Below are 115,343 nucleotides of genomic sequence, written 5' to 3'. Positions count from 1 at the left end.
CGATCCCTGCTAAATATTTCACGTGCATGTTATTCCCCATAATCAATGAGCTGGACGTTTTGTCCGTATCTGAATCTTATACTAAAAAGATGACTAAAAGAAAAACCCCCGGTCATTTCTGCCCGGGGGTTTCTCAATTCTGGGAGATAAGCACCCAAATCATTCTGGTTGCAGGAAGGCGGTAATCCCCAGTCACTTACTCAAGGAAGTGACTGGGGTTAGCCAACGCATCTGCAGCCTGAAGGATGCAGGGTATGGGCAATTACATCATGCCGCCCATACCACCCATACCACCCATGCCGCCAGCAGCGCCTAAATCAGGAGCATCGCTTTTCGGCAGGTCGGTCACCATGCACTCGGTAGTGATCATCAGACCAGCCACAGAAGCCGCATACTGCAGCGCAGAACGGGTAACTTTGGTTGGGTCCAGGATACCCATATCGATCATGTTGCCGTATTCTTCAGTTGCTGCGTTGTAACCGTAGTTACCGTCGCCGCCTTTAACGGTGTTAGCGACAACAGACGGCTCTTCGCCGCAGTTCAGCACGATCTGACGCAGCGGAGCTTCCATTGCGCGCAGCGCAACTTTGATACCCACGTTCTGGTCTTCGTTCTGGCCTTTCAGGTCAGCAATTTTAGAAGCAACGCGGATCAGCGCAACGCCACCACCAGCAACCACGCCTTCTTCTACCGCAGCACGGGTCGCGTGCAGGGCATCTTCAACGCGGGCTTTCTTCTCTTTCATTTCAACTTCGGTCGCAGCGCCAACTTTGATTACCGCAACGCCGCCTGCCAGTTTCGCTACGCGCTCCTGCAGTTTTTCACGATCGTAGTCGGAGGTCGCTTCTTCAATCTGCTGACGGATCTGAGCAACACGGCCCTGGATGGCAGCTTCTTCACCCACGCCATCGATGATGGTGGTGGTGTCTTTGTTGATCACAACGCGTTTCGCCTGACCCAGGTCTTCCAGGGTTGCTTTTTCCAGCTCCATACCGATCTCTTCAGAGATTACGGTACCGCCGGTCAGGGTAGCGATATCCTGCAGCATCGCCTTACGACGATCGCCGAAGCCCGGTGCCTTAACAGCAGCCACTTTCACGATGCCACGCATGGTGTTAACAACCAGGGTAGCCAGCGCTTCGCCTTCAACATCTTCAGCGATGATCAGCAGCGGTTTGCCTGCTTTTGCAACGGCTTCCAGAACCGGCAGCATTTCGCGGATGTTGGAGATTTTCTTATCAGCCAGCAGGATGAACGGGCTTTCCAGCTCTACTGCGCCAGTTTCCGGCTTGTTGATGAAGTAAGGAGACAGGTAGCCGCGGTCAAACTGCATACCTTCAACCACGTCCAGTTCATCCTGCAGACCGGTACCGTCTTCAACGGTGATGACGCCTTCTTTACCGACTTTATCCATCGCTTCCGCGATCAGTTTACCTACGGTTTCGTCGGAGTTAGCGGAGATAGTACCTACTTGAGCAATCGCTTTAGAGTCGGAGCACGGTACAGACAGCGCCTTCAGCTCTTCAACCGCAGCAGCAACCGCTTTGTCGATACCACGTTTCAGGTCCATCGGGTTCATGCCCGCAGCAACGGCTTTCAGGCCTTCGGTAATGATGGACTGCGCCAGTACGGTCGCGGTGGTGGTACCGTCGCCTGCAGCGTCGTTCGCTTTAGAGGCAACTTCTTTCACCATCTGCGCGCCCATGTTTTCAAACTTGTCTTCCAGTTCGATTTCACGCGCTACGGAAACACCATCTTTAGTGATAGTCGGCGCACCGAAAGATTTATCCAGAACCACGTTACGGCCTTTCGGACCGAGGGTGACTTTCACTGCATCTGCCAGTACGTTTACGCCGCGCAGCATTTTCACACGAGCGTCGTTACCGAATTTTACGTCTTTAGCTGCCATTTTCTCTTTCCCTTAAATTCGTATGTTCAGTGTCGTTCGCGGATTACGCTTCAACAATTGCCAGAATGTCGCTTTCAGACATGATCAACACTTCTTCATTGTCGATCTTTTCAGATTTCACACCGTAGCCATCGTTAAAAATAACGATGTCGCCAACTTTCACGTCCAGCGGCTGTACAGTACCGTTGTCCAGGATGCGACCCTTACCGACAGCGATGATTTCGCCACGAGTTGATTTACCCGCTGCGGAACCGGTCAGTACGATGCCGCCAGCAGATTTGGACTCAACTTCTTTACGTTTGACGATCACACGATCATGTAACGGACGAATACTCATTGATAGCTCTCCTTTGAGAAAGTCATTATCAGTTATGGGTGACGCCGGCCCGTAAACGGTTTCCCGGCTGGTGACCAGAGAGATGGGGATGGGGTTTTGCCCCTTCAAGGGGGGAGATGAAAAAAAATTCTTCTGAGCGAAAAAAGCGGTAAAAACGCTACTTATCTCACGTTTACCCAAGGTTTAGAACATCCTGCTATAAGAAAAGGCGTGTGTGATACGCTTAAAAATGTCTGTCGTCACCTGACGTTACAATGCCGCCGGATAATGAGCTGATGAATGAACTAAAAAAAGAGCTTGGGTTGGTTCAGGGCGTTATCTTGTTAACCACATCATTATTAGGGACTGGCGTTTTTGCGCTTCCGGAGCTGGCTGCGCTGGCGGCAGGCAACATCAGCCTTTGGGCATGGCCGCTGCTCATTATTTTGATTTTCCCTATTGCGATTGTCTTTGCTGTGCTGGGGCGTCATTTTCCACACGCTGGCGGCGTAGCGCATTTTGTCGGGATGGCATTTGGCCCGCGTCTGCAACGAGTGATCAGTTGGCTGTTTTTATCAGTTATTCCTGTTAGTTTTCCCGCAGCCTTGCATATTGCGGTGGGTTTCGGCCAGGCGCTGTTTGGCTGGCAAAGCGAACAGCTCTTATTTGGGGAGCTGGGTACTCTAGGTTTGCTATGGTTTATGGGATCGCGCGGCGCCAGCTCCAGCGCCAACCTGCAAGCCATTATCGCTGGATTAATTATCGCGCTTATTGCCGCCATTCTGTGGAAAGGCGCGATTAAACCTGCAGATATCACCTTCCCAGCCGCAAACGAAATCACCTTTTCCCGGCTGTGTACCGCCCTGGCGATCATGTTCTGGGGATTTGTGGGAATTGAGGCTTTTACGCATTTGTCGTCTGAATTTAAAAATCCTGAACGTGATTTTCCGCGCGCATTGATCATTGGCCTGATGCTGGCCGGCGCCATTTATTGGGCCTGTACCGCCGTGGTGCTGCATTTTGGCGTCTATAGCGACAAGATAGCGGCAACAGCCTCGCTACCGCTTATTATTGTTCATCTCTTCGGTATCCAGGCGTTGTGGGTAGCCTGCATTATTGGTTACCTCACCTGCTTTGCCAGCCTGAATGTGTATGCTCAGAGTTTTGCGCGTCTGATATGGACGCAAATGCAATATCAGCCCGATCACTATCTGGCTCAACTCTCTCCCGGGCGCCTTCCCCTGCACGCGTTGAACGTTATTCTGGTCTGTTGTTGCGTGAGTTCCCTGGTCGTCTACGCCCTGAAGATTAACCTCAATGCGCTGATCGTCTATGCTAACGGTATTTTTATTATGCTCTATCTGCTTTGTATGCTGGCGGGCTGTCGACTGTTGAAAGGGCGCTGCTATGCACTGGCGGTGACGGGTTGTCTACTGTGCCTGTTATTGCTGGCAATGCTGGGGTGGAAAAGCTTATATGCCATTATCATGCTGGCTGCATTATGGCTGTTTTTACCGAAGCGAAAACGCATGGCGTAAGACGCATCCGCTGGCCGGATAGCGCCTCACGCGACTTATCCGACCAACATCTCTACCTTTAATCCCGACGATCGTCTTTATGTTCAATACGATCGCGATCGTCATCTTTACGCTGATACTCGCCGTCAAATGTTTCGCCACCGCCAGTACCCGCGCTAAACCCGCCGCCCGGCATCCGGGAAAAACGTAAATGCGGCAGCAACTTCAGCGTCAAATGTTTTTGCACCGGCGGTAACAAAAGGAGAAGGCCGAGAAAATCGGTGAAAAATCCCGGCAACAGGAGCAGTAAGCCAGCGATGATCAGCGATACACTCTTAATCATTTCTGCCGCCGGGCTCTCACCGGCCGCCATTTTTTGTTGCATCAGCAAAAAGTTTTTAAAACCCTGGTTACGTACCAGCGACATACCGATAACAGACGTAAAAATCACCAGGATTAGCGTCATCAGGACACCAAGCACATGGGCGACCTGGATAAAGATAGAAATCTCAATGTAAACATAGAGAAAGACAGCTAAAAAGGGTATCCAGCGCAAAGGACTCTCCTGTAAGTCATGGCCGTCTGCGACGACCATTTGAATGGGGTTGCGATTCGCATCGATTCGATATGGTGGTGCGTAGCAAAATTTCAAGTGGTTTGTACACCTATTTTAGGTAGTAATACTAAAGCGGTGACATATTTCACAAAATAATAAATAAGGGGTAAATTCCCACACTTTAAGTGATCCAGATTACGGTAGGAATTCTGAAGCAGCATATGATCTCGTTTATCAGGCCGATGGAGGGGATAATCGTCGGTCAGAAAACATTCGAAATCACATATATCCTCTGTGTTTTAAAGTAAAAATCATTGGCAGCTTGAAAAAGAAGGTTCACATGTCAAACAACATTCGTATCGAAGAAGATCTGTTGGGTACCAGGGAAGTTCCAGCTGAAGCCTACTATGGTGTTCACACTCTGAGAGCGATTGAAAACTTCTACATTAGCAATAACAAAATCAGCGACATCCCTGAATTTGTGCGTGGCATGGTTATGGTAAAAAAAGCGGCGGCGCTGGCCAACAAAGAGCTGCAAACCATTCCTAAGAGTGTGGCGAACGCCATCATTGCCGCATGTGATGAAGTCCTTAACAACGGTAAGTGCATGGACCAATTCCCGGTAGATGTCTATCAGGGCGGCGCGGGCACTTCCGTCAACATGAATACCAACGAAGTGCTGGCCAACATCGGGCTGGAACTGATGGGCCATCAGAAAGGTGAATATCAGTACCTGAACCCGAACGACCACGTGAATAAATGTCAATCCACTAACGACGCCTATCCGACAGGCTTCCGTGTAGCGGTTTACGCCTCTATCGTCAAACTGATCGATGCCATCAACCAGTTGCGTGAAGGTTTCGAACGTAAAGCGGTTGAATTCCAGGACATCCTGAAAATGGGTCGTACCCAGTTGCAGGACGCCGTACCGATGACGCTTGGTCAAGAATTCCGTGCGTTCAGCATCCTGCTGAAAGAAGAAGTGAAAAGCATCGAGCGTACTGCTGAGCTGCTGCTGGAAGTCAACCTTGGCGCAACGGCAATCGGCACCGGTCTGAACACGCCGAAAGAATACTCTCCGCTGGCGGTGAAAAAACTGGCTGAAGTCACTGGTTTCGCCTGTGTTCCGGCTGAAGATCTGATTGAGGCGACATCTGACTGTGGCGCGTATGTTATGGTTCACAGCGCGCTGAAACGTCTGGCAGTGAAGATGTCCAAAATCTGTAACGACCTGCGCTTGCTCTCTTCTGGTCCTCGTGCCGGCCTGAACGAGATCAACCTGCCGGAACTGCAGGCGGGCTCTTCCATCATGCCAGCCAAAGTGAACCCGGTAGTACCGGAAGTCGTAAACCAGGTATGCTTTAAAGTCATCGGTAACGACACCACCGTTACGATGGCGGCGGAAGCCGGTCAGTTGCAGTTGAACGTTATGGAACCGGTTATCGGTCAGGCGATGTTCGAATCCATCCACATTCTGAGCAACGCGTGCTACAACCTGCTGGAAAAATGCGTTAACGGCATTACCGCGAATAAAGAAGTGTGCGAAGGGTACGTTTATAACTCCATCGGTATCGTCACTTACCTCAACCCGTTCATCGGCCACCACAACGGCGACATCGTCGGTAAAATCTGTGCTGAAACCGGTAAGAGCGTACGTGAAGTTGTGCTGGAGCGCGGCCTGTTAACGGAAGCCGAGCTGGACGATATTTTCTCCGTACAGAACTTGATGCACCCGGCTTATAAAGCTAAACGTTATACTGATGAAAGCGAACAGTAATCGTACAGGGTAGTACCAAAGAGGCACGTCACGATGACGTGCCTTTTTTCTTACAAGAAGTTACCAAATAACAACAATTTAATATCAACTTGTTAAACAACAAGGAAGGCTAATATGATAGTTGTCGAACTTATCATTGTTTTGCTGGCAATCTTTTTGGGCGCCAGACTTGGGGGCATCGGTATTGGATTCGCAGGTGGGCTGGGTGTTCTGGTACTTGCCGCCATCGGCGTGAAGCCAGGGACAATTCCATTCGATGTCATTTCCATCATCATGGCGGTTATCGCCGCGATCTCTGCTATGCAGGTCGCGGGCGGTCTGGATTATTTGGTAAACCAGACAGAAAAACTGCTGCGTAAGAACCCGAAATACATCACTATCCTCGCACCGATTGTGACCTATTTCCTGACTATTTTTGCTGGTACCGGGAACATTTCCCTGGCAACGCTGCCGGTTATTGCTGAAGTCGCGAAGGAGCAGGGAATCAAACCTTGCCGTCCGCTCTCGACCGCCGTGGTATCCGCGCAGATTGCGATTACCGCCTCGCCGATTTCTGCGGCCGTGGTGTACATGTCTTCTGTTATGGAAGGTCATGGCATTAGCTACATTCACCTGCTGTCCGTGGTTATCCCCTCTACGCTGCTGGCGGTGCTGGTGATGTCCTTCCTGGTCACGATGCTGTTCAACTCCAAACTGTCGGACGACCCGATTTACCGCAAGCGTCTGGAAGAAGGGCTGATTGAACTGCGTGGTGAAAAACAGATTGAAATCAAACCGATGGCAAAAAATTCCGTCTGGCTGTTCCTGCTGGGCGTTATTTGCGTGGTTGTTTATGCGATTGTCAACAGTCCGAGCCTCGGCCTGGTTGAGAAACCGCTGATGAACACCACCAACGCTATTTTGATCATCATGTTGAGCGTCGCAACGCTGACCACCATCCTGTGTAAAGTGGAAACTGACGCCATCCTCAACTCCAGTACCTTTAAAGCAGGGATGAGCGCCTGTATCTGTATTCTGGGCGTGGCGTGGCTGGGCGATACCTTCGTATCCGCTAACATCGACTGGATCAAAGACACTGCGGGTAGCGTCATCCAGGGTCATCCGTGGCTGCTGGCCGTCATCTTCTTCTTTGCTTCCGCGCTGCTCTACTCTCAGGCGGCAACGGCGAAAGCGCTGATGCCGATGGCGCTGGCGCTGAACGTCTCTCCGCTGACGGCAGTCGCTTCCTTCGCCGCCGTTTCCGGCCTGTTCATTTTGCCGACCTACCCGACTCTGGTTGCGGCGGTACAGATGGATGACACCGGTACAACCCGTATCGGTAAATTCGTCTTTAACCACCCGTTCTTCATCCCAGGCACCCTGGGCGTCGTTCTGGCTGTCTGCTTCGGCTTCCTGCTGGGCAGCTTTATGCTGTAAGTGTTTCACCCGCGGGGCGTATCACGCCCCGCATTCTCCCGCCCTTTGACTAACATCCTGCCCTCGTCCGTTGTATAGTGACCGTTCACTTGCGGGTCTTTTTGTTCTTTCGAGGTGTTTATGCTTGATGTTAAGAGTCAGGATATTTCCATCCCCGAGGCCGTTGTGGTGCTTTGTACCGCCCCGGATGAAGCTACCGCCCAGGATCTGGCCGCCAAAGTGCTGGCGGAAAAACTGGCTGCCTGCGCCACCCTCCTCCCCGGCGCGACATCGCTGTACTACTGGGAAGGCAAACTGGAGCAGGAGTATGAAGTTCAAATGATCTTAAAAACCACCGTTTCACATCAGCAAGCGCTTATCGACTGCCTGAAGTCTCATCACCCGTATCAAACGCCTGAACTTCTGGTTTTACCTGTTACTCACGGAGATACTGATTACCTCTCATGGCTCAACGCATCTTTACGCTGATCCTGCTGCTGTGCAGCACATCCGCCTTCGCCGGATTATTCGACGCGCCGGGTCGCTCGCAGTTCGTCCCTGCCGACCGGGCGTTTGTTTTTGATTTTCAGCAAAATCAACACGATCTTACCCTCTCCTGGCAGGTAAAAGAGGGTTACTACCTTTACCGTAAACAAATCAGTATCACGCCGACGAAAGCGGATATCGCTGCAGTCCAACTCCCGGCAGGCGTCTGGCATGAAGATGAGTTCTACGGAAAAAGCGAAATCTACCGTAAGCGGCTAAACGTTCCGGTAACGGTTAACCAGGCGGCGGCTGGCGCGACATTAACGGTAACGTACCAGGGGTGCGCCGATGCGGGATTCTGTTATCCGCCGGAAACGAAAACGGTGCCGCTAAGTGAAGTTGCCGCGGCAATAGATGCCACGCCGACGCCTGCTGTCACCCAGACGGGTGAGACATCAAAACCCGCCGCCCAGCTACCTTTTTCCGCGCTCTGGGCGCTGCTGATCGGCATAGGCATCGCCTTTACGCCCTGCGTTTTACCCATGTATCCGCTGATTTCCGGTATTGTCCTGGGGGGAAGGCAACGTTTGTCGACGGGGCGCGCACTGCTGCTGGCCTTTATCTATGTACAAGGGATGGCGCTGACCTATACCGCACTGGGTCTGGTCGTCGCCGCAGCGGGATTACAGTTTCAGGCGGCGCTGCAGCACCCTTATGTGTTAATCGGCCTTGCCATCGTGTTCACCCTGCTTGCGTTGTCGATGTTTGGCCTGTTCACACTACAGCTCCCCTCATCACTGCAAACCCGGCTGACATTAATGAGTAATCGTCAGCAAGGCGGCTCGCCCGGCGGTGTTTTTGTTATGGGGGCGATTGCCGGATTAATTTGCTCTCCCTGTACCACAGCGCCGTTAAGCGCGATCCTGCTTTATATCGCTCAGAGCGGCAACATGTGGCTGGGCGGCGGTACGCTGTATTTGTATGCATTAGGTATGGGTCTACCGCTAATGCTGGTCACCGTGTTTGGCAACCGTCTGCTACCGAAAAGCGGCCCGTGGATGGCGCATGTCAAAACCGCTTTTGGTTTCGTGATCCTCGCGTTACCGGTCTTTTTACTGGAGCGGATTATTGGCGAGGCTTGGGGTTTACGTCTGTGGTCGCTGCTGGGCGTCGCTTTCTTTGGTTGGGCCTTTATCACCAGCCTTCAGGCCAGACGAGCGTGGATGCGTATCGTACAGATTATCCTGCTGGCGGCAGCGCTCATTAGCGTGCGGCCTCTACAGGATTGGGCGTTCGGATCGCCATCCGCGCAAGCTCCAGCGCACCTCAATTTCACGGCTATTTCTACCGTGGACGAACTCAATCAGGCGCTGGCGCAGGCCAAAGGCAAACCCGTTATGCTGGATTTCTACGCCGACTGGTGCGTGGCCTGTAAAGAGTTTGAAAAGTATACCTTCAGCGATCCGAGGGTCCAGCAGGCGCTCGGCGACACGGTGCTCTTGCAGGCTAACGTCACCGCTAATAATGCGCAGGATGTCGCGCTGTTAAAGCATCTGCAAGTCCTCGGGCTGCCCACCATTCTGTTCTTTAATGCCCAAGGCCAGGAACAGCCGCAATCGCGAGTCACCGGCTTTATGGACGCCGCCACCTTTAGCGCGCATTTGCACGATCGCCAACCGTGAGCGACACTTGCAAAAGCAAAGACGGAGGAGAATACCGTGCAACGTGAAGATATTCTGGGAGAAGCCCTGAAATTACTGGAGACGCAAGGGATAGCCGATACTACGCTGGAAATGGTGGCGGAGCGCGTAAATCGCCCACTCGACACATTACAGCGTTTCTGGCCAGATAAAGAAGCCATTTTATATGACGCGCTACGTTATCTGAGTCAGCAGGTAGATATCTGGCGACGCCAGCTTCTTCTTGATGAGACGCTTTCTGCTGAACAAAAGCTACTGGCACGCTACAGCGCGCTTTCGGAATGTGTTAGTAATAATCGTTATCCTGGCTGCTTGTTCATTGCCGCCTGTACGTTTTATCCCGACCCAACCCATCCTATTCACCAACTGGCCAATCAACAAAAACGCGCGGCACATGATTTTACCCATGAGCTACTGACCACGCTGGAAATTGACGATCCGGCGATGGTTGCAAGGCAGATGGAGCTGGTGCTGGAAGGTTGTCTCAGCCGAATGCTGGTCAACCGCAGTCAGGCTGATGTAGATACCGCTCAGCGGTTGGCGGAAGATATTCTGCGTTTTGCACAGTGCCGTCAGGGTGGAGCGCTCACCTGACGGGTAGTGATTTTATGCATTTTGCCTGAAAAGCAGGCAGTCAGCGCGCTTTTATCACTTTTTTCGTGTAAAGCCGTTGACGACCGCGCCCCTTTACGGTTTAATGCGCCCCGTTGCCCGGATAGCTCAGTCGGTAGAGCAGGGGATTGAAAATCCCCGTGTCCTTGGTTCGATTCCGAGTCCGGGCACCACTTATTCAGAAAACCCAGCCTATGGCTGGGTTTTTGCTTTTCTGGGAATGGAAATCCGTAGCCCCATCTCTGGCCTGACTAGCTATAACGAGAAGGCCAGATTTTCTCTGGCGCAACGCCCAGCGCTTCGGCGAACAGCCGCTCACCTTTGGGCCAGGGTCACCACCACTTTTGGGAATTTCCACCCGCCGAACTGGCGGTGGGAAGTAGCTCCCGGATGCCATTCGGTTCCAGAGTTTGTAGAGGTTGGCCGTCAGGTCATTGAATGAATCTTCATCTTTACGCTCGAATGCCCCTTTTCCAAACTCGGCATCAGCTAAGCTATTACGCCAGTATGAAGTGAATCCCTGAGTATTGCTGTCCATTGTCCATCCCATAACTTCAATAAAACTATCGATTTCATTGATATTGATATTGATATAACTCATGGCTCAACATTGTTCACGATGCGAGCGCGATCACAATGATTTATTTGTGTCTGAAAGGTACTCAGTGCTACTGACAGGATTTAAGAGATCAGTATTACTATTTTATTAACTCGTTTTTTTGCTATGTTCTATTGTTCATCAAGAAGTAATTGGTCCGGGAAGAAGCGAAACGTTTTAGTTGCGCCGGGTTATTGCAACCTTACCTACCAGCAACAAAAAAATAGCAGACTGATTGTCATAGTAAAAATTCCTCTTTAGGTGTATATCTATTGTAGAAATCCCATTGAAACGAAGTGCCGCTTTCAATGTGGTTGTGGTATGTAGCATCAACTTATTCGTTTCATTGTTATGAAATGATCGGTTGTTGATTATAACAATGTATATCATTCCCGTTTACACGATTGGCGTGCTCAATATAGAAATTGCGCTAAAACAACACAAAAGCGCGCGCCAAACATAATACCCTACAAAAAATGTGATCTCCGATGAACAGAAAAGAGAAAATATTTCAGGCAGTTTGTGAGCTTTGTATCACTTTTCCTAATGGATTGACAACTGAGCAGATTGCACTATATACAAATATTGCTAGGCCCAATGTTAGTAATTATTTAAATCAATTTATTAAAGAGAATAAAATAGTCAAATCCGGCACTCGCCCAGTACTTTACTCTATCAAAAAAGAAAACCTTAAAACCATTCATCAGAGTGCTAATCTGCCTGTGCATGATGTACAAAAAGAGCCTTTCCAGTATTTTCTGGGGTATAACGGAAGTATTAAAAAACAAATCAATCAGGCTAAAGCTGCTGTTATGTATCCTCCGCATGGATTGCATACGCTGTTAACGGGGGACACTGGTGTAGGGAAAAGTCTTTTTGCCAGTCTGATGTATAATTACGCTGTTTATCAGAATGCGCTTGATAAAAATTCACCGTTTATCGTTTTTAACTGTGCTGATTATGCCAGTAATCCGCAATTATTGGTTTCTCATATCTTTGGCCATGTAAAAGGCGCTTTTACCGGTGCTACCAGAGATAAATTTGGCCTACTCAGTGAAGCAGATGGTGGAATGTTATTTCTTGATGAAGTTCATCGCTTGCCGCCTGAAGGGCAAGAAATGATATTTTATTTTATGGATACAGGCACTTATGGGTTGCTAGGGGAGACACAGCGTAGTCGTAAGGCACAAATATTACTTATTTGCGCCACCACCGAAGAGCCTAATTCTACGCTGCTTTCCACTTTTCTGCGGCGTATCCCAATCAAAATCAATATTCCTAATCTTGCCGAACGTTCACCTGGCGATCAGGTCGATCTGTTAAAATATCTGCTGGAAATCGAAGCCAGAAAAATCAACTGCGCCATAACTATTGATACCGACAGTGCTAAAGCAATCATCGGCTCGTCTTTCTCTGGTAACGTGGGTAAATTAAAATCGACTATCCAGTCCGTATGCGCCCACTTTTTTATCGAAGATAATAATCCTAACCAGCTTAATATTACTTACAATAAACTCATCTCTGATATCAAAGTGGGAATTTTTAATCTGGCGCGTGACAACGATTATCTGGTTGGGTTGCAGCATGCACTGGCTGGTACTATCACGATCATGCCTGATAACTCACATTCGGGCCTGGACTTATACACAGATATTGATGTAAATAAACATAATACTCCTTTTCAGGTCTATGATGTTATTGATAAGAAAATCCAATTCATGCTGGAGCAAAATTTTTCAGATACTGATATAAATAATTACATCACTTCTGAAATCAACCAGTATATCGACTTGCGTTTACCCAAAAAGCTTGAACATGTTGATCACGGTTTACCGAATGCGACTCTAGTCTTCTGTCAGTCGTTAAAAAATGAATTAGAGCTTCAGTTGAATAAAGAGTTCAGCCATGGATTTCTGCTGTCTTTGGGGTACCATCTGAATAATATTATACAAAAAAGAACCCGCTCACGCACGAATACCTGGATAAGACATTATCGCGTTGATAACCTTGAAGAATATGAATCTGCGCTGACAATCAAAAAACGACTGTATAAAGAATTTGATATTGATATTAATGATGATGAAGTTGTCTATCTGACCATTCTTTTGGCCTCGCTGGTGGTTCGTGAACGTGATAAGCATATCCACGTTATCGTTGCGACCCATGGTGATATGATCGCCAGCAACATGGTCGACATAGCAAAAATATTAATTGCTGAAGATAATATATCAGCCGTCAATATGCCGTTGGATATCCGCCCGAACCAGGCCATTGCGCAAATCAAGCAAACCATCACAGCTTACTCAAATGCAAAAGGATTTTTATTATTAGTGGATATGGGATCGCTCATCCAGGCGGGATATCTCTTATCACAAGAGTGTAATGTCCCCGTCAGAACTCTGGACATGGTTTCTACTCCCTTAGTGATTGAAGCACTTAGACGCTCGGCACTGCTGGATGCCGATCTGGATGACATTTATTTGAGCCTGCAACATTTCAAAGGTTACGGCGTCAGTGAACACAATGCGGTAGTTACTGGCAATAAACCATTGGCAGTACTGGCTATTTGTTCGTCTGGCGAAGGGATTGCCCGGAAACTTAAAAATTTATTAAGCTCAGTACTGGAAGAGATGAATCGTAAAGATATCCATATCATTAACCTGTCGGTTGAAGAGGTGCTCAATACGAAGCATAAAATCACTACTGAATATCAGGTGTTGCTTTCAATTGGCGTGATTAACCCCGGACTGGATGTACCCTATATTTCACTGCCAGATTTCTTTTCACCAAAAGGTGAATTGACATTCCAGACCATTATCGGTGGGGCTTTTCCGGTGATGGTTGAAAATAAAAATCCGGTAACGCTTACTAAACTGGCTGAACAATATCTACAAGAGTTTTTAACTTACCTGAATCCGAAAAAAATCGTGCCCATCGTCATGCTTTTTCTGCAGCAGTTGAAAGAACAACGTCACTTTGATGAATTCGGTTCCAATTTACTCAATATGATTGTGCATACCTGCGTTGCGATAGAGCGTTCGGTTCGTAATGAAACCATAACGTATAACAAACTTAATCGGGAAGCATATTTGATGAGCGAATTATTTAAAATATATCAAAAGGCCAATGAGATATTGGAGGATAAACTTGATGTCAAACTCAATGATGACGAGCTACTTTTCATTATTGATATGCTGGAAAAAGAGTAAAAAGATTATCAGGCGTCGGGATGCCAACGCCTGTTAGAGTCTTATGCCAGCGCTTCTGCCAGATCTCGTTGCATAATCTGCCAGGCTTCACCAATATCTTCTGAGTGACCGAAAAGACCACTGGAACCGACAATCAGCACATCAGCCCCGGCTTCCACTAATGCACTATAGGTGTTTTTATTACAAGAGCCATCAACTTCAATTAAAAATTCCAGTTGATGCTGCTGCCGATATTCTGCAAAGGCAGCAATCTTTTTCAGCATTGCGGATATAAATGCTTGTCCGGCAAAACCCGGATCCACCGTCATAATAGTCACTTTATCCACACGATCCAGATATAACGTAACGATGTCGAGTTGGGTTTCCGGGTTTACAACTAGTCCACATTTCATTCCCGCTGAGCGAATATTGTCAATCAGACGGAATGCCTGCCCATTTGCCGTTTCAGCATGAAAGCTCACCATGGATGCGCCGGCGTCGGCCAGGGTACTGATATAATCTTGCGGGTTAGTCACCATGAGATGGCAATCAATGGGGGCGCTTGCCACCCGCTTCATCTGCGATACAAAAAACGGTGACAGTGTCAAATTTGGAACATAGTGACCATCCATAATATCGACATGGAAATAACCGATTTTATCGTTCAGAAAACTAACTTGCTCTTCAAGCCGTAATAAATCCATGCACATTAGCGAGGGGGCGATTAAAGGGGACTTCATCATATTACTCCTTTGTAACCATCATACCTTTACAGGTAAAACCACGACGATGGTGGAATGTGTCAAAAAGATCTATAACGCTGTCGATTTCTACCTGATGAGAAATTAAGTCATTGACCTGTAATTTCCCTGAACTAATCGCAGCGGCTGCATCAGCCCATTCGTCGTGCGGCATTTGTTTATAAACTGAGTTATAAACACTGGCGATAACCGCTTCTTTACGCATTACTTTGTCATATACTTCACGTGGAATTTGCATATCACCATGCGGATTGCCCATCAGCATCACTTTGCCGTAAACACGACAGGCTAACAGCGCCTGGGTTAATCCGGCGCATGAACCACTTCCTTCAATCGTGACATGCGCACCAAAACCATCAGTCTCTTTCAACACCCACTCAACCGCATCCTCTTCAGTGGCGAGGCACACATGTTCGAATCCCAGTTCGCGGCAGAACTCGACTTTTTTCGGATTCACATCAATCAGCATGACTTTTTGCGCACCGTAAATCGTCGCCCAACGCGCTGCCATTAGCCCTATCGGACCTGCGCCAATAATGACGATACTGTCATTCAGATCCAGGTTAGCACGCCGTATGACATGCAAAGCAATGGTAGCCGGTTCAAGCATAGCCGCTGCGCTGTAGCTGACATGATCAGGGAATTCGACGAGATTAAATTCCGGAACCGTTAAATATTCACTAAAACCACCGTCACGACGGGAACCGTAAGAGCTGTAGTTCAGGCAGCGAGGATAGTGGTGCTGCTGGCAAAACTCGCACGTCATGCACGGTACAATTGGGAATACGGCCATCCGCTTGCCAATCAATGCAGGATCGCCGCCCAAACCAACCGCCTCAACCCGACCGGCGAACTCATGCCCCAGTACGCGCGGAAAACTCAGCGTGCCTGTTTGATACGCCCTTGGCACATCCGAACCACACAACCCGGAAGCCATCACTTTCAGCAACACCTCACCCGCTTGAGGGACTGGCATGTTACGTTCCTGTAACTCGAGGTGACCAATGGCCGTCAATGCAACTACTTTCATTCTGCTTCTCCTCCGTTTTCAACGGCGATTATTCAAGGTTTGCATGATTAAGCTTCACATTAGCCAGCGATAATTGCTTGATAGCCATAATTTCAAGACAAACAAGATCGCCAAACAGGACCAAAGATTGTTCAAATAGCGTGGTCATAGGTTGAATCGAAATATATTCCCCTGTTCCACCTTTTGAGCCACAGTGAAAATCGACAATAACGTCCGCAAGCTGAGCAATTGAACTTGTCGGGCTGGAAGTCAGATGAACAATTTTTGCATCATAGCGTTTAGCGCAGGCAGTAATATGCTTTGGAAAGATTGATTCACCAGACCCCGAGCCCACTACCAAAATATCTTTAGGTCCAATAGGGGGTTCATTAACTGCCCCAACGACACAGGCGTTGATGCCCAGATGGTTAAGACGCTTGACGGTCATTTCAAGTGCGAGTAAAACGCGCCCTACGCCGACAAAGAAAACTTTTTCAGCCTGCAATAGTGTCGAAATATATTCATCAATTTGCCGTTCATCAATTCTGCTCAGAACCATTGAGAGTTCTTTTTCGATTATTCCGACATTTTCACGATAATTTTTCGTTGCCATTTACATCACCATCATTCCCTTACAAAAGGGGACTTTACTGTCGCGAATAAGATTAAATAAGGCAGACAACTCTTCCATCGGAACGGCATGGGTGATCAGATCGCTCACTTTTAGCTTGCCGGACTGAATAGCCGCAGCAGCATCTTTCCACTCATCATGTGGCCGTTGTGAATAAATAGAGTTAAAGACGCCCATAATCTGCGCTTCTTTACGCATAAATTTATCGTAGATTTCGCGCGGAATATTGACGTCAGTGTGTGGGTTCCCCAGCATCAATACTTTGCCAAATACCCGACAGGACATCAGAGAGTTAATGAATCCCGAGGAGGAACCACTGCCCTCAATACAGACATCAGCACCATAACCTTCTGTCTGTTGCATCACCCACTCGACAGGATCTGTCTGGCTTGCGTCGCAGATATCTGTGAATCCCAGGGCGCGACAAAACTCTATTTTCTTCTGGTCAATATCAACCAGCAATACTTTCTTAGCACCATAGATCGCCGCCCAGCGTGCAATCATAATCCCGATGGGCCCCATGCCATAAATCACGACGCTATCATTAAGATCCAGATGTGCGCGACGCATTACATGTAAACCAACAACAGCCGGTTCGAGCATAGCGGCTTCACGTAAATCTGCATCATCATCAAGCAATACCAGGTTAAATTCAGGCACGCTGAGGTATTCGCTAAACCCACCATCCTGACGTGAGCCAAAATAGCTGTAATGTGTACATTTCGCATAGTAACGCTCTTTACAAAATGCACATTCATTACAAGGAATAAGTGGGAAAATAGCAGTTTTACGACCGACCAGATCCTCTTTAACCCCTTCGCCGACTGCCACAATATGACCAGAAAATTCGTGTCCCAAAACAATAGGATAATGATAAGGACCATTGACAAATGCTCTTGGAATATCAGATCCACAGATACCTGCCGCACCTATTTTAACTAAAACCTCTCCAGCTCGTGGCGTAGGAATAGCTCTTTCCTGCAACTCGAATTTACCGAGTTCAGTTAATGATAACACTTTCATACTTTTTTCCTCGGAGACTAGTGCCCGCAGGCACTAGTATTAGTAGTAATCAATTATTTTGTAACAGGCACTGCCAGTATCCCCAGATAAGAGGAGATAATACCGACAATAAAGATAACCGCGATTACAGTATTAGGCTTCATTTTTCTATTTACCATTTTCAGGATACCTAGCGTTATCAATAATGGAATCAGCGATGGCAGCAATGTATTTAAAATATCCTGGAAGACTACCGTAACTCCGTTTAAGTTAATTGAGGCCGGAGTGATAATATTAACTCTGGATGCCGCCATACCACCAACCACCATCAGACCAATGAGTCCAAATGCGTCGGTTAATTTATCCATTAATCCTTTTTTCAGAATATCAAGGATAACGGTACGACCTTTACTGTATCCCAGAAAGAACATATTCAGGCTACAGAATATCATGATGAATTTATAGAAAACTTCAAACAGTATCGGACCCGCTATATTTCCCTGTATAGCAAGATTACAGGCAATGGCCGCCAGAATGGAATATACGATTGCTTGCAGAGTATCACCAATACCGGCTACCGGCCCCATTAAGCCTGAGCGTAGTGACGTAATGGCCTCTGGTGGTAGCTGGGCACCATTGGCCCGTTGTTCTTCCATTGCAACTGAAACACCGGTGATCACATGACCACAAAATGAAGGCTCGGTATTAAAAAAGTTAAGATACTTTTTTAACTCTTGTACTTGCCTGGCTTTGTCATTTGGATACAGTTTACGGATAACCGGCACCATGGCGCTGGTTTGTCCAAGAGCCTGTAAACGTTCATAGTTATAACAGGTTTCGGATGAATAGTTTAAAGCCCATGTTTTAAGCAACTCTTTACGGGTAAGCGTAGAGGTATTTGGAGTCTCGTTGGGCTGAGATTCATTTAGAGTCTGATATGTTGCCATTTTAATTTCTCCCTTATCCCTTCGTTGCAGAAACTTTTTGTTCAGCATTGATGTTCATAATCACCGCAGCGATAACCGCAAATACAGCAATTGCCATGATTCCCAGATTCAGATATGCAACCAGGAAGAAACCAAGAAAGAAGAATGGCATCAGACGTTTTTTACCGAGGAAAGAGACCAGCATTGCAATACCCAGCGCTGGCATAATACCGCCGATAACCTCAAATGCATTAACCAGGCTCTGCGGAATCATCGTCAGCATGTTCTTCATAAAATCCGCGCCAAAATAGACCATGCAGAATGCAGGAATACCGACCAGCACCATATTTACAAAAAAGGATGGGATATAGTTCATCATCCGCATACCGGTAATATTGCCGCGATCCAGCATCGCTTCTGCTTTGTGAACCCACAGGGCGTTAAAACTCATCGATGCCTGAAAAGTCAGGATCCCCAGCAGAGAAAATGGGACGGCAAATACCACTGCGGTTGAAGGCGCGGCACCACTTAAAATGGTCATCGCCGTACCAAAAACCGATGCTACCGGCAGGTTACCGGGCATCGTACCGCCCACTGTCATCCACCCGAGGTAGGCAAGGTTAATGTAGGCCGCGGCTTTCATCCCCTCGATAGGGGAACCAAGTGCAAGTGCGACAAGAAAACCCGATATAATTGGATAAAGCCACGAACGAGTCAGCAAATGGCTAACCCACCAATTGCTGAGAATAGCAATGAGGGCGACTAAAATAGCTGAGAGAAGCATAATATATTATCCTTTATATTTGTAGAGTATATTTGCGTTATTATGATCGTACTTATAAGTAAGGTATTAGCTCCATTGGGGCATCGCTGGGCAATACCTTTATATTAATTGGTACTCCTAACTGATTGATTTCTCTAAATGCCGCACGTTCAACGTCTGACGCTGCCAGATTACGATATAGTCGAGAGCGCTTTTCATTTACACCCATGCCACCAACGATTAATTCTTCAAAATTAACACCGCCTTGTAGTAGTGCCAGTACCGGAATCGGACTTTTTACAAGAATAATAATTTTGTCATCTTCGCCATCGTCTTTAACATTACTCAGCACGTCGATTGCCTGGGCAACATTAAAAATGTTCAGTGTCATATGGTTGGGTACAGCCATTTCCAGTACAGAAATCATAAAATCATCATGGACGAGCTCATCATCAATAATAATAATTTTAGTTGCATTGATATGTTTTACCCAGCCAGTCATTACCTGGCCGTGAATTAATCTGTCATCAATGCGAAGTAAGGATACAGTAGACATTTTCTGGCCTCTTGGTTTTACAATGGTTTAATTGAAGATTGTCCCACGGTGATGGCAATATCCACGAGGTGATCAAGCGATGTAGACTCCTGACGTTCAAGGAAAATATTAACAAGCATAGGAATATTTACACCTGCGACAACCCTGGTGTTTTTTCGTTGCTTAACAAAGTAAGTAGATGCATTAAACGGACTCCCTGAGAACATATCTACCACAAACAAAACTGGCATATCCCCGGGAACGGCATCCACCACACGTTTCATTTTTAAAATAAGACCTTCAACATTTTCTCCGGGCATAAAATCAAGCGTCCTAACGTCTTCATAACGCCCTACCAGCATTGCGACTGTTTCAATCAATTCGTTTGCCAGCTTTCCATGAGTTGCCACAATTACCGTACAATCCATTCTAATGCCCTCTTTATCTGTCTCTACTTTACCTGACTCATTTAATTGATGGTCTATGGCAAAAGATACTGCTACACGCTGTTCAGCATTATGCGTGCCAACTTTTTTATTTTTATATTTATCATATAGATACGAGTTAGTGTTTCACTGTGTATTTTGTGTATCACTTGGCTAGATGACAGTGTTTCGACAGTTTTGTATCACCTCATAACTGATTTGGTTGATAACAATAACGAAGAATCCTTTTAGGGTCAGAGAGTAGCGGGTCGTGGTGACATTTTTGCTGAAGGCTTACCGTATCAGCGTCGGCGGGGATGCGGGCTGCTGATGCAGAGCAGAACCGTTTACCAGTGGCAGAGCCGGAGTGATGATCGGGCGCTAACTGTAGTGGATAATTTTAGTCGGGAATGCCTGGCGAGCCATGCCGGAAAATCGTTAAAAGGCGAGGATGTGGTCAGAATAATGGAGGCACTGCGGGTGTCGGATAAGCGGGTGCCGGTACGAATCCAGACGATTAACAGCAGCGAGTTTATCTCAAAAAGTCTGGATAAATGGGCGTATGAACACGGCGTCACAATGGACTTCTCGCGCCCCGGAAAGCCGACAGATAACCCGTTTATTGAATCATTTAACGGCAGTCTGCGGGATGAATGCCTGAACATTCACTGGTTCCTGTCACTGGAAGATGCGCAGGAAAAACCCGACAACTGGCGCAGGGAATACAATCATGAGAGAACGCATTCATCATTAAATGACATGACTCCGGCTGAATTTATCCGAAGTCTCCGGAAAGACGAAGATCTCTGATTTAGCACTGTACTGATTTTGGGCCAGGGTCAAAAGCTTACTTAGCTACAGGGAGATTATTATCAGTAATAACGCGTATCACTCCATCTGACGGTTCGCTAGCCTCGACAAGTGAATCCAATATTTCCGCCATGAACTTTTCCATCACTGACAACAATAATCCCTTCGCCAATTTTGGCATTTTTTCTTTTTCGGTTTCTTTATTCTTAAATATTGTTTACGACTCTTGTTCATAATCATGAATTAATACTCAGCACATCATGACTGGTGGTAGTTGTCGGGGTAACAGGGCACATAGCTTAAAATACTTATTCATAGTTTGTTATTACGTAAACATTTTAACCTAATGCGTGTCAGTCAGGCACGCAGATAAAAAACAACCGGGGAGAAAAGTTAAACAAAATGCTGTTAGCCGGAAGTACCAGTATTGTTCTGTTGTCCGTTGCAGTCAGTCCGGTATGGACAGACGATAATGCCAGTACAGCGTCCTGCTTTTTTACCTGTATGTTGAATAACCATTGCAATAAATCATTATAGGATTACATCTGTTTATTATTGCCTGATCCGGAGTGAGTCTTTATGAAAAGTCGTTATTTAGTATTTTTTCTACCACTGATCGTAGCTAAATATACATCAGCAGAAACAGTGCAACCCTTTCATTCTCCTGAAGAATCAGTGAACAGTCAGTTCTACTTACCACCACCGCCAGGTAATGATGATCCGGCTTTCCGCTATGATAAGGAGGCTTATTTTAAGGGCTATGCGATAAAGGGTTCCCCACGATGGAAACAAGCTGCTGAGGATGCAGATGTAAGCGTGGAAAATATAGCCAGAATATTCTCGCCAGTAGTGGGTGCTAAAATTAATCCCAAAGATACGCCAGAAACCTGGAATATGTTACAGAATCTTCTGGAAATGGGCGGCTACTACGCTACTGCTTCGGCAAAAAAATATTATATGCGTACTCGTCCCTTTGTCTTATTTAATCATTCTACCTGCCGTCCTGAAGATGAGGATACTTTGAGAAAAGATGGCTCTTACCCTTCCGGGCATACTGCTTATGGTACACTTCTGGCATTAGTATTATCCCAGGCCAGACCGGAACGCGCGCAGGAGCTCGCCAGACGAGGATGGGAGTTCGGGCAAAGCAGAGTGATATGCGGTGCTCACTGGCAAAGCGATGTTGATGCTGGCCGTTATGTGGGAGCAGTAGAGTTTGCAAGGCTGCAAACAATCCCGGCTTTTCAGAAGTCACTGGCAAAAGTCCGTGAGGAGCTGAACGACAAAAATAATTTATTGAGTAAAGAAGAACGCCCCGAACTTAATTACTGAAGGTGAAAGTCTTCCCGCAAACTGGCCACAGCAAATGAAAGGAAGTGCAACTGCGTAGGGACGACCGGGCGTGAGACTGTAATTAAAATTGTGTAATTGCCTGTTTTTGATATGTTCACTCCAACAACAGAGACAGGCAATTATGGACGAAAAGAAACTTAAAGCCCTTGCGGCTGAAGTGGCTGAAGGCCTTAAAACCGAAGCCGATCTCCATGCTTTTTCCCGCATGTTGACGAAGCTTACCGTCGAAACAGTGCTCAATGCGGAGCTGGCTGACCACCCCGGGTATGAGAAAAATGCGCCCAAAACAGGCTCAAACACCCGCAATGACTACTCGTCAAAAACGGTGTTATGCAATAACAGCGAGATCGAACTGAACACGCCGCGTGACCGTGAAAATACCTTCGAACCACAGCTGATTAAGAAGCACCAGACGCGCATTACGCAGATGGACAGCCAGATTTTATCCCTCTGCGCCAAAGGCATGACTACCCGCGAAATCGTTGCCACCTTCAAAGAAATGTACGACTCCGATGTGTCGCCCACGCTGATATCTAAAGTCACCGACGCCGTAAAAGAGCAGGTCACTGAGTGGCAAAACCGACAAATGGATACGCTGTATCCCTTTGTTTATATGGACTGTATGTTGTCAAAGTTCATCAGAATGGCAGTGTGATAAACAAAGCAGTTTTCCCTGCGCTGGGGATCAATACCGAAGGTCAGAAAGCGTTGCCGGCATGTGGCTGTCCGGAAATGAAGGCACAAAGTTCTGGCTAAGCGTGCTGACGGAGCTGAAAAAGCGGGGCCTTCAGGACAGACATCCTGATTGCTTGTGTGGACGGTCTGAAGGGCTTCCCGGATGCGATAAACAGCGTCTTCCCGAAATATCCGCAAATCAGCAAAAGCTGGCGTGCGCACTGGGAAAACCTCAATACGCTCTTCAGTTATCCGCCGGATATCCGCAAGACCATCTACCATCTACACTACAAACGCAGTCGAATCCCTGAACAGCGTGATCCGTGCCACGATTAAGAAACGCAAAGTGTTCCCGACGGATGACTCGGTACGAAAAGTTATTTATCTGGCAATCAAGGATGCATCAAAAAAATGGAGTATGCCGATCCAGAACTGGCGACTGGCGATGGGCCGCTTTATTATCGAATTCGGTGACCGCCTGAGCAATCACCTTTAATATATTGGCAGTTATATAGAATTACTGACAGGCTCAAAAAAAGAGACCAGATTTCAGTCTCTTTTTTATCACTCATAATAATAGTCAGTTATTTTCTTTTATTTAGCTCTTCCATAAAATTTACCCAATTTTTATATTGATAATCAAGATTGCGAATCTCGTCTGAGATGGTTGATTGCTGCTGTATGAGACCACGTTTCTTTGCTATCAACTCTTGTAAACCATCATCGAGCACCTTCATTTTCGCTTTTATCTTCTCATTAATTTCATTATATTTTACGGAGTATTCTTCTTTATGTTTTTCTAATACAGCACGTTTCTCCGCCCTTATGTCATCAAAATCACTCAACCTGTAATTCTTTAATTTTTCCCGGCGAGCCTTCATTGCTGGGTCGAAAACTTCAGTATTGTACTTCTTCTCAAAATAATAAGGAGCATTTTCTTTATTAAAGAGTTCCAGCTCTTTATTCAAATCACGCTGAACAAAATAACGGCTTTGTGTTTTTCCATCTTCCCCTTTCCCCCAATACTCATCGATTTCTTTATTAATAACTAATATATTAGTTTTAATTTTTGCGATATCATTATTTAATTCGTTTAGTTTTGATTTCTTCCTGGCATATTCATCTTTAATTGCATTTATTTTATCATCAAAACCTGCTCCATCCATGATGATATATTTACCGTCAGTTTCAACATTAGGAATTGGATTGCCTTTTGGTGTTTCTGACATTTGTAATGAAGAAAATATTGTTTTCCATCCAGTATCTTTATTACCAAGACTGTTCAAAGTTGCTGAGAATTTAATATCTTTGCCTTTATCCCACGATTTTTGAACAACAATATAATCAGTTAACGAGGCAACTGGCGTATACAGATCGTAGCCAGTAGAAAGTAAGCCATCAGCAGCATATGTTCTCTTATTTCCATCAACCGATGTTTCCTTGATATCAATTGAATCAAGGATAAGACGCCCATGAAATTGATTACTAAATTGTTCTTTCAAGACTTTCTCTGTAGGGGTGTTATCGTCACCGCATCAGCTAATTAATAGCGAAACCAATAAACCACACAAAAATTTTCCATTCATAACATTCATCCCAGAAATTAATAATATGCAATAAAATCATTTCAGCATCACACAACGAGTTAGCAAATTCAATATTTAATGATGTGTTATTTTCATTATAATACTGTGTCTTTATTTTTAAACCACCAGGACTCGCTATCTTAATGAAAGACAATACCTCTAATAAATCAGATAGTTGGAAAGTAATTTTTTAATGGGCTGGCTGAAGCCATTAAAATGATTTTTTCAATCATCCTTACTGTAGCCGGAGGTAAAGCTGTTACTTCAACTGACGATGAAGAACAACAGGCAGACTACAGAAATGGACTGATCCTACCCGCGTAATATGGACACAACCCTAAGCAAGGTTCTGGTTTTCAAATTGTTCCGGACTGAGACTGCCACAGGCACTGTGACGACGCCATTGATTGTAATCACACTCGATATCATTAAACACTGCTGTCCGCATTATTTCCCAGCTGGCAAAGTCCTCTCCGTGGATACGTTCCACCTTCAGCGTGTGAAAGAAGCTTTCTGCACAGGCATTGTCATAACAACAGCCTCTGGCGCTCATACTCCCCCGCAGATTATGTCGTTTCAGTAAGCTCTGCTAATCCATTGAATAGTACTGACCACCTCTGTCTGTATGCACGCTGACTTTTCCCAGTCGTTTACGCCGCCATTGCACCATCTGTAACGCATCTCAGGCTGGCCGCCACGGTTTTTATGTTATACATCCGTCAGGCGTGGCGCACCATAGCGCTGTTTGCGTCACTGAATGCCTCCCGGACGACGTTATCACAGACAAGGCGGAACTGCTGACGCTGGTTTATCTGATGACGACGCTGATGCCAGACGTACCAGCCACTACGGGCAACCTGAAGTACACGGCACATGGCTTTGATACTGAATTCAGCCTGATGTTTTTCGATGAAGACATACTTCATTTCAGGCGCTTCGCGAAGTATGTCGCGGCCTTCTGGAGAATGGCCAGTTCCTCATCCCCTTCTGCCAGTGGACGTTTTAGATGGGCGATCTCTGCGGGCATCGCCTGTTCGCGGTCAGAAGAAGAGAGCTGATTTTGCTGTTTGCTTCGTCAGTTATAGAGTTGTGATTCATACAGGTTAAGCTCGCGGACGGTAGCGGCCACCCCAATGCGTTCAGCCAGTTTCAGGGCTTCCTGACGAAATTCAGGCGTGTGCTGCTTGCGTGGCTTTTTGGTGGTTGATGCTGGTTTTTTCATATGAGTCACCTCTTGCTTGAGAGTTTACTCACTTAGTCACGTGACCACTATTGCTGGGTAAGATCAAAGATCCTCAATAACGTGTTACACCGTTTTTCATAAAGCCAACCATACGATTGAATGCTTCCCCTCCCCCTCAAACTTCCGGATATCGCTACACCGTCTATCCGCCGCAGTATATATTTACCGCGTTGTATGCCTTTCCTGGCCGAGAGCGTTAATATTTACCTCCAGGATAAACCTTATCACAAATTAACATCAGATCTTATACCTTATGCTAACTACCTCCATGAAATTAAAGAGCTATTCTCTAAAAGATTAAAGGCAATTATTACTTAATTCAAATTTTAAAGAGATAATTTGATAATAACATGAGCCAATTCTTGTAAATTTCCATCTTTTTTTTATACGCGACATAGTTTTTTAACGATACTATAATATGTAGAAATGCAATATAAAATAGCATTTTCCATAGAAAATGAAAAGATCGCCACCTGATACCTTAAGTTCGCAAATAATTATATAGCTATATATTAGTTTTTTTGAAATATTTTTCAGAATAATTTTTGATATACACGCACATTTAATAAAAGGAAATTATCATGCTAAAAGTATTTAATCCCTCACCTGTCCAGGTGGGGAGCATTGAATGTTTACAATCAGCGCAAAACTGGCAGAGGAAATCCTTATCACTCCAGGGATTAAATTTACTGCAGTCCGTACTCATCAAGCTCACCACGGGTAAAATTTCAATTTCGACATCGTCCGGGGAGTATATTACGGCATCAGGGCCAATGTTAATATTTTTAGCTAAAGATCAAACTATTCATATCACTATGGAAGAGACTCATGAACAGTTAAATTATAATTTAATTGAATTAGATTCAGCGTCAATAAAAAATGCTTATAATTTTTTTCTGTATGAACATGCAGACTTTTCGGCCCCATTAACAAAACCGATGACAAAACATCTGTTAGCGCCAATAGAAACAGGCGTAGCAAGAGTATTCAACCTCTTACACTCTTCAAATAAAAGCCAAAAACTATCCCAAGATAAAAAGGAATATTTAATAAGATTTCTACTTTCAGAGTTCATCTATGAACCCGAAGCATTTGCTCTCTTCAGAGAACTATCGCAAAATACATTAGCCGAAAACATTTATAATATTATTATAAGCGACATAAGTCGAAAATGGGCACTCAAGGATATTTCTGACTCACTCTATATGAGTTGTTCCACATTAAAAAGGAAATTGAAACAAGAGAACACCTCATTCAGCGAAGTTTACCTTAATGCGCGAATGAATAAAGCGACAAAACTTCTACGCAATAGTGAATATAATATTACCCGAGTGGCTTATATGTGTGGTTATGATAGTGCTTCTTATTTTACATGCGTTTTTAAAAAACACTTCAAAACTACACCATCGGAATTTTTAGCGTTTTTATCTTCCTCTCGTCATCAATATGTTAATTGAGATATCTGACAATGCAGTATAAGAACAAAGCAAAACATATTAATATAAGAGATGGGATTCTATTGCTCGCTAAAAAATTCGATCTAACGTTGAGCGAGAAAAAAGTTATTTATTACGTGGCAGCAGGATTATCTGTTAAAAGTTGCTCAAATTTATTAGATCGAAATATAAAAACGATTTCAACACAAAAGAGATCAGCCTATAAAAAAATGGATATTACTACTGATGTTGAATTAATCCATTTGATGCTGAATGAGTTTTACATATCAGTCGATATTACGTAATTTTTTCTAAAATGTTGCCAGAGTGGTAGGCAAGGCAATTCTGGATATCATCTTCAGAGATCGGTGTGATATCAACATTGTATAATTTAACTGATCCCGTATAGCAATGACTGGAATTTGATAGTGCTTTGATTAAAGAAAATTTACCTGAACCTGATGTACCGATAATACCCATAAAATCTCCGGGAACAGCAATGAATGAAAGCTGTTCAATCAGTGTTCGTTCCGCAAACGCTATGGGTAATTCTTCGCTGTCTATCGGCTGGCTGACGATAGACTCTACACCGCCAGTACGTTCCATGGAGGATAATAGTGATATCGGCGCCGGAGGCGATAATATCACTAACATCAATACATCAATCTTTATCGGCTCCTCAGAAGCTCACGCAACAATTAAGCTGACTATTGATACACAACCGTCCGCCGAACCAACGTTGGGATCGACTGTTAACAGTCTGGATAACACCGTCACCCTTAAGGGAGTCGTGGAGGCGCATCAGGATATTCAGGTGAAGGTCACGGTCAACGATACGGACTATACCGCCAGTGAAACATTTACAGGCACATCGCCGACGGAAAACCCGGTTAACAAGAGTTCCGGCGTAGATGAAATGATTTCGCTTAGCGAGGCGACATGGCATTCGGTAAGTGTTGATGAAGAATATTATGCCTGATAACTAAACATCACCCTGCGAGGTCTCTTCGAAGGCCTCCTGAAAAAAACAGAGTAATATTTATTGTCTGTTAATTATTACAGGGAGAGTTAATTTATAAAAAAAAGCGGCAGACTACGCTGCCGCAAATATGAGGAGGACAATTACCGTTACGCTACACCACAAAGTAATCCGTTACTGAGGTAAGTAAAACATAAATATCCCCAACAATGAATCAACGAATCAAGCAATCGTCAAATCATGGTATTAATAACCTTGTTCTGTTTTAGCATACTGTGACAGTAAAAATAGATTTTAGTCATTCTGTATATCACACGAAAATTTATAAAACAGATTTGGTTCACTCACAATATACAAATTATTTTCATTATCCATGGCTATCCCTTCTGGTTGGGGGATATCGTCTCTGAGCCCTGACCACTCCGCCGTCAGGAACAATCGATCGCGCACCCGCCACTCGGAACTGACCTCCAGAATCATTTTTGACTCGTCCGACAACACCAGCAGCGAATCCGTTGGGGCATGGTATTCAAGTCCGGAAACATCGCTCACACTTGCAGTGATGGCAGAAGGCAACGCTCTGGTGATACCATTTTTGCTCATCTCTACTTCTTTGATCATTATGGGTTTTCTTTCTTTTGCGGCATATAATCTCTCATTTTTCGCATCCCATGCCGTACCTTCCAGCCCTTTATTTTTTGCTTTGTCATAGCCCTCAAGCTTCACCATGGAGATTATCTGCATGGTGCCGCGCTGAATATCCACCTGTGTTTTATAGACCGCGCCATCTTTCTCACTGCCTATCTGGAACTGGTTGCCCCCACTCCATGCAATAGACTCCGGGTCGTGGATGCCCTGCAGCGGCATCCGCCCTACCAGCTGCCCTTCTGTCGTTAACCAGACCAGTTCAGGGGGATTATTAATAACGGCGAAAAGCATCCTGTCTTCGGCGGAGTAGGTCAAACCTGAAAGGTTACTCTTAACTCCTGCGACTGGTTTTTGCTGAATAACCGCTTTATAGCTACTCAGTGCCAGCGCCGAGGGTTTATCACCATATTTGAGGATCAGTTGATAAACATAGCGTATATCGTCCCTGACCATAAATAAAATCACGCCCAAGAGTACAACCACAATAACGCGTTTTAGTAATCTCATAAAAAATCCATAGCAGATCGCGCCACGACTGATGTCGTAACGCATTTCTTAAAAATAAAGCCGATGTCCGATAGAATCGTTATTCGGTTATGGCGAGCGCCATTAGCATAGGCAAAATGAAATAGTGAGGGTTATCACAAAAAGCCCGATTTTAATCACTAACGTACCCTTTTTGTAAATTGACATAATCAAGAGGAGGGTAGTTTCGGCTAATTATTTAAATAGTACGTCTGCAAATTCGCCCCTGTATGCAGGGCAAATGACAAAAAGTGATAATTAATGAGATGTAACACCGCAATCTGATCTGCTATTGCTGCTCCCACTTCTATTCAACCGGGCAGCAAAAAAATGAAACTCAACCTTATTACCGTCAGCCTGGCTACGCTCGTTGCCGCTGGCGCATTCCCGGCCCATGCCGGTCCTCAGGCACATGTCGTGTGCGGCTATCACCACACGCTGGGCGATGACGCGATTATGATGTTTGGTAAAGCGAATCAGGCGATGTGGCATGACTTTTTTGGCAACACCCACACCGACGCGGTCTCTACCTACCAGACGTTGCGCGCGCAACCCGATACCACCTGTGATAATAAAGCCGATAGCTCCGCTTACTGGGCGCCATCCATGAAATTACCCGATGGTGAAATCGTAAATCCGGCCTACCAAAAGACCTATTATCAATCCACAAATGTAGCGCAATATCCGCTCCATCCATTCCCGGCCGGGCTGGAGTTACTGGCAGGCGATCATCACGGTACTGGCCCCAGTTCCGCAATCACCTTTTTATGTGCCAACGGCAAAGGTTACACCAACAAGGTAGGCGAAATATGCGGCCTGCGTAAAGCGGGCGATGCCGTCCAGTTTAATATCGGGATCGCTTTCCCCAACTGTTGGGATGGCGTCAACCTGAAACCGACCCATAGTCACAATAACGCTATCTATGCCGACCACGGGAAATGTTCCGCAGACTATCCGGTAAAAATCCCGACGGTTAATATGAACATCGCCTGGGTACTCCCGCAGATCTCCTCGCTGGATACGTCTAAAGTGGAATTGTCGATGGACCCGGTAATGCATGGCGAAACCCGGGAAGAGCGCTGGGGAAGTCTTTATACCGCCCATGCCGATTTTATGAATGGCTGGACGGAAGATGGCGCGCAGTTTATGACGGATCTGTGTATGAATCAGGGACTGGATTGCGGCACTACGGTTCCTTACGCCTACAGTAAAGCGGAAGAAAATACCTGGGTAAGCAGCGAAGACGACAAGCCTCATGCCAGCGTCGATACCTTGTACGTACAGGATGACTGGACAAATGGCGGACGCACGCAGCACCCGGAAACGCTCACGCTGGTGAAATTTAAGATCCCGCCCCTGCCTGCCAATATGGACGCTTCGCTATTCAAATACCGTATTCGCCTTTTTGGCGGCAAAACGGAAGCGAACGGCGCCGATCAAATTTTCTTTTACCCGACCAGCAGTGACTGGCACGTCAGTACCGTGTCCTGGAACAATAAACCGGCGATCAACTACCGTTCCGATGCCGTGTTATATCTGGACCATTCACATGAGTATCGCATGGTTGATGTCGATAAAGCGGTGCGCAAAGCGCTGGCGGAAGGGAAAACGGAAATATCCTGGTATATCGGCGGCGACCGTCAGGGAAATCACTACGATTTCATGCCAGCGGACTCAAAACAGAGCCTGGTGCTGATGCTGACCGGTTTCAAAAAGACGCCGGAGCTGTAATAGTAAACTGTGCCCGCTGACGCAACAGCGGGCACGATGGCGGCACAAGTATTACGGCACGCCATCAAAACCCGACCAATACCTCAGAAAAACAACCGTTTATTCTCAGGCTGTAGTCCCTGTTGCTGCTGAACATCCTGCAGATAACAGGTCGCTACGACGGCAAGCCGGGCATAGAAGGCGCTAACGGTATTGCGTTGCAGCAATTCCAGATAGCGGAATCCCCAGGGCAGCAGATGCGCCTCCAGTAACCGGTTGGCCGCCACGTTGTCGCCTCGTGCCAGCAGATCGCTACAGGCCAATAGCATCAGGCCAAACTGATCTTCCGGCTCGCGTTCACGGTCAGTGAATACCATTCCCTGCGACTGTAAAAAAGCTCGATAATCGGCGGTGGTTTCCCCCATCAGCAAATTATCTTTTTCCAGATAGACCGATCCCCAGGGCGGGACGGGCATCTTTCCCTGGCCTTCAAACAACACAGAAAATTGCCATGTAAGCGCATCATCATCCGGTAGCGACCATGACGCACACAGTGATTCAATATGTCCGCGATCGCGCCAGGGGTAAAGCTCAGGCAACGTTGGCAAACAATCGAACAACGCTTTCACCTCCGGCCTCTCAGGGGAGTAGTAAAACAGTGCGCCGAGGATACGCGGCAAAACAGCACGGGAAAGCATAGCAATAGCTCCTGAAATATTTCGCCTGATGACGCTACGCTTATCAGGCTTACATGGCATAAGCCGGGCAAAAACTACATTGGCAGCGTCCACAGATTGTAAAACGCAATCCTACCCGCCAACTCCGCCGCGATAACTACCCCTGCCGTCATGGCCAGCACCGCAGCGCTCGATTTCAGGCGCGCGCAGACCACCACCCCGACCACACCCGCCGCCAGCAATATCGCCTGGGCGGTAAACCAGCTATGTTGCGCGGCGGTCAGAGCGCTATCGGCGCTCATCAGCGTCGCCATATAGCCCGGGCGCAGACAAAAGCTCACCAAAATCGCCAACACGCTGACCAGTAGCCCCAGACGGCGCACGCCAAACAATGCCGCCAACGCGCCGCCGCCAATCAACGGCGTCAATATCATCATTGCCGTGGTGTAAGATGAACGCCAGGTCGCCACCGTCGGCAGTTGGTAAATCTGCGGAACGGCGTATAAGAAGACTACTCCGACTATCGCCGCCAACCAGACCAACGCGTTACACAGCGGCGTCGCCCGGTTCAGCAACAAACCGAGCGCCCCCAGCCCGCCGAGCGCCGCAAAAGCCGCCGACAAGACAATCTCGTTACTCATCGGCGAATGTCCGACGCGCAGCAGCATATTCAGCGCACGCAGCGGTTGCCCGACGTGGAAGGTGCCGACAATGACGCCCAGCCCAAACAGGCACATCACCGAGAACAGACCAATAGCCTTACGCCGCGGCGCGACCAGCCCCATTGCGCCGCCAATCAGCAGCAGAATAAACGCGCCGACCGCGCTCTGGGTAAAGACCGTAAAAAAGACCAGCGGTAACTCATGCATGGCGCACCTCCCGAATGTTCATGATTGCGCCTTCCGTATCGCCTGTGGGTCTCGCTTTCGGATGCGGTTTAATAATGAGGTTAGGATGGGTGAACGACGCCGAAGGCAGCGGCGCAATTTGATTCTCCGTGCCATATTTTGCCCGTAATTCATCGACAGGGCCAAAATCCAGCGCTCGCTCCGGGCAAGAATCCACACAAATAGGGCGCAGATTGTTCCCCAGTCGGTCAAGACAACCGTCGCATTTACGCATCACGTTCGCCTGCGTATCAAACTGCGGCGCGCCGTAGGGGCAGCGCATTTCACAATAACGACAGCCGACGCATACGCTGTCATCCACCACGACCAGACCATCTTCTTTGCGTTTATGCATCGCCCCGGTCGGACAGCCGGAGACACATACCGGCTCATCGCAATGGTTACAAGCAATAGAGAGGTAGTAGGTAAAGGTGTCGTGATGCCAGCTTTCCCCCTCTTTCACCCAGCTTCCGCCGCCATATTCATAGACGCGGCGCAGTTTCGGACCGACATCCAGATCTTTATTATCCTTGCAGCTTACCTGGCAGGTTTTACAGCCTGAACAGCGCGAGGAGTCAACATAAAAGCCATACTGTTTCATCGTACATCACTCCTTAAGCGCGTTTAATTTCAACCAGATTGGTATGCTGCGGATTGCCTTTCGCCAGCGGCGAAGGATGGTGGCTGGTCAGCGTATTGATACAGCCGCCGACATCAACGCCGTTGCCGTCAAGCCGCGTCCACGCGCCCTGCGGCATCGCCGCCACGCCGGGTAAAATGCGCTGGGTCACTTTACAGGGAAGCTCCACCACGCCGCGGTCATTGAATACATGCACCCGATCGCCGGACTTCAATTGGCGGGCGCTGGCGTCAATCGGGTTAATCCAGACTTCATCCGGCACCGCCTCATGCAGCATCAGCACATTGCTGTAGGTCGAGTGGGTATGCCCTTTGGTATGGAAGCCGCTTAACTGCAACGGATACTTCGCCGTCAGCGTTTTGTTAAGGTGCGACTCTTTCGCCGGACAAAATTCCGGCAATGCGGGAATTCGCTCGCCTTCTGGCAACGTCCACGCTTGCGCCAGATCCGCCAGCGCCTGGGAGTAAATTTCAATTTTGCCCGACGGTGTGGAGAGTGGATTAGCCTCGGCGTCGGCGCGGAAATCGGCAAACGCAAGGCTCTGCTGCTCGGTAGCGATACGCTGGTCAATCACGCCCACCTCTTTCGCCACGCTCCACTCCGGCAGGTATGGACGTTTTTCACGGATCTGCTGATAGTGCATCTCCGCCCACTGCGCCTGAGTTCGGCCCTCGGTATATTGCTCGCGCAGTCCAAGATGCCCGGCGATATCCGCGCAGATGTCATACGTGCTGCGCACTTCCCACATCGGTTTAACGGTTTTCTGAATCGCAATCATATAGTTATGCGATCCCGCCGCATAGGAGCTGTCCACCAGGTCTTCCGCCTCAAGATAGCTGGTCTCCGGCAACAGCAGATCCGCATACATCGCGCTGGGCGTCATATGGTTTTCAATCACGATAATGGTTTCACACAGCGATTCATCCGCGAGAATTTGTCGGGTGCGGTTCGTTTCGCCGTGCTGATTCAGCAAGGTATTACCGGCCTGGTTGAAAAACAGCTTAATCCCGGTTTTTAGCCTGTCCGCGCCTTTCACACCCATTGTCGTCGCGGTCATTTTCTCCGGATGCTGAATGGCATCCGTCCACAGATAGCAAGGAATAGAGGTTGTGATCGGATTCTTACCGACGGGCAACAATGGCACGCCATACGGCGTACCGTAAGGCCAGTTGCCATTGTTGGTGCCGGGCCGCCCGAAGTGGCCGGTTAACGCTGGCAGCGTCTGAATAGCACGCACGGTTTGTTCGCCGTTGGCATGACGCTGCGGCCCCCAGCCCTGGCAAATATAGCAGGCGCGCGCCGAGGCGATTTCGCGCGCCAGTTGGCGAATACGCGTTGCCGGAATTCCGGTGATATCCGCCGCCCATTCCGGGGTTTTCGCGATACCGTCATCGCCCGTGCCAAGAACATAATCTTTATAGCTGGCGTTAGGCGCAGCCGTGTCCGGCAAGGTGCTACGGTCATAGCCGACGCAATAGCGGTTTACCAGCGCCTCGTCGAGAAGCTGTTCGGTAATCAGCGTATGCGCTATGCCGGCGACTAACGCAGCGTCCGTGGTTGGGCGAATCGGTAGCCATTCGGCGTGTTCGGTAATCACCGAATCGGTATAGCGCGGATCGATAATAATGACCCGGGCTTTTGAGGCTTCCAGCGCCCGGCGCAGCTCTTCAACCTGACCGCCGCCGGACATCCGCGTTTCTGAGAGATTCAGGCCAAATAGCACCACCAGATCGGAATGCGCGATCTGCGTAAAATGGCTACCGACATAGGTACCATGCATATAGGGCGTTGCCGTCGCGATTTGCGCGGTCGAGTAGGTATTATGGTAATTTAAATAGCCGCCGGTGAGATTTAACAATCGCTTCCATGCGGGCGATCCCTGCGTATGATAATATGCCCCGGATTGATAATTATAATAAATAGCTTCCCGGCCATATTGTTCGCTAACACGCGTTAATTCCGCCGCAATAAAGGCCGTAGCCTCATCCCATGAAATACGTTTAAATTTTCCTTCGCCGCGTTTTCCCACTCTTTTCATCGGATACTTAATGCGATCCGGGCTATAGACGCGCCAGCGACTGGAACGCCCACGCAGGCAGGGACGAATCTGATGCTCGCCGAATACCGCATCATCTTTCGCGTCTTCCGGCTCAATACGCACAATGCGATCATTTTTCACGATAACCTTAAGCGGGCATCGACTGCCACAGTTGACCAGACAGGCGCTGTGCCTGACGGTTTCGCCGTTGGCATCCTTCGGTATCGGGGTATCCTGCGCCTGGGCAGTGGTAGCAAAAGGCAGCGTAATCGCCTGGCTTAGCGTCACCGCCGCCCCTACTTTTGCAGTAGCGACAATAGCATCACGTCGGGTTATGGTTGTGTTCAGCCATTTTTTTATTTCCATTTTTTATTTCTCACATTGCTTCCATAATTATTAATAATATGTAATGAAAACTAATCATAATAGATTAAATATTTGTGCTGATTGATTGTGATCAAACGCATTCTGAACGTCAGTAAAAATAAAATGTGATACCGCATACGTTATTATAAAAATTAATGAAAAATTATTTTATGTAATTCTGATGAAAATAAATTACCCATCACGGTATCCGGCGATATTAATTAACGACATGACGTTTGCCAGTCGACATGAGCAGGTAGCGCCCCCTGCAAGGCAAGACGGGCCTTTCAACACTGGAGCAACATCGCCTATGCCTTTGAATTAGACGCTTCATCAGGGATAATAACCTTACGATTCGTCCGTTCAGGTCCACTATGAAACACTCCCTGCCATGCCGGGCGTTACGCAAACGCCCCATGAAACTCGGCACTACCGTCATTCTGATGGTCAGCGCCGTTTTGTTTTCGGTGCTCGTTGTGGTCCATCTGATCTATTTTTCGCAAATCAGCAGCATGACGCGCGACGCGCTGGCAGATAAAGCGCTGGCGGTGGCTCGCTCGCTGGCGGACTCTCCGGCAGTTCGCGAGGGGCTGAAAAAACCGCCTGCGGAAAGCGGCATTCAGACGCTCGCCGAAGCGGTGAGCCAGCATAATGGCTTTTTGTTTATTGTGGTGACCAACATGCAGGGCATCCGTTATTCGCACCCAGAAACGCAGCGAATCGGCCAACCGTTCAAAGGCGATGACATTCTGCTCGCGCTGCAGGGAAAGGAAAACGTTGCCATTAATCGCGGCTTTCTTGCCAAAGCGCTGCGCGTTTTCACACCGGTTTATGATGAACGCCACCGGCAGATCGGCGTGGTAGCGATTGGCCTGGAACTCAGTCACGTTACGCAGCAGATCAACAATAGCCGCGGCAGTATTATCTGGTCCATTCTGTTCGGCGCTCTGGTGGGGTTATTAGGCACGTATGCGCTGGTCAAGGTGCTAAAACGTATCCTGTTTGGCCTCGAACCCTATGAGATCTCAACCCTGTTTGAACAACGCCAGGCGATGCTGCAGTCAATCAAAGAGGGCGTTATCGCCGTGGATGGTAGCGGCGAAGTCACGTTGATTAACCATGCGGCGCAGGCGCTGCTCGATTACCGAAAAACGCAGGATGACGCCAGATTATCCACCCTGAGTCATGCCTGGTCGCAGGTGGTGGACATTAGCGAAGTGTTGCGTGACGGTACGCCGCGCCGCGATGAAGAGATCATTGTCAAAGGCCGCCTGCTGCTGGTGAATACCGTTCCGGTGCGCAGCAACGGCGAAATTATCGGCGCGATATCCACCTTCAGGGATAAAACAGAAGTTCGCCAACTGATGCAGCGGTTGGACGGGATGGTGAACTACGCGGATGCGCTCCGTGAACGATCCCACGAATTCATGAACAAATTACATGTGATTCTGGGATTATTGCACCTGAAGAGTTATAAGCAGCTTGAAGCGTATATTATCAAGACGGCCAATAACTATCAGGAAGAGATCGGTTTGCTGCTGGGTAAAATAAAGTCGCCGATTATCGCTGGTTTTTTGCTCAGTAAGATTACTCGCGCCTCTGATTTCGGGCACAGCCTGGTGATAAGCAGCGACAGCCAGTTACCGGATAATAACAATGAAGATCAGGTTACGGTGCTGATTACGGCGCTGGGTAATTTGATTGAAAACGCGCTGGAAGCGTTGAGCCAGGAATCCGGCGGCGAAATCAGCGTCTCGTTACACTACCGCCATGGCTGGCTGCATTGCGAAGTGAGCGATGACGGTCCGGGTATCGAACCTGAGCGCATCGAGGCGATTTTTGAAAAAGGCGTCTCGTCGAAAGGCGCCGAACGCGGCGTCGGTTTAGCGCTGGTTAAACAGCAGGTTGAAGCGCTTGGCGGCGTAATTTCCGTGGAGTCCGAGCCTGGGATCTTCACACAATTTTTTGTACAGTTACCCTGGGATGGAAAAAGGACCAGCCTATGATCAATGTATTAATTGTCGATGACGATGCGATGGTCGCGGAGTTAAATCGCCGCTATGTCGCGCAAATCTCCGGTTTTCATTGTTGTGGAACCGCTTCGACGCTGGAAAAAGCGAAAGAGTTTATCTTCAACAGTGAAAATCACATTGACCTAATCCTGCTGGATATCTACATGCAGCAGGAAAACGGATTGGATCTGCTGCCTGTCCTGCACAGCGCAGGCTGCAAAAGTGACGTTATTGTCATTTCTTCTGCCGCTGACGCCGCCACCATTAAAGATTCGCTTCACTACGGCGTGGTGGATTATCTGATCAAGCCTTTTCAGGCCACGCGCTTTGAAGAAGCGCTGACCGGCTGGCTACGTAAGAAAACGGCGATGGAAAAACGCCAGTATTACGAACAGTCTGAGCTTGACCTGCTCATTCACGGTAATTCATCCAGCGAGCAGGAGCCTCGCCGGCTGCCAAAAGGGCTGACGCAGCAAACGCTACGCACCTTATGTCAGTGGATTGATGCGCATCAGGAGCAGGAATTTTCTACCGACGAGTTGGCCAACGAAGTGAATATCTCGCGCGTCTCCTGCCGTAAATATCTCATCTGGCTGGTGAATTGCCATATCTTGTTTACCAGTATTCATTACGGCGTGACCGGCAGGCCGGTTTACCGCTACCGCGTTCAGCCGGAACATTACTCTTTACTGAAACAATATTGTCAGTAAGGATACCGCATAAAGCCGACGCGAAGCGTTATATCCTGGTAACATTTATTATAACAATGCCAATAAAAACGCTATCACATTAATAACAAACCTGGGAAATTGTGTCAGATAAAATATACTCAACCCAGGCCTGTTAACGTTATTTTCTATTATTACAGCGCTCTGCGCTGTTTTTAATTTCAAAACGCTAACAAAAGTTAATTAAGTATTATCCCATGCCGAGAGTGTGTATTTTTATTAAAAAAGGGATTTGTCCGGAATTTTCCTGACACTTAAATAAAATTATGTTTGTAGCAATGGAGCTTGTGCTACGCCTATGGACAATACGTATATTGGTGAGCAGATACGCGTCTCCACACGCCATACTAATAATTTAAAAAAATGGCGTGACAATGATCACATAAGTCACATTCTGTTCGCTTTATCTCGTGATTTACCTGATGGCGAGACACAAAAATTAAATAATAAACGCCTGTTTTTAAAACAGACAAATCATAATTTACTGCTCTCGCTGACTCCACCTGCCCATCGCCAGAGGGTGCTTCCCTCTGAACATCACCATCGCAAGAAAATAATTACTTAAAGCAACTCTGTAAAAAGCTTAATCGTTAATCGTCGCCACTGGCGCATTGAATATTCGTCATTTCCTGATGCTCATTCACACAAATCAGAAGATGACTGTGATCCATTTATCAAAATTGACTGGGTTTATCGCGAGGATAAATAAAAATGTTATTTAGTATACAGCTTCTCATAATATTAATATGTCTGTTTTATGGCGCCCGAAAGGGCGGCATCGCGCTCGGGTTGTTGGGCGGTATCGGTTTGGTCATTCTGGTGTTTGTTTTCCATCTCCAGCCAGGTAAACCGCCCGTTGACGTAATGCTGGTCATTATCGCGGTAGTCGCCGCGTCGGCGACGTTGCAGGCATCAGGCGGGCTGGATGTGATGCTGCAGATTGCCGAAAAGCTGCTGCGTCGCAACCCCAAATACGTCTCTATTGTGGCGCCGTTCGTCACCTGTACCCTGACGATTCTGTGTGGGACAGGCCACGTGGTCTACACCATTTTGCCGATTATCTATGACGTGGCGATCAAGAATAATATCCGTCCGGAACGTCCAATGGCGGCCAGTTCTATCGGCGCGCAAATGGGTATCATCGCCAGTCCGGTTTCCGTCGCCGTTGTTTCTCTGGTAGCGATGCTGGGCAACGTGACATTTGACGGAAAACATCTGGAGTTCCTCGATCTGCTGTCGATCACCATCCCGTCTACCCTGCTCGGTATCCTGGCAATCGGTATTTTTAGTTGGTTCCGCGGTAAAGATCTGGATAAAGACGAAGCGTTTCAGAAATTTATTTCCGTACCGGAAAACCGTCAGTACGTGTACGGCGATACCGCGACGCTGCTGGATAAAAAACTGCCGAAAAGCAACTGGCTGGCGATGTGGATCTTCCTGGCGGCGATTGCCGTGGTCGCTCTCCTGGGCGCGGACTCCGACTTACGTCCAACCTTCGGCGGCAAACCGTTGTCGATGGTGCTGGTCATTCAGATGTTCATGCTGCTGACCGGGGCGCTCATTATCATTCTGACCAAAACCAATCCTGCGTCTATCTCAAAAAACGAAGTTTTTCGTTCCGGTATGATTGCGATTGTCGCGGTATACGGGATCGCCTGGATGGCGGAAACCATGTTCGGCGCGCATATGTCGGAAATTCAGGGCGTGCTGGGCGAAATGGTCAAAGAGTATCCGTGGGCCTATGCCATCGTTCTGCTTCTGGTCTCCAAGTTTGTTAACTCCCAGGCAGCGGCGCTGGCGGCGATTGTTCCCGTCGCGCTGGCTATCGGTGTCGATCCGGCGTATATCGTGGCCTCTGCGCCGGCATGTTATGGCTACTATATCCTGCCGACCTACCCAAGCGATCTGGCGGCGATTCAGTTTGACCGTTCCGGCACAACCCGTATTGGCCGCTTCGTCATTAACCACAGCTTCATTCTGCCGGGTTTGATTGGCGTGAGCGTCTCCTGCGTCTTTGGCTGGATCTTTGCCGCAATGTACGGATTCCTGTAATGGCCGCGCGCGCCGCCCGGTTATGCGCGGCGCGCGACTTAGAGTCTGGCCCATGAGGCTCTTAATACATTTTCTTACTATTAGGCTGGAAGCACATGTCGAAAAAAGAGTTTATCTATCAGGCGCCTTTCCCGATGGGAGAGGACAAAACAGAGTATTATCTGCTCACCTCCGATTATGTCAGCGTCAGTGAATTCAACGGAGAATCTATCCTCAACGTTGAGCCGCAGGCGTTAACGTTGCTGGCTCAGCAGGCCTTCCATGATGCGTCTTTTATGCTCCGTCCTGAACACCAGCAGCAAGTCGCCGCCATTCTCCATGACCCCGAAGCCAGCGAAAACGACAAATATGTGGCGTTGCAATTCCTGAGAAACTCCGAGATCGCCGCCAAAGGCATTCTGCCGACCTGCCAGGATACCGGCACGGCGATTATCATGGGTAAAAAAGGCCAACGCGTCTGGACGGGCGGCGGCGATGAAGCCGCGCTCTCCAAAGGCGTGTTTAATACCTATATAGAAGATAACCTGCGCTACTCGCAGAACGCGCCGCTGGATATGTACAAAGAGGTCAATACCGGCAGCAACCTGCCAGCGCAAATCGATCTCTATGCCGTCGATGGCGACGAGTACAAGTTCCTTTGCGTGGCGAAAGGCGGCGGTTCAGCAAACAAAACGTATCTCTATCAGGAGACCAAAGCGCTGCTCACCCCAGGCAAGCTGAAAAACTTCCTCGTTGAGAAAATGCGCACGCTGGGCACCGCAGCCTGTCCGCCATACCATATCGCCTTTGTCATTGGCGGCACCTCGGCGGAAAGCACGCTGAAAACCGTTAAACTCGCCAGCACCCACTATTACGACGCGCTGCCGACGGAAGGTAACGAGCACGGCCAGGCATTCCGCGATCTCCACCTGGAACAGGAACTGCTGGAAGAAGCGCATAAACTTGGCCTCGGCGCCCAGTTCGGCGGGAAATATTTCGCCCACGATATTCGCGTAATTCGCCTGCCGCGTCACGGCGCTTCCTGTCCGGTGGGGATGGGCGTCTCCTGCTCGGCCGACCGTAACATCAAAGCGAAAATCAACCGCGAAGGCATCTGGATCGAAAAACTGGAGCACAATCCGGGCCAGTATATTCCGCCAGCGCTGCGTCAGGCGGGCGAAGGCGACGCGGTGAAAGTCGATCTCAACCGTCCGATGAAAGAGATCCTCGCCCAGCTATCGCAGTACCCGGTCTCGACTCGCCTGTCGCTGACGGGCACCATTATCGTAGGTCGCGATATCGCCCACGCGAAGCTAAAAGAGCGTATTGAATCCGGCGAAGACCTGCCGCAGTATATTAAAGACCATCCCATCTATTACGCAGGTCCGGCAAAAACCCCGGCAGGTTATCCATCTGGTTCATTAGGCCCCACCACCGCAGGCCGAATGGACTCTTATGTCGATCTACTGCAATCCCACGGCGGCAGTATGATCATGCTGGCGAAAGGCAACCGTAGTCAGCAGGTCACGGATGCCTGTAAAAAACACGGCGGCTTTTATTTGGGCAGTATCGGCGGCCCGGCGGCGGTACTGGCACAGCAGAGCATTAAGCATCTGGAGTGCGTCGAGTATCCGGAACTCGGCATGGAAGCTATCTGGAAAATTGAAGTAGAAGATTTCCCGGCCTTTATTCTGGTGGATGACAAAGGCAACGATTTCTTCCAGCAGATTGTCAGCAAACAGTGCGCTAACTGCGCGAAATAACCTGGCAGGCCCGGCGTTCTCCCGGGCCGCGTTATCGGTTAATTGCCGGATGGCGCTACGCTTATCCGGCTTATCCGGCCTGCACGAGAGAACATGCTCACGCTTTTACATCGCTGGTCGCTACCACAGAAATCGCCGGGCTATCCGGCTGTTCGACGAATGGCGGCGTTTTCCGGTATTTATCCAGCAGGTGGATCTGAATCTTGCGCAGCATGTCGCCATTCAAACGGTAGTAGCGGAAGTAGAGAACCAACGTCATCATGAAAAACAGTACCGGCAGGACAATCATAATAAACTGCATCCCCTGCAGGGTTTGCGCAGACTGCGCCACGTTCGGCGTGTAGCCAATCAGCCCCAGCACCAGAGCGATAAAGAACGCCGCAAACGCCGAGCCGCCCTTCACAACCATCGTCTGTACGGAATAAGCGATACTCTCGCAGCGAATATTGAGCTTAAATTCCCCATAATCGACCGTATCCGCCACCATGATCACCTGAAGCACCCAAAAGAGCGCGGTCCCGATATTCAGGAAAATACCCGCCGCCACGATTAAAGCGGCATTATGGACATCCGCCAACGCCATCGCGAAGAGCCCTGCGCAACTCAGAACGGGCATCACGGAGGCGCCCGCCCACAATATCCGCCGCGATAACATTTTCACCAGCCGGGGGAAGACAATCAGCGTCAGCAGATTCGCCGCGCCGGCGTAAGAAAGGTAATAGGGAAAAAGATCGGCATCGCCAATCACATAGGTGAAGTAGTAGATCGCAAAGCCATTGATAATATTGGAGGCAATGTTATACGCCAGCGCCATTCCCAACAGGCAAGAGAGCTGATCGTTTTTGTATATCAATCCAACGATCGTTTTTAACGTCAGATGTGGGCAGCCCGCCGTTACACCGTTGTCGGAGGAGTACACCTCATGGACGTTGCGTAATGTCACGATAGTCGAGGCGATAAAGAACGCAATCAGCACCAGCGTAAACATCTGAAAGCCGAACCCACGATCCGCCCCGCCAACGTAGTTCACAAACGGCAGCGTTATACCGGCAGTGACGAAGCCAGCCAGACTGGCGAAGAAACGCGGGAACGGCACCAGTTGTTCGCGTTCTCGCTTATCAAGCGTAATGGTCGGCACCAGCGACCAAAATGGGATATCCATAATGGTATACGTCATGCCCCACAGGATGTAAGTTACGCAGACAAATACAACCTGCGCGGTTCCCTCAAAAAGATGGGCGCTGAACAGCAGGAAAAGCACCAGCGAATTGGTTAAGGTGCCGATCAATATCCACGGCTTAAATTTCCCCCACCGCGAACGCGTGGCGTTGACAATCCAGCCCATGATGGGATCGTTTATCGCATCCCAGATTCGCGCGACCAGAAAGAGGGTGCCGACGAGGCCGACCGAGAGTCCCACCACATCGGTGTAGTAATACATCAGGTACATATACACAATGCCGATGGCGAAATCCTTACCAAACGCACCGAACCCGTAACTCAGCTTTGTTGTCAGAGAGATGCTCATAGGGTACCGGGTCGCTGTTACCAGCGCCCGCCTTCTGTTAGTAGAGGTTAAACGCCGGATCTGCCGTCCAGCGCGGCTGGAGATTAACGGCGTAACCAGGCCGGAAGCCAGTCGCCATGCGCGGCGATCAGATCGTCAACCAACGCATAGATTTCTTCGATACCCAGCACCGCTGCGGTATGAGGGTCCATCATCGCCGCGTGATACACGCGATCGCGGTTTTCCGTGAGGATGGCTTCGGTCAACAGCGTTTGCACGTTGATGTTGGTCTGCATCATCGTCGCCAGATGAGAAGGGATCGTCCCCACCTTCGTCGGTTGAATGCCGTTGGCATCCACCAGACAAGCCACTTCCACGCAGCTTCCCTGCGGCAGGTTATCAATCAGCCCCTCGTTACGCACATTGCCGTAAATCACGCTCGGCTCGCCGGTCCACAGAGCGTTCATAATGGTGCTGGCGTACTCGCGGGACGGTTTGATGTCGATACGCTCGGCGGTTTTATACTCCTCCAGCTCTTTATGCCAGTTCGCCAGTTGTTCTACGCAGCGTTTCGGATATTCATCCAGCGGCACCTTGTAGCGCGCAATCAGATCTTCGCGTCCCGGTTTAATAAACCACGGCGTGTACTCGGCAAAATGCTCTGATGACTCGGTGACGAAGTAGCCCAACTTTTTGAACATCTCATAGCGCACAATGTTCTGGCAGCGTTCATTGCCGTGAATATTGGGCTTCGGCGCCTGTCCGGCATCATAAGCCGCCAGCAATTCAGGATAGAGATCGACATAAGTCCCGTCAGCCGTTTTGCGCTCCAGTTCCAGGTAAAACGCCATGTGGTTAATGCCGGCGCAGCGGTAGCGCAGCGAGGCGGGATCGATATTCAGGTCGCGCGCCAGTTCTTCCGCCGTTCCCTGTACCGAATGGCACAGGCCGACCTGTTTGATATGCGGATAGCGGGCATACATCGCCCAGGTATTCATCGCCATCGGGTTGACGTAATTGAGCATAGTGGCTTTCGGACAGACTTCCGTCATGTCTTCGCAAATCCGCCACAGATGCGGGATAGTCCGCAGCGCGCGCATAATGCCGCCCGGCCCCAGCGTATCGGCGATCGTCTGTTCCAGGCCATGACGCTTACAAACCTCAAAATCGGTCACGGTGCAGGGTTCATAGCCGCCAATCTGAAAGGCGACCACCACGAAATCCGCATCCTGTAGCGCCGCTTTCTGGTGGGTATGGCAGGTAATCCGGCCAGAAGCGCCCGCTGAGTCCATCAGTTTCCGTACCACAATGTGCGACTCTTCCAGCCGGGTTTCGTCAATATCCATCAGGGCGACATGCGCTGATTTTAGCGCCTCGCGGTGAAACACATCGCCGAGGATATTTTTGACGAAAATCGTAGAACCTGCGCCGATAAATGTAATTTTGGGTGCCGTCATCATGACTCTCCAGAACAGTAGTGAACACCTTCATGGTGGCACGCGTTCCCGGTGAAAACCTCCGTCTTCCCCGATGAGCATTCCCGAAAACTCAGATCGTATGCTGGCGCGCGGAAGATCTGAGTTTTTGGGACAAAATGGCGTAAAAAGCAGAGTATTCGGCCTGATAGTCAGGCTACGCTCTACAATATCGACGGATTCTGTGTCCGGATTCCCGGTTTCCTCCCGGCTAAAGGGGCATAATTCTGATAATTCAGGAAATGGAGTGACGATGAGTACGCAAGCAATATCCCTCCTCCCGCCCGACCCGCACATGTGCAACGGCGATGAAAAGCAAACCCGTAGCCCGCTGTCGCTCTATTCCGAATATCAACGACTGGACGTTGAACTGAGGCCGCCGCACAGAATGGCCAGCAGTCACTGGCATGGGCAAGTAGAAGTGAATGTTCCGTTTGACGGCGATGTGGAGTATTTAATCAACAATGAAGTCGTGCAGATAAAGCAGGGACATATCACCCTGTTTTGGGCCTGTACGCCACACCAGCTTACCCGCCCCGGCAACTGCCGCCAGATGGCGATTTTCAGTTTGCCGATGCACCTGTTTCTCTCCTGGCCGCTGGATCGCGATCTTATCAACCATGTCACGCACGGGATGGTGGTTAAATCACTGGCGACCCAGCAGCTTAGCACCTTTGAAGTGTTGCGCTGGCAGCAGGAAACAAGCAGCCCGAATGAGCAAATTCGCCAGTTGGCGATCGATGAAATCGGCCTGATGCTTAAACGCTTTAGCCTTTCCGGCTGGCAGCCCATTTTGCTCAATAAAACATCTCGCACCCACAAGAATAGCGTCTCACGCCATGCGCAGTTTTACGTAAGCCAGATGCTGGGATTTATTGCCGATAACTACGATCAGGCGCTCACCATTAACGACGTCGCGGAGCATGTCAAACTCAATGCTAATTACGCGATGGGAATATTCCAGCGGGTTATGCAATTGACGATGAAGCAGTACATCACGGCGATGCGCATCAATCACGTACGTGCCTTATTGAGCGATACTGACAAAACGATCCTCGATGTCGCTCTGACTGCCGGGTTCCGATCCAGCAGCCGTTTTTACAGTACTTTTAGCAAATTTGTCGGTATGTCGCCGCAACAATACCGCAAGCTAAGTCAGCAACGACGCCAGACGATGCCCGGCTAAAGCCGGATACCACTATCAGCCAAAAAAATAATTCACCTGTCGATAAACGGCGGGTGAAATCGCTCGCTATCAATAATTAACCCATTGTTTATTCAACAATAATATCAATAACTGACCATTATTCCATCACTTTACACCCCCTATTTGACGGGGTAATACTTGCCCACGTCACATTCATACGGCGGGTCGGCAAGGCGTAAATTGCACGGCCTCCACAACCGGGTAAAAGATGATGAAAGTATTAATTGTTGAAAGTGAGTTTCTGCATCAGGACACCTGGGTTGGCAACGCGGTTGAGCGTCTGGCGGATGCCTTGAGCCAACAAAATGTTACCGTCATTAAATCGACATCCTTCGATGACGGCTATGCCATCTTGTCCGCGAACGAAGCCATTGACTGTCTGATGTTTAGCTACCAAATGGAACAACCGGATGAGCACCTGAGCGTCAGGCAATTGATCGGTAAGCTTCACGAGCGTCAGCAAAACGTGCCCGTTTTCCTGTTAGGCGACAGGGAAAAAGCGACGGCATCGCTGGACCGCGACCTGCTGGAGCTTGTCGATGAATTCGCCTGGATTCTGGAAGACACCGCTGACTTTATCGCCGGACGCGCCGTTGCCGCCATGACCCGGTATCGCCAGCAACTGTTACCGCCGCTGTTTAACGCGTTGATGAAATACAGCGACATTCATGAATATTCATGGGCGGCGCCGGGACACCAGGGCGGCGTCGGTTTCACTAAAACGCCTGCCGGTCGCTTTTATCACGATTATTATGGCGAAAACCTGTTCCGCAGCGATATGGGGATTGAGCGTACCACGCTCGGTTCACTCCTCGACCATACCGGCGCGTTTGGCGAAAGCGAGAAAAACGCCGCCCGCGTATTCGGTGCTGACCGCTCCTGGTCCGTGGTTGTCGGGACCTCCGGTTCTAACCGTACTATTATGCAGGCCTGTATGACGGATAATGATGTCGTTGTACTGGATCGTAACTGCCATAAATCCATCGAGCAGGGGCTGATCCTCACTGGGGCCAAACCGGTATATATGGTGCCAAGCCGTAACCGTTACGGCATTATCGGGCCAATCTACCCGCAGGAAATGCAGCCTGAAACCTTGCAGAAAAAAATCAGCGCCAGCCCGCTGACCAAAACCAAAGCCGGACAGAAACCGTCTTACAGCGTAGTGACCAACTGTACCTATGACGGCGTATGCTATAACGCCAAAGAGGCGCAGGATCTGCTGGCAAAAACCAGCGATCGCATTCACTTCGACGAAGCATGGTACGGCTATGCGCGCTTCAACCCGATTTATTGCGATCACTACGCGATGCGCGGCGAGCCAGGCGACCATAACGGTCCGACCGTGTTTGCCACCCACTCCACGCACAAACTACTGAATGCGCTTTCACAAGCTTCCTACATTCACGTCCGTGAAGGCCGTGGCGCGGTGAATTTCTCCCGCTTCAACCAGGCCTATATGATGCATGCCACCACCTCTCCGTTATATGCCATCTGCGCATCCAACGATGTGGCGGTATCGATGATGGACGGTAACAGCGGCCTGTCCCTGACTCAAGAGGTGATTGACGAAGCGGTTGATTTCCGTCAGGCGATGGCGCGTCTTTATAAAGAGTTTACCGATGAAGGCGACTGGTTCTTTAAACCGTGGAATAAAGACGTCGTCACCGATCCACAAACCGGTAAAACGTATGACTTCGCCGACGCGCCGGCAAAACTGCTAGCCACTGACCAGAACTGCTGGGTCATGCGCCCCGGAGAAACCTGGCACGGCTTTAAAGACCTGCCGGATAACTGGAGTATGCTGGACCCGATTAAAGTCAGTATCCTGGCGCCGGGTATGGGCGACGATGGCGAACTGGAAGCATCCGGCGTACCTGCTGCGCTGGTCACAGCATGGCTTGGCCGCCACGGTATCGTGCCGACCCGCACCACCGACTTCCAGATTATGTTCCTGTTCTCTATGGGGGTAACTCGCGGGAAATGGGGAACGCTGATCAACACGCTGTGCTCCTTCAAACATCATTACGACGCGAATACGCCGCTGGCGCAGGTGATGCCGGAACTGGTGCAGGATTATCCTGACACTTACGCGAACATGGGTATTCATGACCTGGGCGATAAAATGTTTGCCTGGCTACGTGAAAATAACCCGGGCGCCCGTCTCAACGCCGCCTATTCCACCCTGCCGGTTGCGGAGATTACCCCGCGCGACGCCTACAACGCGATCGTGAACGACAATATTGAAATGGTGGCGATTGAAAATCTACCGGGTCGCATTGCGGCGAACTCCGTTATTCCTTACCCGCCAGGCATCCCGATGCTGCTCTCCGGCGAAAACTTTGGCGATGAAAACAGTCCGCAGGTGGGTTACTTACGCTCACTGCAATCCTGGGATCATCACTTCCCTGGCTTTGAGCATGAAACCGAAGGCACGGAAATTATTGATGGCGTATATCACGTTATGTGCGTGAAAGCCTAATCACAAAGAGTCTTTTTTTTGAGGATGGCATGTATTCCCTGAGTATTGCTGCAAAACAATAATACTGTCATACCTTTTTGCGCGGGCCCCATCCCGCGCTTTTTTTATACAAAAATGACAAGTTTCCACTCGCGTACAACTTTTTGTACACCCTAATTCATCGTACAAATATTGTAATATTATTCAGGAAAGTTATTTTAGTGCAGTTTCAATTCATCACACAATTGACTCAGTCCCCGTTATCTCTCCCGTTTGGCGAGATCCGGTCTTTTATGTTCATATTCCAGGAGTTCGGGTATGAGGATTTGCAGCAACGAGCCTTGCATAGTGTTATTAACCGAAAAAGATACATGGTTACGAGTAAATGGTAAGGAGCCAATCAGTTTAAAAGCGAATTATATGGCCATTCTGGCTTGTGAAAATAACGTTATTGACATTTCATCATTAAATAGCGTGCTAGTAATACAAGTGAGTCGCAATAATATTAAAGACTATTTACAATTCCTGAATAAAGATCTCTCACACCTTCCCGTCTGGCAACGCAACGCCGATCCCTTATTGACCGCCAACTGTCTGACGCCGGATATCTTCAGGGTCGCCGCCCGCTACAGCGCGATGGAAGCACCGGATGAAATTGTTAGTGAACGTACCCGTGCGCTCCTTTTCACCGTTTTATCCCGCTTTCTTGACCACAAAAAATTTATTTCTTTGTTAATGCACATGCTGCGCAGCCGCATCAGTGACAGCGTTTACCACATCATTCAGAGCGATATTCATAAAGACTGGAATCTGAGCGCCGTTGCCAGTTGCCTGTGCCTGAGTCCAAGCTTGTTAAAGAAAAAGCTCAAAAACGAGAATACCAGTTATAGCCAAATAATCACGACCTGCCGAATGCGTTATGCCGTAAACCAATTATTAATGGACGGAAAGAATATCTCTCAAGTCTCACAGCTATGTGGGTATAACAGCACATCGTACTTTATTTCCGTGTTTAAAGAGTTTTATGGTATGACCCCCCTGCATTATGTTAGCCAACATCGGGAACGATCGGCTGCCTAATTTTTCTACACTCAACGATAAGACACGATAATAACAGCATTGGCGATAACCCGTCTCCGACATAATTCAGCGGCATTCTGAGGGGGTATGATACGACGTAATTTATCGTAACGAAGTCACCTTTTCAGGAGTCCAAATTATGTCTTCGGATGCTGATGCTCACAAAGTGGGCCTAATCCCCGTCACCTTAATGGTATCGGGGAATATTATGGGTTCAGGGGTATTCTTACTCCCTGCCAACCTGGCGGCCACTGGCGGGATTGCAATCTACGGATGGCTGGTCACTATCATCGGCGCCCTGGCGCTGTCGATGGTTTATGCCAAAATGTCGTCCTTAGATCCCAGTCCCGGCGGTTCTTATGCCTACGCACGCCGCTGCTTCGGGCCGTTTTTGGGCTATCAAACGAACGTGCTGTACTGGCTGGCATGCTGGATCGGTAATATCGCGATGGTCGTTATCGGCGTCGGCTATCTGAGCTATTTCTTCCCGATTCTGAAAGATCCGCTGGTATTAACGCTTACCTGCGTCGCGGTGCTGTGGATTTTTGTTCTGCTGAACATCGTCGGGCCGAAAATGATTACCCGCGTACAGGCCGTCGCCACCGTACTGGCGCTGGTGCCTATCGTAGGGATTGCGGTCTTCGGCTGGTTCTGGTTTAAAGGCGAAACCTATATGGCGGCCTGGAACGTGAGCGGCATGAATACCTTCGGGGCAATTCAAAGCACGTTGAACGTTACGCTGTGGTCATTCATCGGGGTAGAAAGCGCCTCCGTTGCGGCCGGTGTGGTCAAAAACCCGAAACGCAACGTGCCTATCGCCACCATCGGCGGGGTACTGATCGCCGCCGTCTGCTATGTACTCTCCACAACGGCGATTATGGGGATGATCCCCAACGCGGCGCTGCGTGTATCGGCATCGCCTTTCGGTGACGCGGCGCGTATGGCGCTGGGCGATACCGCAGGGGCTATTGTTTCCTTCTGTGCGGCAGCAGGTTGCCTGGGCTCTCTCGGCGGCTGGACGCTGCTTGCCGGTCAAACCGCAAAAGCGGCGGCGGACGATGGTCTCTTCCCGCCAATCTTCGCGCGGGTTAATAAAGCCGGTACGCCAGTGGCTGGGTTGCTTATCGTCGGCGTGCTGATGACTATCTTCCAGTTCAGCAGTATGTCGCCGAACGCCGCGAAAGAGTTTGGTCTGGTCTCCTCCGTGTCGGTTATCTTCACCCTGGTGCCTTATCTTTACACCTGTGCCGCGCTGTTACTGTTGGGTCACGGCCACTTTGGTAAAGCGCGCCCGCTGTATCTGCTGATTACCTTCGTCGCGTTTGTGTATTGCATCTGGGCGGTCATCGGTTCCGGCGCCAAAGAAGTGATGTGGTCGTTCGTCACGTTGATGGTGATCACCGCGCTGTATGCGTTGAACTACAACCGCATTCACAAAAACCCGTATCCGCTGGATGCGCCGGTTAAACAGGATTGACCACGTGTAGTTAATGTTATCGCAACAGGCCGGATAGCGCAGGTTATCCGGCCGCCTCCAACATTAAGTTCTTAAGGTTCACTTAATTTTACTTTGTCACGATTAGCGTCACCGAATCGATGGACGCATCAACATGTTAAAGCGCTTTCTTAAAAGACCTGTTCTTGGGCAAATCGCCTGGCTTCTGCTTTTTTCCTTTTATATTGCCGTCTGCCTGAACATCGCGTTCTACAAGCAGGTACTACAAGACCTACCGTTAAACTCGCTGCGCAATGTGCTGGTGTTTATTTCCATGCCGGTCGTCGCGTTTAGCGTGGTCAATAGTGTGCTGACGCTGGCCTCATTTATTTGGCTAAACCGACTGCTGGCCTGCGTTTTTATTCTGGTCGGCGCTGCCGCGCAGTATTTTATTTTGACTTACGGCATCATCATCGATCGCTCCATGATCGCCAATATGATGGATACCACGCCCGCGGAAACCTTTGCGCTGATGACGCCGAGAATGGTGCTGACGCTGGGATTAAGCGGCGTTCTGGCAGTCGTGATTGCCTTCTGGGTCAAAATCCGCCCGGCGACGCCGCGCTTACGTAGCGGGCTTTACCGCCTGGCCAGCGTCCTGATCTCTATTTTATTAGTTATTCTGGTCGCCGCCTTTTTCTATAAAGATTACGCCTCGCTATTTCGAAATAATAAACAGTTGATCAAAGCGTTAAGCCCATCGAACAGTATTGTCGCCAGTTGGTCATGGTATTCGCATCAACGGCTGGCGAATTTGCCGCTGGTACGCATTGGCGAGGATGCCCATCGCAATCCATTAATGCTGAAAGGCGATCGCAAAAACCTGACGATTCTTATCGTTGGCGAAACCTCGCGCGGCGATGATTTCTCTCTTGGCGGCTATCCGCGCGACACCAATCCGCGGCTGGCGAAAGACGATGTGATCTACTTCCCGCATACCACCTCTTGCGGTACGGCGACCGCGATCTCCGTTCCCTGCATGTTTTCTGATATGCCGCGCAAACATTATGACGAAGAGCTGGCGCATCACCAGGAAGGGCTGCTGGATATTATCCAGCGCGCGGGGATTAACGTACTGTGGAATGATAATGACGGCGGCTGTAAAGGCGCATGCGATCGCGTTCCGCATCAAAATGTCACCGAGCTAAACCTGCCCGGACAATGTATCGACGGCGAGTGCTACGATGAAGTGTTATTTCACGGTCTGGAAGACTATATCGACCATTTGAAAGGCGATGGCGTTATTGTATTACATACCATCGGCAGCCACGGCCCAACCTATTACAACCGTTATCCACCGCAGTTTAAAAAATTTACCCCAACCTGTGACACTAACGAAATTCAGAACTGTTCCCAACAGCAGTTGATCAACACCTATGATAATACCGTGCTGTACGTGGACTATATTGTAGATAAAGCCATTAACCTGCTGAAATCTCATCAGGATAAATTCACCACCAGCCTGGTCTATCTTTCCGATCACGGCGAATCATTGGGTGAAAATGGCGTTTATTTACACGGTCTGCCGTATTCCATTGCGCCGGATACGCAAAAACATGTCCCGATGCTCATTTGGCTTTCTAAAGATTATCAACAGCGTTATCAGGTGGATCAGGCCTGCCTGCAAAAACGGGCGAGCACGCTGGATTATTCACAGGACAATCTTTTCTCAACCATGCTGGGATTAACCGGCGTACAAACGACGTATTACCAGGCCGCAGATGATATTCTGCAACCGTGCAGGAGACTAAGCGAATGAAGATACTGATTGTTGAAGACGACACGCTATTATTACAGGGGTTAATACTCGCCGCGCAAACCGAAGGCTATGCGTGTGATGGCGTTTCGACAGCGCGTGCCGCCGAGCATAGTCTGGAGTCTGGTCATTACAGTCTGATGGTGCTGGATTTAGGGCTTCCCGATGAGGATGGCCTGCATTTCCTGACGCGAATCCGACAGAAAAAATATACCCTCCCGGTACTCATTCTGACCGCCCGCGATACGCTCAATGACCGCATTACCGGGCTGGATGTCGGCGCAGATGATTATCTGGTAAAACCCTTCGCCCTGGAGGAATTGCACGCCCGCATCCGCGCGCTGCTGCGCCGCCATAATAATCAGGGTGAAAGTGAACTGACGGTTGGCAATCTGACGCTCAATATAGGCCGCCATCAGGCATGGAGGGATGGACAGGAACTGACCCTGACGCCTAAGGAGTACGCGTTGCTCTCACGGTTGATGCTCAAGGCAGGCAGTCCGGTGCACCGGGAAATTCTTTATAACGATATCTACAACTGGGATAACGAACCCTCGACCAACACTCTGGAAGTGCATATACATAATTTGCGCGACAAAGTCGGCAAGTCGCGCATTCGCACGGTTCGCGGGTTTGGCTACATGCTGGTTGCCACTGAGGAAAGCTAAGTGAGCCTGATGCGTTTTCAGCGAAGAGCGATGACCCTTCGCCAGCGTTTAATGCTGACAATTGGTCTTATTCTGCTGGTGTTCCAGTTAATCAGTACCTTCTGGTTATGGCATGAAAGCACTGAGCAAATCCAATTGTTCGAGCAGGCGCTGCGGGATAATCGCAACAACGATCGCCATATCATGCACGAAATTCGCGAGGCGGTCGCCAGCCTGATCGTCCCCGGCGTATTTATGGTTAGCCTGACGCTGCTAATTTGTTACCAGGCGGTACGGCGTATTACCCGTCCGCTCGCCGAACTGCAAAAAGAGCTGGAAGCGCGGACGGCGGATAATCTGGCGCCGATCGCCATTCACAGCTCCACGCTTGAGATTGAGTCCGTCGTCTCGGCGATCAATCAACTGGTTACGCGTTTGACCACCACGCTCGACAATGAACGCCTTTTTACCGCCGATGTGGCCCATGAGCTACGCACGCCGCTGTCGGGGGTGCGTTTGCATCTGGAATTATTGTCAAAAACCCACAATGTTGATGTCGCGCCGCTTATCGCCCGTCTTGACCAGATGATGGATAGCGTCTCCCAGCTTCTGCAACTGGCGCGCGTGGGCCAGTCATTCTCTTCCGGGAATTATCAGGAAGTAAAACTGCTGGAAGATGTGATCCTCCCCTCCTACGATGAGCTGAACACCATGCTGGAAACGCGCCAGCAAACTCTGTTGCTGCCGGAAAGTGCGGCGGACGTGGTGGTGCGCGGTGACGCGACGTTACTGCGTATGCTGCTGCGAAATCTGGTGGAAAACGCGCATCGCTATAGCCCTGAAGGAACCCATATCACTATCCACATTAGCGCCGACCCCGACGCTATTATGGCGGTCGAAGACGAGGGGCCGGGTATTGATGAAAGCAAATGCGGGAAGCTAAGCGAAGCGTTCGTGCGGATGGACAGCCGTTATGGCGGAATTGGCCTGGGGCTGAGTATCGTCAGCCGCATCACCCAGCTACATCAGGGACAGTTTTTCCTGCAAAACCGTACAGAAAGAACAGGCACCCGTGCCTGGGTGCTGTTGAAAAAGGCATAACAGGCGTTTAATACGTCGTGACCCACACATAGATAAAACTGCTGACAATCAGCACACTACACAGGGTCGTCAAACTTTTATAAATATAGCTTTTCATGACGCTCTCCTCCAAAGGTATGGAGGAGAGTATGCCCGCGAGAGATTAAGCGAACCTTAAGCGCGAAATTTATTCATCGATGCGCGGATGTTGCTGTACCAGACGCGAACGTTTGACCTGCAGCTCCGCGATTTCCTGATCGATGTCGTCGATTTTCTGCTCAATATTATCGTAATGCTCGCCCAGAATTTCCTTCGCTTCCTGGATGTCCGACGCCGCTGGCGTTGCGCCTTTTAACGGACGATTGGCCGTCTCTTTCATGGAAATACCGGTAATCAAGCCTATCACCGCGATGACCATCAAATAATACGCCGGCATCATCAGATCCTGCGAGCTTTCCACCAGCCAGGCCGCCAGCGTTGGCGTCAAACCGGCAATCAATACAGAGATATTAAAAGCCGCCGCCAGCGCGCTGTAACGAATATGCGTCGGAAACATCGCCGGCAATGTCGAGGCCATCACCCCGGTAAAGCAGTTCAGAATCACCGCCAGCATCAACAAACCGGCAAAAATCAGGCCAATAACGTTACTGTTAATCAGGATGAAGGCCGGGATCGCCAGCGCGAACAGCGCAATGCTGCCCATAATCACAAATGGACGTCGACCGAAACGGTCGCTCAGCAGCCCCATCACCGGCTGCACAAACAGCATCCCGATCATAATGGCGATGATAATCAACACGCCGTGATCTTCAGAATAGTGCAGGTTATGCGACAGGTAGCTCGGCATGTAGGTGAGCAGCATGTAGTAGGTCACGTTGGTGGCAATCACCAGACCGATACATGACAACAGGCTCCGCCAGTGTTTGGTGGCAATCTCTTTAAAGGAGACTTTCGGCCCATCCTGCAGCCCTTCGCGGTCGCCCTGCTCCAGTTTATCCACGTGCTGCTGAAACGCTGGCGTCTCTTCCAGCGCATGGCGTAAGTAGAGACCAATAATTCCCAATGGCAGAGCGATAAAGAACGGAATACGCCAGCCCCACTCCAGGAAATTCTCCTCGCCGACAATCGTTGAGATTAAGACCACCACGCCCGCGCCCAGCACGAACCCGGCGATGGAACCAAAATCCAGCCAGCTTCCCATAAATCCGCGTTTACGATCCGGCGAATATTCCGCGACAAAGATCGACGCGCCGGTATATTCCCCGCCAACCGAGAAGCCCTGCGCCATTTTACACAGCAACAACAGTATTGGTGCCCAGATACCGATCGTCGCGTAAGAGGGGATTAACCCGATACAGAAGGTACTGATCGACATAATCACAATCGTGATCGCCAGGATCTTCTGGCGCCCGTATTTATCGCCGAGCATACCAAAGAATAACCCGCCGAGCGGACGAATCAGGAAGGGAACGGAAAACGTGGCCAGCGCGGCAATCATCTGGACGCTGGGATCGGCGCCGGGGAAAAAGACTTTACCCAACGCGTAGGCAACAAATCCATAAACACCAAAATCAAACCACTCCATCGCGTTGCCCAGCGAGGCGGCGGTAATTGCTTTGCGAAGTTTACCATCATCAATGATGGTCACATCGCCCAGTGTAATCGGTTTTATTTTTTTCCTTTTCAGCATAGCTGTCCTCATAGGCTAAGCCCTGTAGCGCTATATACGGCGGGCACTGGCATACCGCGCCAGCGTCGCCGTCGAGCGGAGGGAGGGGCGCGAACGCTATCCCTCATACAAGCGTAGCAGGTTTACTTACACTGTCCGGTTACGGACTGTACAACCGAACCTGTTGACGCCTGAATGGGCAGTTAATGACCTTTTTACCCTAACAGGGTTTAAATATGTGATCAACTTCACACATATATGTCAATTCGGTCAAAAGGTGTAAATAAGGACGCCCTAATGCGCTGTGGTGACAGTAAAAAAGCGGTTATTCGAGTGTAAACCATTGCTGACTGGCGTGGCGCAGACCCTTTTATAAAAGCGGCAATAGTCCCGACAACGCTAAGGATTTTGTGTATAATTGCGGCCTTTTTCGGCGATCTGCCATTTTTGGGCGCGTTTGCCCCCGCTGACTTTTTGAGGATACCAACATGTCATTACCCCACTGCCCGCAATGTAACTCCGAATATACCTACGAAGATAACGGCATGTTCATCTGCCCGGAATGCGCTCACGAATGGAACGATGCGGAACCCGCTCAGGAGAGCGATGAGCTGATTGTCAAAGACGCCAACGGCAACCTGCTGGCAGACGGCGATAGCGTCACCATCGTGAAAGATCTGAAAGTAAAAGGCAGCTCTTCCATGCTGAAAATCGGCACCAAAGTGAAGAACATTCGTCTGGTTGAAGGCGACCATAACATCGACTGCAAAATCGATGGTTTTGGCCCGATGAAACTGAAATCCGAGTTCGTGAAAAAGAACTGATTTACCGTGTCATTGCCCGGTAGCGCCTCGCTTACCGGGCCTGAGCGGCCCTTCCACCGACAATATTGTGCCAATTTCGAACTACACTTAACGAGCATCTCTTACCTGAGGTAACCATCATGCCGTTAAGTCCCTATCTCTCTTTTGCCGGCAACTGTGCCGACGCCATCGCGTATTATCAACAAACGTTAGGCGCAGAACTGCTTTATAAACTCAGCTTCGGTGAAATGCCCCCCTCAGCGGCGGATAACGAAGAGGGCTGCCCGTCAGGAATGCGCTTTCCCGATACTGCTATCGCCCACGCCAACATGCGCATTGCCGGCAGCGATATCATGATGAGTGATGCCAGCGCGTCGGGAACGGCGCATTATTCCGGCTTTACGCTGGTGCTTGATACCCAGGATGTAGCAGAAGGGAAGCGCTGGTTTGATAACCTTGCCGCACAAGGGCAAATCGAAATGGACTGGCAGGAGACCTTCTGGGCGCAGGGTTTCGGCAAGGTCAGCGATCGTTTCGGTGTGCCGTGGATGATTAACGTGGTTAAACATCAGCCTGCCACCTAACTCCCCGGGAGGCTCGCCCTCCCCCTTGCCATCAGAGTGATCTTTGGCTGCACGTTATCCGCCGTTTAGCTGCCATAGAATAAATCATGACGGTAGTTTGCTACAGTCTGGCGAAAGATGGTTGATCCTGATGAAGCGTCGGGAGGACATTATGCCAGTCTGTGAATTACGCCACGCGACAACAGAGGATACCGATTCTGTTTACGCGCTTATCTGTGAGTTACTTAAAAATGAGCTTGATTATCAGGCTTTCAGGGATGGATTCGCCGCTAATTTACTGGACCCCAACGTTCATTATCGTTTAGCGCTGCGCAACGGAGAGGTAGTCGGCATGATCAGCCTGCATATGCAGTTTCATCTCCATCATGCCAACTGGATTGGCGAAATTCAGGAGCTGGTGGTATTACCGCAGATGCGGGGACAAAAAATTGGCAGTCAGCTTCTGGCCTGGGCAGAAGAAGAAGCACGTCAGGCGGGCGCCGAGCTAACGGAGCTTTCCACAAATATTAAACGCCGCGATGCACACCGTTTTTATCTTCGCGAAGGTTACAAGCAAAGTCATTTTCGGTTTACGAAAGCATTGTGATCTGGCAGCCGTCATCGGGAGATAAGGCATAACGTAATCAGCCATCACCGGGTGAAGTAGCGGAGTCATCTCAATTCTACTGTCGACAAGCCTGGATAAAGGTTAAACGGGCTGACTCGCTTCTTTAGCAAAAATGGCCCTTTTAAGTTGTAGAAATGTAAATTTATTGTCAACGAACTACACTTTTCTCTTTGGCATCACCGGGAGGGTTGCCTGAAAATCCCGGGATGAGGTTTTCCTAGAAGGACAGTGACGTTATGTTCGCAGCAATCATTATCGGTATTTTTATTATCAGCGTCATTTATGCGCATTCACGCGGGGTGGAAAAACAAAAACTTTCCCGTCAGCTCTTTGACCACTCGACGTTTATGGCGCCGATCAATATGTTCATGACTCGCTTCTCAACGTTACCGGCAAAGCAGCCGTACTTTGATACCACGGCATTTCCAGAGCTGCAGAAGCTGACAGAAAACTGGCAGGTGATTCGTGAAGAGGCGCTACGGCTTCAGCATCACATAAAAGCCGCGCAGGCCAATAACGACGCCGGATTCAACACCTTTTTCAAGCGCGGCTGGAAACGGTTTTACCTTAAATGGTATTCCGATGCCCACCCGTCGGCGGAAACGTTATGCCCGATAACGACAAAGCTGGTCAACAGCGTCCCCTCTATTAAAGCGGCGATGTTCGCCGAGTTGCCTCCCGGAGCCTATCTGGGAAAACATCGCGACCCCTATGCCGGTTCAGTACGTTACCATCTTGGATTAAGCACACCGAATGACGACCGCTGTTTTATTGAAGTTGATCGACAGCGCCATAGCTGGCGCGACGGCGAAGCCGTCATCTTCGACGAAACCTACGTTCATTGGGCGGAAAATAAAACTGAGCAGACGCGTATTATCCTCTTTTGCGATATTGAGCGTCCAATGAAATGGCGCTGGGCGCAGAGCGTAAACCACTGGGTCGGCGCATCGTTGATGTCCGCCGCCAGTTCGCCAAACGACGAGAACGATCGCACCGGTGCGATTAATCGCATCTTTAAATACGTTCACGCAGCACGCGATGCCGGGCAACGGCTGAAAAAGAAAAACCGCACTCTCTATTACGCGCTGAAATATCTCGTTATTGCCGCTATTTTTGCCGCGATAATCCTTTTCAGCCTCCTCTGAAGCCGGGCCGCGGTATGGCACTGCCTGCCGCGGCCCGTTCTATCCTGGCGTTAGTCTCAACGCGTTCCCTGGCCTTGAGTCTATCCATCCGGGTAATTTATTAAAAACCCCCACTTCAGGCAGAGCAGATTGCCGGATGGCGGCTCCGCCTTATCTGGCCTGCGCTCCGCGTTTCTCCCCATAATAAATGTCATGCGGTATTTTCTTTCGACACGTCAAAACTGACGATAGCCTGTTTTTCGTCAGGGTTTTGAGCAAAATTCGCCCGTAATATCAGGGAAAGCCCATACTAAAAAAGTGGCATAAAACATGCATACTGAGGGCGACAGCGCGTATGCGCGATTTGATTAACTGGAGCGAAACCGATGAAAAAAGTCGTCACGGTTTGCCCGTATTGCGCATCAGGTTGCAAAATCAATCTGGTGGTCGATAACGGCAAAATCGTCCGGGCTGAGGCGGCGCAGGGGAAAACCAACCAGGGTACCCTGTGTCTGAAGGGCTACTACGGCTGGGATTTTATTAATGATACCCAGATCCTGACCCCGCGCCTGAAAACCCCAATGATCCGTCGCCAGCGTGGCGGCAAACTGGAATCTGTTTCCTGGGATGAAGCGCTCAATTACGTCGCTGAACGTTTGAGCGCCATCAAAGCGAAGTACGGTCCGGATGCAATCCAGACAACCGGCTCCTCTCGCGGTACCGGAAATGAAACCAACTATGTAATGCAAAAATTCGCACGCGCCGTTATTGGTACCAATAACGTTGACTGCTGCGCTCGCGTCTGACACGGCCCATCGGTTGCAGGTCTGCACCAATCGGTCGGTAACGGCGCAATGAGTAATGCGATTAACGAAATTGATAACACTGATTTAGTGTTCGTCTTCGGGTATAACCCGGCGGATTCCCACCCTATCGTGGCGAATCATGTGATTAACGCTAAACGCAACGGGGCGAAAATTATCGTCTGCGATCCGCGCAAAATTGAAACCGCGCGCATTGCCGACATGCATATCGCGTTGAAAAACGGCTCGAATATCGCGCTGCTCAACGCCATGGGGCATGTCATTATTGAAGAAAACCTGTACGACAAAGCGTTTGTCGCCAGCCGTACCGAAGGTTTTGAAGAGTACAGCAAGATTGTCGAAGGCTATACGCCGGAGTCCGTCGAAGAGATCACTGGCGTGAGCGCACAGGAGATTCGTCAGGCGGCGCGGATGTATGCCAGCGCGAAAAGCGCAGCGATCTTGTGGGGTATGGGCGTCACCCAGTTCTATCAGGGTGTGGAAACCGTGCGTTCACTGACCAGCCTCGCGATGCTGACCGGCAACCTCGGCAAGCCAAGCGCGGGCGTTAACCCGGTTCGCGGCCAGAACAACGTTCAGGGCGCGTGCGATATGGGCGCGCTGCCGGATACTTATCCAGGCTACCAGTACGTTAAGTTCCCGGAAAACCGCGAGAAGTTCGCTAAAGCCTGGGGCGTAGAAAGTCTGCCTGCGCATACCGGCTATCGCATCAGCGAGCTGCCGCACCGTGCGGCGCATGGCGAAGTGCGCGCGGCGTACATTATGGGTGAAGATCCGCTGCAAACCGATGCGGAACTCTCTGCAGTACGTAAAGCGTTTGAGGATCTGGAACTGGTCATCGTGCAGGATATCTTCATGACCAAAACCGCGTCGGCGGCGGATGTGATTTTACCCTCCACTTCGTGGGGCGAGCATGAAGGCGTCTTCTCTGCGGCTGACCGTGGCTTCCAGCGCTTCTTTAAAGCCGTTGAACCGAAGTGGGACCTAAAAACCGACTGGCAGATTATCAGTGAAATCGCCACCCGGATGGGCTATCCGATGCACTACAACAACACCCAGGAGATCTGGGATGAGTTGCGTCATCTGTGCCCGGATTTCTACGGCGCCACTTACGAGAAGATGGGCGAACTGGGCTATATCCAGTGGCCATGCCGCGACACGTCGGATGCCGATCAGGGAACCTCGTACCTCTTTAAAGAGAAGTTCGATACCCCCAACGGTCTGGCGCAGTTCTTCACCTGCGACTGGGTAGCGCCTATCGATAAACTCACCGAAGAGTACCCGATGGTACTGTCGACGGTGCGCGAAGTCGGCCACTACTCCTGCCGCTCAATGACCGGTAACTGTGCGGCGCTGGCCGCGCTGGCCGATGAACCGGGCTATGCGCAAATCAATACCGCCGACGCCGCGCGTCTGGGCATTGAAGATGAAGCGCTGGTGTGGGTTCATTCGCGCAAAGGTAAAATCATCACCCGCGCGCAGGTCAGCGATCGCCCGAACAAAGGGGCGATTTACATGACCTACCAGTGGTGGATTGGCGCCTGTAACGAGCTGGTGACTGAAAACCTCAGCCCGATTACCAAAACGCCGGAGTACAAATACTGCGCCGTACGCGTTGAGCCGATCGCCGATCAGCGAGCCGCCGAGCAGTATGTGATTGATGAGTACAACAAGCTGAAAACCCGTCTGCGCGAAAGCGCAATGGGTTGATCTGCCGGGTGGCGGCATCAGAATGCTTTATTCGGCCTGCGTCTACTGTAGGCCTGATAAGATGCATTAGCATCGCCATCAGGCATTTTCCCTATAACAGCCTCCGCCCGGAGGCTGTTTTTTTATCCATACGATCTCTTTATACTGTCTTTTCCGTACCCTAAATAAAATTCAAAATGAAACTACTTCTTGCATTGATGTTGTTTATGACATTCTTTGCCCATGCCGCAGATCCTGAGCCGGGTAGCCAGTATTTGCAGGCAGCAGAGGCAGGTGACAGACGCGCACAATATTTTCTGGCCGACAGTTGGTTGAGCTATGGCGATTTGAACAAAGCTGAATACTGGGCGCAAAAAGCCGCCGACAGTGGCGACGCCGACGCCTGCGCGCTACTGGCGCAAATCAAAATCACTAATCCGGTAAGCCTGGATTATCCCGACGCGAAAAAGCTGGCTGAAAAGGCGGCTAACGCGGGCAGTAAAGCGGGCGAAATTACGCTGGCGCGGATCCTGGTCAACACCCAGGCCGGGCGTCCGGACTACCCAAAAGCCATCTCGCTGCTGCAAAAGGCCTCTGAAGATCTGGATAACGACTCCGCGGTGGATGCGCAAATGTTGCTTGGCCTGATTTACGCCAACGGCGTGGGCATTGCCGCCGATGATGAAAAAGCCGCCTGGTATTTCAAACGCAGTTCCGCCATTTCCCGTACCGGCTATTCAGAATACTGGGCGGGAATGATGTTTTTAAACGGTGAACCGGGCTTTATTGAAAAGAACAAGCAGAAGGCGTTGCACTGGTTGAATCTAAGCTGTCTGGAAGGGTTTGATACCGGTTGCGAAGAGTTCGAAACGCTAACAAATGGATGATGTTTATTGCCGGATGAACGTAGTCGTTGTAGGCCTGATAAGCGTAGCGCCATCAGGCAACCCGGAGCAGGTTGCCGGATGGCAGCGTGAACGCCTTATCCGGCCTACATTCTCTTTCTCTGTAGGCCGGATAAGCAAAGCGCCATTCGGCAATCCGTTATTGGGCGGTTTTATCAAATTTGCCCAGCACATCGCGCTCATAGGCCAGCGCTTTTTTGCGGTCAAACTTGTGTTCCCACTTGGCGATCACCAGCACCGCCAGCGCATTCCCCACCACATTTAGCGCAGTACGCGCCATGTCGAGGATACGGTCGACACCGGCGATAAACGCCAGCCCTTCCAGCGGAATGCCCACGCTGCCCAGCGTCGCCAGTAACACCACGAAGGAAACGCCAGGCACGCCGGCAATCCCTTTCGACGTCACCATCAGCGTCAGCACCAGTACAATTTCCTGCCACAGCGACAGGTCGATACCGTATAGCTGCGCGATAAAAATGGCGGCGATGCTCTGGTATAACGTGGAGCCGTCGAGGTTAAATGAGTAACCGGTCGGTACCACGAAACTGGTGATAGAGGCTGGTGCGCCGTAAGCTTCCATCTTCTCGATAATGCGCGGCAGTACGCTCTCGGAGCTGGCGGTCGAGTACGCCAGAATCAATTCATCTTTCAGAATGCGAATCAGAATCCAGATACTTAACCCGCACAGGCGCGCCACGATGCCCAGCACCACCAGCGCAAAGAAGATAATGGCAAAGTGTACCAGCAGCACCAGTTTCGCCAGCGGCCACAGCGACGCGAAACCAAAATTCGCCACCGTGACGGCGATCAGCGCAAAAACGCCCACTGGCGCATAGCGCATCACCATATGGGTGACTTTAAACATGGTCTCAGATATGGAACGAAATACCGTCACCAGCGGTTCGCGGTGCGTTGCCGGCAGGGACGACAACCCCAGCCCAAACAGGACCGAGAAAAAGATAATTGGCAGCATATCCCCTTTGGCCATCGATGCGATGATATTGGTCGGCACCAGCGACAGTATCGTCCCCATCAGCCCATGCGCATGACTTTGTACTTCCGCCGTGGTGTTCTGGTATTTCGAAATATCGACGGTCGCCAGTTGCGACATATCAATGCCTGAGCCTGGCTGAAAGACATTCGCCAGCGTAATGCCGAGGATAATCGCCACCGTGGTGATCAGTTCAAAATAGAGAATGGTTTTGGCGCCGATACGGCCTAGCTGTTTCGCATCGCCAACGCCGGCGATGCCGACAATCAGAGTCGAGATCACGATCGGCACGACGATCATTTTAATCAGGTGGATAAAGATATCGCCAGCAGGCGACAGCAGGTTGGCAATCAGCCATTCACGACTGTCACTGTGATAATGCAGATAGCTGCCCAACAGAATGCCCAGCACCATAGCCAGCAAAATTTGCCAGGCCAGGCTGACTTTCAAATTTTTCATAACAACAGACTTCCTCGATGAAGCGTTGCTCTCCGCCGAAAGCATGAGAGCAATACATACTGAAAGGGTATGATTTGTGTTGCGTTGGTTTGTAGAGTTTTTTAACGCGCATAATCAGTATCATTTGCATAGCGTCTTGCGCAACCCTTTCATAACAGGGCTTTTGGCTGTTTTTATGCATAATAACGCGAGTTTATGGCGTTAATGATGAATAACTATTTGTTATGGAAAGTTTTTTACTTCGTCAAAAACGAATAATACACTGAGGTAATTAATTTTTACTTGTGTCTCATTCGCCGTTTTTTTAAACAGCACACATGACAAAAGTCACAAAAAAGAAAAAATTATTTCTGCCGATTTTGTAACAATTTAGCCAAATTAATGGCCTCTACCAGCTGCGCGCGATTCACTCGCGGCGAGTTAGCATCCAGTAAGGTTTGCCACAGCGACACGGCTTGCGCATAATCCGCCTGCATAAACGCATCCGCCGCCAGCAGCATCTGCGCGGTCACTTCTGTCGCATCCAGCGCTAACGCTTTATTAATCATTTCACGCGTCGCAGGCGTCATATGTTGCCCGGCCTGGTAATACAGCACCGTTGCCAGCGCGGCGAAAAGCTGCGCGTTATCGCCTCGCAGACGCAACGCCTGACGATATGCCAGCAGCGCATTGTCATACGCATTGCGATAGAGATAATACTCGCCCAGCCGCGCCCATTGCTCGCTATCCTGCGGATTGGCGAGGATTTTTTCTTGCAGCCTGGAAAGCTGCGCCTCTGGCGTTTGCGGGTTCGTAAAGTCACGTAGCGGATCGGCCAGACGCTGTTGCTCGCTACGCACAGCCTGCCATTTCGGCGTCAACAGATAGCCGCCGACACAGGCAGCCACCATCAACACCGCCGCAGCCGCCAGACGCTTTACGGGCATGGGACGTAACGGCACAGTGGAGTGTTCAGACTGGCTCATTGTTCCCCCTCTCCTGCGTGCTGACGCTTTCTCACCCGCCAGGCCACCACGCCCACCAGCAATAACAGCAGGTACGGCAGCGCCCACAACAGCAGCGTTTGCTCATTCAACGGCGGGTTGTAGCGTACGAAATCACCATAACGGTCGGTCATCCAGGCAGTGATTTCCGCTTCGCTTTTACCTTCGGCCACCATGCTGTAAACCTGATGGCGCATACTGACCGCCACGGGCGCATTGGATTCCAGCAAATTCTGGTTCTGACACTGCGGACAGCGCAGTTGACTGGCAATAGATAGCGCTTTTTCCTGCTGTTGTGGATTGTCAAAGCGCCAGGTATCCACCACCTGGGCGTGGGTGGCGAAGGTGATTAAAAACAGGACGATCGTTAAGAGTAAAAACTTTCTGCCGGATGGCGCTACGCTTATCCGGCCTACGGTTTGCGCATCCTGTAGGCCGGATAAGGCGTTTACGCCGCCATCCGGCAACGCTGTGAGTAATTTACGCATCACGCTTCCTCCCCCGCCATCCGCTCAGCAGCGCGCCACACACCATCAACAATCCCCCACCCCAGATCCAGCGCACGCCGGTCTGCACGTATAAGCGCATGGCGTAACGATCCGGTCCGGTTTTTTCGCCCATCACCGCGTACCAGTCATGTAGCAGGTTCCAGTGAATCCCCGGCTCCATCATCTGTTGACGACGCGCGGCATAGAAGCGCCTTTCAGGCTGCAGGCTGCCAATGCGTTTTTCATTCCGCCACAACGTGATCCGCGCTTTTTCACTGGTGTAGTTGCCTTTGGCCTCCAGATCCAGACGCTCGAAACAAAAGGTATAGCCCGCCAGTACCACCTGCTGACTGGGGCTGAGGTTAAGGCTGATTTCATGCCGACTGCCGCTGGAAACCATGATCCCGGCGGCGAAGATAAATACGCCCGTATGCGCCAGCAATGCCGGAAGCTGACGATGCACAGAGACTTTGCGGCTTCTGATTGTCGCCAGCACGATAACCACCAGCATCAGCAGGCCAAACGGCAGCGTGACGCGATTAAAATAGGGCGCGCCCACCGAAAGCCTTCCCCAGCCCATCAAACCATAAATCATGGGGTAGAGCGTCCCGACCAGCACGATCAACAAGACGGCGCTAAAGAGTAGCAGCGTCGTCAGAATGAGCGTTTCGCGCTTTCCGCCGCCCAAACACGTCGCCGGATACGGCTCCCGTGCCCGCCAGCCGTACAGAGCAAGCGATGCCAGACTTAACGCGGCAAAAAGGGTAAACAGCGGCACCGCGCGCACGTTATCCAGCGCAAAAGCATGGACGGAAAGCAGAATGCCGGAACGCACAATCAGCGTTCCCAGCAACGAGAGGATCAGCGTCAGTATCGCCAGCAGCAACGACCAGTGACGGAAGCCCCCGCGCTGGCGGCTGACATACAGACTGTGCAGCAACGCGCTGGCGGCAAGCCACGGCAACAACGAGGCATTTTCCACCGGGTCCCAGAACCACCAGCCGCCCCAGCCCAGTTCGCAATACGCCCACCACGATCCGAGAATGATCCCCAGCGTCAGAGCGCACCAGCCGGGTAACGCCCAGCGCCAGCACACCCAGGCGGTTGCCGCGTTAAAGCCGCCGCACAGTAGCGAGGCCAGCGCTACGCTCGCCGCGGTCATCAGGCCGCCATAACCCAGATAGAGCAGCGGCGGATGTAAGATCAGCCCCAGATGTTGCAGCATGGGATTAAGGTCGCGCCCTTCCATGGCGGGAGGGAAAATACGCAGGAACGGATCGGACCACAGCACAATAAATAGCAGCAGCGAGGCCATAATGAGGGACAAGATGCTCAGGGTCCGCGGAAAAAGCGCGTCAGATTCATGCCGGGAGCGCCAGGCGAATAGCGCCGTCCACCCCGAAAGAAGCAGCGCCCACAGCAGGAGCGAGCCTTCATGACCGCCCCATACCGCCGCCAGTTTCAGTCCCCATGACAACTGACTATGGCTATGCTGCGCAACATAAACGACCGAAAAATCGCTGGTCAGAAAACAGCTAACCAGAATCGCAAACGCCAGTAGCAGCAGCGTGAACGCCGTCCACGCGCCGCAGGTCGTCAGGCGCATGACGCCGCGCCAGTGCAGCCCCATCCCGCACCACGTCGCCAGCGGGGTCAGCACGTTGACCCCGAGACTCAACAACAGCGCCAGAAATCCGGCTTCAGGAAGGAAGATGTCCAGATTATGCAACCGTTAGCTGTCCCGCATAAAGAATGAAAAAGCGCAGCAACAGCACGCCGGTCAAACTGGCGCCGCAAACGGCCAGCACGCCGTGAAACGTGACGCTACGGTTTGCCCAGGGTTTCAGCAACAGCGGGATAATCAATCCCAGCCCTACGACCCCAAGCCAGAACCACCAGCTCCAGAATCCGCCGCCCAGCGCCGCCGCCAGCGCGCGCATTTTGCCGTCATCGCCCAGCGCCAGCCCGATAAAAAAGGCCGCCAGCAGGAAGATCTCCAGCCATACCACTGGGGTTTCCATGCGATGTACAAAGCGCGCCTCGGTGCTGTGCGGGTTGCTACGATGGCGTAACGCCATAGCGATCAGCGCCACCGCCGCGCCGGAGGAGATGCCGGAGAACAGGAACAGCGCCGGTAGGATCGGGTTATTCAGGAACGGATAGGATTTCAGCGCCGACAGCAGAAAGCCGGTGTACGCCCCGAGCAGGACCGCCAGTACCAGCATTAACGTCTCCAGCGCGCGATGAAACGGCGTTATTAGCGCCAACACTTTCTGCACGATCCCTAACCGCGGCAGCCAACGCTGTTGCAGGGCAATCACCTCTTTTTCAAAGATTTTCGCCAGCCACAGCACCAGCACTACCATGTACAACTGGAACAGCATCACCCCCATCGACATCACCGAGGTAAAGCTGTAGTGGAACATCAGCTTCCAGAAGGTCCACGGGCGCGTCAGGTGGAAGACCAGAATCAGCAGACCGAAGATAATCGCCCCCGGCCCTAACACCAGCGTAGTGCGCAGCAGCGTGCTGTCCGAACCGCCCGCCTCCGGATGGAAGCGACGCAGCAGAATCGCCAACGTGACCAGTCCGGCGGAGATGCCAATCAGAAACAGATAGATGGCGATGGGCCAGTCCCACACCAGTGATGCAAAATGAAATGGAGAAGCGGATGTCATTGGCTCACCTCCCCATAGTTAAAGGGAACGCGGTAGACCTTCGGTTTTGTGCCCAGCGCCAGCTTGTAACGATAGGTGGTTTTTTGCCGCAACAAACGGGAGATATCGCTGTTGGGATCGTCCAGATTACCAAACGTCAGCGCCTTCGTTGGACATGACTCAACGCAGGCGGGCTGTTTGCCCGCTTTCAGGTTGATTTTCCGGCAGAAATCGCACTTATCCGCCGTCTTACTGACCGGATGGATAAAGCGCACGCGGTAGGGACACGCGGCAATGCAGTACTGACAGCCGACGCAAAGGTCCGGGTTCACGTCGACAATACCACTGGCGGCATCGCGGAATGATGCCCCCGTCGGGCAGACGTCAACGCAGGGGGCATGGTCGCAATGCTGGCACGAGTGGCGGAAGAAGCGATATTTCACATCAGGAAACGTCCCCTGCGGCTCGCTGCGAATAATCGTCAGGCGCGATACGCCTTCCGGCACGTTGTTGACTTCCCGACAGGCATCCATGCAGGCCGTGCAGCCGATGCATAATGACTCATCGTGTACCATGCCATAACGCACGCCATTAATATTCAACGTGTTCGCTACAACGCGTCCTGCCATCCCACTGACCGCCGCCAGCGCGCCGACGCGGGTAATAAATTGACGTCGGGTGCAACTCATGGCTGCTCCTTAAGCAACGGAACGGACGCCGGGTTAAAGTGCGGGTTAGTACGCTGATCGCTGTGGCAATCCACGCATATTTTGATCCGCCCTTTCTCGCTTAGCGTCTGCATCGTGTCTTGCTGCGGATGCAGGGAATGGCAACTGGCGCAGGTCACTTTAGTAACATGAACATCGTGCGGCCAGAACGCTTTTTGCAGTTGTTCAGGCAAGTGGCAGGACATACAGACGCTGTTCTGCTGCTCTACCGTATACATCGGGTCGTTAAAACGCATCACATCTTTCACCCCTTCACGGTGGTGAAGCGACGGTTGACCGTGGCAGTTGGTACAGGTTATCGGCAATTTATTGTTCGGGTTGATAGCGCCCGTATGTTTACCGTGCATACCTTCGGTGTCCGGCTTGTGACAGTCCAGACAGGCAGCATCCGGATTACGCTGCTGGGTGACCGTCCAGCGTTGATCCGACTCCTGCGGCGTTGGCGTGGCAGTAATTCCACTCAGGCTCCAGAACAGGCCTGACGCCAGCACCCCAGCAGTTAATAACGAACGTAATACGCTCATATTCACTCCGTTGAGTTATCCGCCCCTTACGGGGCGGAATGGGGTTATTGGCTTAACAGACCGTTTTTACGCGCCTGATCTTCCCACTGCGGAATCACCGTTTTGATGAAGTCCTGCTTCTCCGCGTTGATTTGTTGCATATTCAAACCAATCGCTTTCTGCGCCTTCTCTTTCGTCGAAATATCCGGCAGCGGAATTTCATGGGTAATGCCTTTGGTCGCCAGCAGTCGCGCCAGTTTAGTTCGGGCATCCGCGGCTTTATCCATCGCACTGCCTAACATCCGTAGACCTTCTTCCGGGGCATGCATATGAATACCGTGTGACGCAATCGCCAGATCCCAGCGCCACTGCGCGTGGCGAATATCGTTCAGAATCGGTTTCATTTCCGTGTCTGTCGCCCCCGCATCCCATGCGGCTTTCGCTTCGAAGTGCGCATGTACCAGCTGATCTTCAACCTTGATTTTCAGGTCATGAATCGCCTGTTTACGCTCGGCGACCACTTTTTGCAGGGACGCTTTGTCCTGGGTGTGGCAGTTGGCGCAGGTTTGCGCGAAATTGTCGAACGGGTTGCCGATTTTATGGTCGGTGTAGAGCTTGCCTTCGGCGTTCTGTACTTTCGGCATGTGGCAGTCGATACAGGTCACGTTGTTCTTACCGTGAATGCCCGCGCTCCAGGTTTCATATTCCGGGTGCTGCGCTTTGAGCATTGGGGTTTTCGACAGCGAGTTAGTCCAGTCAGAGAAGGCGATGGCGTCGTAGTATTGCTCCATATTTTCGACCTTCATGCCCTCATCCCACGGGAACTTAACGGCTTTGTTTTTACCGTCAAAGTAGTACTCCACGTGGCACTGACCGCAGACCATCGATTGCTGATCAAAGCGACCGGCTTTCTCAAACGGTTTGCCGATAGCCTCCATCGCCCGTTCAGCATAGGGGCGCGACAACGTTAACGCTGGCTTCCCCTGGGCGAAATCGTCCGACGCGGTGTTATGACAGTCGGCACAGCCCAAATCGTTGACAATTTCCGGGCCGCCTCGCGCCCATTTGCCATGGAAGTAGCCGTCTTCGCCTTCTTGTTGGATAAGGCGCGCGACATCGGGGCTTTTACAGCTCCAGCAGGCCATCGGCAGCGGGCCGTCTTCCGCCGTTTTTGGCGCGCCGGTACGCAGCGTTTCACGCACGTCAGTTACCGCATACGCGTGGCCGCGTGGTTTGTTGTAATCACGGGAGAAGGGATAGCCCGCCCACAGGATCACCAGACGAGGGTCTTCCGCCAGCGCATCTTCACGGGCAGACTGTTCTGACGTCGCTCTCCATGACTGATATTGGTCGGGGTGTTGAGGCGCGAACGTTTCATTTTTCGCCTCAACAGTAACGGTTTTTGCGGATTCAGGCGTTTGCTCAGCGTAAACAGAGGTAATGAAGAAAAAAGGAAATATAAGGCTGAAGAAACGGCGTGCGCGTAGTGTTTTCCTTGCCATAGAGGTCTCATCCAGATTGCGCCATTATCTTTAATGGCGATTTTTTATCGTTTTCCATAACAGCAACCGCACAAATACTGTTATTACATTGATCTCCTCTATGTGTAACAAATAACCATACTTAAAATGTTGTCTTTAATCAATTGTAAGTGTATGTAAAATACCACTTTAGAGTTAGTAACCTGGACAAAACTCCCTCTCTTTTCTGATTTCCGGACACGGATCACTTTTTTAATAAATTTCATATAACGTCATGTTATCCCGAAAATTTATCTAATTTTGCGGGACACAATCAAAAAATAGATTGCTGCTTATTTGCACAGTTCCCTTTTTGCGTGATCTGTCGCCCAAATACTAAACAAAACTTATTAAGACCCTACATTTAACGTTTATGCGACATATTATTAACATCCTACAAGGAGAACAACAGCATGAGCCAAACACATAAACACGCCATTCCCGCCAACATTGCGGATCGTTGCCTGATAAATCCAGAGCAGTATGAGACTAAATATAAACAGTCTATTAACGACCCCGATACGTTTTGGGGCGAACAGGGAAAAATTCTCGATTGGATCACGCCGTACCAAAAAGTGAAAAACACCTCCTTTGCGCCAGGCAATGTGTCGATTAAATGGTACGAGGACGGCACGCTGAATCTGGCGGCGAACTGTCTTGACCGCCATTTGCAGGAAAATGGCGATCGCACCGCCATTATCTGGGAAGGCGATGACGCGTCGCAGAGTAAACATATCTCTTATCGCGAACTGCATCGCGATGTCTGCCGTTTCGCGAATACACTGCTGGATCTGGGCATTAAAAAAGGCGATGTGGTAGCGATTTATATGCCGATGGTGCCGGAAGCGGCGGTGGCAATGTTGGCCTGCGCCCGCATCGGCGCGGTGCATTCGGTGATCTTCGGGGGCTTCTCGCCGGAAGCCGTCGCCGGACGCATTATCGACTCCAGCTCGCGGCTGGTGATCACCGCTGACGAAGGTGTACGTGCCGGACGCAGTATCCCGCTGAAAAAGAATGTCGATGACGCGCTGAAAAACCCGAATGTCACTAGCGTTGAGCATGTGATCGTCCTGAAGCGCACCGGCAGCGACATTGACTGGCAAGAAGGCCGCGACCTGTGGTGGCGCGATTTGATTGAAAAAGCCAGCCCTGAGCACCAGCCTGAAGCGATGAATGCCGAAGATCCGCTGTTTATCCTTTATACCTCCGGCTCCACCGGCAAGCCGAAAGGCGTGCTGCACACCACCGGCGGCTATCTGGTCTACGCCGCGACCACCTTTAAGTATGTCTTTGATTATCACCCTGGCGATATTTACTGGTGTACCGCCGATGTGGGTTGGGTGACGGGGCACAGCTATCTGTTGTATGGCCCGCTGGCCTGCGGCGCGACCACCTTAATGTTTGAAGGCGTGCCGAATTGGCCAACGCCCGCTCGCATGTGCCAGGTGGTCGACAAACACCAGGTCAACATTCTTTATACCGCCCCGACGGCTATCCGCGCGCTGATGGCGGAAGGCGATAAAGCCATTGAAGGCACCGACCGTTCTTCACTGCGCATTCTGGGTTCCGTCGGCGAGCCGATCAATCCCGAAGCGTGGGAATGGTACTGGAAGAAGATCGGCAAGGAAAAATGTCCGGTCGTCGACACCTGGTGGCAGACTGAAACAGGCGGTTTTATGATCACGCCGCTACCAGGCGCTATCGAACTGAAAGCCGGTTCCGCCACCCGTCCTTTCTTTGGCGTACAGCCTGCGCTGGTGGATAACGAAGGCCATCCGCAAGAAGGCGCGACGGAAGGCAATCTGGTCATCACCGATTCCTGGCCGGGCCAGGCGCGCACTCTGTTCGGCGATCATGAACGTTTTGAGCAGACCTATTTCTCTACCTTTAAGAATATGTATTTCAGCGGCGACGGCGCTCGTCGCGATGAAGACGGCTATTACTGGATCACCGGTCGCGTGGATGACGTGTTAAACGTTTCCGGCCACCGTCTGGGTACGGCGGAAATCGAATCGGCGCTGGTGGCGCATCCGAAGATCGCCGAAGCGGCGGTGGTGGGTATTCCACACGCTATCAAAGGCCAGGCGATTTACGCTTATGTGACGCTCAACCACGGCGAGGAGCCGTCGCCAGAACTGTACGCGGAGGTGCGCAACTGGGTACGTAAAGAGATTGGCCCACTGGCGACGCCGGACGTGCTGCACTGGACCGACTCACTGCCAAAAACCCGTTCCGGCAAAATTATGCGCCGCATTTTGCGCAAAATCGCGGCGGGCGATACCAGCAATCTGGGCGATACCTCGACTCTCGCCGATCCTGGCGTGGTGGAGAAACTGCTCGAAGAGAAGCAGGCCATCGCGATGCCGTCATAACCATAAATGCCGGATGGCAACGCGAAAGCGTTTTATCCGGCCTACGACCCTACCCCTGCCCTCTCTCAAACCGGGAGAGGGAAATATAAAAAACCCTCCCCCAAAGGATTTCGTGTTACAGGAAGGCGGCAAGCGAGCACACCCTCAGCAGCATAGTTCAAGTTCACTATGTGGCCGGGGCGCGCGAGTGCGGCCAACGCGCCTGTAGCGCGAAAGACGCAGGGGGACCTCTGGAGAGCTCTGTGATGAATGACCAAATTTATCAGCGGATAGAAGACAGTGCGCGTTTCAGGGAATTAGTTGAAAAACGGCAACGGTTTGCCACGATTCTGTCGGTTATCATGCTGGCGGTTTATATCAGCTTTATTTTACTGATCGCCTTCGCGCCTGGCTGGCTGGGCACGCCTCTACATGCGGGAACCAGCGTCACCCGAGGAATTCCCATTGGCGTCGGGGTGATTGTGATTTCTTTTGTGTTGACCGGAATTTATATCTGGCGGGCGAATGGCGAATTCGATCGTCTTAATAACGCCGTACTGCATGAGGTGAAAGCATTATGAAGAGAGTTCTGACGGCGCTTGCCGCCGCACTCCCCTTCGCCGCTCATGCGGCGGATGCCATTAGCGGCGCGGTTGAACGCCAGCCCACCAACTGGCAGGCGATTATCATGTTTTTGATTTTCGTCGTGTTTACGCTCGGTATTACCTACTGGGCCTCTAAACGCGTACGTTCCCGTAGCGACTACTACACCGCTGGCGGCAATATCACCGGGTTCCAGAACGGGCTGGCGATTGCCGGCGACTATATGTCCGCCGCGTCATTTCTCGGCATTTCCGCGCTGGTGTTTACCTCCGGTTATGACGGGCTGATCTATTCGCTGGGCTTCCTTGTCGGCTGGCCAATTATCCTGTTTTTGATTGCCGAGCGCCTGCGTAATCTGGGACGTTATACTTTTGCTGACGTTGCCTCTTATCGCCTGAAACAGGGGCCAATCCGTATTCTTTCGGCCTGTGGCTCCCTGGTAGTGGTGGCGCTTTATCTCATCGCCCAAATGGTCGGCGCCGGTAAACTGATTGAACTGCTGTTCGGCCTCAACTATCACATCGCCGTGGTGCTGGTCGGCGTGCTGATGATGATGTACGTGCTGTTCGGCGGGATGCTGGCGACAACGTGGGTGCAAATTATCAAAGCCGTCCTGTTGCTGTTTGGCGCCAGTTTTATGGCCTTTATGGTGATGAAACACGTCGGCTTTAGCTTCAATAATCTGTTTACCGAAGCCATGGCGGTACACCCGAAAGGCACAGCGATTATGAGCCCAGGAGGGTTGGTACAAGATCCGATTTCGGCGTTGTCGTTGGGTCTGGGACTGATGTTCGGCACCGCCGGCTTGCCGCATATTCTGATGCGTTTCTTTACGGTCAGCGATGCCCGCGAAGCGCGCAAGAGCGTGTTCTATGCCACCGGTTTTATGGGCTATTTCTACATTCTGACCTTTATTATCGGCTTCGGCGCTATCATGCTGGTGGGGGCAAATCCAGCCTATAAAGATGCCGCGGGCGCGCTGATTGGCGGCAATAACATGGCGGCGGTACATCTGGCCAACGCGGTAGGCGGCAACCTGTTCCTCGGCTTTATTTCGGCAGTGGCGTTTGCCACCATTCTGGCAGTGGTCGCCGGTCTGACGCTGGCGGGCGCATCGGCGGTGTCGCATGACTTGTACGCCAACGTGTTCCGCAAAGGCGCAACCGAACGTGAAGAGCTGAAGGTGTCGAAAATCACCGTCCTGGTGCTGGGCGTGATCGCCATTATCCTCGGCGTCCTGTTTGAAAATCAGAACATCGCCTTTATGGTGGGCCTGGCATTTGCTATCGCCGCGAGCTGCAACTTCCCCATCATTCTGCTTTCCATGTACTGGTCAAAACTGACCACGCGCGGCGCTATGCTGGGCGGCTGGTTAGGTTTACTGACAGCGGTGGTGCTGATGATTCTTGGCCCTACCATTTGGGTGCAGATCCTCGGCCACGAAAAAGCGATCTTCCCGTATGAGTATCCGGCGCTGTTCTCTATCAGCGTGGCGTTCCTGGGGATCTGGTTCTTCTCGGCCACCGATAACTCGGCAGAAGGCAACCGTGAACGTGAGCAGTTCCGCGCTCAGTTTATCCGCTCCCAAACGGGATTCGGCGTACAACAAGGGCGTGCGCATTAATCTTACCGTTTCCTCCGGCCCTGTGGGTCGGAGGAAAATCAGAACATCACCCTCGCCACCAGCGGGGCTGCCAGCACCATCACCACGCCGGACAGCATCATTACCAGACTGGCGACGACGCCCTCCTGCTGACCAAGTTCATAGGAACGCGCCGTGCCTGCCCCATGTGACGCCGCGCCGAATCCTGCCCCTTTTGCCATGCCTTCCCGGATAGAGAGACGCAAAAATAGCGCGTCGCCGACCGCCATGCCAAACACGCCAGTGACGACCACGAACAGCGCCACCAGATCCGGCTGCCCGCCCAGGGGTTCTGCCGCCGCCAGCGCAAACGGCGTAGTAACGGAACGTACCGCCAGACTACGCTGAATCTCATCCGATAACGTGAACAGACGCGCCAGCCAAACGGAACTGGTGACCGCCACCACCGTCGCCGTCACTACGCCCGCGGTGAGCGACATCCAGTGACGTTTGATAATCGCGAGGTTATCGTACACCGGCACCGCAAAGGCAATAGTCGCCGGGCCGAGCAGCCACAATAGCCAGTGCGATTCACCAATGTAGTTTTGCCAGGAGATATGACCGAACACCAGCATTAACACCAGCAGTGCCGGCGTCAACACTAATGGCATCAACGGCAATTTGCGAAAACGGCGATACAGGCGCTTATTGGCGAAGTAAATTCCCAGCGTAATCACCAGGCACAGTACGCTTAACTGAACGTTATTCACGATTTAGCCTGCTCATCTCATAGCGATACACTTTATCCACCACCCACGCCGTCGCGCCGAGTACCATTAAGGTACTGATCGCTATCACCGAGAAAATGCGCCAGCCGTCCACCAGTAACAGATGGGCATAGTTCACTACCGCCACGACGGCGGGAACAAAGAATAACAGCATCTCCGCCAGCAGCCAGCGTGCGCCTGCGCGTACCCAGCTAAGCGGAATAATCCGGCAAACGATCAGCGCCAACATAAGCACCATGCCGACCAGATTCGCGGGCAACGGCAGGTACAGCCAGGAGACAAGATATTGGGAAAAAATGAATAAACCTGCATAGAGCAGTACCTGAACCGGTACCTGGAGTCGTTGCACAACGGCAGGCGTAACGCGGCTTATCGCCACAGCCATGAGGGAATGTCCTGAAAAATAATACGGAGCGCCAGTATAGAGAACCTCCGTCACGGGCAGAAATGAATTAAAATCATTGCAGGCATAGTCGGAAGGAATAATCATGGATATCAGAACGCTGCGTTATTTTGTCGAGGTGGTACGCCAGCAAAGTTTCACCCGCGCAGCGGAGAAGTTATTTGTCACCCAGCCCACCATTAGCAAGATGCTGAAAAATCTTGAAGATGAGCTTAACTGTACGCTACTGATCCGCGACGGACGTAAGTTATTGCTGACCGATACCGGACGCGTGGTGTTTGAACGCGGTCTGGCGATCCTCGCTGAGTTTCGCCAGTTAGAGGCTGAGTTGAGCGATATTAACCATCTCAATAAGGGCGTGCTGCGGCTGGGTATTCCCCCGATGGTCGGCATGTTGATGGCCGGGCCAATCAGTTTGTTTCGACAACGCTACCCTGGCGTTGAACTCAAAATTTCGGAGTTTGGCGGCCTGACGGTACAGCAGGCGGTAATGAATGGCGAGCTGGATGTTGCGATGACCGCGCTCCCGGTGGAAGAAGCGAGCGGGCTGACGACGTTATCGCTATTCAGTCATCCGCTGTGCGTGCTGGTTCCCCGTTCCGGTCAGTGGACAACCTGCGACTCCATCGCGCCTGAAGCTCTGGCGGAGCATCCTCTTCTTATCTATAACGAAGACTTTGCCCTGAGCCGCCAGTTGATGACCTTATTTAGCCAGCATGACGTAAAACCACGGATTGCCGTGCGCAGCGGGCAATGGGATTTTCTCGCCGCCATGGTGCAAGCGGGCGTCGGCATCGCCATTTTGCCGGAGCCGATTTGTCAGCGTCTGGATAAGGCCACGCTGCGCTGGCTACCGCTGGAAAGCGATCTCCGCTGGCAGTTAGGCATGATTTGGCGAGAGGGCGTGTATCTGTCGCACAGCGCCCGGGCATGGTTAACCTGTTGCGAAGGGTTTTGGCTGAAACAACCGTAAACCATGGGTTAAAACCCTTGCCGGATGGCGGCGCAAGCACCTTATCCGGCCTACTTGTAGGCCCGGTAAGCATGGCGCCACCGGGCCACAAGGACTACTGATTTTCTATCAGTAGCGCTTCCATCAAATCCAGGTCGTGCAGCAGCTTTTGCAATGTTTCATTGCTGATTTCTCGTGTGGCGCGCAGATGATACAACTCGGCGCGTTCGGAACGCAGCGCGGCAAGACGGAAACGTCGCTCCAGGTTTTCTTCCTGTATGGAGCTTTCGACATCGTTTCTCCCATCGGCACGGCGACGCAAGTTACCAATGACACGCGAGCTTACTTCAGTAAGCAACTGATTATCGATGTTTTCTTCGGTATCCGCCGCCAGACGCTCTTCCATTTTCTGAATGGCGACAATCGCCACTTCCGCCGTCGCCGCGCGGGCGATACGCTCCTCTTTCAACTGTTGCGCATGATCGGCGACTTCCAGATGTTGCAACAGCAGCGGCAGCATGATCACGCCGACAAATAACGAGAACAGAATGACGCCAGCCGCCAGGAATACCAGTTCATAACGCGCCGGAAATCCGCTGCCATCCGGCAAAAGTAACGGTATAGAGAGCACACCAGCCAGGGTGATCGCCCCACGAACGCCAGCGAAGGAAGCAATCAGAATTTCACGCGACGTCCAGCTGGCGAACTCCATCGGTTTCTTCTTCAAAAAGCGCAGGCTGAACTTTTTCATGGTCCACAGCCAGCCGAAGCGAACCAGCATCAATGCTGCATAAATCAGCACGATATCGGTAAAGAGCATCCAGGTTTCGACATTCGGGTCAGCTTCCGCCGCCGCCAGCGAAGATTCCAGAATACCCGGCAATTGCAGTCCCAACAGCAGAAAGACCATACCGTTAAAGACAAATTCCAGCATCGCCCAGGTACTGTTCGCGCGCAAACGCATTGCCAGCGGCGCGCGGCGCATTACGCCAGAACGGGTGATGGTCATCCCGGCGGCAACCGCGGCCAGGATGCCTGAGACGCCAATATGTTCGGCAATCAGGTAAGACGCGAAGGGCAGCAGAAACAGCAGGACAATTTGCGTCGCGGGCTCATCGCCGCCCCAGCGGCTCAAAAAACGCAGCGAGCGGCCATACAGCCAACTGACCACAAAACCCGCCAGAATACCGCCGATAGCGACCTTAAAAAATTCCAGCGTCGCGCCGCCGACGGTAAAGACCATCGTCCCCATCGCCACCGCGACGGCGAATTTCAGCGATACCAGACCGGAGGCGTCGTTCATTAACGCCTCTCCCTGCAGAATGCCCATGATTTTTTTCGGGATGCGCCCCTCGCCCACAATTCCGGAGAGCGCTACCGCATCGGTCGGCGACAGCACGGCGGCCAGCGCAAAGGCGGGGATCAGCGGAATGCCGGGCACCAGCCAATAAATCAGGAAGCCGATTCCCACGACCGTTACCAGGACCAGCGCCAGCGCCAGCCCGAAAATCTCTCGTCCATGCTCAAGAAATTCACGGGTCGGCGTCTTCCAGCCATCCGCAAACAGCAGCGGCGGAATAAACAGCACCAGGAAGAGTTCCGGGTCGAATTCCACATGCAAACCAAACGTCGGCCACGCCAACAGCGCGCCAATGGCGATCTGCATAAGGGGTAAAGGAAGCTGGAAGGGTAATACACGCGTAAATACCCCCGACAGCGAGACCACAAGGGTCATGATGAGTATTGTGAAGAAAATTTCCATGCGTTCCCTGTTTGCGATGTTTTTTATGATGGAGAGAGGCATCATGCCTCGGTTTCACCTTCTTCAGATTAACGCAAAAGGTAACGTGATGTGTCCTGAAAATGAAAACGGGCGACCAACGCCGCCCGTTTTTCAGAATGAAGGCAGAACTAGATAGCCCAACCGCCAGCATAAAAAGCGACCAGCGCGACCGCAATGACGACAGTTCCGATATTCAGCTTACGCCATTCGCCGGAAACCAGACGCCCGACGACCAGCGTGGCAAAGCCGATCATAATCCCGGTGACAATGTTACAGGTCAGTACAATAAATACAGCCGTTACCAGCCCCGCCATCGCATCGACGAAATCAGCAAAATCGATTTTCGCCACGTTACTCAGCATCAGCAGACCGACATACATGAGCGCCGGGGCGGTTGCGTAGACGGGAACGAGATAAGAGAGCGGCGAAAGAAACAGGATCAGCAAAAACAGCACGCCCACGGTAATCGCCGTCAGGCCCGTTTTACCGCCCGCCGCCGTACCGGCCGCAGACTCGATATACACCGCGGCGGGCGCCGCCCCGACCAGGCCGGAGAAAACGCTACTCAGGGAGTCGGTGGTTAGCGCTTTACCGCCATCGATAATTTGTCCGTCTTTGTCCAGCAGATTAGCCTGCCCTGCGACCGCACGGATCGTTCCGGTCGCATCAAACACCGCCGTCATCACCAGCGCCAGTACGCTTGGCAGAACGACAGGGTTTAACGCGCCCATAATATCCAGGCTGCCGATCAGCGAGTTGCCGTTTTCATCGCTCAACGAAGGCATGGCGAAAATGCCGGAAAAATGGACGTTAGGATCGAAGAGCAAACCCACAATAGAAATGCCAATAATGGTCAACAGAATGCCGCCGGGGACTTTCAGCTTTTCCAGACCGAGAATAACAGCCAGCCCCACAAGCGACATAATCACCGGGAAGGTATCGAAATCGCCCAGCGCGACCGGCAGGCCATCCAGCGGGTTTTTAATGACCAGGCCGACGCCGTTGGCGGCAATCAGCAACAAAAACAGGCCAATACCGATACCGGTTCCGTGGGCCACGCCCTGCGGCAAGTTACGCAAAATCCAGCTACGAATGCCGGTGGCGGAGATAACGGTAAACAGTACGCCCATCAGGAATACGGCGCCAAGCGCGACCGGGACGCTAATATGCTGCCCCAGGACCAGGCTAAACGCGGTAAACGCCGTCAACGAGATAGCGCAACCGATAGCCAGCGGCAGATTCGCCCAAAGCCCCATAACGATAGAGCCGACGCCTGCGACCAGGCAGGTCGCTACAAAGACGGCAGCAGGCGGGAACCCGGCTTTACCCAGCATCCCTGGCACCACGATGACGGAGTAAACCATCGCAAGAAACGTGGTTAAGCCAGCAACGACTTCCTGGCGAACGGTGCTCCCGCGTTGTGAAATTTTAAACCAGGCGTCGAGTGAACCGCCGGTACGCGCTGAAGGCGTAGACATAGAAAACATCCCCTGAGAATTTATTATTCGTCGGTATACGTGGGAGGTAATCCACTAACAGCGCAACGTTATCTCCTTGTGCTACATTTACGACAGCCGGGGCGCCGCAAAAAAGCAAACGTTTAGCTCCACATATACAAAACGGGTGGCAAAAAAAAGCAAACGATTATCCAGCGATCATAAACGCTTTTTCAACTGAACTTTGCCGCTTTTTATGCTTTTCTGCTTAGTATGCTCAATAAATCGCCAGACGATGCGCAAACGTTATCGTCCCTGCGCAATCCAGCAACAATTTTTCGCATCGCTGTTAGCAAATACGTTGCGCAATCTGCTCACAAAAACGCCATTATCCGCCGGGAATGGTAAACGGACCGCCCTGCTGAATCGCTCGCTGCCAGGCTGGACGCATTTCTACCCGCGCTTTCCATGCGTTGATATGGTCGAGATGAGCGATCCCGCCTCGGGCAAGCAGCGCAAATAGCGGGAAGCTCATCTGGATATCCGCCATACTTAACTGCTCTCCGGCAAACCAGGGGTGATTTGCCAGATGCCCGTCAATAAAGCGCGCATGGGTTTCCAGTTGCGGATTGAGGTACGCTTTTTGCGCGCCCTTACCGATCACGCCGCCCAACGTTCGCAGACCCAATGGTACCGGCGGTTTACCCAGAGAGGTAAAGAGCAATCTCATCAATAGCAAAGGCATGAGCGAACCTTCAGCATAATGTAGCCAGAATCGATAGTGTTGTTTCCCCTGCGCATCCGCAGGTTTAAAGCGTCCGATACTGTCGTAAGTGTCCTGCAAATATTCCAGGATGGCGCCCGATTCCGCAATAACCATACCGTGATCTTCGATAACCGGAGACTTGCCCAGCGGATGCACTTTTTTCAATGCCGGCGGCGCCAGCATGGTCTTTTCACGCTGGTAACGCACAATCCGGTAAGGCAACGCCAGCTCTTCCAGCGCCCAGAGGATGCGCTGCGAACGAGACTGATTTAAATGGTGCACCGTCAGCATGGCTGTCTCCTGTAAGGTATGCCAACTAACTATAGAAAATTATGGCAGTTGCCGTAAAAATTTCGGCTAAAAAATCAGCATTTCGCTGGCGAACAGGGCGTCGTCGCTTACACTTACAGTATCAACACAAACCGGAACCTCCACCACGTGCTCGATATGAGGGGTGTTGACGTCGGGGGAAACCCTCCTGTAATCAGCGGGATAGAGCGAAAGACAAAGACCGGAAACAAACTAAAGCGCCCTTAGCGGCGCTTTAGTTTTAGGTGAACTCAGCCCGATGGCCGAGTGCATGTTAATCATCTTCAAGCAGCCGGGCACCCGTCCCGTGTTCGCCAAGCCTGTCGCCTGGATTTCGCAGCGGACAGTCGCTACGCGATAAACAGCCGCAGCCGATACAACCGTCCAGCTCATCGCGCAACGCCACCAGCGTATGAATACGTCGGTCTAACTCTTCGCGCCACTGCGAGGAGAGCTGCTTCCACTCTTTCGCGCTTAACGTATGTCCTTCCGGCAAGATACCAAACGCGTCGCCGATAGTTGCCAGCGGGATGCCAATACGCTGGGCGATCTTGATAATCGCGACATAACGCAACACGTCACGCTTGTATCGCCGTTGGTTACCGCTATTACGGATACTGGTAATTAGCCCTTTGCTTTCATAGAAGTGCAGGGCGGACACAGCAACACCGCTACGTTTCGCAACTTCCCCCGGCGTCAGTAAGGCTTTTAAACGGGGAGATTTTTTTTCCATAAATCGCTTTACCTCAAGTTAACTTGAGGAATTATACTCGCCCGCAGACAAAACGACGAATCGAATACTGTTTAAGAGGCAACAATATGTCGCATCAGCAGATAATTCAGACCCTTATCGAATGGATTGATGAACATATCGACCAACCGCTAAACATTGATGTGGTGGCAAAAAAATCGGGCTACTCCAAGTGGTATTTGCAGCGGATGTTTCGTACGGTAACGCATCAAACATTAGGCGAGTATATTCGCCAGCGCCGTCTCCTGTTGGCGGCCGTTGAGCTACGAACGACCGAGCGCCCGATTTTTGATATCGCGATGGACCTGGGCTATGTATCGCAGCAAACCTTCTCGCGTGTATTCCGCCGCGAGTTCGATCGCACTCCCAGCGATTACCGTCACCGCCTGTAGGGCGTCTGCCCGCGTATCGTCAGAGGCGCGGGCGTTTGTTGTAGCCAGGAGATGAATTCCTGCGGTGGTAACGCCTTCGCAAAGTGCCATCCCTGACAATACTGAACGCCGCGTTTTAGCAACCAGCTAACCTGTTCAGCCGTTTCAACCCCCTCCGCAATGATTTTTAGCCGCAAACTTTGCGCCATTTCAATAATATGTTCCACAATCAAATGGCTGGCGCTATTAGTGGTTAGCGTGTCGACAAAAGATTTATCAATTTTTAAAAGGTCGACATTTAATGAGTACAGGTTATGCAAGTTCGAATAGCCGGTACCAAAGTCATCAATTGCCACCTCGTATCCCGCCTGGCGAAACGCCTGAATAATCGGCGTCATTTTAGGCACATCAATAAATCCGCGCTCGGTCACTTCAACCTTTATCTGTTGCGCAAGCACTGAATGCTGACGCGTTTTTTCATGAATCATCACAATTAGCCGGGAAGAGAGAAAATCAGCGGCAGAGAGATTGATAGAGACATAAAGATGCGGGTGCGCGGCCAGAAAACCACCTAAATCATTAAATACCTCTTCGACGACATAATCGGTGATCTGCTCAATCATCCCCTCTTTTTCCGCCAGCGGAATAAATTCGCACGGGCTCATCACCGGACCGTGATAGCCCGGCCAACGCAATAGCGCTTCGGCACCTACACATGTCCCGTTTTGGATATCAATGATCGGCTGATAATGAAGGCAAAGCTGGTGCCTGGTAATGGCCCGTTGCAGCAATCGACGCGGTGAGTAATATGCCTGCCGGGATCGTGACCACATAAATAAGACGATAAAGCTACAGATGATCCCTAACGGTAGCGTTAACGTAAGCTGATGAAAGAGGTTCTGGTAAAAGCGTTGCTTTGAGGTTGACACAATCGCGGCAACCGGTCGTTTTGCTGATTTAACCAGAGTATAGAAACGCTCACCCTGTTGGAACACAGGTTCACTCCGTCGTACCAAAGGTAATAGCTGATCAGCCTGCGCCTGTTCACTCAGGGAGAAAAAGGTGTTGGTCACCGTATCATACATTCCCCAGGCCAACGCCGGATCGTCTGACATCACCTCGCTATAAGATAAGGGATTGATAACCGCGACATAGTTTCCCCGCTGCATATATGTCATTTTATAACCGTTGAAAAAAGGCGTATCACGATAGTAATAAATAGCGATGTCAGGCTTTCGTTTATAGTCAGCGCGGGGAATAAAATAAGGACTTGTTGGCGTCATAACCGTAGAGCATAGAAAACGCTGGCCCTTAGCATAAATCAACTCATTAATGTACAAACGACCGCGGATAATATTCAGCATTCGCTGTTGATGGGCTGGCGTACAGGCTTGCCCCTGATATTGTTCAGCGGCATCGCGGGCTAAATCTGCTTGCAGGATAACCCGCTCCGTTTTATCTAATACCAACTGCGCAAATGAATGTAACTGATTTCTAGTTTCAGAGACTGCCCGGATATGAGCAAACCAGATCGCCAGCAATACAGGAAGTAACACCACAATGATCGTTCCGAGAAATCTCAACACCTTGCGTCGTGTGCTTTGACTCATTTTCAGCCTATTTCCCTGCATTATTTGTGACTATTGTTGGCAAAATAAGACGTGAACCAAATGGAGGTTTACGGTGCATGAATTTATCAATATTAGCAACAGACTTTTACCGATCAACATTTATCATTAATAACTACGCGCAATCTCTTTCGCATACCAGGCAGGACGCTAAATATTTTTGATAATATCAGATTTATACTCAAGTAAACGATGGGGTATACATCTTTACTCCTTTCTTTTGATAAATAACTTGATATTTTTATCAGGTCTGAATTTCACGAAAAAAATAAAAGAGTAGTAATAATACATCTTTGCTTTCCGGCAGTTTCTCTACGGACGCACAGAAGTCACACAAAAAATAAGGTTATAAAACGCACAAAAAATACATTGCCGATCTGGCGAATAAGCCTGTTTTTGTGATATAGTTCACAAAAACAATGAAACAGAAACAATGTTTCATTCGATGTTGATGTGACGTCCGTTGATAGCCAGAATGTCCCACGTTTCCCGGGAACAACGCCGTGCTGTCCTGGACAAAGGTCTATTCAGAGGAAATGTTTCATGGCTGCCATAACCACTGGTGTCGTTCTTCTCCGCTGGCAACTGCTGAGCGCCGTGCTCATGTTTTTAGCCAGCACGCTCAATATCCGTTTCCGTAAATCAGATTATATTGGTCTGGCGGTGATCAGTAGCGGTCTGGGCGTGGTATCCGCCTGCTGGTTTGCCACCGGCTTACTCGGTATTACCATGATGGATCTCGCTGCGATCTGGCATAACATTGAAGCCGTAATGGTCGAAACGATGAGCCAGACCCCGCCAGAATGGCCGATGGTGCTGACCTGATACGCCATCGCTGCCGCTGAAGTCGCCCACCGGTTATCTCAACGCGGAACCGCGCGCCAGGGGTAGCCTTGCGAACCATCACGTCCCTCGCATTGCCGTTGATGAGGGCCGCCAGGTGTGGTTATCCAAAAATGGCAAGTGGAATAGCCCTAACAGAATCGAGCTAAACTTATTGAAGACATTGCCGACTCGTTAAATGACAAAAAAGACCCGTTTGTGCAACGGGTCTTTTTTATTAAGCAGTACCACCTGATAACAGCGACAAGCGCTGCTTATTTTACATTAATAATTTATCCGGAGAACAATCACGGATTATTTTTCCACCTTTCATTACCAGAACCCGGTCAAAATACTTTATCAGATATCGACGATGCGTCACCATGATCAACGTTTTCCCATGAATAAACTCATCTAAGTTATCAAAAATTTGCTTCTCGGTATTCTCATCCAGATTTGATGTTGGTTCATCCCATAAAAAGACGCTGGCGTTACTGCTCAGACTACGTGCTAATAATAACTGCTGCTGCTGTCCGGATGACAGGTTTTTAGCCATAAAATTCACCGGAAACTTCAGCCCCATAGGATGTTGCAAGATAAAACCACAGTTCGCCAGATGAAGCGCCTTGAGTACCCGGCCCCTGTCGTTTTGCGGTTTTAACGCGAAATTACTTTCAATGGTTCCGGTGAATAAAACATCATGTGTCGTCACCACACTTAAATGCTGAGAAAAAAAGTTCTGCGATAAATGTCCTAAGTTATATCCATCATATAAAATGGCACCGTCTGTTGGCGAAAGGTAGCCAGATAGCATTCCCAGTAATGAGCTTTTTCCTGCTCCGCATTCGCCTACCACCGCGACACGCTGCCCCGCAGGTATGTCTATAGACAGTCGGTTAATAATCATCGGAGATTGAGCATCATACTGATAACTCACGCCCCGGATAGAGATATCGCCATTGCACTTTGATATTGACTGTAATGCCGGTGTTTTTTCTGCCTGATCTTCATCAAAAAAAGAAAGCAGATCCTTACCGGTTTTTTCTGCTGATAAAATAGAGATTAATGTAGAAGAAAAATTCGAAATGATCCCGGAAATACGGCCAGAGACAATGACAGATGAAACAATTGCGCCAGTGGTAACATCACCCTTGATTACCATAAAAAAGGCTATTACCATAATAGTTATTTGGGTAATAGATGACATACTCCCCAATATAGATTGATAGATAAGATTTAATTTCCTTATCTTCAGGTTAAGATACGACTGTTCATTTGATGTGTTGACCCAATCAAAAAGTAAACCTTGATTATTTAAGGTATGGATCATTTTAATAGATAAGAAAACTTCTGAGATAAAAATATTCCTGTTCTTCTGTCCTTCTTTTTGTTTGTTCATTAACTCATTAGTATAATGGTGGTTAACGAGGGAAATAATAATAGAGACGATAAACATGGTAACAGGGACAATAACGACCAGACCTAAATTTACATATATAACAATGAGAAATATAATAAATATTGGAATATCGGCTATACGTTGAAAGATCGAGTTTAATAAAACGGGTTTAATTTTTTGAAACTCATTCCATAGCACAAATGCTGATGACATGGATCTGCCATTTTTCTTTTTACTATACAGGACCGCTTCAAGAAATGCGATATCAATATCGACGTCATCCTGCCTTGCTGTGATAGACTGATAAATATCTTTCGAAGTACGAAGGATAAACTCAAAAACAATAAATACAGCAACAATTATAGCCACGCCAAATAAAGATGAAACCGAAGCGCTTGGAACAAGCTTATCATAGAACAGATTACTAAATACTGGAATAGTTAACGCAAAAATTGCCATAAAAAGAGATGAAAAGAAGTATTTAGTATAAAAAATCTTGTTCATCGATAAAGAGTTTTTTATGATATTTTTTACTCTTATACTATCAACAACTTTATTTAAAGGTAGTATACTAAATGCAGATAACTCTTTTAAATATTCATCCTCAATTTCAACATAACAGAGTTCACCGCGCGCGTTTACCAACTTTATTTTTTGCCCGCCGCTCACACACACCATCCACTTCATTTCTGGTGTTAATAGTAAAATCGGCATAGGCTCATTTAGTAAATCCTCACCATTATTAAATAATATATCCTGTAGAGAAAGCCCTAACGACAAAAAGAAATTCTTCATTTGTATAGAGTCGTCAGTGTTATTTCTGTCGTACTTTTTAAATCTTAAATTTATATCATCCTCTTTGATGTCAATTTTTATGTTGAATTTTTTAGACACTATAGATAATGCCGTTTCCGCACTTAAAAAATAAGGTTCTAGTTTTTTATCCATAAGTAAACCCCCTCACCCAAAGGTGAGGGGTCTCCGTTATTATGCGTGTTCTTCTTGATTATCTACAGGTAGCGTAACTTCATTAACGGCGAAAACATCAATAGCGCCGTTATTGTTGTGCCCTACAGAACTCGTGGAAGGGGAATCATTAATATCATCCTCGGTCTTTCCTCTTGCATTCATTGCGTTCACAATATCCGCCGAGGAGTGATCGACTGAGAATGTTTTCTCCTTAATCAGGAAATCATCGTCCTTATCAATGAATTTCACGTCCATAGTATATTCACCATCTTCCAAAGATAGCGGAACTTCGAATATTGCTTTCTGGTTAGTTATCGGCAGAGTAAACTCTTCTCCTTCAAACATAACACTGACATTAACAATATTCTCAGGTACTGATATTTCAAAAGAAGGTGTCTGACTAATTGAACGATCTATTTCATCCCCAGAGTCAGCGTTTAACAATGTAATACTATAGGCTGTCTCCTTCACCACGCTTTCTTCCGCCGCAGACGGCACTGTACGAAGATGCGTAGCGCTTTCGGCATTCACTGTTTCAGACTCCGGTGGAGTAACCGCTGTTGCCGTGGCGTCATCGCTCGCATCGTCATGCTGGCTATCCGCTGTTACCGTCACCGTTGAGTCAACCGTCACCTCCAGCGAAGCAGATTGCAGTGAGTTCCCCGCGCGATCCACCACCGTCACGCTCAGCGTGTAGGTACCATCATTCCAGGCGGCTGGCGGCGTGAAGGTCCAGCCATCCGCGCCTTGCGTCGCCTGATAGATGTCTGTCACGCCATTATGCGTCACGTTTACAGTCACCCCGGTCACATCAGCATCAATATGCTGCAGCGTGAACTTAGGCTGGGTGTGATTGTGATTCGTCACGTTATCGCTGTCTGAAGCGCCATTGTCTTCACCTGCTGCCAGCGCAATCTCCGGCACGGTCAGCGTACTGTCGATCGTAACGGTAATGGGTAACGAGTTTTTCTGATTACCCGCGGCATCGCTTGCGATTACCGATATCGTATAGGAACCATCAGCTAACGGTGTACCTGGCGTAAAGAACCAAACGCCATCGGCATTTTTTTCAGCATTATATACGGTCCCATTGATATCGACCTGAACGACCACAACATCGCTTTCCAGATTCCCGATAATAAAGGTAGGTTGCTTATCTCGCGTAATATTATCGCCCACCGTACCACTGTCTGAGTCTGGAGATAATGAAATAACAGGAGTCTCTTTCATGATATCGAGAGGGACATCATCACTCCGGTTACCAATCGCATCCACACTCGTAATGGTAAACTTCCCTTCCGATGGATACGGGATCGCCATACTCCATTTACCATTATCAGGAACGGTTAGCGTATAAGTATTCCCATTACTATCGGTTATTATTAGCTGAGATTTGGCTTCCGCCGTTCCCTGCATAATAATTAGATCGTTGACAATATCTGAATAAGTTACGACCGGAGCGTTTGGCGGCGTTCGATCAATAAATATTTCATGTACCTCTTCCTTACGGTTGCCTGCGTTATCCTCAATACTCAAAGTGATATCGTATTTCCCTTCCGGAAGCTGATCGGTCGATAACTCCCACTGCCCATTAGCCGCAACGACAGCGGTTGCCAGCGTGACCCCTGCCACGATTAATGATACCGTAGCGCCAATTTCCCCCATACCTCTCATGGTAATAGTGGAGCTATTACTCCACCAGTCCGTTTTCGATGATGATTTATTGTCATCAAGCTCGCTGGTAAATACCTGGATATGCGTATCGACCCAAATGGAATACTTTTCCTGATTGACGTTACCAGCACGGTCCGTAGATTTAACAGTGATATCCAGCTGGCCTTCTGTGAAATAAAGCGGGTTCACCGGCATCTGCCAGTGGCCTTTGTCATTAACCCAAACTTCCCCCACATTTAAGCCATTAATGATGATTTCTATTTTGCTATTGGGCTCGGCACTGCCACTAAACAATAAGTTACGTGTCGTGTCCGTTATATATATTTTGCCATCACTACCGGTCATCTCTGCTAACGTTTGTCCGCCGATAGAATCAATGGCGACAGGCGTCGTATTAAAGGTATCGATAGTAAAGTTTAGCGTTTTCGAGGTAGCCGTGTTGCCTGCTTTATCGGTGATAACATAATAAATGCTATGGGAACCATCGCCCAACGGTGACTCAGGTCGATAAACTTGATTTCTGTCCGTCACCGTGATCGTATCGACTAGCACTCCATCAATGAAAATCTGAACACTCTGGTTCATTTCTCCAAAAATACTAAACGCAGGCCGGGTTTGACTCGTTATACTATCATTACTGAAAATACCGTTATCAGATCCTGCCATCATAACAGGATTATCGATAAACGTACTGGTATCTATCGTGACGAGTAAGCGAGGCGATTCTGCCGTATTACCTGCCGGGTCTTCGGCAACCACTCGGATAGAATATTCACCATCTTTTAACGCATTATCAAACTGATAGGACCAGGTTCCATCTTCAAGCACAAGCACATTTGCCACGATCTTTTCATCCACATAAATATGGATTGTGGCTCCCGCTTCTGCGGTGCCTACTAACACAGGCTTGTTGTGACTAGTAATCAGATCGTCAAGTGAACCAGAGTTGCTCGCATCTTCAAGGTTGAGCGTTGGGAAGTCGGTTGATGAATCGACATCCACGCTATAATCCTTGCTCACTTCAGTGTTGCCAGCAACGTCAGTAATGCTGAAATGAATATTAAACTTACCATCATCTTGCAGCAGTATCGGCGCGCGCCATGTGCCATCAGCCTCAACCATAACAACGTTGACTAATTTACCATCGACAAAGATGCTGACCTGAGAACCAGCCTCCCCGACACCTGAGACTGACAACGCCCGGTTATTAGAGAGGGCCGGTAATGAATCTTCATCAATGTCAAAGACAGCAATTTGAGAATCGATTGTCACGGTTGTAATCGCAGACTCAACCCGGTTGCCAGCAGTATCCGTAGCAACAAATTGCACCTGATACTCGCCGTCGGCGCTATTTGCCGGCATGGTATAGCTAATATTACCTGACGAACTCGCCTCTACTGTGCCTTGTAACACACCATTAATATAAACCTGTACCGTCGCGCCGGGATCGGTCATGGCAACCAGTACCGGAGACTTATTATTGGTAATCAGATCATATTTATCACCGCTATTAGTATCCCGACTTAATGAAATATCGCTGATTTCAATCTGCGTATCATGTTCTATCAGAATATCTTTTTGTTGGCTGTTGCCCGCTTTATCTTCCGATACCACGACAAAGGCATTACTACCTTCACGCAGATCTAATTCTGCGCTCCATCGACCATCATTGCCTACCACCAGGGTAGCAATAACCACCCCCTGCGGATTCCTGATGGTTAAAGTACTTCCGGCTTCGGCAGTACCATCGATGGTGACATGAGATTTATTGGTGATCCAGTCGCCAACTTTGCCACTGTCATCAGCTTCGCGTAATACCACGGTTAACGGCGAAATTACTGTATCCAGTATTACATTCTGCGGACCAAACTCTCTGATATTGCCGGCAACGTCTTCAACTTTAAACGTTAATTCATAATTACCGTCATTACCCAAAGCGGGTAATACTACGCCCCAGTGTCCTGTTCCTGTGGTATAAGCAATCGCTTTTTCAACGCCATTCACAAAGATAGTGATTTTGCTGTTTGGCTCACTGGTGCCGCCAATCTCCGGCGTCACCGTGTTGATATATCCGCCCTCATGCATTCCAGATATATTCCATACCAGTTCAGCAACCTCGGTATCGATAGTGACATCAACGGCGGTGGAACGCAGTTCGCTATTATCGCGAGGGTTGACGATACCCACCTGGACGACATAATGGCCATCTTTCATTTCCGATAACTGGAAAGTATATCGACCCGCTGTATCCGCTGTCGCCTCGCCGACCTTCACGCCATCCACATAAATACTCACAATCGCATTAGGTAACGTGTTCCCAACCAGGGTCGGCGTTTTATTATTCGTGGTAAAGTCTCCTAAGGCACCACTATCGCTCTCCTCGCTGAGCTTTATGGTTGGAGGCGTGACATCAATAACAGGTATTACGACAGGAAAGTCGACCTGCGACGATTCATTACCCGCTTTATCTTTGGCAACAATGCTCACAACATAGGAGCCTGGCGCTAATACTGATGGCGGCGTCCAACTCCATTCGCCATTCGCATTGGCGTTTGCCGAACCGACCACTTTCCCATCCCACTGAATCATAATCGTCGAGAACGCTTCGGCGAGCCCTTTGAACTCAGGACGCAGGCTGGTTGCCTCATACTGATCATCAATAGATGGATCCGAAAGGCGAATGGTAGGATCGATCGTAACCGTATCGATAGTGAATCTTTCCTGCGTTTGCGCAGTATTTCCCGCGACATCTGTTGCGACGACGTTGATGGTATACATGCCATCCGGCAGTATATTCGGCGTCACACTCCAGTTGCCATCGGCGCCAACCGTAATCGTGTGTTTTAAAACCTCCCGACCTGACTTATCGTCAACAATGGTAATCACCAGTTTCGCATTAGGCTCTGCAGTACCTTCGAATTTGGGATTTTGCTTATTCGTAAGGTTATCGCTATTGGAGCTGCCGGTATCAGACGCTGGCTCCATTCTGACACTGACGCTTGTCGTGGTATCAATGGTAAAGGGCAGCTTAGTTTCAGAAGTATTTCCGGCAATATCTCTGAAGACAACAACGGCTTCATATACGCCATCGTTTAACGCAACGGGAACCTGAAATTCCCAGAGGTTATTGCCATTTGCCGTAACCGGATAAGAAACGCCGTTAATTCTGATTACCACAGTATCAATATCGGCGGGTACATTGCCAATAACGAAACGTGGTTTAGTGACACTCGTAATATTATCAACAGCGCTTTCGCCAGTATCATCCGCATCCAGCAAATCAATACGGGGATCAGAAACAACAGTGTCTATTGTGAATGATACCTCTTTGCTAATTTTATTACCTGCGATATCTTCAGCCACTATTTCTATTTTGTAAGTTCCATCCACTAACGGTGTATCAGGGGTAAATAGCCATTTATTACCTGCCCCCTGAGTCAGTGTGCTGGATTTCCCGTTTAAAATTACCGTCACGCTCTGCAGCGGTTCTCTGGCTGAAATTTCAAAACGTGGAGAGGTAATATTCGTAATACCATCCGTAGAATCCTTTCCGGCGTCGTCCAGCATCACGACGCTCAGGCCGTCAATCTGCGTATCCACGGTAAAGCCCAGCGTGGAATTTGCCGTATTCCCTGCCCGATCCGTCGCCTGGACATGGAGAGTATAATGACCATCAGACAATGCGCTACCTGCAGTAAATTGCCACTGCCCGGCCGCATTTTTACTGACAGGCGTCCAGTTTACGCCATCGAAAGAAACCAGCACCGATGTCACATCATCAGGCGTTGCAATTTCAAAAGAGGGACGGGTAGCATTGGTGACATTATCGTGATCGTTGACGCCGCTATCTGTTGTTAACGTAACACTGTCAATCTGAACCTGCGTGTCGATTTCAATCTTCAGTTCGGCCGATGTTTTGGTATTACCAGCAATATCCGTTACGGTAACAGAGATCGTATGCTGACCGTCAGACTGTGGTTGATCCGGCGTAAAGGTTAAATTCCCCCCTGTGTTTTCAATGGTGTAATCCCGACCATCAATATGAACCACAATGTGTGATACATCATTATCGACATTACCGATAATAAACACCGGTTTGTTAATCCTGGTAAGATTATCATTAGTATCATCACCAGTATCATGGGTGGGATCGAGTACAATTGTCGGCTCTCGCAGAGTCGTATCAATCGTAAACTGCAGCGTTTCTTGCGCAACGTTGCCGGCGATATCAGTCACATCAACCAAGAGAGTGTGTTGCCCATCAGGTAATGCCGAACCGACATTAAATATCCAGCGGCCATCCCCTCCTTTTGTGAGTTCAATCCAATTAGCGGCGTTATCGATTTTAACGCGCACATGGGTAATATCATCAGCGGTAACAATACTAAACTGCGGCTTGTCGACTTTGGTAATGTTATCTACATCGCTATCACCGCTATCTGTAACCAACGTGACGCTTTCAATTTCAGCCGTCGTATCTATCACAACAGGTAATGGTTTCGATGTCGCGGTATTTCCGGCCTTATCTTCAACCGTAACGGTAATATTATAAGAACCATCCGGAATGGCATTGCCTGGTGTAAATTGCCAACCAGCCCCAACCTTAGTCGCGTTATAATCATGACCATCAATCGTCACCACGACTTTGATAACATCGGGGTCAACATTACCAATCGTAAAGGTGGGTCGTGAAATATTAGTGATATTATCGGCGGTATTCGCTCCGGTATCTTGTCCTGCGTCTAAAGCAATAGTCGGAACCTGTATATTAGTATCGATATTAAATACTAAATCTTTATTCGCAATATTACCTGCCTGATCCGTGGCCTCTACGCGAAGGGTATATGTGCCGTCAACCAGAGTATTCGGGGTGTCAAAAATCCACTGTCCGTCGGCATTTTTGCGTATCACATTCCAGTTAGCGCCACCATCCAGGGTTACGCGTACCTGGATGACATCACCGGGAACGTCAATTCTGAATGACGGTTTAGCAACATTCGTTAATTGATCATTCTGCACGCCAGTATCATTAAGCAATACGATATTGTTAATGGTTGTCGTGGTATCAATACGCACCTCTAACGGTGCAGATTCTTTTACATTCCCCGCCAGATCTTCCACCACAACGGCTAACTGATATGAGCCATCAGCCCAGCTCGCAGAAGGCGTAAAGCGCCATTGACCATTGGTGAATACCGCCGCTTCCTCGTGCGTTTTACCGTTGTAAGTTACTTTGACCATCACGCGCGTAACGTCAGAATCAACCTGGCGTATGTCGAACACAGGCCGATCGTGTTTGGTGAGGCGATCGCCAACAGTACCGCTATCTTCGCCGGCCGCCAGCTCAATCACCGGCGTAGTCAACGAACCGTCTATCGTCACCTTTAAAGGCGCGGATGTTTGCTGGTTGCCTGCCACATCTGTTACCGTCACGGTGAATGTGTAGCTACCGTCCGCCAAAGCAGAATCCGGTCGATAGCGCCAGCCGTCGGCTGATTCGGTGAGTACCACCGTTTTAAACGTGCCGTTATGCTCAATACTCAATTCCACGTGTCGAACATCTTTATCGATACTCCCCAACACAAATACTGGTTGAGTGACGCTGGTCAGATTATCGTTCTTATTCTGTCCGGTATCCTGATCGGGCGCCAGCTCAATGGTTGGCGTCAACAACGTGATGTCGATAGTGAAATTGAGCGTCTCCGTCATCTTATTACCCGCACCGTCAGTCACTTCCACGGTCAGGGTATGCTGTCCCTCTGGCATATCCGTCGGCCAGGTGTAATCCCAAATGCCAGCCGTCGAACTCTTGATTGCAGTAACCCAGGTCGTGCCGCCGTCAATACTCAGAAGAACCTTTTCCACATCATCCGGTACCGAGATCTGGAACTGCGGACGCACATGTTTTGTCACATTATCGCCAGGGACGCCGCTATCGTTGACTAATTCAATACGATCAATGGCTATTTGCGTATCCACTGTCACCGTCAGCGGCGTAGACGGACGCGTATTTCCCGCCCGATCCTCCACTGTCACCGTCAGCGTATAATCACCGTCGCCCCACGGCGCTGGCGGTGTAAAGCTCCATCCTCCAGCCCCCTGTGTCGCGGTAAACGAGGTTGTCGTTCCATTATGCGTGACGCTGACTGTAACGTTGATAACATCCGAATCGATATTCTGCAGAATAAAGGTCGGTCGGGTGCGATTGGTCATATCATCGCCAGGCGTACCGGTATCATCCGTGCTATCCAGCGCAATGGTCGGCGTCGACAACCGGGTGTCGATGAAAAATTCAAGCGTTTGCGTCGCCGTATTGCCCGCTCTGTCGGTGACCATGACGGTTAGGGTGTGTTTTCCATCGCCCATATCCGTTGGCCAGGTATAGCCCCAGACGCCTTCGATACCCTGCGCCGCGCTCACCCAGTTTGCGCCCCCATCAATGCTCAGTTGCACAGAATTCACATCCGCCGGCACCGTGATCTCAAACTGCGGACGGGTACTGTTAGTTAGATTGTCATCAGGCACGCCATGATCATTGACCAATGTAATATCAGTAATGCTGGTTTGCGTATCTACCGTCACTATCAGCGGCGTGGACTGGCGGACATTCCCCGCGTTATCCTGGACTTCTACCGTTAGCGTATAGCTACCGTCCGCCCAGTCAGCATCTGGCGTAAAGCGCCACTGTCCTCCAACCTGGGTTAGTGTCACTTCCTGGCTATTGCCGCCCTGTGTGATCCGCAAAATGACCGAGTGCGCATCGGCGTCAATATTGCCAATGGTAAAGCCCGGTCTTTTGACGCTCGTAATATGATCGCCAATGGCGCCTGTATCGTCCCTGCTATCCATAGCGATGGTAGGCGTTGACAGCCGGGTATCAATGGTAAAATCGAGCGTCTGCGTCGTCTGGTTTCCCGCCTTATCGGTCGCTTCTACCGTCAGGGTATGTAGCCCGTCGGTCACATCTTTCGGCCAGGTGTAATCCCAGATCCCTGCCGTGCCCTGTGTTGCACGAACCCACGTATTACCGCCGTCGATACTCAGACGTACCTCGTTGACATCCCCTGGCACCGTGACGCGGAAGTGTGGACGAACGTCATTGGTCAGGTTGTCGCCGGGAATACCGTTATCATTAACCAGTTCAATATCATCAATGGCAATATGGGTATCGACCGTAACCGTCAGCGGCGCTGAGTATTTTACGTTACCCGCATCATCCTCCACCCTCACCGTCAGCGTATGACTGCCATCCGCCCACATACCGGTCGGTGTCACGCTCCAGATGCCGGTCGCGCCTTTGGTGGCCGTCAGCACCTCTTTCGTGCCGCCATGCTGTACCTCAACCGTGACATACCGTGCGTCCGCGTCAATATTGCCCAGTATAAACGTCGGCTTATTCACGCTGGTCAGGTTATCGCCTTTTGTTCCGCTGTCGTCCGTGCTGTCCAGAGCGATAGTCGGTTCTGACAGTAGGGTATCGATGATGAAGTCCAGTTTCTGCGTCGTCTGGTTTCCCGCCTTGTCGGTCGCCTCCACTGTCAGGGTATGCTTACCCTCTCCCACATCAGCCAGCCAGGTATAATCCCAGACGCCCGGCGTCGCGCTCTGGGTAGCGTTGAACCACGTCTTGCCGCCGTCAATGCTCAGGCGTACCTCGTTAACATCCGTCGGTACCTTCACCTGGAACTGCGGACGCACGTTATTAGTCAGATTATCGTCGGGAATACCGCTGTCATTGACCAGTTCAATGTTATTAATGGCGATTTGCGTGTCCACCGTCACCGTCAGCGATGCAGAATGACTGGTGTTCCCCGCTTTATCTTCGACTGACACACTCAGGGTATAATCACCCGCCCCCCATGATGTCGGCGGCGTAAAGGACCATCCTCCTGCGTCTTTAGTCACGTCAAATGTGGTGGTGACGCCGCCATGCTCTACGCTGACCGTAACGCGAACGGCATCATCATCAATATGTTGCAGGTTAAATGTCGGCTGGGTGCGATTGGTCATGTTATCGCCCTGGATGCCGGTGTCGTCCGCGCTATCCAGTACGATGACCGGCGTCGACAGCGTGGTATCAATAGTGAAGTCGAGCGTCCTGGTCACCGTATTGCCTGCGTTATCAGTCGCTTTCACCGTTAACGTGTAGTCATCATCTGCCAATGTCTTTGGCCAGGTATAATTCCAGACGCCCGACGTCGAGCTTTGCATCGCCTTAACCCAGGTTACACCGCCGTCAATACTCAGACTGACTTCGTTGACATCCCCTGGCACCGTGATGCGGAAATGTGGATTGGCGTCGTTAGTTAGATTGTCGCCCTTAGTACCGCTGTCATTAACCAGTTCAATATCATCAATGGTGATTTGGGTATCGACCGTAATCGTCAGCGGCACTGAGTATTTTACGTTACCCGCTTCATCCTCCACCCTCACCGTCAGCGTATGACTGCCATCCGCCCACATACCGGTCGGTGTCACGCTCCAGATGCCGGTCGCGCCTTTGGTGGCCGTCAGCACCTCTTTCGTGCCGCCATGCTGCACCTCAACCGTGACATACCGTGCGTCCGCGTCAATATTGCCCAGTATAAATGTCGGCTTATTCACGTTGGTCAGGTTATCGCCTTTTGTTCCGCTGTCGTCCGTGCTGTCCAGAGCGATAGTCGGCTCTGACAGTAGGGTATCGATGTTGAACTCCAGGTTCTGTGTTGCCTTGTTTCCCGCCGCGTCGGTCGCTTCCACCGTCAGAGTGTGAGAACCGTTAGCCACATCGGTCAGCCAAGTGTAATCCCAGACGCCCGGCGTCGCGCTCTGTGTGGCGTTAAACCACGTTTTGCCGCCGTCAATGCTCAGGCGCACCACGTTGACATCCGTCGGTACCGTCACCTGGAACTGCGGGCGCACGTTGTTGGTCAGATTGTCATTGGGGATACCACTGTCGTTAACCAGTTCAATATTGTCGATGCCGATTTGGGTATCGACAGTGACCTTCAGCGGCGCTGAGTGGCGAATATTACCCGCCTCATCTTTCACCGTTACCGTCAGCGTATAGTCGCCATCAGTCCACGCGCTGCCGGGTACAAAACGCCACTGCCCGTTAGTCTGCGTCAGCTCCACCTCCTCGCTGTGACCATCGCGCATCACCTGCACGACGACCTGAGTCACGTCAGAATCAATACCGCCGATAACAAAACCCGGCGTTTTAACGTTAGTCTTATTATCGTTGGCGGTGCCGCTATCATCTGCGCTGTCCAGCGTGATGGTCGGTGTCGACAATGTGGTATCAATGGTAAAATTGAGCGTTTCCGTCGCCGTGTTGCCTGCAACATCGGTTGCTTTCACTGTCAGGGTATACGTATTTTCGACCAGATCTGTCGGCCATATATACTCCCAAACGCCGTCAGACGTCAGCGTTGCGTTAACCCAGTTGATGCCGCCATCAAGACTCAGTTGCACAGAGTTCACGTCCGTCGGTACCGTAATATGAAACTGTGGACGTGCTTCATTGGTCAGGTTATCCCCGACAATACCCGTGTCATTAAGAAGCTCAATGCGATCAATAGACGTTTGCGTATCGATAGTCACCGTCAGCGGCGCAGAATAATTTGTATTACCCGCCTTATCTTCTACCTTTACCGTCAACGTATAGTCGCCATCGGTCCAGGCTGCGCCCGGCGTAAAGCGCCACACACCGCCGTTCTTAATCAACTCTATCTGTTGGTTCTTACCATCATGCGCCACCGTCACCACCACTTTGGTCACGTCGGCGTCGATATTACCGAGGGTAAAGCCTGGCATCTTAACGTTGGTGATGTTATCGCCAGCGGCGCTGTCATCCGCACTGTCCAGGGTAATCGTCGGTTCTGACAGCATGGTATCGATGATGAAGTCCAGTTTCTGCGTCGTTTTGTTTCCCGCCTTGTCGGACGCTTCCACCATCAGGGTGTGAGGGCCGTTAGCCACATTCGTCAGCCAGGTATAATCCCAGACGCCCGACGTCGCGCTCTGCGTGGCGTCAAACCACGTTTTGCCGCCATCAATACTCAGTCTTACACCGTTAACATCCGCCGGTACTGTCACCTGAAAGTGCGGGCGCGCTTCATTGGTCAGATTATCGCCGGGGATACCGCTGTCGTTAACCAGTTCAATACGGTCAATGGCGATATGCGTGTCCACTGTCACCGTCAACGGCGCGGACTGCTTCACATTTCCGGCCCTATCTTCTACCTTCACCGTCAGGATATAGTCGCCGTCCCCCCAGTCGCTGGTCGGCGCAAAGCGCCACTGTCCGCCGGTCTGAACCAGTGGCACCTCCTGTTTAATGCCATTGTGCATTACCTCCACTATCACCCGGCTGACATCGGTATCAATATTGTTGAGGGTAAAGCCCGGCGTTTTAACATTGGTGATATTATCGCCCGCGATGCCGCTGTCATCTGCGCTGTCCAGCGAGAGGGTCGGCACAGACAGAGTGGTATCGATGGTGAAATCAAGTTCCTGCGTCGTCTGGTTTCCCGCCTTGTCGGTCGCTTCTACCGTCAGGGTATAGCCTCCGTCGGCCACATCATCCGGCCAGATATAATCCCAGGCGCCCGGCGTCGCGCCCTGAGTAGCGTTGAACCACGTCTTGCCGCCGTCAATGCTCAGGCGCACCACGTTGACATCCGTCGGTACCGTCACCTGGAACTGCGGACGCACGTTATTAGTCAGATTATCGTTGGGAATACCGCTGTCATTGACCAGTTCAATGTTATTAATGGCGATTTGCGTGTCCACCGTCACCGTCAGCGATGCAGAATGGCTGGTGTTCCCCGCTTTATCTTCGACTGACACACTCAGGGTATAATCACCATCCGCCCACGCCCCTGTCGGCGTAAAGCTCCATCCGCCTGTGCCTTTCGTGGCGTCAAATGTGGTGGTGACGCCGCCATGCTCCACGCTGACCGTAACGCGAACGGCATCATCATCAATATGCTGCAGGGCAAATGTCGGCTGGGTGCTATTCGTCATGTTATCGCCCTGGATGCCGGTGTCGTCCGCGCTATCCAGTACGATGACCGGCACTGACAGCGTGGTATCCACCGCGAAATCGATGGTCTTCGTCACTGTATTGCCTGCTTTATCAGTCGCTTCCACCGTTAGCGTGTATTGACCATCTGCCAGGTCTGTCGGCCAGATATACTCCCAGCTTCCTGCCACGCCCGGAGTTGCCTGAACCCACGAATTACCACCGTCAATGCTCAGACGGACTTCATTGACATCCGTAGGTACCGTCACACGAAAGTGGGGACGGTCGTCGTTGGTCATATTATCGCCTTTCACGCCGCTATCGTTGACCAGTTCCACCCCATCAATGGCGATTTGGGTATCGATAACGACCGTCAGCGGCGCTGAGTAGTTGGTATTTCCTGCCTTATCTTCTACTTTCACCGTTAACGTGTAGCTGCCATCCGCCCACGTATTCCCTGGTGTAAATAACCAACTACCATTGAGGTGAGAAAGTTCGATCTCTTCGCTCACGCCATTGTGCATCACCTGTACGACGACCCGATGCGCATCGGCATCAACACCGGAAATAGCAAAACCTGGCTTATTGATGTTGGTCAGGTTATCGCCTGTCACCCCCGTATCATCCTTAGAAAGCAGGGAAATCACCGGCGTTGATACTGTGGTATCGATAGTAAAATCGAATACCGCGCTGTTCGCTTTATTACCCGCAATGTCCTCAACCTTGACATAAACCTGATGCAAGCCTTCCGTTAAATCTGAAGTAAAGGTATAGGCCCATGAACCATCAGGTTGTTGCGTGGCAACACCGATCTGCGTATCAGACGCGGCATCCCATACCTGAACACTGATAATGTCCGGATCAATATCTTTTAGGTGCAAGGTAGGTTTAACGATATTCGTTAAATTATCATCTGCAATTCCCGAATCTGAATCCGGGCTCAATGAAACTATCGGTATTGAAATAGCAGTATCGACGCTAATTAAGAAAGGATCCGAATGGGCAATGTTGCCAGCGATATCTTCAACTGAAGCGGTTATTCTATGATCGCCATCAACCAAACCTTGATCGGCTTTCAGGGTATACTCCCATCTGCCATCTTTATTTGTTCTGACCTCAGCGATCAGTGCGCCATCAACATAGAGTTTAACCGTTGAATAGGGTGCAGCGGTCCCTGTCAGTGCAGGATTCTTTTCATTAATAATATGGTCTGTATTATCAACCCCCGTATCGTTGACCAACTCTATTGTTGGTTTTTGCGTTTGCGTTACGATTTGGAAATTATACGCTGATGAGGAGGCAGTATTACCGGCAATATCTTCTACCTTTACCGTTACGTCATGCGAGCCATCGGATAACGCTGTGGTAAATTGAAAATTCCATACACCATCATCGCCAACAATAGCCTCGCCACTTAACACACCGTCAACATAGATGGAAACCTTAGCATTAGCTTCAGCCATCCCGGTAAACAACGGCGTATTAATTTTAGTAATCATATCGCCTTTAACGCCAGAGTCAGCGCTATCATGCAACATAACAGTAGGGATCGGCGTAAAGCTATCAATGGTAAGCTGATAATCTACAGATGACGTTCTTCCTAAAGGATCGATGGATTCAACCGTAATCTTATAAACATTGTCAGACAGATTTCGGGAAATATCAAAATTCCAGTTACCGTCTGCATCCGCAGTCGTCACGCCTATCGTTTTACCATCGATAAGGATATTTACGGTAGCAAACCTATCCGCTGTTCCCAGTAATGTCAGAGCATTATGTTTATTGGTAATCCAGTCGCCTTTTGCACCGGAATCATCACTGGCATCGAGTTCCGCTTTTGGAGGTACAACTTCAGTTTGAATAGTAAAAGAATATTTAACAGTAGAGGATTTATTGCCGGCGGCATCCTGAGAAATGATTTCAATATCATAGGCGCCCTGAAGAAATTTATTACTAAACTGATAATTCCAGGTCCCGTTTGAATCAACCTCAATGCTGTCATATAATTTACCATCTCGCATCAATAAGATGGTAGACTTTGGCTCTGCCGTACCGACTAAAGCCGGTAAATCATTCCCTGATAAAATTATACCATTCGGCAAAACAACATAATCCTCCAAAGAAACCGTCGGAGGTACAGGGGCAATAGTATCAATAACGTAACTAAAGGAAAAATCCTTTTTGTTGCCAGCGACATCTTCAACAGTGAACGTAAGATTGTTAATCCCTTCCACTGAGTCGGAAGTGAAATTGAACGTCCATTCACCCTGGTCATTCGCTTTAAAAACAACCTCTTCGCCAGTCTCACTATTTATGACACTGATAATAGCATTTGGCTCAGTTTTACCTGTAAAGGTTGGGCGAGTATTGTTAGTAACGTTATCACCGACAATACCGCTATCATCAGTCGTTTCAATCTCAGCGCTGAAATAGCTGATACGTGTATCAATAGTAAAAGGCAGATTTGCCGTCGCTGAGGTATGCCCGGCAATATCAGTAGCTGTTGCTGTTATATTGTATTCGCCATCCTTGAGCGGCGTAGTAAGCGTATAGCTCCATGTCCCATCTTTAGCAACAATGACCTCACCAAGATGTTTAAGTCCAAGATAAATAGAGACTGTAGAACCAGGTTCCGCCACACCAATAAATGTTGGCAGGGTGCTATTAGTAATGTTGTCATTTTTAATGCCGGAATCACTACTATCATCCAGCTCAATCGTCGGCTTTTCCGGAGGAATGGTGTCGGTTATGATACTATCCGTCGTTTCGTTTTTATTACCTGCTTTATCTACAGCAACGACTTTTATACTATTTTCGCCCTCAGATAATTCATTATCCTTAAATTCATAACTCCAGTTTCCATCTTTATCGACATCAACGCTGGCAACCAGTTTATTATCTACATAAATGTCAACCTTAGCATTCTCTTCCGCCGTACCAACAATTGAAGGCGTCAAGGTCGGCGTTAAGCCCTTATGACCGGACACACTACTTTCAGGCGAAAGTTCAAATGTTGGCTTATCGGTAACGGAATCGATAGTAATGACAAGTTTGGCGCTACCGCTTCCATCAGCAGTCTTGGCCTCTGCCTCCAGATTGTATGTTCCATCAGTCAATGTTTCAGGCGCAGTGAAGGTGAAGTTACCCAAACTATCCGCTACAGCCTGACCGACAGCAATACCATTAATTTTAATAATGACCGTGGCATTGGGGGCAGTGCTACCTACAAACTGAGGTTTGGTAAAATTAGTTATACTATCATCTTTACTACCACTGTTACTTTCGGCCGCAAGCGCTAATGTGACTTTAAGCGGCTCTTTAACAGACTCGGCATCGAGCTTATTTTCCTCATTTTTACTGCTATTACTTTTGCCAGTGCTGGTATTTTTATTAATAGGTTGAGGAAGAACTTTTTCAGCATCGTTCTGTTTAGAAGCCTGCGTTGCTTTAGCCTGTGTATTTTGCTGGGAAGCATCGCTTTGCTGAGCCAGATTGTCTTTTGCTACATTGTCAGCCAAAAATTCCTGCAGCATTTCTTCCATTTGCTTTGACGAGTTCTGTACTTCAAACGCTTCATTGAGCGCTTTTTCTGCAGCCTCCTTAGCTTTCTCTGCTTCTTCCTTCGCCTTATCAGCTTCTTTCTTTGCGTTTTCAGCATCGTCAAGCTGCTTTTTTAATTCCTCTTCTTCCTTCTTATTTCGTCGTTTGCCATTACCTTTCTTTTCTACCTGAGCAGAATCAACCAATGAGCTGTCAATTCTCTCTAGTTGAATATCTTTTAAATCTACGCTGCCCAGAATTTTAGCGCCAGTAATAGTCTTATCTTTAAATTTAACAGCGAGGTTATTGCCTTTGATACTTGAATAAAGAGCGCCATTGACAATGATCACTGAACCACGCGGCGTGGTAATGTTCATGTCTGGCCCGGAAAGAGAAACTTTTGCGCCTTTGGCATTACCCAAAGAAGATAAATCAATTACAGAATTTTGATCGGCAAAAAACTTTTGTATGCTTTTATTTCCCATAATATTATATTCACTCTCAAGGTGTATCTAATCGTTTAGTATTAACTGGTTCTGAAAAGGCTTTGTCCACGCCTTTCATCAAAGGAGATAACAGGTATTCCATAATGCTGTGTTTTCCGGTAATTACACTGGCGTCAACAGTCATACCTGGTTTTAACCACCGTAAATCATCTTCATTAACATCGAATGCAATAATTACTTTATAATAACGCTGAATTGTTCCTCCGGTATTTTCCTCATAGGAATCAGGACTAATATTATCGATAGTCGCATTATACGATTTTATCTTTGGTTGGATAATTGACTGCACATCCAGTTTAACGGCTTCATCTACATATATTTGGTCACGGTATTTGGGTAATATTTTCACATCGGCCAGCATAGTCCTTACTTTTGGTTTTATTTCAAAAAGTAAGTCCGCCGCCTGAATCACACCACCATGAGTAGTGGCACTTTTATTGATTTTATAAATTACACCGTCAACCGGTGAATAGATATCCTCCTCATTTATCTGCTTCTCTATTACTTTTAATGTAGAGTTAACAACCTCAAGCTCCTGAAGATTTTTAGATATTATTTTAGATAAAGATAAGCGCAATTCATTATTAAGCGCCTCAATATCATTAACAACCAGCTCAATATCATCTTTTTTTAAAGTGATGCTACTTTCAATATCATTAATTTCAGACTTAACTTTTATATACGCCTGTTTCTTGTTAAGAAAATTGGTATATGGGCTAATTCCTTTTTTTACCAGTGGAGAAAGAATATTTATTTCTTCGGCAAGCAATGCAAGTTCTTTTTCTTTCGAACTCAGCTTCTCTTGTAATCCGCTAATCTCAGAATCAAGAGAGGTTTTTTTTAAGTCTTTAGCTCTTATCTGACTATGCACTAATTCAATATTCGCTTTTACCTCTTTATTGCTTAAAGAACGGGTGCCATCCAGGGTAATCAATCCACTCTCATTTTCTTTATCAAGAATGAAAGATATTTCGTTAACATCTTTATCCAGATACCCTTTTTGAGTTCTATACCTTTGATATTCTTTTTGCAGATCAAGGTTAACGACCTTTGCAAGGAGTTCTCCTTTTTTTACAGTATCACCCTCGGCCACATAAATATCTTGTATCGTCCCTCCTTTAGAAAGAGATATTAACTGAGCATTATCTTTAGTAGTGATAACGCCCTGACCATGAACCACTGAATTAATTTCTATAAAGTAGGTAAGGATAATAATTAAGATCGTCAAAGAAATAATTATCATCATGAGATGATCGCTTTGTCTTCTATTCATTTCATTACATTTAACTCACTTTCAGTATTTCCTTTTAAATAATCCATTAAATGAAAAATCAATGAGAGTTGCTGTAACTTTAAAATATACAGGCTATATTTGCTGTCGATCATGCTTACATATGCCTGAAATGCTTCATTACGGCTTGAAATTAAATCAAGCAAACTTTTTTGCCCTAACTGAAACTCCTGCTCATATAATTCAGTAAGCCGTAACGCGTTTGTATGTGAACGTTCCGCCACTGAGTAAGTCTCTTTTGCAGCGGCGTATCTTGAAAGTTGTGAATCAATGTTATAACGCGTTTTAATCAAAAAATCGTCAATTTGCAGCTTAGCCTGCGAGTAACTTGCCACCATTTTTCTTTCCTGGGCTGAATTTCTGAACCCATTAAAAATGTTGAAACTGACATTGATACCCGTTTTAAATTCATCTTCATAATCACTTTTTTTGGCACTACCGCTCGGGTTATTCTGTACATAGCTGGAAACGAGATCTACAGTCGGAAAATAGGATGATTTTGCGGCATTAATATCTTCGGTCGCGGCTTTTCGGGTATTGACAAGCATCTTATAGTCATCGTTGTATTTCATCACCATGTCCATAAGTTATTCAGGGCTTTCGACAAATATATATTTTTTTAAGAGGTTGAATTTTTCATCGCTTTGAATCTGATCTGGTGATAAATTCAGACCAGTCATATTCTGCATTTTATACATTTCATCATCCAACATCGACTGATACATAATGCTTCTGGTATTTAATGCATCGATAGATACTTGTACTTTACGCATATCAGATTGCATCGCTACACCGGAAGATACCAGCAACGAAAAAGTTTCCAGCATCTTTTTATAAAACTCTTTCTCCAGATTTACGCCATCAATCATTTCACGATACTTACTGATGTTGTAATAGGTTGTCACAACCTCCTGAGACACTATATTCTTTGTTTTTTCATAGTCAGTTTTACTATTATCTCTTTCATATTCAGATTTCCTGATATTAGCCCCCCTCACTCCAAAATCCGTTATTCGGTATGATAAAGACACCTTATTTTCAACGTTTCTCTCGGTACCTGACGACTCCTTTCTGTTATTATTAAGGCCAGAGGTTAGATCCAGGGTAGGATAAAGTGCTGCCCGTGAAAGATCTAAGTCACTGTTTTTCTTTTCAGTCTCATAATATGAAACAGCAACAGAGGGCTGATGCGTTAATGCGGCATTAACTAAATCTCTTAGAGGAATGACCGGAAGCTCGCTGGCGTATGTGCTTTGTGTAATAAAAGCAGTCGTCAGAAAAAACATCTTAATCTTCATTTTTTTCCTCCTTGTTTAACAAACGTTGCTTTACTATTTCCTGATGCATAGATGTTATTTTTTCCATTAATGGCATATAGGTATCACGGTAGCTAACCATTTCAGCACTAATCTCTTTAGTATTGGCAATAATCTTTTTATCAGTAGCCGATAGATCGGATAGCGCTAAATGAACATTATTCATATCCTCATCCATTTCTTTTCTCAGCCCATCGAGAGTATGAGAAATATCGGCACTGCCAGCGGCAATATCGTTTATGGTCTTACCATGTGAAAGAGATTCCTGATAACATTTATCAACTGATGTCATTATTGAATCATTCTTTTTATCTATAATATTTTGTATTGTACTCATTGCCTCCAGTCGTGCATTATTATCAGCAAGCAGGATATTACCTTCAGATAAACGAGAGGTAATTGTTATTACACCGTCAGATAATTTTTTGAGGTTTTCGTTACTGCTTACCAGATAACCATCAATCAGCGTAGAAAGTTGTTCCAGTTTTGCTGAGTTATCCAATAGTTGGTTTTGCAAAGTGACAAAGCTATCTGATAGCATCACTCGTTTCTTTTCTTCATCCTGCGTCCGTAAGTTTTCAACTGTCAGGTAGTTATCAAAAAACGCTTTAAACAACTCTTTAAATTCTACAAGCGTCTCTGATTCAACCCGCAGGCTTCGCTGTTTATTATTGGATCTGTTGCTTATGATTTTTAATTTTTTGATTTCCGTAGAAACAAGGGAATAGGAGCTGCGAACAAAAACACTTTGTGAGGTCAGGAGTATGGCGCAAACAACACCATAGATAGAAGATACAAATGCGGTATTCATCCCTTTCAATGGTTCAGAAAGCGACGCTACCATTGTCACGATCATATTGAGTGTATTACTTGCATTATCACCGCCAACATCTGATGGCGAGCTCAATAAGTTCCCGATTGAACCAATCGTAATAGACAGACCCGCAAACGTCCCCAACAGGCCAACAAGCGTCGACACATTGCTACAGCTCATAATAAATGACAATCGTTGATTACGGGCAGTAGACACATTGTCATCTAATTCCATCAGCAAATTGAAATCACACTGTTTGGGTTCCCCGGCAAACAAAACCTGATTGAGGTTAGAAAGAATGCTATTTTTTCTACTGGCGTCCTGAGCTATTAATATGTCTTTTGCTGAAATATTTTTAAGAATAGTGAATAATGCACACAAAGAACCTGTAATATAAATGGCAATAATGACTCCATTGTAAATTGCAGAAACCATGAAGTTATCAAAAACATACTCTCTTATACCGGGAAAAGATAAAGCGAAAAAAGGGAGTATGGCAAGGAAAAAACAGACAAAGAAATAGCGGTAATGATTTATATATTTCACTCTGACACCTTTTTATTAATAGTCGTGATAATAGCTTTACTCGTTGTACTTGATGCTGCGGAGTTAACACTCATGTCAATAACTACATCAGGATATATCTTCTTAATCTCTTTCATTAAAATAATTCCCCGTTCATATCCCAGTCGTAAAGAGTCAGAGAAAGAGATGTCTGCCTGAGGAATAACCATTTCTATAAATAAATTACTATTGATTTTGTCTTCTAACCAAGCCTTTATTTTATGAGTATCCTCTTCTGAAAAGCTTCTCAGCCTGCCATGATACGTAATAACAAGCTCATTTTTTGTAGACGTTATATCAGTTTTCTGACCATCGGCGATATCGTATACTCCAACCTCCTTACCTGACATTGTAGTCATTCCGTCCGACATATCTTGGGTATTCACTTCCTTATTAATTATTTCATTAGCATTTGAATTGTCATTGGCTCCGCTATTTTGAGCAGTAGATTTAGTCTTACTCTCTATATACGCTTTATAAACTTTAATTGAGTTGTCATACATAATAATCATATTATTAAGTGCAAACACCAACATAAGAAATATAAAAATGCACAATACCGTAGAGAATGTATCAACAAAACTAGGCCACGGATTACTTTCGTCTTCCATGTTGTCTCCTGATATTACATTGTGAATAAAATGTTTTTGTGGATTAGAAAGGATAATGGATGCTCAACTTATTCAGAAAGTGAACGCTACCGCCCTTGGCTTCCTGCTACCAATACGCTTTATAGATTTCAGTTTTCTTACATCTCGTAATCAGAAAAATAAAAACAACGACGCCATTTTTATGCGCCCACAACAAAGATGAGTGCTTTAATTAAAAACACTCTTCATTTTTTAATTAGGTAGACATCAATTATTGCACTAACTATATCTCCCCCAATAATAGGTATCGCATAAGCTCTCAACTCATAAATAAAAAATAGTCATCAGCAAATTAAAACCACCCGCCGATAAATAGATTTGTTAGCTAATCATTGAAACTCTAAATCATTTTAAGGACATATTTCTTTTTAATACGCGTTATAACCATACGTATTTAATAAATTTGCCTCCAGAGGATAAAATGAATTTTCACAATTAAAACATAGGGTCATAGGGACTTCAATATAACTTAAATTATTAAAAATATAATAAGTGGAGAGTAAAAAATCAGAATTGCGTAAAAAAATACATAAATAAAACCATTTTTTATATAAAGCCAGCTATAAGTAACAATTTTATCTTCAGCAATTAAAAATAAAGCAAGATGCACATATCATATTTGAGTTCATCACAAGCTAAAGCAAACATTTAATTAACTATTGATAATACCGACCATTCTCTAACGTTATTTTATAATATCTTTTTGTTGTCAAAAAATGGCTATAAATTATATATTTTGCAGATGAGTTTTCTCTTTCATATTTAAGACAATCCGGGTTATTGCAGTACATTTATGAACTTCGGCTGGATAATGATGTGCCGAGGCGAGTCGGCCAGAGGCGATAAGCGACATTTTTCCGTAAGATATGCGCTTCTCTTTTTTGAAAGGGATACAAAGACAATAATACCAGGTAAGAAAATGCCTGGTTTACACCAGGCATTTCAGCAGACGAGAACTATAGCGAAAATGCAAATAACGCTTTGAGTTTTTTACCAAAAATCAGAACGGAATATCGTCGTCAAAATCCATTGGCGGTTCGTTAGACGGCGCTGGCGCGGATTGCTGTGGACGCGACTGCGCGCCGCCGCTGAACTGGTTGCCGCCCTGCGGCTGCTGAGGTTGTTGCGGTTGACCCCAACTACCCTGCTGCTGACCGCCTGCCGGTGCGCCGCCGCCCTGGCGACCACCCAGCATCTGCATCACGCCGCCGATCTGCGGAACGTTAATTTCAGTCGTATAGCGTTCCTGGCCACTCTGATCGGTCCACTTGCGGGTACGCAATTGACCTTCGATATACACCTGAGAACCTTTACGCAGATATTCGCCGGCCACTTCCGCCAGTTTGCCGAACATCACCACCCGGTGCCATTCAGTCTGCTCTTTCATTTCGCCGGTCTGCTTATCGCGCCAGGATTCAGAAGTAGCCAGCGTTAAGTTGGCGACAGCGCCGCCACTCGGCATATAGCGTACTTCCGGGTCCTGGCCCAGATTACCAACGAGAATCACCTTGTTTACGCCTCTGCTGGCCATAATTGAGTCTCCTGAATACGTTTCATAAATAGTGTAAACGCGTGAGTGTACCATTTCCACGTAGCATTTTAATAGCTGCGATGCAGGTTCCAGGTCACTCGCGCGAACCTCATATTGTTGCATACTTTAGCTGAAGATGCATTCCAATACTGTATATTCAAACAGGTTAAATTGTGTCATAATTAGCCGTTTCTGCCGTTTGTCCTTCAAACAAACCAGGCATCCGAGTCTCTACCGGGAAAGGTGAATGGATAAGATCGAAGTTCGGGGCGCCCGCACCCATAATCTCAAAAATATTAACCTCGTCATCCCCCGCGACAAACTGATTGTCGTGACCGGGCTTTCGGGTTCAGGCAAATCCTCACTGGCTTTCGACACTCTGTATGCCGAAGGGCAGCGTCGTTACGTTGAATCGCTCTCCGCTTACGCGCGGCAGTTTTTGTCGCTCATGGAAAAACCGGATGTCGACCATATTGAGGGGCTATCGCCCGCGATCTCAATTGAACAGAAATCGACATCGCACAACCCGCGCTCTACGGTGGGTACCATTACCGAGATCCACGACTACCTGCGCCTGCTGTTTGCCCGCGTGGGCGAGCCGCGTTGTCCGGATCATGACGTGCCGCTGGCGGCGCAAACCGTTAGCCAGATGGTCGATAACGTGCTGTCACAGCCGGAAGGCAAACGTCTGATGCTGCTGGCGCCGATTATTAAAGAGCGTAAAGGCGAACACACCAAAACGCTGGAAAATCTGGCAAGCCAGGGTTACATTCGCGCCCGTATTGACGGCGAAGTCTGCGATCTCTCCGATCCGCCGAAGCTGGAGCTGCAAAAGAAACATACCATTGAGGTGGTGATCGATCGCTTCAAAGTTCGTAACGATCTTTCCCAACGCCTGGCGGAGTCGTTCGAAACGGCGCTGGAATTATCCGGCGGCACGGCGGTTGTTGCCGATATGGACGATGAGAAAGCGGAGGAGCTTCTGTTCTCCGCCAATTTTGCCTGTCCGATTTGCGGCTACAGTATGCGCGAGCTGGAACCGCGTCTGTTCTCGTTCAACAACCCGGCAGGCGCCTGCCCGACCTGTGACGGGCTCGGCGTTCAGCAATATTTCGATCCGGACCGCGTGATCCAGAATCCCGACCTGTCGCTGGCAGGCGGCGCGATTCGTGGTTGGGATCGTCGCAATTTTTACTACTTTCAAATGCTCAAGTCGCTGGCGGAACACTATAAGTTCGACGTGGATGCGCCGTGGGCAAGCCTCAGCGCCAACGTACATAAAGTCGTGCTGTACGGTTCCGGCAAAGAGAACATTGAATTTAAATATATGAACGATCGCGGCGATACCTCCGTGCGCCGCCATCCGTTCGAAGGCGTGCTGCATAATATGGAGCGCCGTTATAAAGAGACGGAATCCAGCGCGGTGCGCGAAGAGCTGGCGAAGTTCATCAGTAATCGCCCCTGCGCCAGCTGTGAAGGAACGCGACTGAATCGCGAAGCGCGCCATGTATTTGTGGAAAATACGCCGCTGCCTGCTATTTCCGATATGAGCATTGGCCATGCGATGGATTTTTTCACTAATCTCAAGCTTTCCGGGCAACGAGCGAAAATCGCCGAAAAAGTGCTAAAAGAGATCGGCGATCGCCTCAAGTTTCTGGTGAACGTCGGCCTGAACTATCTCACGCTCTCCCGCTCGGCAGAGACGCTTTCCGGCGGCGAAGCCCAGCGTATTCGTCTGGCGAGCCAGATAGGCGCCGGGTTAGTCGGCGTGATGTATGTACTGGATGAACCGTCCATCGGTCTGCACCAGCGCGATAACGAACGGCTGCTGGGTACGCTGATTCATCTGCGCAATCTTGGCAATACCGTGATTGTGGTGGAACACGATGAAGACGCCATCCGCGCCGCCGACCATGTGATTGATATTGGCCCCGGCGCGGGCGTTCACGGCGGCGAGGTGGTGGCGGAAGGCCCGCTGGAAGCCATTATGGCGGTACCGGAATCGCTGACCGGCCAGTACATGAGCGGTAAACGCAAAATTGAAGTGCCGAAACAACGCGTGCCGGCAAATCCAGAAAAAGTGCTCAAACTCACCGGCGCACGCGGCAACAACCTGAAAGATGTGACCCTTACGCTACCGGTAGGGCTGTTTACCTGTATCACCGGCGTCTCGGGTTCCGGTAAATCGACGCTGATTAACGACACGCTGTTCCCCATCGCCCAGCGTCAGTTAAACGGGGCGACTATCGCCGAACCGGCGCCGTATCGGGATATTCAAGGGCTGGAACATTTCGATAAAGTGATTGATATCGACCAGAGCCCGATCGGGCGCACCCCGCGTTCCAACCCGGCGACCTATACGGGCGTCTTTACCCCGGTTCGCGAGCTTTTTGCTGGCGTGCCGGAGTCTCGCTCGCGCGGCTACACGCCAGGGCGATTCAGCTTCAACGTGCGCGGCGGTCGCTGCGAAGCGTGCCAGGGCGATGGCGTCATTAAAGTCGAAATGCACTTTCTGCCGGATATTTACGTGCCGTGCGACCAGTGCAAAGGCAAGCGCTATAACCGGGAAACGCTGGAGATTAAGTACAAAGGCAAGACCATCCACGAAGTGCTGGATATGACCATTGAAGAAGCGCGTGAGTTCTTTGATGCGGTTCCGGCGCTGGCGCGTAAGCTGCAGACGCTGATGGACGTGGGGCTGACCTATATCCGTCTTGGTCAGTCGGCGACGACGCTTTCCGGCGGCGAGGCCCAGCGCGTGAAGCTGGCGCGCGAACTGTCGAAGCGCGGCACCGGGCAGACGCTGTATATTCTCGACGAGCCGACCACCGGCTTGCACTTTGCCGATATTCAGCAGTTGCTTGACGTTCTGCATCAGTTGCGCGATCAGGGCAACACCATCGTGGTGATCGAACACAACCTGGACGTCATTAAAACGGCGGACTGGATTGTCGACCTCGGCCCGGAAGGCGGCAGCGGCGGCGGCGAAATTCTCGTCGCCGGTACGCCGGAAACCGTGGCGGAGTGCGAGGCGTCGCATACCGCCCGCTTCCTTAAACCTATGCTCAAATAACCTTCACGCCGCTTTCCGATTCGCCGGGAAGCGGCATCATTTTTCCTCATCTCACCTCATTGTATCCGTGTTGAGCATTTGTGATTTGCGTGCCGCCTCGCTCTGACATGTGATAGCGCAAACGGTCTGTTATGGAAAACACCATGAAGTTGCCCTACGCAATCACACTACTGCTGTGTCTGTTTTTATCCGCCTGTACGCTGCCTGACCGCTTTAGCGCCGTGGCTTTTCAACAACTGACGCTATTACAAGCGCGCTCAACCCGCTTCCTGCAGGACGCGGCGCGAATACCGTGGCAAAAAGAGACACTGCTCAAGGATGACCGCGATATCCGTCAGACATTTTTTCAGGCTGAGCGGGTCGCCTGTCAGGGTGGGGATAAACACCGACTCGATAATCTGGCGCTGCTGAAAAATCACTATTTGCGTCTTTATGCGCGGGTTATGCAACGTAAGCAACCACTTACTCACATCCAGGCAGAGAGATACCAACAGCAAAATAATCAGGTCTGGAAATTAGCCATACAGGGTGAGTGTCTGCATTGGGGCGCCCGCTGCACTCAGGGAGAAGAAAATGGCGTCTATTAACGAAATACATTACCTGATAACCACCGCCCAGGCCGAACACCCTGTAGCGTCCTCGGCGATTGCCGAGTTTATCCAGACGTATAAGCAGGCAAGAGAAGACAGCGACGACGCTATCCGCGAGTCCGCCGCGTTTATCGCCCGCGCGCTTCAGGAACATGCTCGCGGCTGGCTGGACGACGACGATATGATTATTCTGCTGGAAGGACAGCGGGACCTCGCCAGGCTACGCGCCAATAATGCGCAAATCGCCCTCGGCAGCCGTATCCGGTCTACGGTCATCCGCCTCATTGATATCGCCCTGGCGTTGTTGGTCGGCGCGCTATAATCAGGACTGCGGCAACTGCTTGCGTTTATCTTCCGGCAGCGCATTTACCGCCTGTTGATAAGAGGCATCGACCAGATAATAGAGTTGTGAATCCGGCAGCGA

82 protein-coding genes, 1 tRNA gene and 10 pseudogenes (2 of these 93 only partly in view) are annotated in these 115,343 nt (G+C 49.5%); 45 read left to right on the top strand and 48 right to left on the bottom strand.

Going from position 1 to position 115,343, the window contains the following annotated elements; genetic code table 11:
• From EOS97_RS12275 to EOS97_RS12265, 3 genes are all read right to left on the bottom strand, one after another.
• Nucleotides 1–28 carry the start of a DUF4156 domain-containing protein gene (locus tag EOS97_RS12275; protein WP_000558210.1) on the bottom strand. It extends 326 nt beyond the left edge of the window, so only the first 28 of its 354 coding nucleotides appear in the window; the start codon lies at nt 26–28; the stop codon falls past the left edge of the window.
• A 234-nt stretch (nt 29–262) separates the two neighbouring features.
• Nucleotides 263–1,909: a chaperonin GroEL gene (gene groL, locus EOS97_RS12270; protein ID WP_000729126.1), complete on the bottom strand. Its 1,647-nt coding sequence runs from the start codon at nt 1,907–1,909 to the stop codon at nt 263–265.
• A 43-nt stretch (nt 1,910–1,952) separates the two neighbouring features.
• A complete protein-coding gene (locus tag EOS97_RS12265) occupies nt 1,953–2,246 on the bottom strand; it encodes a co-chaperone GroES (RefSeq protein ID WP_000027827.1) in 294 nt (97 codons plus the stop codon).
• Nucleotides 2,247–2,521: 275 nt separating this feature from the next.
• Between EOS97_RS12265 and yjeH the strand changes: the two genes are divergently transcribed.
• On the top strand, nt 2,522–3,763 hold the full coding sequence (gene yjeH, locus EOS97_RS12260; RefSeq protein WP_023205022.1) for an L-methionine/branched-chain amino acid transporter: 1,242 nt from the start codon (nt 2,522–2,524) through the stop codon (nt 3,761–3,763).
• Between the two features lie 58 nt (nt 3,764–3,821).
• Here the strand turns inward: yjeH and EOS97_RS12255 are convergent, their stop codons facing one another.
• Nucleotides 3,822–4,298 (bottom strand): FxsA family protein, encoded by a 477-nt coding sequence (locus EOS97_RS12255; protein WP_001267291.1) that lies wholly within the window; start codon nt 4,296–4,298, stop codon nt 3,822–3,824.
• A 340-nt stretch (nt 4,299–4,638) separates the two neighbouring features.
• Between EOS97_RS12255 and aspA the strand changes: the two genes are divergently transcribed.
• The 6 genes from aspA (at nt 4,639) to EOS97_RS12225 (ending at nt 10,441) form a co-directional block, all read left to right on the top strand.
• Complete coding sequence (gene aspA / locus EOS97_RS12250; protein WP_000069440.1) at nt 4,639–6,075, top strand: aspartate ammonia-lyase; 1,437 nt, start codon at nt 4,639–4,641, stop codon at nt 6,073–6,075.
• A gap of 114 nt (nt 6,076–6,189) precedes the next feature.
• Nucleotides 6,190–7,491: an anaerobic C4-dicarboxylate transporter DcuA gene (dcuA, locus tag EOS97_RS12245; RefSeq protein WP_000637595.1), complete on the top strand. Its 1,302-nt coding sequence runs from the start codon at nt 6,190–6,192 to the stop codon at nt 7,489–7,491.
• A 120-nt stretch (nt 7,492–7,611) separates the two neighbouring features.
• Complete coding sequence (gene cutA / locus EOS97_RS12240) at nt 7,612–7,959, top strand: divalent cation tolerance protein CutA (protein WP_000887832.1); 348 nt, start codon at nt 7,612–7,614, stop codon at nt 7,957–7,959.
• Entirely contained in the window at nt 7,935–9,638 is a 1,704-nt protein-coding gene (locus EOS97_RS12235; protein ID WP_000068893.1) for a protein-disulfide reductase DsbD, read from the top strand. The genes cutA and EOS97_RS12235 overlap by 25 nt, the downstream gene beginning before the upstream one ends.
• Before the next feature lie 36 nt (nt 9,639–9,674).
• On the top strand, nt 9,675–10,250 hold the full coding sequence (locus tag EOS97_RS12230; RefSeq protein ID WP_001188509.1) for a transcriptional regulator: 576 nt from the start codon (nt 9,675–9,677) through the stop codon (nt 10,248–10,250).
• A 115-nt stretch (nt 10,251–10,365) separates the two neighbouring features.
• A tRNA-Phe gene (locus EOS97_RS12225) sits at nt 10,366–10,441 on the top strand.
• A gap of 78 nt (nt 10,442–10,519) precedes the next feature.
• Here EOS97_RS12225 and EOS97_RS12220 read toward each other — a convergent pair.
• Both EOS97_RS12220 and EOS97_RS26930 read right to left on the bottom strand, forming a co-directional pair.
• A pseudogene (locus EOS97_RS12220) lies at nt 10,520–10,597 on the bottom strand (helix-turn-helix domain-containing protein); the annotation flags it as partial.
• A gap of 5 nt (nt 10,598–10,602) precedes the next feature.
• Nucleotides 10,603–10,701 (bottom strand): annotated as a pseudogene (locus EOS97_RS26930) (reverse transcriptase/retron type); the annotation flags it as partial.
• A gap of 653 nt (nt 10,702–11,354) precedes the next feature.
• Here EOS97_RS26930 and EOS97_RS12210 point away from each other — a divergent pair.
• Nucleotides 11,355–14,075 carry a sigma 54-interacting transcriptional regulator gene (locus EOS97_RS12210; RefSeq protein WP_127836154.1) on the top strand — a complete coding sequence of 907 codons (2,721 nt, stop codon included), beginning with the start codon at nt 11,355–11,357 and terminating at the stop codon, nt 14,073–14,075.
• A 41-nt stretch (nt 14,076–14,116) separates the two neighbouring features.
• Here the strand turns inward: EOS97_RS12210 and alsE are convergent, their stop codons facing one another.
• From alsE to EOS97_RS12170, 8 genes are read right to left on the bottom strand one after another with little or no spacing between them, the layout of a single operon-like run.
• Nucleotides 14,117–14,794, bottom strand: coding sequence for a D-allulose 6-phosphate 3-epimerase (alsE, locus tag EOS97_RS12205; protein WP_000841833.1), 678 nt, complete (start codon nt 14,792–14,794; stop codon nt 14,117–14,119).
• Nucleotides 14,795–14,798: 4 nt separating this feature from the next.
• Complete coding sequence (locus EOS97_RS12200; protein ID WP_000869375.1) at nt 14,799–15,845, bottom strand: galactitol-1-phosphate 5-dehydrogenase; 1,047 nt, start codon at nt 15,843–15,845, stop codon at nt 14,799–14,801.
• A gap of 28 nt (nt 15,846–15,873) precedes the next feature.
• Complete coding sequence (locus tag EOS97_RS12195) at nt 15,874–16,437, bottom strand: SIS domain-containing protein (protein WP_000201885.1); 564 nt, start codon at nt 16,435–16,437, stop codon at nt 15,874–15,876.
• Nucleotides 16,438–17,478: a galactitol-1-phosphate 5-dehydrogenase gene (locus EOS97_RS12190; protein WP_000866540.1), complete on the bottom strand. Its 1,041-nt coding sequence runs from the start codon at nt 17,476–17,478 to the stop codon at nt 16,438–16,440. It abuts the gene before it with no gap.
• Nucleotides 17,479–17,531: 53 nt separating this feature from the next.
• Nucleotides 17,532–18,404, bottom strand: a complete 873-nt coding sequence (locus tag EOS97_RS12185) for a PTS system mannose/fructose/sorbose family transporter subunit IID (protein WP_000257248.1) — start codon at nt 18,402–18,404, stop codon at nt 17,532–17,534.
• A 13-nt stretch (nt 18,405–18,417) separates the two neighbouring features.
• Entirely contained in the window at nt 18,418–19,167 is a 750-nt protein-coding gene (locus tag EOS97_RS12180; RefSeq protein WP_001747728.1) for a PTS sugar transporter subunit IIC, read from the bottom strand.
• Between the two features lie 52 nt (nt 19,168–19,219).
• The gene (locus tag EOS97_RS12175; protein WP_000108907.1) at nt 19,220–19,702 is read right to left on the bottom strand and encodes a PTS sugar transporter subunit IIB; all 483 of its coding nucleotides are present in this window, start codon (nt 19,700–19,702) and stop codon (nt 19,220–19,222) included.
• 17 nt (nt 19,703–19,719) lie between these two features.
• Nucleotides 19,720–20,109 (bottom strand): PTS sugar transporter subunit IIA, encoded by a 390-nt coding sequence (locus EOS97_RS12170; RefSeq protein ID WP_001639590.1) that lies wholly within the window; start codon nt 20,107–20,109, stop codon nt 19,720–19,722.
• 268 nt (nt 20,110–20,377) lie between these two features.
• Between EOS97_RS12170 and EOS97_RS12165 the strand changes: the two are divergent.
• The 4 genes and pseudogenes from EOS97_RS12165 to EOS97_RS12155 form a co-directional block, all read left to right on the top strand.
• Nucleotides 20,378–20,916, top strand: a pseudogene (locus EOS97_RS12165) (integrase core domain-containing protein); the annotation flags it as partial.
• A gap of 402 nt (nt 20,917–21,318) precedes the next feature.
• Nucleotides 21,319–21,405, top strand: a pseudogene (locus EOS97_RS27205) (porin family protein); the annotation flags it as partial.
• Nucleotides 21,406–21,495: 90 nt separating this feature from the next.
• On the top strand, nt 21,496–22,248 hold the full coding sequence (locus EOS97_RS12160) for a non-specific acid phosphatase (RefSeq protein ID WP_000842429.1): 753 nt from the start codon (nt 21,496–21,498) through the stop codon (nt 22,246–22,248).
• Between the two features lie 142 nt (nt 22,249–22,390).
• Nucleotides 22,391–23,440, top strand: a pseudogene (locus tag EOS97_RS12155) (IS256 family transposase).
• Between the two features lie 88 nt (nt 23,441–23,528).
• Here the strand turns inward: EOS97_RS12155 and EOS97_RS12150 are convergent.
• Both EOS97_RS12150 and EOS97_RS12140 read right to left on the bottom strand, forming a co-directional pair.
• Nucleotides 23,529–24,446, bottom strand: coding sequence for a DUF1202 family protein (locus EOS97_RS12150; RefSeq protein ID WP_000662910.1), 918 nt, complete (start codon nt 24,444–24,446; stop codon nt 23,529–23,531).
• Nucleotides 24,447–24,867: 421 nt separating this feature from the next.
• Nucleotides 24,868–25,752, bottom strand: a pseudogene (locus tag EOS97_RS12140) (IS3 family transposase).
• 116 nt (nt 25,753–25,868) lie between these two features.
• Here EOS97_RS12140 and EOS97_RS27200 point away from each other — a divergent pair.
• The 3 genes and pseudogenes from EOS97_RS27200 to rtsB all read left to right on the top strand — a co-directional run bounded on the left by EOS97_RS27200 (nt 25,869) and on the right by rtsB (nt 27,514).
• Nucleotides 25,869–26,091: pseudogene (locus tag EOS97_RS27200) on the top strand (hypothetical protein).
• A gap of 263 nt (nt 26,092–26,354) precedes the next feature.
• Nucleotides 26,355–27,230 carry an AraC family transcriptional regulator gene (locus EOS97_RS12130; RefSeq protein WP_000921669.1) on the top strand — a complete coding sequence of 292 codons (876 nt, stop codon included), beginning with the start codon at nt 26,355–26,357 and terminating at the stop codon, nt 27,228–27,230.
• A complete protein-coding gene (gene rtsB / locus EOS97_RS12125; RefSeq protein WP_001269916.1) occupies nt 27,227–27,514 on the top strand; it encodes a transcriptional regulator RtsB in 288 nt (95 codons plus the stop codon). Before EOS97_RS12130 ends, rtsB begins: the two co-directional genes overlap by 4 nt.
• On the opposite strand, the gene EOS97_RS26925 is transcribed toward rtsB, so the two are convergent.
• Nucleotides 27,507–27,689, bottom strand: a complete 183-nt coding sequence (locus EOS97_RS26925) for an ATP-binding cassette domain-containing protein (protein ID WP_000511355.1) — start codon at nt 27,687–27,689, stop codon at nt 27,507–27,509. The two genes, rtsB and EOS97_RS26925, sit on opposite strands and share 8 nt — an antisense overlap.
• Before the next feature lie 19 nt (nt 27,690–27,708).
• Here EOS97_RS26925 and EOS97_RS12115 point away from each other — a divergent pair.
• A pseudogene (locus EOS97_RS12115) lies at nt 27,709–27,911 on the top strand (hypothetical protein).
• A 7-nt stretch (nt 27,912–27,918) separates the two neighbouring features.
• Entirely contained in the window at nt 27,919–28,188 is a 270-nt protein-coding gene (locus EOS97_RS12110; protein ID WP_071785883.1) for a hypothetical protein, read from the top strand.
• Nucleotides 28,189–28,482: 294 nt separating this feature from the next.
• On the opposite strand, the gene EOS97_RS12105 is transcribed toward EOS97_RS12110, so the two are convergent.
• A complete protein-coding gene (locus EOS97_RS12105) occupies nt 28,483–29,388 on the bottom strand; it encodes an SdiA-regulated domain-containing protein (RefSeq protein ID WP_001268207.1) in 906 nt (301 codons plus the stop codon).
• 303 nt (nt 29,389–29,691) lie between these two features.
• Here EOS97_RS12105 and EOS97_RS12100 point away from each other — a divergent pair, with 303 nt between their 5' ends.
• Nucleotides 29,692–31,092, top strand: coding sequence for a DUF1996 domain-containing protein (locus EOS97_RS12100; RefSeq protein ID WP_000773783.1), 1,401 nt, complete (start codon nt 29,692–29,694; stop codon nt 31,090–31,092).
• 83 nt (nt 31,093–31,175) lie between these two features.
• On the opposite strand, the gene EOS97_RS12095 is transcribed toward EOS97_RS12100, so the two are convergent.
• The 4 genes from EOS97_RS12095 to EOS97_RS12080 form a co-directional block, all read right to left on the bottom strand.
• Nucleotides 31,176–31,769 carry a molecular chaperone gene (locus tag EOS97_RS12095; RefSeq protein ID WP_001621697.1) on the bottom strand — a complete coding sequence of 198 codons (594 nt, stop codon included), beginning with the start codon at nt 31,767–31,769 and terminating at the stop codon, nt 31,176–31,178.
• A 74-nt stretch (nt 31,770–31,843) separates the two neighbouring features.
• Complete coding sequence (locus EOS97_RS12090) at nt 31,844–32,617, bottom strand: DmsC/YnfH family molybdoenzyme membrane anchor subunit (protein WP_000544928.1); 774 nt, start codon at nt 32,615–32,617, stop codon at nt 31,844–31,846.
• The gene (locus EOS97_RS12085) at nt 32,610–33,236 is read right to left on the bottom strand and encodes a DMSO/selenate family reductase complex B subunit (RefSeq protein ID WP_127836153.1); all 627 of its coding nucleotides are present in this window, start codon (nt 33,234–33,236) and stop codon (nt 32,610–32,612) included. Before EOS97_RS12085 ends, EOS97_RS12090 begins: the two co-directional genes overlap by 8 nt.
• A 13-nt stretch (nt 33,237–33,249) precedes the next feature.
• Nucleotides 33,250–35,679: a DMSO/selenate family reductase complex A subunit gene (locus tag EOS97_RS12080; protein WP_000403487.1), complete on the bottom strand. Its 2,430-nt coding sequence runs from the start codon at nt 35,677–35,679 to the stop codon at nt 33,250–33,252.
• 374 nt (nt 35,680–36,053) lie between these two features.
• Here EOS97_RS12080 and EOS97_RS12075 point away from each other — a divergent pair, with 374 nt between their 5' ends.
• From EOS97_RS12075 to fumA, 5 genes are all read left to right on the top strand, one after another.
• Nucleotides 36,054–37,685 carry a sensor histidine kinase gene (locus EOS97_RS12075; RefSeq protein WP_023165893.1) on the top strand — a complete coding sequence of 544 codons (1,632 nt, stop codon included), beginning with the start codon at nt 36,054–36,056 and terminating at the stop codon, nt 37,683–37,685.
• The gene (gene dcuR / locus EOS97_RS12070; protein WP_000611307.1) at nt 37,682–38,401 is read left to right on the top strand and encodes a two-component system response regulator DcuR; all 720 of its coding nucleotides are present in this window, start codon (nt 37,682–37,684) and stop codon (nt 38,399–38,401) included. The genes EOS97_RS12075 and dcuR overlap by 4 nt, the downstream gene beginning before the upstream one ends.
• 316 nt (nt 38,402–38,717) lie before the next feature.
• Nucleotides 38,718–38,984 carry a hypothetical protein gene (locus EOS97_RS12065; protein WP_001519837.1) on the top strand — a complete coding sequence of 89 codons (267 nt, stop codon included), beginning with the start codon at nt 38,718–38,720 and terminating at the stop codon, nt 38,982–38,984.
• 146 nt (nt 38,985–39,130) lie between these two features.
• Nucleotides 39,131–40,471 carry an anaerobic C4-dicarboxylate transporter DcuB gene (gene dcuB, locus EOS97_RS12060; RefSeq protein ID WP_000899149.1) on the top strand — a complete coding sequence of 447 codons (1,341 nt, stop codon included), beginning with the start codon at nt 39,131–39,133 and terminating at the stop codon, nt 40,469–40,471.
• A 95-nt stretch (nt 40,472–40,566) separates the two neighbouring features.
• A complete protein-coding gene (gene fumA / locus EOS97_RS12055; protein WP_000037187.1) occupies nt 40,567–42,213 on the top strand; it encodes a class I fumarate hydratase FumA in 1,647 nt (548 codons plus the stop codon).
• A 97-nt stretch (nt 42,214–42,310) separates the two neighbouring features.
• Here the strand turns inward: fumA and melB are convergent, their stop codons facing one another.
• Together melB and melA are read right to left on the bottom strand one after the other, a co-directional pair.
• Complete coding sequence (melB, locus tag EOS97_RS12050) at nt 42,311–43,741, bottom strand: melibiose:sodium transporter MelB (RefSeq protein ID WP_000028067.1); 1,431 nt, start codon at nt 43,739–43,741, stop codon at nt 42,311–42,313.
• A gap of 83 nt (nt 43,742–43,824) precedes the next feature.
• The gene (gene melA, locus EOS97_RS12045; RefSeq protein WP_023205020.1) at nt 43,825–45,180 is read right to left on the bottom strand and encodes an alpha-galactosidase; all 1,356 of its coding nucleotides are present in this window, start codon (nt 45,178–45,180) and stop codon (nt 43,825–43,827) included.
• A 268-nt stretch (nt 45,181–45,448) separates the two neighbouring features.
• Here melA and melR point away from each other — a divergent pair, with 268 nt between their 5' ends.
• The 7 genes from melR to pmrB all read left to right on the top strand — a co-directional run bounded on the left by melR (nt 45,449) and on the right by pmrB (nt 54,939).
• The gene (gene melR / locus EOS97_RS12040; RefSeq protein ID WP_000106992.1) at nt 45,449–46,381 is read left to right on the top strand and encodes a transcriptional regulator MelR; all 933 of its coding nucleotides are present in this window, start codon (nt 45,449–45,451) and stop codon (nt 46,379–46,381) included.
• Nucleotides 46,382–46,613: 232 nt separating this feature from the next.
• On the top strand, nt 46,614–48,881 hold the full coding sequence (gene adiA / locus EOS97_RS12035) for an arginine decarboxylase (protein ID WP_001538051.1): 2,268 nt from the start codon (nt 46,614–46,616) through the stop codon (nt 48,879–48,881).
• Nucleotides 48,882–49,178: 297 nt separating this feature from the next.
• Entirely contained in the window at nt 49,179–49,940 is a 762-nt protein-coding gene (locus EOS97_RS12030; protein ID WP_001217081.1) for an AraC family transcriptional regulator, read from the top strand.
• A 139-nt stretch (nt 49,941–50,079) separates the two neighbouring features.
• A complete protein-coding gene (gene adiC / locus EOS97_RS12025; protein ID WP_000093130.1) occupies nt 50,080–51,417 on the top strand; it encodes an arginine/agmatine antiporter in 1,338 nt (445 codons plus the stop codon).
• Nucleotides 51,418–51,550: 133 nt separating this feature from the next.
• Nucleotides 51,551–53,194, top strand: coding sequence for a phosphoethanolamine transferase EptA (gene eptA / locus EOS97_RS12020; RefSeq protein ID WP_000919300.1), 1,644 nt, complete (start codon nt 51,551–51,553; stop codon nt 53,192–53,194).
• Entirely contained in the window at nt 53,191–53,859 is a 669-nt protein-coding gene (gene pmrA, locus EOS97_RS12015) for a two-component system response regulator PmrA (RefSeq protein WP_000697899.1), read from the top strand. The genes eptA and pmrA overlap by 4 nt, the downstream gene beginning before the upstream one ends.
• A gap of 9 nt (nt 53,860–53,868) precedes the next feature.
• Nucleotides 53,869–54,939, top strand: a complete 1,071-nt coding sequence (gene pmrB / locus EOS97_RS12010) for a two-component system sensor histidine kinase PmrB (RefSeq protein WP_001212189.1) — start codon at nt 53,869–53,871, stop codon at nt 54,937–54,939.
• Nucleotides 54,940–54,946: 7 nt separating this feature from the next.
• Here the strand turns inward: pmrB and pmrR are convergent, their stop codons facing one another.
• Both pmrR and proP read right to left on the bottom strand, forming a co-directional pair.
• Nucleotides 54,947–55,036, bottom strand: coding sequence for an LpxT activity modulator PmrR (pmrR, locus tag EOS97_RS12005; protein ID WP_000844399.1), 90 nt, complete (start codon nt 55,034–55,036; stop codon nt 54,947–54,949).
• 69 nt (nt 55,037–55,105) lie between these two features.
• Nucleotides 55,106–56,608 (bottom strand): glycine betaine/L-proline transporter ProP, encoded by a 1,503-nt coding sequence (proP, locus tag EOS97_RS12000; protein WP_000919710.1) that lies wholly within the window; start codon nt 56,606–56,608, stop codon nt 55,106–55,108.
• A gap of 467 nt (nt 56,609–57,075) precedes the next feature.
• Between proP and EOS97_RS11995 the strand changes: the two genes are divergently transcribed.
• From EOS97_RS11995 to yjcO, 6 genes are all read left to right on the top strand, one after another.
• Entirely contained in the window at nt 57,076–57,411 is a 336-nt protein-coding gene (locus tag EOS97_RS11995) for a zinc ribbon domain-containing protein YjdM (protein WP_000056482.1), read from the top strand.
• Nucleotides 57,412–57,530: 119 nt separating this feature from the next.
• Nucleotides 57,531–57,974: a VOC family metalloprotein YjdN gene (gene yjdN, locus EOS97_RS11990; RefSeq protein WP_001131301.1), complete on the top strand. Its 444-nt coding sequence runs from the start codon at nt 57,531–57,533 to the stop codon at nt 57,972–57,974.
• A 151-nt stretch (nt 57,975–58,125) separates the two neighbouring features.
• Nucleotides 58,126–58,560, top strand: a complete 435-nt coding sequence (gene phnO / locus EOS97_RS11985) for an aminoalkylphosphonate N-acetyltransferase (RefSeq protein WP_001805444.1) — start codon at nt 58,126–58,128, stop codon at nt 58,558–58,560.
• A 257-nt stretch (nt 58,561–58,817) separates the two neighbouring features.
• A complete protein-coding gene (gene lpxO, locus EOS97_RS11980; RefSeq protein WP_000457033.1) occupies nt 58,818–59,726 on the top strand; it encodes a lipid A hydroxylase LpxO in 909 nt (302 codons plus the stop codon).
• 365 nt (nt 59,727–60,091) lie between these two features.
• Entirely contained in the window at nt 60,092–62,239 is a 2,148-nt protein-coding gene (locus tag EOS97_RS11975) for a formate dehydrogenase H subunit alpha, selenocysteine-containing (RefSeq protein WP_011233236.1), read from the top strand.
• Nucleotides 62,240–62,415: 176 nt separating this feature from the next.
• The gene (yjcO, locus tag EOS97_RS11970) at nt 62,416–63,105 is read left to right on the top strand and encodes a Sel1 family TPR-like repeat protein YjcO (RefSeq protein WP_000771454.1); all 690 of its coding nucleotides are present in this window, start codon (nt 62,416–62,418) and stop codon (nt 63,103–63,105) included.
• Nucleotides 63,106–63,262: 157 nt separating this feature from the next.
• Here yjcO and gltP read toward each other — a convergent pair whose 3' ends face one another.
• From gltP to nrfA, 7 genes and pseudogenes are all read right to left on the bottom strand, one after another.
• A complete protein-coding gene (gene gltP, locus EOS97_RS11965) occupies nt 63,263–64,573 on the bottom strand; it encodes a glutamate/aspartate:proton symporter GltP (protein ID WP_000793278.1) in 1,311 nt (436 codons plus the stop codon).
• Nucleotides 64,574–64,917: 344 nt separating this feature from the next.
• Entirely contained in the window at nt 64,918–65,538 is a 621-nt protein-coding gene (gene nrfG, locus EOS97_RS11960; RefSeq protein WP_000083242.1) for a heme lyase NrfEFG subunit NrfG, read from the bottom strand.
• Nucleotides 65,535–67,773 (bottom strand): annotated as a pseudogene (nrfF, locus tag EOS97_RS11950) (heme lyase NrfEFG subunit NrfF). The gene nrfG and the pseudogene nrfF overlap by 4 nt, the downstream one beginning before the upstream one ends.
• Nucleotides 67,766–68,722 carry a cytochrome c nitrite reductase subunit NrfD gene (gene nrfD, locus EOS97_RS11945; protein WP_000199679.1) on the bottom strand — a complete coding sequence of 319 codons (957 nt, stop codon included), beginning with the start codon at nt 68,720–68,722 and terminating at the stop codon, nt 67,766–67,768. Before nrfD ends, nrfF begins: the two are co-directional and overlap by 8 nt.
• Nucleotides 68,719–69,390 (bottom strand): cytochrome c nitrite reductase Fe-S protein, encoded by a 672-nt coding sequence (gene nrfC, locus EOS97_RS11940; RefSeq protein WP_001278022.1) that lies wholly within the window; start codon nt 69,388–69,390, stop codon nt 68,719–68,721. The genes nrfD and nrfC overlap by 4 nt, the downstream gene beginning before the upstream one ends.
• The gene (nrfB, locus tag EOS97_RS11935) at nt 69,387–69,953 is read right to left on the bottom strand and encodes a cytochrome c nitrite reductase pentaheme subunit (RefSeq protein WP_000115065.1); all 567 of its coding nucleotides are present in this window, start codon (nt 69,951–69,953) and stop codon (nt 69,387–69,389) included. The genes nrfC and nrfB overlap by 4 nt, the downstream gene beginning before the upstream one ends.
• A 44-nt stretch (nt 69,954–69,997) precedes the next feature.
• Nucleotides 69,998–71,434: an ammonia-forming nitrite reductase cytochrome c552 subunit gene (gene nrfA, locus EOS97_RS11930; protein WP_000101778.1), complete on the bottom strand. Its 1,437-nt coding sequence runs from the start codon at nt 71,432–71,434 to the stop codon at nt 69,998–70,000.
• Nucleotides 71,435–71,865: 431 nt separating this feature from the next.
• Between nrfA and acs the strand changes: the two genes are divergently transcribed.
• From acs to actP, 3 genes are all read left to right on the top strand, one after another.
• A complete protein-coding gene (acs, locus tag EOS97_RS11925; protein WP_000083877.1) occupies nt 71,866–73,824 on the top strand; it encodes an acetate--CoA ligase in 1,959 nt (652 codons plus the stop codon).
• A 245-nt stretch (nt 73,825–74,069) separates the two neighbouring features.
• Nucleotides 74,070–74,384 (top strand): DUF485 domain-containing protein, encoded by a 315-nt coding sequence (locus tag EOS97_RS11920; RefSeq protein ID WP_000999620.1) that lies wholly within the window; start codon nt 74,070–74,072, stop codon nt 74,382–74,384.
• Complete coding sequence (actP, locus tag EOS97_RS11915; RefSeq protein ID WP_000832536.1) at nt 74,381–76,030, top strand: cation/acetate symporter ActP; 1,650 nt, start codon at nt 74,381–74,383, stop codon at nt 76,028–76,030. Before EOS97_RS11920 ends, actP begins: the two co-directional genes overlap by 4 nt.
• 38 nt (nt 76,031–76,068) lie before the next feature.
• On the opposite strand, the gene EOS97_RS11910 is transcribed toward actP, so the two are convergent.
• Together EOS97_RS11910 and EOS97_RS11905 are read right to left on the bottom strand one after the other, a co-directional pair.
• Nucleotides 76,069–76,758: an LrgB family protein gene (locus EOS97_RS11910; RefSeq protein WP_001067096.1), complete on the bottom strand. Its 690-nt coding sequence runs from the start codon at nt 76,756–76,758 to the stop codon at nt 76,069–76,071.
• Entirely contained in the window at nt 76,751–77,161 is a 411-nt protein-coding gene (locus EOS97_RS11905) for a CidA/LrgA family protein (RefSeq protein WP_001805449.1), read from the bottom strand. The genes EOS97_RS11910 and EOS97_RS11905 overlap by 8 nt, the downstream gene beginning before the upstream one ends.
• Nucleotides 77,162–77,264: 103 nt before the next feature.
• On the opposite strand from EOS97_RS11905, the gene EOS97_RS11900 reads away from it, so the two are divergent.
• On the top strand, nt 77,265–78,152 hold the full coding sequence (locus EOS97_RS11900; protein ID WP_000354962.1) for a LysR family transcriptional regulator: 888 nt from the start codon (nt 77,265–77,267) through the stop codon (nt 78,150–78,152).
• Nucleotides 78,153–78,246: 94 nt separating this feature from the next.
• Here EOS97_RS11900 and EOS97_RS11895 read toward each other — a convergent pair whose 3' ends face one another.
• The 4 genes from EOS97_RS11895 to soxR all read right to left on the bottom strand — a co-directional run bounded on the left by EOS97_RS11895 (nt 78,247) and on the right by soxR (nt 83,158).
• Nucleotides 78,247–79,893, bottom strand: a complete 1,647-nt coding sequence (locus tag EOS97_RS11895; RefSeq protein ID WP_000402189.1) for a Na+/H+ antiporter — start codon at nt 79,891–79,893, stop codon at nt 78,247–78,249.
• 149 nt (nt 79,894–80,042) lie between these two features.
• Nucleotides 80,043–81,392, bottom strand: a complete 1,350-nt coding sequence (gene ghxP, locus EOS97_RS11885; RefSeq protein WP_000106907.1) for a guanine/hypoxanthine transporter GhxP — start codon at nt 81,390–81,392, stop codon at nt 80,043–80,045.
• Between the two features lie 346 nt (nt 81,393–81,738).
• Nucleotides 81,739–82,407, bottom strand: a complete 669-nt coding sequence (locus EOS97_RS11880) for a glutathione S-transferase family protein (RefSeq protein WP_000958582.1) — start codon at nt 82,405–82,407, stop codon at nt 81,739–81,741.
• Nucleotides 82,408–82,699: 292 nt separating this feature from the next.
• Nucleotides 82,700–83,158, bottom strand: a complete 459-nt coding sequence (gene soxR / locus EOS97_RS11875) for a redox-sensitive transcriptional activator SoxR (protein WP_000412686.1) — start codon at nt 83,156–83,158, stop codon at nt 82,700–82,702.
• Between the two features lie 86 nt (nt 83,159–83,244).
• On the opposite strand from soxR, the gene soxS reads away from it, so the two are divergent.
• Nucleotides 83,245–83,568: a superoxide response transcriptional regulator SoxS gene (gene soxS, locus EOS97_RS11870; protein WP_000019483.1), complete on the top strand. Its 324-nt coding sequence runs from the start codon at nt 83,245–83,247 to the stop codon at nt 83,566–83,568.
• On the opposite strand, the gene EOS97_RS11865 is transcribed toward soxS, so the two are convergent.
• Nucleotides 83,556–85,157 carry an EAL domain-containing protein gene (locus EOS97_RS11865; protein WP_000083648.1) on the bottom strand — a complete coding sequence of 534 codons (1,602 nt, stop codon included), beginning with the start codon at nt 85,155–85,157 and terminating at the stop codon, nt 83,556–83,558. The two genes, soxS and EOS97_RS11865, sit on opposite strands and share 13 nt — an antisense overlap.
• A 561-nt stretch (nt 85,158–85,718) precedes the next feature.
• Between EOS97_RS11865 and EOS97_RS11860 the strand changes: the two genes are divergently transcribed.
• Nucleotides 85,719–86,000, top strand: coding sequence for a YjcB family protein (locus tag EOS97_RS11860; protein ID WP_000719058.1), 282 nt, complete (start codon nt 85,719–85,721; stop codon nt 85,998–86,000).
• 277 nt (nt 86,001–86,277) lie between these two features.
• Here the strand turns inward: EOS97_RS11860 and siiF are convergent, their stop codons facing one another.
• The 7 genes and pseudogenes from siiF to ssb1 form a co-directional block, all read right to left on the bottom strand.
• The gene (gene siiF, locus EOS97_RS11855) at nt 86,278–88,344 is read right to left on the bottom strand and encodes an SPI-4 type I secretion system protein SiiF (protein ID WP_127836152.1); all 2,067 of its coding nucleotides are present in this window, start codon (nt 88,342–88,344) and stop codon (nt 86,278–86,280) included.
• Nucleotides 88,345–88,383: 39 nt separating this feature from the next.
• A complete protein-coding gene (gene siiE, locus EOS97_RS11850) occupies nt 88,384–105,069 on the bottom strand; it encodes a non-fimbrial adhesin SiiE (RefSeq protein ID WP_127836151.1) in 16,686 nt (5,561 codons plus the stop codon).
• Nucleotides 105,070–105,085: 16 nt separating this feature from the next.
• Nucleotides 105,086–106,363, bottom strand: a complete 1,278-nt coding sequence (gene siiD / locus EOS97_RS11845; protein ID WP_001081933.1) for an SPI-4 type I secretion system protein SiiD — start codon at nt 106,361–106,363, stop codon at nt 105,086–105,088.
• A pseudogene (gene siiC / locus EOS97_RS11840) lies at nt 106,360–107,679 on the bottom strand (SPI-4 type I secretion system protein SiiC). The gene siiD and the pseudogene siiC overlap by 4 nt, the downstream one beginning before the upstream one ends.
• On the bottom strand, nt 107,669–109,057 hold the full coding sequence (locus tag EOS97_RS11835) for a MotA/TolQ/ExbB proton channel family protein (RefSeq protein ID WP_000875175.1): 1,389 nt from the start codon (nt 109,055–109,057) through the stop codon (nt 107,669–107,671). Before EOS97_RS11835 ends, siiC begins: the two are co-directional and overlap by 11 nt.
• A complete protein-coding gene (gene siiA, locus EOS97_RS11830; protein WP_127836150.1) occupies nt 109,054–109,686 on the bottom strand; it encodes an SPI-4 type I secretion system auxiliary protein SiiA in 633 nt (210 codons plus the stop codon). Before siiA ends, EOS97_RS11835 begins: the two co-directional genes overlap by 4 nt.
• 1,039 nt (nt 109,687–110,725) lie before the next feature.
• Nucleotides 110,726–111,256 (bottom strand): single-stranded DNA-binding protein SSB1, encoded by a 531-nt coding sequence (gene ssb1 / locus EOS97_RS11815; protein WP_000168325.1) that lies wholly within the window; start codon nt 111,254–111,256, stop codon nt 110,726–110,728.
• Between the two features lie 247 nt (nt 111,257–111,503).
• Here ssb1 and uvrA point away from each other — a divergent pair, with 247 nt between their 5' ends.
• From uvrA to EOS97_RS11795, 3 genes are all read left to right on the top strand, one after another.
• Complete coding sequence (gene uvrA, locus EOS97_RS11805; RefSeq protein WP_000357724.1) at nt 111,504–114,329, top strand: excinuclease ABC subunit UvrA; 2,826 nt, start codon at nt 111,504–111,506, stop codon at nt 114,327–114,329.
• A gap of 131 nt (nt 114,330–114,460) precedes the next feature.
• Nucleotides 114,461–114,916: a hypothetical protein gene (locus tag EOS97_RS11800; protein WP_000432210.1), complete on the top strand. Its 456-nt coding sequence runs from the start codon at nt 114,461–114,463 to the stop codon at nt 114,914–114,916.
• Entirely contained in the window at nt 114,903–115,241 is a 339-nt protein-coding gene (locus tag EOS97_RS11795; RefSeq protein ID WP_000146593.1) for a membrane protein, read from the top strand. The genes EOS97_RS11800 and EOS97_RS11795 overlap by 14 nt, the downstream gene beginning before the upstream one ends.
• Here EOS97_RS11795 and EOS97_RS11790 read toward each other — a convergent pair whose 3' ends face one another.
• On the bottom strand, nt 115,242–115,343 hold the 3' portion of the coding sequence (locus tag EOS97_RS11790; RefSeq protein ID WP_000155665.1) for an MmcQ/YjbR family DNA-binding protein. It continues 255 nt past the right edge of the window; 102 of the gene's 357 nt are visible here — the last part of the coding sequence; its start codon lies beyond the right edge, outside the window — the gene reads right to left on this strand; it ends in the stop codon at nt 115,242–115,244.

The organism is Salmonella sp. SSDFZ54 (assembly GCF_004010735.1).
In the GTDB taxonomy this organism is placed as follows: domain Bacteria; phylum Pseudomonadota; class Gammaproteobacteria; order Enterobacterales; family Enterobacteriaceae; genus Salmonella; species Salmonella enterica.
This window is presented reverse-complemented; position numbering and strand designations above follow the sequence as displayed.

What these genes read in the sequence shown, in the direction of transcription:
- nrfG (WP_000083242.1), bottom strand. Translation starts at nt 65,538, where the DNA reads ATGAGCCAGTCTGAACACTCCACTGTGCCGTTACGTCCCATGCCCGTA.
- EOS97_RS12090 (WP_000544928.1), bottom strand. Translation starts at nt 32,617, where the DNA reads ATGCATGAGTTACCGCTGGTCTTTTTTACGGTCTTTACCCAGAGCGCG.
- EOS97_RS12075 (WP_023165893.1), top strand. Translation starts at nt 36,054, where the DNA reads ATGAAACACTCCCTGCCATGCCGGGCGTTACGCAAACGCCCCATGAAA.
- dcuB (WP_000899149.1), top strand. Translation starts at nt 39,131, where the DNA reads ATGTTATTTAGTATACAGCTTCTCATAATATTAATATGTCTGTTTTAT.
- eptA (WP_000919300.1), top strand. Translation starts at nt 51,551, where the DNA reads ATGTTAAAGCGCTTTCTTAAAAGACCTGTTCTTGGGCAAATCGCCTGG.
- dcuR (WP_000611307.1), top strand. Translation starts at nt 37,682, where the DNA reads ATGATCAATGTATTAATTGTCGATGACGATGCGATGGTCGCGGAGTTA.
- EOS97_RS12180 (WP_001747728.1), bottom strand. Translation starts at nt 19,167, where the DNA reads ATGCTTCTCTCAGCTATTTTAGTCGCCCTCATTGCTATTCTCAGCAAT.
- nrfC (WP_001278022.1), bottom strand. Translation starts at nt 69,390, where the DNA reads ATGAGTTGCACCCGACGTCAATTTATTACCCGCGTCGGCGCGCTGGCG.
- cutA (WP_000887832.1), top strand. Translation starts at nt 7,612, where the DNA reads ATGCTTGATGTTAAGAGTCAGGATATTTCCATCCCCGAGGCCGTTGTG.
- siiF (WP_127836152.1), bottom strand. Translation starts at nt 88,344, where the DNA reads ATGGATAAAAAACTAGAACCTTATTTTTTAAGTGCGGAAACGGCATTA.
- aspA (WP_000069440.1), top strand. Translation starts at nt 4,639, where the DNA reads ATGTCAAACAACATTCGTATCGAAGAAGATCTGTTGGGTACCAGGGAA.
- siiE (WP_127836151.1), bottom strand. Translation starts at nt 105,069, where the DNA reads ATGGGAAATAAAAGCATACAAAAGTTTTTTGCCGATCAAAATTCTGTA.
- EOS97_RS12130 (WP_000921669.1), top strand. Translation starts at nt 26,355, where the DNA reads ATGCTAAAAGTATTTAATCCCTCACCTGTCCAGGTGGGGAGCATTGAA.
- nrfB (WP_000115065.1), bottom strand. Translation starts at nt 69,953, where the DNA reads ATGAGCGTATTACGTTCGTTATTAACTGCTGGGGTGCTGGCGTCAGGC.
- EOS97_RS12235 (WP_000068893.1), top strand. Translation starts at nt 7,935, where the DNA reads ATGGCTCAACGCATCTTTACGCTGATCCTGCTGCTGTGCAGCACATCC.
- EOS97_RS11895 (WP_000402189.1), bottom strand. Translation starts at nt 79,893, where the DNA reads ATGGAAATTTTCTTCACAATACTCATCATGACCCTTGTGGTCTCGCTG.
- soxS (WP_000019483.1), top strand. Translation starts at nt 83,245, where the DNA reads ATGTCGCATCAGCAGATAATTCAGACCCTTATCGAATGGATTGATGAA.
- gltP (WP_000793278.1), bottom strand. Translation starts at nt 64,573, where the DNA reads ATGAAAAATTTGAAAGTCAGCCTGGCCTGGCAAATTTTGCTGGCTATG.
- EOS97_RS26925 (WP_000511355.1), bottom strand. Translation starts at nt 27,689, where the DNA reads ATGGGTATTATCGGTACATCAGGTTCAGGTAAATTTTCTTTAATCAAA.
- EOS97_RS11860 (WP_000719058.1), top strand. Translation starts at nt 85,719, where the DNA reads ATGGCTGCCATAACCACTGGTGTCGTTCTTCTCCGCTGGCAACTGCTG.
- melB (WP_000028067.1), bottom strand. Translation starts at nt 43,741, where the DNA reads ATGAGCATCTCTCTGACAACAAAGCTGAGTTACGGGTTCGGTGCGTTT.
- EOS97_RS12065 (WP_001519837.1), top strand. Translation starts at nt 38,718, where the DNA reads ATGGACAATACGTATATTGGTGAGCAGATACGCGTCTCCACACGCCAT.
- uvrA (WP_000357724.1), top strand. Translation starts at nt 111,504, where the DNA reads ATGGATAAGATCGAAGTTCGGGGCGCCCGCACCCATAATCTCAAAAAT.
- pmrR (WP_000844399.1), bottom strand. Translation starts at nt 55,036, where the DNA reads ATGAAAAGCTATATTTATAAAAGTTTGACGACCCTGTGTAGTGTGCTG.
- ssb1 (WP_000168325.1), bottom strand. Translation starts at nt 111,256, where the DNA reads ATGGCCAGCAGAGGCGTAAACAAGGTGATTCTCGTTGGTAATCTGGGC.
- EOS97_RS12195 (WP_000201885.1), bottom strand. Translation starts at nt 16,437, where the DNA reads ATGGCAACGAAAAATTATCGTGAAAATGTCGGAATAATCGAAAAAGAA.
- EOS97_RS12080 (WP_000403487.1), bottom strand. Translation starts at nt 35,679, where the DNA reads ATGGAAATAAAAAAATGGCTGAACACAACCATAACCCGACGTGATGCT.
- EOS97_RS12085 (WP_127836153.1), bottom strand. Translation starts at nt 33,236, where the DNA reads ATGAAACAGTATGGCTTTTATGTTGACTCCTCGCGCTGTTCAGGCTGT.
- EOS97_RS11795 (WP_000146593.1), top strand. Translation starts at nt 114,903, where the DNA reads ATGGCGTCTATTAACGAAATACATTACCTGATAACCACCGCCCAGGCC.
- melR (WP_000106992.1), top strand. Translation starts at nt 45,449, where the DNA reads ATGAGTACGCAAGCAATATCCCTCCTCCCGCCCGACCCGCACATGTGC.
- soxR (WP_000412686.1), bottom strand. Translation starts at nt 83,158, where the DNA reads ATGGAAAAAAAATCTCCCCGTTTAAAAGCCTTACTGACGCCGGGGGAA.
- yjeH (WP_023205022.1), top strand. Translation starts at nt 2,522, where the DNA reads ATGAATGAACTAAAAAAAGAGCTTGGGTTGGTTCAGGGCGTTATCTTG.
- EOS97_RS12100 (WP_000773783.1), top strand. Translation starts at nt 29,692, where the DNA reads ATGAAACTCAACCTTATTACCGTCAGCCTGGCTACGCTCGTTGCCGCT.
- EOS97_RS12175 (WP_000108907.1), bottom strand. Translation starts at nt 19,702, where the DNA reads ATGTCTACTGTATCCTTACTTCGCATTGATGACAGATTAATTCACGGC.
- nrfD (WP_000199679.1), bottom strand. Translation starts at nt 68,722, where the DNA reads ATGACATCCGCTTCTCCATTTCATTTTGCATCACTGGTGTGGGACTGG.
- EOS97_RS12200 (WP_000869375.1), bottom strand. Translation starts at nt 15,845, where the DNA reads ATGAAAGTAGTTGCATTGACGGCCATTGGTCACCTCGAGTTACAGGAA.
- acs (WP_000083877.1), top strand. Translation starts at nt 71,866, where the DNA reads ATGAGCCAAACACATAAACACGCCATTCCCGCCAACATTGCGGATCGT.
- siiD (WP_001081933.1), bottom strand. Translation starts at nt 106,363, where the DNA reads ATGAATAGAAGACAAAGCGATCATCTCATGATGATAATTATTTCTTTG.
- EOS97_RS12160 (WP_000842429.1), top strand. Translation starts at nt 21,496, where the DNA reads ATGAAAAGTCGTTATTTAGTATTTTTTCTACCACTGATCGTAGCTAAA.
- EOS97_RS12190 (WP_000866540.1), bottom strand. Translation starts at nt 17,478, where the DNA reads ATGAAAGTGTTATCATTAACTGAACTCGGTAAATTCGAGTTGCAGGAA.
- yjdN (WP_001131301.1), top strand. Translation starts at nt 57,531, where the DNA reads ATGCCGTTAAGTCCCTATCTCTCTTTTGCCGGCAACTGTGCCGACGCC.
- EOS97_RS12265 (WP_000027827.1), bottom strand. Translation starts at nt 2,246, where the DNA reads ATGAGTATTCGTCCGTTACATGATCGTGTGATCGTCAAACGTAAAGAA.
- adiA (WP_001538051.1), top strand. Translation starts at nt 46,614, where the DNA reads ATGAAAGTATTAATTGTTGAAAGTGAGTTTCTGCATCAGGACACCTGG.
- melA (WP_023205020.1), bottom strand. Translation starts at nt 45,180, where the DNA reads ATGATGACGGCACCCAAAATTACATTTATCGGCGCAGGTTCTACGATT.
- EOS97_RS12210 (WP_127836154.1), top strand. Translation starts at nt 11,355, where the DNA reads ATGAACAGAAAAGAGAAAATATTTCAGGCAGTTTGTGAGCTTTGTATC.
- EOS97_RS12185 (WP_000257248.1), bottom strand. Translation starts at nt 18,404, where the DNA reads ATGGCAACATATCAGACTCTAAATGAATCTCAGCCCAACGAGACTCCA.
- phnO (WP_001805444.1), top strand. Translation starts at nt 58,126, where the DNA reads ATGCCAGTCTGTGAATTACGCCACGCGACAACAGAGGATACCGATTCT.
- EOS97_RS11900 (WP_000354962.1), top strand. Translation starts at nt 77,265, where the DNA reads ATGGATATCAGAACGCTGCGTTATTTTGTCGAGGTGGTACGCCAGCAA.
- yjcO (WP_000771454.1), top strand. Translation starts at nt 62,416, where the DNA reads ATGAAACTACTTCTTGCATTGATGTTGTTTATGACATTCTTTGCCCAT.
- EOS97_RS11880 (WP_000958582.1), bottom strand. Translation starts at nt 82,407, where the DNA reads ATGCTGACGGTGCACCATTTAAATCAGTCTCGTTCGCAGCGCATCCTC.
- EOS97_RS11905 (WP_001805449.1), bottom strand. Translation starts at nt 77,161, where the DNA reads ATGGCTGTGGCGATAAGCCGCGTTACGCCTGCCGTTGTGCAACGACTC.
- ghxP (WP_000106907.1), bottom strand. Translation starts at nt 81,392, where the DNA reads ATGTCTACGCCTTCAGCGCGTACCGGCGGTTCACTCGACGCCTGGTTT.
- actP (WP_000832536.1), top strand. Translation starts at nt 74,381, where the DNA reads ATGAAGAGAGTTCTGACGGCGCTTGCCGCCGCACTCCCCTTCGCCGCT.
- EOS97_RS12095 (WP_001621697.1), bottom strand. Translation starts at nt 31,769, where the DNA reads ATGCTTTCCCGTGCTGTTTTGCCGCGTATCCTCGGCGCACTGTTTTAC.
- EOS97_RS11920 (WP_000999620.1), top strand. Translation starts at nt 74,070, where the DNA reads ATGAATGACCAAATTTATCAGCGGATAGAAGACAGTGCGCGTTTCAGG.
- alsE (WP_000841833.1), bottom strand. Translation starts at nt 14,794, where the DNA reads ATGAAGTCCCCTTTAATCGCCCCCTCGCTAATGTGCATGGATTTATTA.
- EOS97_RS12170 (WP_001639590.1), bottom strand. Translation starts at nt 20,109, where the DNA reads ATGGATTGTACGGTAATTGTGGCAACTCATGGAAAGCTGGCAAACGAA.
- proP (WP_000919710.1), bottom strand. Translation starts at nt 56,608, where the DNA reads ATGCTGAAAAGGAAAAAAATAAAACCGATTACACTGGGCGATGTGACC.
- EOS97_RS11995 (WP_000056482.1), top strand. Translation starts at nt 57,076, where the DNA reads ATGTCATTACCCCACTGCCCGCAATGTAACTCCGAATATACCTACGAA.
- siiA (WP_127836150.1), bottom strand. Translation starts at nt 109,686, where the DNA reads ATGGAAGACGAAAGTAATCCGTGGCCTAGTTTTGTTGATACATTCTCT.
- EOS97_RS12105 (WP_001268207.1), bottom strand. Translation starts at nt 29,388, where the DNA reads ATGCGTTACGACATCAGTCGTGGCGCGATCTGCTATGGATTTTTTATG.
- pmrA (WP_000697899.1), top strand. Translation starts at nt 53,191, where the DNA reads ATGAAGATACTGATTGTTGAAGACGACACGCTATTATTACAGGGGTTA.
- nrfA (WP_000101778.1), bottom strand. Translation starts at nt 71,434, where the DNA reads ATGGCAAGGAAAACACTACGCGCACGCCGTTTCTTCAGCCTTATATTT.
- EOS97_RS12030 (WP_001217081.1), top strand. Translation starts at nt 49,179, where the DNA reads ATGAGGATTTGCAGCAACGAGCCTTGCATAGTGTTATTAACCGAAAAA.
- groL (WP_000729126.1), bottom strand. Translation starts at nt 1,909, where the DNA reads ATGGCAGCTAAAGACGTAAAATTCGGTAACGACGCTCGTGTGAAAATG.
- dcuA (WP_000637595.1), top strand. Translation starts at nt 6,190, where the DNA reads ATGATAGTTGTCGAACTTATCATTGTTTTGCTGGCAATCTTTTTGGGC.
- fumA (WP_000037187.1), top strand. Translation starts at nt 40,567, where the DNA reads ATGTCGAAAAAAGAGTTTATCTATCAGGCGCCTTTCCCGATGGGAGAG.
- EOS97_RS11800 (WP_000432210.1), top strand. Translation starts at nt 114,461, where the DNA reads ATGGAAAACACCATGAAGTTGCCCTACGCAATCACACTACTGCTGTGT.
- lpxO (WP_000457033.1), top strand. Translation starts at nt 58,818, where the DNA reads ATGTTCGCAGCAATCATTATCGGTATTTTTATTATCAGCGTCATTTAT.
- adiC (WP_000093130.1), top strand. Translation starts at nt 50,080, where the DNA reads ATGTCTTCGGATGCTGATGCTCACAAAGTGGGCCTAATCCCCGTCACC.
- EOS97_RS11865 (WP_000083648.1), bottom strand. Translation starts at nt 85,157, where the DNA reads ATGAGTCAAAGCACACGACGCAAGGTGTTGAGATTTCTCGGAACGATC.
- pmrB (WP_001212189.1), top strand. Translation starts at nt 53,869, where the DNA reads ATGCGTTTTCAGCGAAGAGCGATGACCCTTCGCCAGCGTTTAATGCTG.